This window comes from Streptomyces sp. NPDC086766 (genome assembly GCF_044746005.1).
GTDB lineage: Bacteria > Actinomycetota > Actinomycetes > Streptomycetales > Streptomycetaceae > Streptomyces.
Map to the genome: position 1 here is coordinate 1 of NZ_JBIVBI010000008.1, position 114,045 is coordinate 114,045.

Below are 114,045 nucleotides of genomic sequence, written 5' to 3' on the forward strand. Positions count from 1 at the left end.
GCCCTCAGCCTGCCCCAGCCCCGAAAAGACCCCATCACACAGACACAGAGTCCCCGTCAGCAAGCTGACGGGCACTCATGAACGATCGAGGCTAACAGACGGCTTGTCACTTCGCCGTAACTTCGGGAGGACAGCGCCGCCTCGGCTGTGTGCCGGGGCGAGGATTCATCCGTGCGGGTGAGTTCCCCTGCGGGACAGCCTTCGACGTCGGCCTGGCTGAGCGAGCTCAGATGGTGGCGCCCGCTGGAATCAGTCGTCCTGGGCGGCCATGGTGCCGATTCCTCGCTGCGATACCGCGGCCATACCTTTCGCCCTGACCGCGGTATCGCTGTGGCGACGGACGTCCTGTCGCAGAGGTCAGCCGTTGTTGCGGCGGCGTTCGAAGTATTCCTGCGCCCGGCCGATGAAGCCGCTTTCGTCATCCACTACGCACGGCCACCGTGCGGAGATCGCGGCCACGGCGGCCTCTGCGGCCCGGAGCATGCGGCAATCGATGATGTACCCCTGCCACGCTCCGATGGTTCCTTCAATAAGGGATAGCTCATCGGGCTCGTACTCCCTCTCCAGCTCACCTTCCGAATCCGGTGATACCCAGGCCAAAGATCCTTCGTAGGAGACCGTGATCCGCCCGCCTTGAAGATCTACTGCAATGCCTTCGGCAAGCAGTTGGTCGTGCACATCTTCGACGGTGATACCGCTCGGAACACAGGCGATTAGTGAATTCACGGGGCAACCACCTGGAGGAGATCATCTAGAGAGGTGGCGGCTGAAGAGGTCGTAGGTGTAGGACCACTTCGTCCGGTCGGGGCCGGTGATCGTCTCCTGCTGGCCGCCGGCTGCTGCGGCAGGCAATCCGGGCAGTACCGACAGGACGAGCGAGGCCACGGCGCCGCCCAGAAGACAGGCGCGTGCTCTTCGTGCCCTCCGCGCTGGCGACACGCCGGCCCACTGAGGCTTCACGAAATCCCCCCGTATATGGATCTTGTAAAGGTCTCGGGAAGTAAACGGCTGTGGCCGTACACGGTCAATCGCTTGTGAGAGTGCTCACATGAAAGGCAGTTGAAATCGGCCAGGCGGTCCACGACCCCAAATCAGGGCATTGGCGAGAACACCACGCAGTCGGAAACACCCCGGCACCCCGGCCGCGGCCGGTCCGGCGCTGAGACAGAGAGGGCGCGCCTTGTCGTGACGCGGCGTCAGGTGCGCGCCCGGGCGGGCTCGCGGTCCGGGTGCAGGGCGAGTCGCCACACCCGCAGCCAGTCGGCCGGGGGTCTGCTGGGCGGGGTTCCGGGCCGGTGGCGGGGCACCCGGACCCGCAGTGCGCCGGGGACGATCCGGCAGACGACCGGGGTGCGCAGCGGGACGGACTCGCCGTCGACGCCGACCGGCACCGTGGCGGTGTCCGCCTCGACGACGACCTCCGGCGCGGTCAGCCGCAGCACGCCCTGGGATCCCGGGCCGCTCAGCATCCGGGCCGCCCCGGCGGTGCTCCCGACGCTGACGCACAGCACGCCGAGCCGTCCGGAGTCGAGGCTCTCCCGCAGCCCGGGGTGCGCGGTGTCGACGGCGCGGCGGTAGGGGTTGTTGCTGACCAGCAGGGCCTGGAGGTCGTCGACGCGGGTCCGCCCGGCCCGCATGCTCAGCCGGGGCCCGCCTTCGCCGGTGAGCAGTCCGGGCAGGGTCTGGAGGGCGGTGCGCAGCTTGTCGTCCCGGTAGGCGGGATCGCTGACCACGGCCGCGTACGCGCCGAAGGAGGCGTTGTTGACGAAGACGCGGTCCGCGGCGAACCCGAGGTCGACGCGGAGTTCGACGCCGTCGGTGAGCGCCTCCAGGGCGGCCGCGGGGTCGTCCCGGTCCAGGCCGAGGTCGAGGGCGAAGTGGTTGCGGGTGCCGGCCGGGACCACCAGGAACGGCAGGTCGTGGGCGGCCGCGACCTCGGCCACCAGGGCCTGGGTGCCGTCGCCGCCGGCCACGGCGAGCAGGTCGGCTCCGTCGCGCACCGCGCGCCGGGCCAGTTCCGCGACGTCCGCGAGCCGTTCCGGGTCCAGCAGGACCACTTCGGCACCGGTCTCCCGGGCCTTCTCGGCCAGGTGGAAGCGCTCCACCTTGCCGCCGCCGGAACGCGGGTTCATGACGATCCAGGGCCGGTGCGGTGCCTCGGCCGCGGCGGGGTCCCGTTCCCGTTCGCCCGGGGTGCCCCCGGGGGTGAGGGCGATGCGCGCGGCGGCCAGGGCAAGCGCCCACAGGACCAGGGCGAGGACGGCCGGCCCGAGCATGCCGTGCGCGGCGTACAGGGCGAGCACCGCCAACGGAACGGCGACGACCAGGGCCGCTCCCAGGGCGCGGACCGCGCCGGTGTGCGCGAGGGTCCACCACAGACCGGCCGCGGTGAGGGCCAGCCCGGCCATGCCGAGCAGCACCCACAGCAGGCTCGCGAGCCCGGCGGCGACCAGGGGCACCAGCACGCTGCCCAGCAGTGCGAGCAGCGCCAGCCGCGCCCACACCGCGGGTCTCGTGCGGCGGGCCGCCGTCCCCCCGGTGGCGGGGGCGTGCCCGTCACGCCGGTGCGGCACCTCGCGCTCCTTCTCGGCGTCCCGCCGGGTGGGGCGGCGCGACGGGGACGAGGGTGCGGCGGGGCCCGTACGGCCCGCCGCACCCTCGTCGGCGCGGTCCTGTCCCGGTGGGCGCACGGCCTACCGGTAGCCGGCGGATTCCTCGGGGCGCACCACGCAGAGCGCCCAGATGACGAACCCGGAGATCGCGATGGCCACGATGGACCACACCGGGTAGTACGGCAGGGAGAGGAAGTTGGCGATGATGATGAGGCCGGCGATCACCACACCGCCGACGCGTGCCCACATCGCTCCCTGGAACAGGCCCAGGCTCACGACCACGGCGACCGCCCCGAGGATGAGGTGGACCCAGCCCCAGCCGGAAAGGTTGAACTGGAAGACGTAGTTGGGCGTGGTGACGAACACGTTGTTCTGGGCTATGCCCATGATGCCGCGGAAGATGTCGAGCACCCCGCCGATCATGAGCATGACGGCGCCGAACATCATCAGGCCGCCGGCCCACTGCTGCTTCGCCGACTCAGGGCGTGCGTGGTGTGCTGTGGTCATGCTGGTGCCTCGTTTCGTTCTCGGTCCGGCGTCGTCTTCAGCGGCCGGGGGTGGAGGGGACGGAGGTGGAACTGCCGGCGGGTGCGCCGCCGCTCAGGAGTTGTTCCTTGGCCCGGGCGAACTCCGCGTCGGTGATGTCGCCGCGGGCGCGCATCTCGGAGAGCCGGGCGAGGTCGTCCACGCCGCTGGTCCGGCCGCCGGCCGCGGTCTCGCGGACGTAGGTGTCGAACGCCTGCTGCTGCGCGCGGGCCTGCGCGACCTCACGGCTGCCCATGTCCCTGCCGCGCGCGATGACGTAGACGAGGACGCCGAGGAACGGCAGCACGATCACGAAGACCAGCCAGCCCGCCTTGCCCCATCCGCTCATGGAGTCGTCGCGGAAGATGTCGACGATGACGCGGAAGAGCAGGACGAACCACATGATCCACAGGAAGAACCAGAGCATGGTCCAGAAGGCGCCCAGCAGCGGATAGTCGTACGCCAGGTACGTCTGCGCGTTCATGTCTCTCCTCCGTTTCCGGGCCCCGGCCCGGCTGCGGCTCGGTGCCGTATTCAGCGTGCGCACGGCAAGAACGCCGCGTCCTCACCCGGGACGGGTGAGAGTGGGGCCGGTGATCCGCGCGCGCACCCGGCGACGGCCGAGGGCCGCCCGTGGGCGCGCGGTGCTCAGGGGACCGCACGGCCCGGTTCGCCTCTAGTGCCCGTCCGGGCGGTGTCGTCGCCGGTCGCGCCGGCGAGGACCGCCAGGACGAACAGGACGACGAGCACGACGAGCAGGACCAGGGCCACCACGGCCGCCGTCGGGTAGTTCCAGAGCACGAGGGTGAGGGCGCCCGCCGCGATGACGATCCCGGTGGTCCACCCGCGATGGGTGTCCAGCCAGCGGCCCGTGGCCCCGGTCCGCATCCCGCCGCGCACGAGGGCCCGGCCGGTGGTCGCGGTGCCCCGTCCCGTGAGCGACCGCACGGTGCGGGCCGCGCGTGCGGGACCGTACAGGAACGCGGCCAGCGCGATGATCACGGCGACGACCAGCAGGGTGCGCGCGCTGTCGCGCAGGAAGCGGAGGAAGGTGTCGAAGATCGCCGCGGCGGCGTCGGGCGGCAGGGTGGCCGGGGGCACGCTGTTCAGGTACACCTGCCGTACGACGGCCAGGGCAACGAGGAGCACCACCATCATCACCCCGACGCCCGTGGCCGTGACCATGAGCATGAAGCGGTGCGCCGGAGCGGTCCAGACGGCGAGGGCGGCGAGGACGACGGTCAGCACCGGAAGCCAGGTGCCGACGATGTTCAGCAGCCGCAGCGCGCTCTGGGCATTGTTGAGCTGGTCGGTCTTGAACAGGGTGACCGTGCGGTCGGGGGCCGGGATGACGGACGCCTTCTGGAAGCCCGCGTCGACCAGACGCTGCTTGACCTGGTCCACGACGACCCCGATGTCCAGCTGCACGGTGTCGCCCTGGGCGCGCAGGGCGCCGCTCTCGTTGCCCGTCAGCATGTTGACCACCGAGGAGTGGGCCCGCTGATTGGCGTTCACCCACACCTGCTCGAAGAAGTCGCTGGTGATCACCTTGCTGATGGTGCGGCGCACGACGTCGGTGACGGCGCTGCGCAGCGGGCCGGTCAGCGCGGAGGAGGCGTCCACGACCTTCGGTGGCGCCCCTGCGTCCTTGAGCGCCTTGGAGAGGGACGCGGTGATCGCCTGCACGTCGATCTCGCTCACGACCCGGGCGGTCAGCTTGTCGGTGACGGCGTTCTGCACGGCCGGTTCCGAGGCCAGCGGCGCCACGGTCTGCACATAGCGGTCGGTGTCGAACACCTGCGAGTGCACCCACGCGGCGACCACTGCGAGGGGGGCGAGCACGAGCGTCACGACCAGCAGCAGCGAGGCGCCCGCGCGGCGCGTGCGCCGGTGCCGTACGTGCGCCGCGCGCCGCAACCGCTCGTACTCCTCGCGCTCGGCGGCGCTCAGGGGCTGCGAGGAGGGGGGTTCGCCGGGGGGCCCTGCGGGGGGCGGGGGGCCGGCGGAGGGCGGGGGGCCGGTCGAGGCCCCGCCGGGCGCCGGGGTGCCGGCGGGGGGCTTGTCGTCGCCGGAAGCTGAGGGTCCGGATGCTGGGGTCGAGGCCATGCGTCCTCCTCGGTCGTCCGGGCCGGCCGGTGGAAGCGCCCGGTGCTGCCGTGTGTCCGTGCGTCGTGCGTCGGGCGCGCGTGCGTCCGTGCGGGGACGGCGGGCCGCGGGCGCGACGTGCGCGAGTGGTGCCGGGTCCCGGAGGCCGCCGGCGCGCGCGAAGGGGCCGGGGCTCAGACGGGGGCGGCCGGGCCCGTCCGGAGTCCGCCGCGGGCCCGGCGCAGCGCCGCCCGCCAGGCGAAGGCGACGCCCAGCTCCACCACCCCGAGCAGGACCAGCCACAGACCGAGCAGCCGCGTCAGCGCGACCGCCGACTCCACCGGCAGCGCGAGGACCACGATCCCCGCGACGACGCCCAGGGCCGCGGCGCCGAAGACGAAGCCGCGGTGCGGCAGTCCCTTGGCGACGACGGCCGTGTAACCGGTCAGCATCCCGGTCACCAGCCAGACGACCCCCACGATCAGCGACAGGGCGGCGATGGTCTGCAACGGGTTGCGCAGGCACAGCACCCCGGCCAGGACGAACAGCACCGCCATGAGCAGCCCGGGCAGCCGTTCCCCCGGCTCCCGGGCGAACGCCGCGACGAACCGGAACACGCCGGCCGCGAGCAGATACAGCCCGATCACGACGGCCAGCACGTGCAGGGACTCGTCCGGCCAGACCAGGATCAGGATGCCCGGTACGAGCGTGGCCAGCGCCGAGCCCAGCATCCAGCTCCAGGAACCGCCGAGCTCCGCGAGCAGGGCCTCGGGGTCACCGGCGGTGTCCGGGACCGTCCCGCCGGGCGTGTGTTCCGGTCCGGTTCGCGGCGCCGGACCACGCGATGCGGTCATGGCTCCTCCTCGCATGGTCCGGGTCGCTGCCGGACCGCCGACGGGACGGTGTGCGGGGACCTCACCCCGTCACGGTCCCGCGCCCGCGTGACGGCCGGGTCACCCGTGACGGGTGATTCGGCCGCACCGCCGCAGGAGTGAGGCGGGGCCCGGAACCGCGCGGCGGACCCGCCCACGGGGAACGATCCGTGCGACATGAGCGAACCTCCTGGTGGCGGGCCGCAGGACGCCCCGCCCGGTCAGCCTCCCGAACGACCTCCGGGACAGCGGGACGCCCGGCCGCGCCCGAGCCACCGGGCCGCCCTCACGACGCTGGCCCGGAGCGCGGGCATCACCACGGCGTTCGTCGTCGCGTACTACCTGCTGCCCATGGACCAGGAGAGCACCTTGAGGACGACCACCATGCTGGTGGGCGGACTGCTGGGGGTGGCGCTGGTGTTCGGCTGGGAGGTCCGGGTGATCGCGCGCTCGCCCCATCCCCGGCTGCGGGCCGTGGAGGCCTTCGCCACCACGCTGTCGATGTTCCTGCTGCTCTTCGCCAGCGCCTACTACCTGGTCGAACGCGGCCTTCCGGGTACTTTCAGCGAGTCGCTGACCAGGACGGACGCCCTGTACTTCGCGCTGACCACGTTCGCCACCGTCGGTTACGGGGACATCGTCGCCGTGACCCAGGTGGGACGTGTGATGGCGATGCTCCAGATGTTGGGAGGGCTGCTGCTCGTCGGCCTCGCCGCGCGGGTGCTGGCGGCAGCCGTCCAGGCGGGCCTGGAGCAGACCCGCGGGAAGCCGCCTCCCGAGTGACGGACTCGGTGCGCGGCTCGGTGCGCGGCTCCGGCTCGGTGAAGGGCTCCGCGACCGGCGCGGTGAAGGGTTCGGTGAAAGGCTCCGTGACGGCACGGTGAAGGGCTCGGTGAAGGGACCGTCACTCCGGCAGCCGGCGCATCTCCAGGACCCGTAGCCCCAGCGACTGGCATCGGTCGAGCAGTCCGTAGAGGTGGGCCTCGTCCACCACCGGACCGAACAGGACCGTCTGGCCGGAGATCACCACGTGGTCCAGCTCCGGGAAGGCTTCCGCCAGCGTCTCCGAGATGTGCCCGTCGACGCGGATCTCATAGCGCATGAGCTGCCCTTCCGCGGACGCGGTTGGCCGTGGGGCTGACTGCGCCCTCCCCAGCGATACTCCGTCGGGCCGTCCCGCCGGGCCTCACCCGGCACAGGTGAGGCCCGGCGGGCGCGGCCGGGGCGGCCGCGGTCGGGGCGGGGCCGGTCCGGACGAGCCCGGTCGGGGCGGGTCCGGTCCGGACGAGCCCGGTCGGGGCGGCCTCGGTGCCTGACCGTCAGTGCGTGAGTGTCAGTTTGAACGCGATGATCAGCAGGCCGATCACCAGGTTCACCGAGGCCGTCACGGCGACCAGGGCCCAGGACGCCCCGGCCCGCCGGGCCGCCGCCGCCGACCAGCCCATCTGTCCGGCGACGGCTACGGCGAGCGCCAGCCAGATCGCGCCCCGCACGTCCAGTCCCAGCAGGGGGCTGACGGCCACGGCGACGGCCGGCGGCACCGCGGCCTTGACGATCGGCCACTCGTCCCGGCAGACGTGCAGCACCGTCCGCCGGTCCAGCGACTCCTGCGCCAGCCGCGCGCCGAACAGCTGGGCGTGCACATGGGCGACCCAGAACACCACCCCGGTGAGCAGCAGCAGGACGACCAGCTCGACGCGCGGGTACGCCCCGAGGGCGCCGGCGCCGACCACGACGGAGGCGGCGAGCAGTGAGCCGTAGACGCCGCCGGTGTAGTCGGCGTGGGCCCTGCGCTCGGCGACGCGGGCGCGGGCCTCGGCGGTGCGGGGTCTGGGCATCTCGGCCGCTCAGCCGGGCGCCCCGGCCGCGGTGCCGGGACTGGTCGGGGTACGGCGGTCCGGCCGCCCGGCCGGCAGGCCCCCCGTGACCAGGAAGCTCGCCAGGGTGATGCCGCCGGTGACCAGGATCGCCGCCTTCAGCCCGGCGAGCTGCGCCGACGCGTAGGCGTTCGTGACCCGTTCCACCTGGGACGGCGGCAGGCCGGCCTGCTTCGCCGCCGCGCGCACCTGATCGGTGGCGACGAAGCTCACCCCCGACTCCAGCGCGATGCTCGTCTGCTTGCGGGCCCGCTCCGACAGGCGCGGATCGTCGGCGACGTACGTGGTGAAGGCCTGGGCCAGGGCCCCGATCAGCACGGAGCCGATGAGCGCGGTGCCCAGCGAGGAGCCGAGGTTCTGGGCCGTGAACTGCAGCCCGCCCACCTCGCTGCGCTCCTCCTCGCCGGCCCCGGACTGGACGACGTTGCCCAACTGGGAGGCGAGCAGTCCCATGCCCACGCCCAGCAGCGCCATCGCCCCGGCGAACTGCGCGTCGTCGATGACCGGCTTGATCGTGGCCAGCAGCCACACGACGGCCACCAGCAGACAGGTCAGCGCGAGCCGGACCACCCGCCGCGGCCCGGCGGCCCGGCCGACCCGGGAGGCGACCGCCGACGCCAGCAGCATGGCGGCGGACACCGGCAGCAGCCGCAGGCCCGTCTGAAAGGCGTCGAACCCCTGCACCACCTGCAGATACAGCGGGATGGCGAAGAACAGGCCCAGCAGCACGAGGTTCTGGTTCAGCAGCGTCGTCAGGCCGGAGCGGAGGGCGGGCCTGCGCAGCAGCGCCAGATGGACGAGCGGGTCACGGCCGTGCGCCTCGCGCCCGCGCTCCCAGGCGTGGAACCGGACCAGGATCAGGACCCCGGCGGTGATCACGAAGAGGGTGGGCGCGAAGCCGAAGACGGTGAACGGGGCGTTCCGCGGCTCGACCCACCCCCAGGTGCTGCTCTGCAGCACGCCGAGGACGCAGAGCGCGAGTCCGGCCGCCGAGAGCGTGGCGCCCACGCCGTCCAGCCGGGGGCGCGGGCCGATGCGGCCGGCCTCGGTGACCCAGCTCCGGAGCGCCAGCATGATCAGTACGACCACGACCTCCCCGGCGAACACCAGCCGCCAGGTCAGGTACGTGGTCAGCCAGCCGCCGAGCAGCGGGCCGACCGCGATGCCCGCGCCGGCGAGGCCGCCGATCACGCCGTACGCGACGGCCCGGTCCGGCCCCCGGTAGGACTCGGCGACGAGCGCCGCCATGGCGGGCAGCACCATGGCGGCGCCGAGTCCCTCGACGATCGACCAGCCGAGGGTGAGCATCCAGAGGGTGGGCGCCAGGGCGGTGAGGGCCGAGCCGGCGCCGTAGACGGCAAGTCCGAGCAGGAACAGCCGGCGCCGTCCGTAGATGTCGCCGAGCTTGCCGCCGAGGATCATGAAGGCCGCCATCACCAGCGCGTAGAGCGTGATCACCGCCTGGATGGCGGTGACCTCGGTGCCGAAGTCCTCGACCAGCCGGCTGATCGACACGTTCATGACGGAGGTGTCGAGCACCATCAGGAACTGGGCCGTGCCGAGGACGATCAGAGCCCGCCAGTGCGCCACGGTGTCCACCTCGCCGATTCGGCCCGGGTTCCGGCCGCCACGGCCGGCCGCGGCGACCGGAACGGGGCCCGCCGCTGCTCCCATGGCACCCGAGACGCCGGTCCGCCGCCTCACCCGGGGCGGGCGAGGCGCGGGGACTCTCGCGGAGGCGCGGACGGATGGACGGACGCACGGAATCACGGGCTCACGGGCTCACGGGCTCACGGGCTCACGGGCTCACGGGCTCACGGGGTCGCGGGCTCACGGGGTCGCGCGCTTACGGGCTTACGGGTTCAGGGGCTCGCGGAGTCACGGGTTCGAGGGCGGCGCCCGCAGGGCATGCCGGGCGGCTCCCGCGGCCCGCACGGCTGACGCGAGCCGCCGTGCGCGGGGCGATCACATCAGGTGAAGCTCGCGGGCCCGGCGCACCGCGTCGCTGCGCCGGTTGACGCCGAGCTTGCGGTACGCGGTCTTCAGGTGCGTCTTCACCGTGTTCACCGAGACGAAGAGGTCGGCGGCGATCTCCTCGGTCGACATCATCTGCGCGAGGCGCTGGAGGACGTCCCGTTCGCGGGCGCTCAGCGGCTCGACGACCGGCGCCGGCGCCGGCCCGCCGGCGGGCGGCGGCCCGGGGCGCTGGGTGAGCCAGTCCGCGGCGAGTTCCTGCGCCGGGTCCGCGGCCAGCAGGGGGCGGATCCACGAGCCGGCTTCGAGGAACGGACGCCGCAGCCGCTCCCGGCGGGCGTGCCGGAGCGCCTGGGTGACGAGGCGCCGGGCGGTGGCCTCGTCCCCCGCCAGGTCGGCGGCCCGGGCCCGCACCAGCAGGGCCCGCACCGTGATCGCCGGGCCGTCCGGCTCGGCGGCGTGGACATCGTCCAGTACGCGCAGTGCCTCGTCGGGGTGCCCGGCCGCCAGGTGGGCCCGGGCGGCCTCCACGGCGCAGGCCGTGCCGTGGCGGGCCGCGTCGTCGAGCACCTTCAGGGCCGCGTCGGGGCGCCCCTCCGCCAGGTGCGCGGCCGAGGCGACCAGGGCCGCGTGCTCCTCCGCCCACGGGGAGGCGACGGCGGCGGTGACGTCGGACCCGGCGACTTCGAGGGCGGCCTGGGGGTCCCCGCGCGCCAGCAGCAGCCGCCCGGTGACGATGATCCGCGCCGCCGCGGCCACCGGATCGGGGACTCCGTGCCCGGCGGCGGTCGCCTGGTCCAGGAGGGCCTGGGCCTCGTCCAGTTCGTCGCGGTCGACGGCCACGGCCGCCAGGACCAGTTGCCCGATGCCGGAGCCGGACGGCTGCGGCACGCTGAACCGCTCGGCGTCGCTGATCGCGGCCCCCGCCTTGCGCTCCGCCCGGCTCGGCCGGCCTTCGAGGTAGTCGATCAACGCGAGGTGGCACAGGGACTCCTCGCGCGGCAGCGCGGTCGAGGCGCCGCCGTGGCCGGCCACCACGGCCGACAGGGCGGCGCGTGCCTCCTCGAAGCGTCCCGCCCACAGCCGGGCCGCGCCCAGGTGGGTCTGGAGCAGGGCGGGCAGCTCGGGGTGCCGTTCCAGTGCTTCGGACGGGAGGTCCCTCTGGGCCAGCCGTGCCTTGAGCGCCGCCCGTTCCGCTCGGCCGGGGGTGCCGGTCAGCCGGGCCGCGAGAGTCTCCAGCAGGGCGCAGTTGAGCCGGGCGGCCGCCGTGTCGGGCAGGTCGCGGGCCGGCTCCCGCTCGACCTGCCGGAGGTGGGCCAGGCCGCGCTCGACGTCCCCCTCGGACAGGGCTCGGGCCGCGCGGACGAGGTTCGCCTCGGGGCCGTCGGCGTCCGGCGCCATCCGTGAGAACAGCTCGCCGAGGTCGTCGGAGCGCAGGCCGAGGAAGAGCTGGCCGATCGCCAGGTCGTCGACGAGGACCCGGGCGGTGAAGTCCCAGTCGCCCGCGGCGGCGCCGTGCGCGAGCGTCTCCGGCAGCGGTCCCGACCTCCGCAGCCAGGCGGCCGCCCTACGGTGCAGTTCGCTCTCCAGTCCCGGGAAGCGGACCCGCAGATGGGCCCGGAGGATCTCAGCGAACAGCGGGTGGAGGCGGTACCACGAGTGCCCCAGGTGGTGGACGAACGCGTTCGCCCGGTGCAGCTCGGCGAGCCGGGGCTCGGCGTGCCGCTGCCCGGTCACCGCGTTCGCCAGTTCGGGGCAGAACCGGTCCAGGACACTGACGCGCAGCAGCAGCTCCTGCGTCTCGGCGGACTGCCGTTTGAGCACCTCGGCGAGCAGGAAGTCGGCGACGGCGCTCTGTCCGGCCTCGAACTCCTTCAGGTACGTCTCCGGGTCGCTGCTCTCCTGTGCGGCCAGCGCACACAGCCGCAGGCCGGCGGCCCATCCCTGGGTCCGCCCCACCAGCGCGCGCACCCCGTCGCCGCTCAGCCGCAGTCCGTGCAGGTCGAGCAGCGTGGCCGCCTCTTCGGGGGTGAAGGCCAGCTCCGCGTCGCGGATCTCGGTGATGGTGCCCAGCGCCCGGTAGCGGTGCAGGGGCAGGAGCGGTTCGGTGCGGGTGACGAGGACCAGGCGCAGGCCCTGCCCGGCATGGCGGAGGACGAACTCGAGCTGGTCCGCGATCTCCGGCGTGGTCACGAGGTCGTACTCGTCGAGGATCACGACGGCGGGGCGGTCCCGGCCGCTGAGCCCGGCGGCGAGCCTGGCCAGCAGGGTGTGGTCCACCCGGCTCGGGTCGGCGGGGCTGCCGACCTCGTCGACGGCCCGCACCTGCACCCCGCCGGCGCGCAGGGCCTGCAGCAGATAGGCCCAGAAGACGCCGGGGGCCTGGTCGGCCGGGTCGCAGGTCAGCCAGGCGACCGGCTGTTCCAGGTGCTCCGCCCAGTCGGCGGCCAGCAGGGTCTTGCCGGCGCCCGCGCCTCCGTTGATCATCGTCAACGGGGTCTCCAGGGCCCGGTCGAGGTGCTCGACCAGGCGCTCACGGCGGATGAACGTGGCCGGCCGGATGGGCACGGCGAACCGGGTGCGCAGAAACGGATCGCCCACCGGGTCCCTGCGCGGGACGTCCGGCTCCGGATTCTCGTTGTTCCCACCGAGTGCAGCCACGACGCTCACCACCACGATTCGTCAGGCCATGGGCAGCGCTCTTTCGCTCATGATCTCAGTGTTTGCGCGAACGGGCGCGCGGGGCAGGGTCCGACGTCCTGTCGAGGGGGCCCACCGGATACCCCCGGAGGGTTCGCTACGTCCGCTGGACCGGGCCTCCCAGACCGGTGAGGGCGCCGACCGGATCGAGGTCCGGGGTGCCCCGGGGCCACCAGTCCTCGCGCCCCGGTTCGGACTCGTAGGCGTACCAGAGCCCGTCCCGGCCCAGCCGCAGCTGCACCTGGCCGTGGGGGTGGGTGAGGTGGTTCCGCCAGGGGCGGAAGACGGGCAGGTCGGCCGCGAGGAGGAGCGGGCGGGCGCGGTCGAACCGTCCCGCCGGCGGGTCCCACGGCTCCTCCAGAACCGCCAGCCCCTCCGGGCCGCCCTGCCGCCAGGCGGCGACCGCGCGGGCCAGGTCGGCCGGGGTGCGGCCGGTGGCGGAGGCCAGCGACGCGTACAGGGAGCGGGTGGCGGCGGTCAGTCCGGAGCCGGGACGGGCGGCGGCGAGGCGCACCGCGTCCTCCCACAGGGTCAGCTCGCCGACCGGGTCGCGGCCGGTGGTCAGCAGGGCGTGCGCGCGGGCGGCCGCGTCGGTGGCCAGCTGGTCCAGCGCGAACGGGTCCGGGCCGCCCGGCACGCCCGGGTACACCGGGGGCTGCTCCGGGTGTGGGGGCGGGGGCAGCGGGGCCGGGAGAGGCGGCCGGCCGCGCGGCGCCAGCGCGTCACCGGCACGGACGCCCGGCAGCGGCGCCGGTGCCCGGTCCTGGGCGGCGCGGGCCGCGCGGGTGGCGCTCAGTCGGGAGAGGGCGTCGAGCAGCTCGCGCTCGCCCCGGCCGCGGAGCAGCAGCAGGACGAACGGGTCGGCGTCCAGCAGGCGGGCGGTCTGGTAGCAGAGCGCTGCGGCGTGCTTGCACGGGTGGCCCCGGTCGGGGCAGCTGCAGTGCGGGTCCAGATCGCCGGGGCCGGGCAGCAGGGGGACCCCGCAGTCGGCCAGGGAAGGGGGCATCTCCTTGTCGAGCAGGGCGGCGATGTGCCCCGGCCGCTCGGCCGCCGCGTCCAGGAAACGGTCCCAGGCCGCGCCGTCGAGCGTCCTCAGCCGCACCTGCACCCGGTACGGGCGCGGACGGCTCCCCTGGACATAGGCGAGCACGAGCCCGGGGGTCACGGTGATCGCGTCGACATGCCCCTGCTCCGCGTAACCGCGCCCCCGCGCCAGCCGCGCGACGTCCAGGGCGCCCTCCTCCAGCGCGGCGATCCAGGCGTTCCCCCACCAGGTCCCCGCGAACCCGGAACCGTCCGACGCCCGCGGCGAGAACGCCGGAAAGGTCCGCCTCAGCTCCCCGTCGCGTCGCGGCACGGCCATGGTGCGGGGGACCCGCGGGGGCGCGGGGGGCGTGGGCGGCGCGTCGGTCGCAGGGGATGCGGGAGTCGCGGAGGGCGCCGAAGTCGCCGAAGTCAGGGGGGACGCCGGTATCGCGGAGGCCCCGGGAGTCGCGGGGGAAGCGGGACTCGCCAAGGGAACCGGAATCGCGGCGGGTTCGCGGGACGAGGGAGTCGCGGAGGGCGCCGGAGTCGCGGAGGGCGCGGATGCGGCGTCCGCGGCGCGGGTGGGGAGGGCGGGCGCACCGGGGGCGTCGCCCGGCGGACGGCGGACGGCGGGCTCGGACGCGGACTCGTCCCGGTGGGGGTGGTCCGGCGGCCGGTGCGCGTCGGGCACCCGCCCGTGCAGGTCGGTCGTCGGCTGGTGCGGGGCGTGGCCGCCGGAGCGGGCGGTGTCGCCGCCCGAGGGCAGGGCGGGATCGGCGGCGGAGATCCGCGGGCGGCCCGCGGTGCGGTACGGCTCCTCGGCGGAATCGGTCGCGTCCGTGCCGTCGGACTCGCGGGCGTGAGTCCTCGGGGTCGCCGCGGGGGCCGTCCTCGACCCGCTTGCCGTCCCACCGCCCGTCTCCCCCTCCCCCGGAACCGGATCCGCCGTCGTCGAAGGCATGCGGAACGCCTGCGCCACCAAGTCACGCACCTCTTGGGCACGCGTGCCGGCGCTCCGGCCCGACGCGTCGCCCCGCGGCAGGTGGACGGCGGGCTCGGTCCGGCGACGGGGGCGGCCCCCGGCCGGGCCGGCTTCCGTCGCGCGCGCACCGGTCGACACGGATTCCGTCGCGGACCGCTCCGCCTGTGCCGCGTCACGAGCCCGCGCGGCGCGCAGCGCCTCACGGGCCACATCGGCGGGACGTGCGCCGCCCGGGCGCGCCTCTCCCCCACGAACCGGACTCCCGGCCGCATCCGCCGGTTCACCGGGGTCCTCATCCGGTCGCCCCGGCGACCCACTCGGCCCGCCGCCCGCGGGCAGCGACAGCGCCCCGCCCCTCTCGTCCCCCGATTCACCGGTCCCTCGGGGCGGGTCGTCCGCCGCTCCGGGGCGATCGTGCGCCGGCGGCCGCGCCGCCGGACCGCCCGTTTCCGCCGACACCGATTCCCGCGACTCGGCGGCCGGGTCAGTGGGCTCCGCGGGCTCACCGAACCGGATGGACTCCGCGCCCTCACCCCTCCCGCCGGACTCCGCACCGTCGCACCCGGTGAACTCCGCACCGTCGCGCCCGGTGGACTCCGTACGGCCGCGCCCGGTGGACTCCGCACCATCACGCCGGGAAGGGCCCATCCCGGTGCCGTCGGCGGTATCCGCACCGGCAGCACGGCCGACGGCATCCTCCCCCGCACCGCCTACAGCCGAATCCGCACCGTCACCGCGGTCGGCGCGCCGGGCCGAGACGGCACGCCGCAGGGCCGCGCGGGCGGCATCGGCCGGGCGGGCGGTGTCCGCCGGGTGGGGCGGGTGGTCGGCCGGGTGGGGCGGGTGGTCGGCCGGGCGTGGGGGGCGGCCGACGGATTCGCTCAAGGGCGGCCGGGACGGTTCGCGGTCGGTCTCGTCGCCGGTCGCCGACCGCTGTCGGCGAGCGGCCCGCAGGGCGCGGCGGGCCACGTCGGCGGGCCGGTGTTCCGGGTGGCCGGGTTCCGCGTGACCGGCCTCCGGGTCCGCGGGCTGATGGTCCGGCACGGGACGGCCGGACTCCGCATGCCCGGGCTCCCCGTGCCCGGGCTCCCCGTGCCCGGACTCCGCATGCCCGGGTGCCAGGTGCGCCGTGGTGGGCCGCGGGACCGGGGCCGTGGTGCCGGCCCGCGGCTCCTGGGGGCCCGGGCCCGGGACGTCGGTGCCGGTGCGCTCGGGAGTCATCACGCCTCCCTGCGCAGCGACACCAGGTCGGACAGCTCGCGGTCGGTGAGTTCCGTGAGGGCCGACTCCCCGGAGCCGAGGATCGCGTCGGCCAGGGCGCGCTTGGCGGCGAGCATCTCCGCGATGCGGTCCTCGACGGTGCCCTCGGTGATCAGGCGGTGCACCTGCACCGGCTGGGTCTGGCCGATGCGGTAGGCGCGGTCGGTGGCCTGCTCCTCGACGGCCGGGTTCCACCACCGGTCGAAGTGGACGACGTGGCCCGCGCGGGTGAGGTTCAGGCCGGTGCCGGCCGCCTTCAGCGACAGCACCAAGACGGGGGTCGCCCCGCTCTGGAAGCGGTCCACCATACGCTCGCGCTCCGGCACCGGGGTGCCGCCGTGCAGCAGGTCCACGGGGACCGCGCGGGCGGTGAGGTGCGAGGTGATCAGCCGGGCCATGCCGACGTACTGGGTGAAGACGAGGGCCGAACCGTCCTCGGCGAGCAGGGTGTCCAGCAGTTCGTCCAGCAGGGCGAGTTTGCCGGAGCGCGCGGCGAGCCGGTCCGCGCCGCCGCGCGGGTGCTCCTCCTTGAGGTAGAGCGCGGGGTGGTCGCAGATCTGCTTGAGCGAGGTCAGCAGCTTGAGCACCATGCCCCGGCGGGCGATGCCCCGCGCGGTCTCGATGGCCAGCAGCGACTCGCGCACCACCGCCTCGTACAGCGCGGCCTGTTCGCGGGTGAGCGGGACCGGGTGGTCCGTCTCCGTCTTGGGCGGCAGTTCGGGGACGATGCCGGGATCGGACTTGCGGCGGCGCAGCAGGAAGGGGCGCACCAGACGGGCCAGGCGCTCCACCGCCTCCTCGTCCTCGCCGTTCTCCACCGCGCGCGCGTGCCGGGCGCGGAAGGACTTCAGGGGGCCCAGGAGGCCGGGGGTGGTCCAGTCGAGGAGGGCCCACAGCTCGGAGAGGTTGTTCTCGACGGGGGTGCCGGTGAGGGCCACGCGCGCGGGCGACGGGATGGTGCGCAGCGCCTTCGCCGTCGCCGAGTAGGGGTTCTTGACGTGCTGTGCCTCGTCGGCGACGACCATGCCCCACGGCTGCTCGGCGAGCCGGGCCGCCGTGGACCGCATGGTGCCGTACGTGGTGAGCACGAAGCCGCCGTCGAGGTCGTCCAGGGTGCGGTCCGGGCCGTGGAAGCGGCGCACCGGCACGCCGGGCGCGAACCGGGTGATCTCCCGCTGCCAGTTGCCCAGCAGGGAGGCCGGGCAGACCACCAGGGTCGGTTCGCTGCGGGCCCGCTTCAGGTGCAGGGCGATGAGGGTGACCGTCTTGCCGAGGCCCATGTCGTCGGCGAGGCAGCCGCCGAGGCCGAGGGAGGTCATCAGGTCGAGCCAGGCCAGGCCCCGCAGTTGGTAGTCGCGGAGGGTGGCGTGCAGCCCCGGCGGCGGCTGCGCGGGAGCCACCCCGGCCGTCAGCCGGGTGCGCAGCGCCGCCAGCGCGCCCACCGGGACCGCCTCGACGGTCTCCCCGTCGACCTCGGCGGTGCCGGTGAGGGCGACGGAGAGCGCGTCGACGGGGTCGAGCAGGCCCAGCTCGCGTTTGCGGGCCTTGCGGACGAGGGCCGGGTCGACGAGCACCCAGCGGTCCCGCAGGCGCACGACGGGGCGGTGCGCCTCGGCGAGCGCGTCCATCTCGGCGTCGGTGAGCGCGTCGCCGCCGAGGGCAAGCTGCCAGCTGAAGCGCAGCAGTTCCTCACCCTCGAAGAAGCCGGTGCCGTCGGTCGCCGAGCCCGGCGCGGGCCGCACCACCGCGGCCGCGGTCAGGTCCTGCGCGAGGTCCCGGGGCCAGTGCACCGCCACGCCGGCCGCCGCGAGCCGGGTCGCGGCCACCCCGAGCAGGTCGCTCAGCTCCTCCTCCGACAGCGCGAGCACGTCGGGCACGTCCTGCTCGGCGAGCCGGTCCAGCGGGGGCCAGACACGGGCCGCGCGCCGGACCGCGAGCGCGGCGTCCACCTGCGCGCGGGGGCCGAACGCCGTGTCGGCCTCGCCCGCCCACAGCGCGGCCGCGTCGGTCACGAGGGTCGGGTCGGCGAGGCTGTGCACCTGGACGACCGCCGCGCCCGCGTTGCGCGCCGGCCCGGCCGCGGCGCCGCCGCCGGTGCCCGTGCCGGCGTCGAAGAGGTCGTGGGCGGCGAGGTCCAGGCGGAGCGAGATCCGCACTCCGGCGTCCATGCCGGCGGCGACCTCCGCGGCCCAGTCGTGGGCGTCCGGCAGGTGCTGCGGCCGGCGGTCCGCGAAGGGCCTGCCCGAGGCGAACGGTGCGGCGGGGGTGCGGGGCAGGGTGTCGGCGACCGCGTCGAGGAAGGCGCGGACCAGCGCTTCCGGTTCCGGCAGATGGAGGGGGCCGGGGCCGGGCAGGGGGACCGCGTGGCCCTCGTACGGCAGGGCGGCGGCGATGGCGCGCAGGTGGGCGATGTCGTCCGGGTCCAGGGGGCCCGCGCGCCAGGCGTCCTGCCCGGCGGGGGTCAGGCCGGGGAGCAGACGGCCGCGGGCGGTGAGCCGCAGCGCGTGCAGGGCGGCGGCGCCCCAGCAGGCGGTGGCGGGGTGGGCGGCCGGGTCGTGCCGCGCGCGCACCAGGTGCGGCAGCGCCTCATCCAGCGTCAGCGCGAGCGCGGGGGCGGGCTTGCGGCGGGCGCCCGCTCCGTGCCGTCGTACGACCGTCAGTTCCGCGTGCCCGGGCGGGGCGGCGCTCCACACCTCGCCCTCGGGGTCCCAGAAGGCGACGCGGCCGTCGCGTGGGAGGGGTGCGGGCAGGAAGACGGCGGCGAGCCGCACGGACACGGCGTCCGCCGCCGGGTCCGCCACTGCCACGTCGCTCATACGTCCTGTCACCTCCCGCCCCCTGGTCGAATCGATCGTCTTCGACTCTACGGGCGGGCTCTGACAATCGGCTCCGGCGAGGGGTCAGGGGACGGTGCGGGAGACGACGTAGACCATGGGGAGGACCGGGTTGGACATGTTCACGACCACGTCCTGGGTGGGGGCCGGGTTCTTCTGGGCGTGGTGGAGGCCCCACCACGGGCCCGGGTCCGCGAAGGTCCAGCCGGTGATCCTCCGGTCGCGGGCGCCGACGCTGATCTCGCCCCTCTTCAGATCGCTCCGGTTGACGCCCATGGCGGTGAGGAACGTCTCCAGACCGGGCTGGGTGGTCCGGAACTGGACGTAGAGGCGGCTGGTCTTCCAGTTGTTCGTCTCGTAGTAGGCGACCCGGTCCGCCGGGTGCGGGATCGGGACCTGGTAGAGGCGGCGCTGGACCTTCGACGGGTAGCCGGCGGTGAGCCCGGTCGCCGAGTACTTGGCCTCCTTGTCCTTGCCGCTGTTGCGGCTCTGGTTGGCGGAGATCACCAGGTAGCCGGCCGGGACGCCGATGAGCAGCACGATGATCAGCAGGGTGAGGGCCCTGCGGCGGTTGCGGTGGCGGCGGTCCTCGGGCCGGCGGGGCGGGGGCTCGTCCGGAGGCGCCGCCTGGCGTGGCAGCGACATGGTCACAGCGCCCCCCGGGTCGCGCGCCGGGCCTCCGCGTACCGCTCGTAGCGCTCGTACCGCTCGACCCGGCGGCGCTTGGCGCGCCGGAAGCGGCGGGCGACCAGCCGGGCCAGGTCCGCTGCGCCCACCATGCCGGCCTCGGGACCGAGCTGGGCGCGGACGATACGGGCCTCGGGGCGGTAGCCGCGGCCGGTGAGATGGCGCTTGAAGGCGTCCCGCGCGGGGCCGATGAGCAGGTCGTCGGCGGCCGAGACGCCGCCGCCGATGACGAAGCAGGAAGGGTCGAGGGCGGCGGCCAGGTTGGCGATGCCGACGCCGAGCCACTGGCCGATGTCCTGGAGCAGCTCGACGCACATGGCGTCGCCCTCGCGGGCCAGCTCGGTGATCAGCGGGCCGGTGATGTCGGAGATGTTGCCGTTGACGCGCTCGATGATCCCGTAGGCGACCGGGGAGTCGGCGGCGGCCAGTTCGCGGGCCTCGCGGACCAGCGCGTTGCCGGAGCTGTACTGCTCCCAGCAGCCGCGGTTGCCGCACGGGCAGCGGTGTCCGCCGGGCACCACCTGCATGTGCCCGAACTCGCCCGCGACCCCGTACTTGCCGCGCTTGACCTGCCCGTCCTCCAGGATCGCGCCGCCGATGCCGGTGCCCAGCGTGATCATGACGAGGTGGTCCTCGCCCCGGCCGGCGCCGAAGCGCCACTCGGCCCAGGCGGCGGCGTTGGCGTCGTTGTCGACCAGCACCGGGACCGACAGGCGCTCGGAGAGGCGGTCGCGCAGCGGCTCGTTGCGCCAGGACAGATGGGGCGCGAACAGCACGCGGTTGCGGTCGGCGTCGACCCAGCCGGCCGCGCCGATCCCGACGGCGTGCACGTCGTGCCGGTCGGACAGGTCCAGCACCAGCTCGGCGATGGTGTCCTCGACGACCTTGGGGCTCTTGGACTTGTCCGGGGTCTCCGCGCGGAGCTTCTCCAGGATGTTGCCGTCGGCGTCCACGACGCCCGCCATCACCTTGGTTCCCCCGATGTCGATCCCGACCGTCGGCACGCGGGGCGCCGTCAGCAGGGAGCGGCGCTCGCGCGTGCCGACCGTCCGCAGGACGGGGGCGCGCCGGGATCCGATGGGGGCGGCGAGGTCGCGGTAGGTGCTCATCGGGGCCGATTCTGCCGCACGCTCACGCCGAATGCCGCACAGGGAGGGTGGGGGCGGTGCCCTCGTCCGACCGGCGCGGGGGCGTCGGAGCAGGTCACGCGCTCGCGTCCGCGGCGGCAGGCCCAGCCCCGGCCCCGGCCTCCCCCGCAGCCCCGGAGACCCGTATCCGCCGTCGTGGCCGTGGCCGCGCCCAGGCTAGGAGGTGCGGCGCAGCTCATGGCGCAGATCCTCCAGGTCGCTCCCGCCCGCCATCTGCCGGGCCAGCTCGTCCACGGTGATCTCCTCCCGTGTGTGATGCCCCACCATGGCCCCGCGTCGCAGGAGGACGAACCGGTCGCCCACCAGGTACGCGTGATGCGGGTTGTGGGTGATCAACACGACGCCCAGGCCCTCGTCCCGTGCGGCAGCCACATACTTCAGCACCACGCCCGACTGCTTGACGCCGAGCGCCGCGGTCGGCTCGTCGAGCACGAGGACCTTGGCGCCGAAGCACACCGCGCGTGCGATCGCCACGCACTGCCGCTCACCGCCCGACAGGGTGCCGATGGGCTGGTCGACGTCGCGCAGGTCGATGCCCATGCGCAGCAGTTCGGCGCGGGTGGTCCGGCGCATGAGGTCGACGTCCATGCGCTTGAGGGGACCGCTGCCCTTGCGCGGCTCGGAGCCGAGGAAGAAGTTGCGCCACACCGGCATGAGGGGGACGACGGCGAGGTCCTGGTAGACCGTGGCGATACCGCGGTCCAGGGCCTCGCGCGGGGAGGACAGCCGGGTCTCCTCGCCCTCGATGCGCAGCAGGCCGTCGTCGTGCCGGTGCAGGCCCGCGATGATCTTGATCAGGGTGGACTTGCCCGCGCCGTTGTCGCCGAGGACGCACGTGATCTGCCCGGGGTGGACCTCCAGGGAGACCCCTTCGAGGGCGCGCACGGTGCCGTAGCGCTTGCTGACACCGGACAGCTCCACGAGCGGTACGGCGGGTACGGCGGTGTCGGTCTGCGTCACTTGGCGGCCTCCGCGCGCTTGCGGACCCAGGCGTTGAGCAGGGTCGCGAGGAGCAGCATCGCCCCGAGGAAGAACTTGAACCAGTCGGGGTTCCACTCGGCGAAGACGATGCCCTTGCTGGTCATACCGAACAGGAGTGCGCCGACCGCCGAGCCGACGGCGCTGCCGTAGCCGCCGGTGATCAGGCAGCCGCCGATCACGGCGGCGATGATGTAGATCAGCTCGTTGCCGACGCCCTCGCCGGACTGCACCGCGTCGTAGGAGAAGAGCAGGTGCTGCCCGGAGATCCAGGCGCCGAGCGCCACGCCCGTGTAGAGGCCGATCCGGGTCCGGGTGACCGGCACACCGACCGCGCGGGCCGCGTCCTTGTTGCCGCCGACCGCGAAGATCCAGTTGCCCGTGCGGGTACGCAGCAGGATCCAGGAGGCCAGGGCGACCAGGCCGAGCCACCACACGATGGTGATCTTGAAGTCGACGCCGCCGACGGTCAGCGTGGAGGCGAAGACGGCGTGCGCGGAGGGGAAGCCCTCCATGTCGGCGATCGTCTTGGTCGAGACCGTGCCGTCGATCAGCTTGGTGAAGCCGAGGTTCATGCCGGTCAGCATCAGGAAGGTGCCGAGAGTGACGATGAAGCTCGGCAGGCCGGTCCGCGTCAGCACGAAGCCGTTGAAGGCGCCGATCGCCAGGGTGACCAGCAGGGACACGCCCGCGCCCACCCAGACGTTCGCCGTCATCTGGTAGCTGAACATCGACGAGACCAGCGCGGACGACGTCACCAGCACGCCTGCCGACAGGTCGAACTCACCGCCGATCATCAGCAGCGCGACCGGGGCCGCCATGATCCCGATCGTCGAGGACGCGTAGAGCACGGTGCTCAGGCTGGAGGCGCGCAGAAAGCCGTCCGCGGCGAAGGCGAAGAACAGCAGGACGGCGAGCGCGCCGACGACCGAGCCGAGCTCGGGACGGGAGAGCAGCTTCCGCAGCGGGGAGGCGTGCAGAATCCTTTCGTCAGCAGGGGTGCCGTCCGTCGCGGCGCTCATCGGGTGCCCCGCTTCGTGTACTCCTCCAGCGCGGCCGCCTGGTCCTTGGTGACGATCTGCGGGCCGGTCAGCACCGGCCGGCCACCGCCGAGGACGTCGCCGTTGTACTTGTAGAGCCACAGCAGGTCCACGGCCTGGTAGCCCTGGAGGTACGGCTGCTGGTCGACGGCGAAGCCGAGTGTGCCGTCCTTCAGCTCGGCGGCGACCTTGGCGTTGAGGTCGAAGGTGTCGATCTCGGCCTTGCTGCCCGCGTCCGTGCGGGCCTTCACGGCGGTGTCCGCGTAGGGGGCGCCGAGCGTGACGACCGCGTCGACGGACGTGTCCGCCTGGAGCTTGGCCTCGATCGCGGACTGCACGTCGGGCATGTTGGTGCCGTTGACGTAGAGGTTCTCCACCGTGCCGCCGAAGGTCTTCGCGACACCGGCGCAGCGCTGCTCGTGACCGACGTTGCCCTGCTCGTGCAGGACGCACAGCGCCTTCTTGCGCCCGCGCCTGGTCAGTTCGTCGCCCACCGCCTCGCCGGCCACGGTCTCGTCCTGGCCGACGTGGGTGAGCGCGCCGAAGGCCTTGGACCGGGCCGAACCGGAGTTGACCGTGATCACGGGGATGCCGGCCTTCTCGGCGCGGGCCACGGCGGCCTTGAGCGCGTCGGGCTTGGCGAGCGAGACGATGATCCCGTCGACCTTCTTGTCGACCGCCGCGTCCACGAGCTGGGCCTGCTGCTGGGCCTCGTCGTCGTGCGAGTACAGGAAGTCGACGTTGTCCTTGACGGCGGCCTGCTTGGCGCCGCTCTGCACGATGTCCCAGAAGGTGTCGCCGTCACCGGAGTGGGTGATCATCGCGAAGGTCCAGCGGGGCGTGTTCACCGCCGCCCCGCCCTGGGCCGCCGCGGACTTGCGGGCGTCCTCCGCGCGCTTGCCGCCGGTGCTGCTGCACCCCGCGAGGGACAGCGTGACAGCCCCCGCGAGCGCGATGCCTAGCCAGGTTGGAAACCGTGCCACGAGGCCGTGCCCTTCTTGCCGTGTTCGAACGTACGCAAGGGGCCGATGACAGACTCATCAGCCCCGAACGTCGCATTATCGAACACATGCCTAACGGCGGGGGCGGGCGGGGAGCGCTGCGCCGTCACATTGTCCGAACATTACGACGGCCGTGCGGCGGTCGCGGCGACCTCCGTTCGGCGGCCCCACGGCACCCGCGGGGCGGGTCCGGAACGGGTCGGGGCGGGTCCGGGACAGCCCGGGGCGGGGCGCCCTCAGGGACGTACGAGCAGCTGGAACTCGAAGGAGTAGCGGGACGGCCGGTAGGTGTGCGTGCCGAATTCGACGGCGCGTCCGGTGTCGTCGAAGGTGGTGCGCTGCATGGTGAGCAGCGGGGCGCCCTCCGCCTCCCCGAGCCGCTCGGCCTCGGCGGCGGTGGCGGCGCGGGCGCCGATGGACTGCCGGGCGCTGTGCAGGGTGATCCCGGCGGAACGCATCAGGCGGTACAGGCCGGTGGCCTCCAGCTGCGCGGTGTCCAGGTCGAGCAGGCCCGGCGGAAGGTAGTTGATCAGGTACGCCATCGGCTCGCCGTGCGCGAGCCGCAGCCGCTCCACCCGGTGCAGATCACCGTCCTCGGGCACGCCGAGCGCGGCGGCGATCTCGGGGGACGCGGGTACGACGGTGTTGACCAGGACCTTGGTCGCGGGGCGCTGGCCGGCCGCCTCCAGGTCGTCGTAGAGGCTGCTGAGCTCCAGCGGGCGCTTGACCTGGCTGTGCACGACCTGGGTACCGACACCGCGGCGGCGCACCAGGAGGCCCTTGTCCACGAGGGACTGGATGGCCTGGCGGACCGTGGGCCGGGACAGGCCGAGGCGCCCGGCCAGCTCGATCTCGTTGCCCAGAAGGCTGCCGGGCGTGAGCGTTCCGTGCTCGATCGCGGCTTCCAGCTGCTGGGACAGCTGGAAGTACAACGGCACCGGAGAGCTCCGGTCGACACGGAGCTCGAGGGCCACGGTCGGGTCCACTTGAGGTTTGGGCACGGCCACGAGCGTAACCCCGTGGCCTGTTGACGGGAAGTCGTGTAGTCAGATTGTCAGGACATGCACATTGACAGTGTCCCGGGTCGGCCCTCACTTTGTTCCCATGCGCATCGGGGTCATCGGGACGGGCCGCATCGGCACCGTTCACGCGAACACACTCAGTCGCCATCGCGAGGTCGGGTCGCTGATCCTCACGGACACCGATCCGGCACGGGCGCAGGAACTCGCCCACCGGCTGGGCGAGACGGCGGCGCCGGGCATGGACGAGATCTTCAAGTGGGGCGTGGACGCCGTGGTGATCACCACGGCGACGTCCGCCCACGCCGAACTGATCGGTCGGGCAGCACGCTCGGGCCTTCCGGTGTTCTGCGAGAAGCCGATCGCGCTGGACCTGCCGGGAACGCTGCAGGCGCTCGCAGAGGTGGACGCGGCCGGGACGGTCCTGCAGATGGGTTTCCAGCGCCGCTTCGACGCCGGTTACACCGGCGCCCGGGAGGCGGTGCGCTCGGGGCGGCTCGGGCGCCTGCACACCGTGCGCGCCATGACCTCGGACCAGAAACCGCCCCCGGCCGCGTACCTGCCGCTGTCCGGCGGGCTGTTCCGGGACACCCTGATCCACGACTTCGACGTGCTGCGCTGGGTGACGGGGCGCGAGGTCGTCGACGTCTACGCGGCCGGGTCCGACGCCGGGCCGGCGATGTTCCGGGAGGCGGGCGACGTCGACACGGGCGCGGCGATGCTCACCCTGGACGACGGCACGCTCGCCACGGCGACGGCGACCCGGCTGAACGGCGCGGGGTACGACGTCCGCATGGAGCTGGCCGGTGAACTGGACCAGATCGTGGTCGGCCTGGACGACCGCACGCCGATCGCGTCCACCGAACCGACCGGGCCGCCGGCCGCGGACAAGCCGTGGACCGGGTTCCTGGAACGCTTCGGGCCCGCGTACGCGGCCGAGTTGTGCGCCTTCGTCGAGGTGGTGCGCGGCGAACGGGCCAATCCGTGCGACGGCCGCGAGGCGCTGCAGGCGCTGCGCATCGCCGAGGCCTGCGAGCTGTCCCGGCGCGAACGGCGCCCGGTCGCCCTCGCGGAGATCCCTGGGGGCCCGGGAGGCGCGGCGGGAGCGGGCGCCGGGTACCGGTGACGGGACGGCGGTTCGGTGGCACGGCGGTTCGGTGGCACGGCGGTTCGGCGGCCCGGCGGTTCGGCGGCCCGGCGGTTCGGCGGCCCGGGAGCCGGCTTGCGGTGACCGGCGGCGGGCGGGCGGCGCGCCCCGCCCGCCCCGACTCCCCTGCGCCCCCGACGAGTTGGGCGTTTCGGCGCGCCCGGACGGGGGCTTCCGGCGGGCACGGCTCGCCCCGCGGCCGATGTGCGTGGGGGGGTCCGCGGGGCGAGGGTCGTGCGGTGAAAGAGGTGAAAGAGGTATCGGAGTCGTTCGGACCGTTCGCCGTCGCCGGGCGCCCGGGGCGGCGGAGCGCGGAAGCCGCTCAGCAGCCGAAGTCGACCAGGTCGAACGTCGCGTAGTGGTCGGCGGTGTAGTAGTCCTCCTGGGTCCGCTCACCGGTGACGATGCGCCGGGCGCCGCGCGTGGGGGAGCCGGGTGTGACGACCGTGTACTCGTGGTAGTAGCCGGACGCCTGCTGCGGCAGGACGCTTTCCCGGTTCTGGAAGACGGTCCCGTCCTGCGTGGACGGGTAGGGCCCGCCCTTGTCGATCAGGTCGAGCGTGTCGTGCGCCTGTGAGGGCAGGTCGCCGTAGCAGACGCTGCCGGCCGAGGCCGCGGCGGCGTCCGCCGGGCCGGCCGTGACGGTGCCGCCCACCAGCAGGGCGGAGAGGAGGGCGCCCGCGGCGCCGATGCGGGTGATTCGTGGGGGGAATCGCATGACGTCATGATGACGCGCGTAGAGCATGGCATGTCAACGACAGTCCTGTGGATGTTCCCGTCAAGTCCCATGTGTTTTCTGGGAGTTAACCTCCCGGCTCGTCCGGTTGTCCCGCCGGGAGGGGCGCCGGTCAGGCGTCCTCCGGGAGCTCGTAGGAGCCGTAGCGGGGGCGGCCCGCGACGTCGTACGACTGGATGGACACCCCCGCGGCGGTCACGCGGCCGCCGGTGCGGGTGAAGGCGGTGGGGACCGCGCCCTCCGCGAACAGCCGGCGCCCCGCGCCGAGCACGACGGGGAACGTCAGCAGGTGCACGGTGTCCACGAGGTCCTGGGCGAACAGGGAGCAGGCGAGGGCGCCGCTGCCGTGGACCTGGAGCTCCCCGTCGGTGCGCTCCTTGAGGGCGCCGACCTCCTTGGCGAGGTCGCCGCCGATCACCGTGGTGCCCTGCCAGGCGGGGTCGGTCAGGGTCGAGGAGGCGACGTACTTCGGCAGGCCGTTGAGCCGGGAGGCGATGGGGTCGGCGGGGTCGGTCATTTTCGGCCAGTAGCCGGCGAAGATGTCGTAGGTGCGGCGGCCGAGCAGGAAGGCGCCCGCACGGTCGAAGACCTCGGTGACGAACCGGCCGAAGTCCTCGTCGCCGTACGGAACGCTCCAGCCGCCCTGTCATCAGCTCAGACCCCGCCGCCGTCCGCAACTCATCGGCCGATGGCCGGATACCCCCGGGCCGGGCCGGCGCGCCTCACCGGTCGCGCGGGCCGGGTCAGCCGCCCAGTTCCTGGTGGCGGGCCGCCAGGTGGGCGGCGCCCTCGTCCGTCAGGGAGCCGAACAGGCGCAGGCGGGAGATGCCGCCGTCCGGGAAGATGTCCACCCGCGCGTGGGTGCCGACGGCGGGCGCGGGCAGGACGAAGCGGTGGGCTGTGTCCGGCTGGAGGCGGGTGGGCGGCAGGGCCTCCGTCCACGCGCCGTCCTCCCCGTCCCGCACCGAGACCGACGCCCAGCCGGCGCTGTTTCCCTTGAGACAGGCCGTGTCGATCTCGATCGCGCGGATCAGGGACCGGGCGACGAGCCGGTAGCGGATCCAGTCGTGGCCCCGGTCGCGGCGGCGCCGGGTCTCCCAGCCGTCGTCCATCTTGCGGGAGCGGCCCGGCTGGATGGTGTTGGTGGCCGGCGAGTAGAAGCGGTCGGAGGCGTCCTCGACCCGCCCGCCGTTCTCCAGGGCGACCACGTCGAAGGTGCCGAGCACTTCCAGCCACTTCGGGTCCGGCACGACCTCGCCGTACACGCGCAGCCGCGCGATGCCGCCGTCCGGGTGCTGGTTGACCCGCAGGTGGGTGACGCGCTGTTCGACGTCCACCGCGAAGCCGTTGGCCGCGTGGCCGCCGACCGGGGTGCGCGGCACCAGCGTCGTCCACTTCACGTCGTCGGCGAGGAGCTCCTCCGGCGAGGGGGAGCCGGGCACGCAGGTGGCCTCGACGGAGACGGCCTGCGGGTGGTTGCCGCGGAAGTGGGCGGTGTCGACGACGATGCCGCGGACCACGCCGGGCGCGCCGAGGCGGATCAGCGCCCAGTCGTGGTCGTCGGCGGTGGGCCAGGGGTGCTCGGCCGAGGCGCCGCGGCGGCGCCGGGTCTCCCAGCCGTCCATGACCTTGCCCTTGTGCCCGAAGCGCTCGGGGTCGAACTCGGCGCGCCCGGGCAGCAGCAGGTTCTCGCGCTCGGCGAAGAACTCGTCGTTGGCGGCGACGACTCCGGCGCCGAGCCGCCGGTCGGCGAGGTCGGCGTGGTGCGTGAAGGGGAAGTCGGCGGTGCGGTAGTCCGCGTAGGGGTCGCCCCCTCCGTAGGGGTTCGCGTCGCCGGTGAAGCGGGGCCAACGGGCTTGCTGCTGCGCCGTCACGGTGATCAGGTCTTCCTCTCGGGGTCTGCCGGGTGCGGATGGGGGCGCGGGAGGTCAGGGCGTTCTGGTCAGCAGGCGTCCCTTCGGCTCGGTGAACTCGCCGTCCGCCAGGATGCGTTCGCCGCGCAGCCAGGTGGACCTCACCACGCCGTACAGGGTGCGGCCCGCGTAGGCGGTGACGCGGTTGCGGTGCTGCAGGGCGGCCGGGTCGACGGTGAACGTCTCGTCGGGTGCGAGGACGGCGAAGTCGGCGTCCCGGCCCGCCTCGATGGCGCCCTTGCGGTCGAGGCCGACGAGGGCGGCGGTGCGCGCGGACATCCAGCGGACCACGTCCTCCAGGCCGTGACCGCGCCTGCGCGCCTCGGTCCACACCGCCGGCAGGCTCAGCTGCAGACCGGAGATGCCGCCCCAGGCGGTGGCGAAGTCGTCCGTCTTGAGGTCGGCCGTGGACGGCGAGTGGTCGGTGACCACGCAGTCGATCGTGCCGTCCGCGAGCGCCTGCCACAGCAGGTCCTGGTTGGCGGCCTCGCGGATGGGCGGGCAGCACTTGAACTCGCTGGCGCCGTCCGGGACTTCCTCGGCGGTCAGGGTGAGGTAGTGCGGACACGTCTCGACGGTCAGGCGTACGCCCTCCGCCCTGGCGGCGGCGATCAGCGGCAGCGCGTCGCCGGACGACAGGTGGAGCACGTGCACGCGCGCGTCGAGCCGCTTCGCCTGGGCGATCAGGCCGGCGACGGCGGTGTCCTCGGCGTCGCGCGGCCGGGAGGCGAGGAAGTCGGCGTACCGGGGGCCGCCGTGCTGCGGGGCGGCGGCGAGGTGGTGCGGGTCCTCGGCGTGCACGATCAGCAGGCCGCCGAACCCGGCGATCTCGGCCAGCGACGCGGCCAGCCGTTCCTGCGTCAGGTGCGGGAACTCGTCCACGCCCGAGGGCGACAGGAACGCCTTGAAGCCGAAGACGCCGGCGTCGTGGAGGGGGCGCAGGTCCTTGACGTTGTCGGGCAGCGCGCCGCCCCAGAAACCGACGTCGATGTGGGCCTTGTCCCGGGCCGCCTCCCGCTTGATCCGCAGATGGTCCACCGTCGTGGTGGGCGGGAGGGAGTTGAGCGGCATGTCGATCAGGGTGGTGATGCCGCCGGCCGCCGCCGCGCGGGTGGCGGTCCAGAAGCCCTCCCACTCGGTACGGCCCGGGTCGTTGACGTGCACGTGGGTGTCGACGAGGCCGGGCAGCAGGACGTCGTCCCCGAGGTCCTCCACACGGGCCCCGGCGGGTGTCGCCGCGTCGTGGGGCAGTACGGCCGTGATCCGGCCGCCGGCGACCGCGACCGCCGCGGCGCGCGTCCCCTCGGGCGTGATGACGCGCGTCGAGCGCAGCACCAGTTCAGCGTCGGACACCCGGACCCCTCTCTCCCGCTCTCCCACCAAATTTCAACGTTCTGTTGAAGGAGTCTTCTCTGCCGCCCGCACCTCGTCAAGGGGCACCCCGCCGCACGGCACCCCGAGGCCGCCCCGGAGGTCACCCCGAAAAGGCCGCTCTTGCAGCCACCCTGACGGCCGCTCTAGACGTTTCCACAAGGCGGAATTACCATTCCAGTGAGCAGGATGTAGGTCCGCACAAGCGGGGAGTCGACCGGCCCCCGGGATAGGCTTTGGCCCTTCCTGCCCGCCCTGAAAGGAACGTGCCGTGCCGACGTCCAGCGCCAGCACCACCGACTCCGCCAAGTCCTCCGCCGGCGGTGGGGTCCAGTCCCTCGAGCGCGCCTTCGACCTGCTCGAGCGGATGGCGGACGCGGGCGGCGAAGTCGGCCTGAGCGAGCTCTCCGCGAGCAGCGGACTGCCCCTGCCCACGATCCACCGCCTGATGCGCACCCTCGTGGCCTGCGGATACGTCCGTCAGCAGCCCAACCGGCGGTACGCGCTCGGCCCCCGCCTGATCCGCCTCGGCGAGTCCGCCTCGCGGCTGCTCGGCACCTGGGCCCGCCCGTACCTGGCCCGGCTGGTCGAGGAGACCGGCGAGACGGCGAACATGGCGCTGCTCGACGGCGACGAGGTCGTCTACGTGGCGCAGGTGCCCTCCAAGCACTCCATGCGCATGTTCACCGAGGTCGGCCGGCGGGTCCTGCCGCACTCCACCGGTGTGGGCAAGGCGCTGCTCGCGCACACCCCGGACGCCGAGGTCCGGGCGCTGCTCGCCCGCACCGGCATGCCCGCCGCCACCGAGAAGACGATCACCACGCCCGAGGGCTTCCTGGCGGCGCTGGCGGACGTGCGCCGGCTCGGCTACGCCCTCGACGACAACGAGCAGGAGATAGGGGTCCGCTGCCTCGCGGTCCGGGTGCCCGACTCCCCCACCGCCGCCGCGATCTCCATCTCCGGCCCGGCGGGCCGGGTCACGGAGGCGGCCACGGAGAAGATCGTGCCGGTCATCCAGCAGGTGGCGGTGGAGCTGTCACAGGCCCTGGCCAGCTCGGGCCCGACGGGCTGAGGCCGGCGGCACCACCCGGCCTCAGGCGACCAGGGCGGTCAGCCGCCCGTCCCGCATCTCGCGTACCGCGTCCGCCTGTTGGAGGTGGGCGCGGTCGTGTGTCACCAGGACGGTCGCCGTGCCGCGCTCGCGGGTGAGCCGGGCCAGCAGGTCCAGCACGGCCGCCCCGCGCTCGTGGTCGAGGGCGCTGGTCGGCTCGTCGACGAGGAGCACGGAGGGCTCGTTCATCAGCGCACGGGCGATGTTCACCCGCTGCCGCTGACCGCCGGAGAGCTGGTGCGGGCGCCGGTGCGCCCGGTCGGCGAGCCCGACCGCGGCCAGCAGCTCCCGCGCCCGTCCGGCCGCCGCCCGCCGCCCGTCCATCCGGGCCATGACCTCCAGCTGCTCCAGCGCCGTCAGCGACGGCAGCAGGTTGGGCTGCTGGAAGACGATGCCGATGCTCCGCCGCCGCAGCACGGCCCGCTCGGCGGCGCTCAGTTCGTCCGTCGAGGCCCCGTCCACCCGGACCCGCCCGCTGTCCGGTGTGATCAGTGTGGCGGCGACCGCGAGCAGGCTGGACTTGCCCGAGCCGGACGGCCCGACCACGGCCGTGACCGTGCCCGCGGGCACCTCCAGTGCCACCCGGTCCAGCGCGGTCAGTCTGCCGTCCCCGTCCGGGTAGGTCAGGGTGACGTCGTCCAGGACCAGACTCATCGCACGCCTCCCAGCGCGGTCAGCGGATCGACGGCGGTGATCCGCCGTACGGACAGCGTGGCGCCGAGCACCCCGAGCAGGACGGTCACCGCGGCGGGCACCAGCACGGTCGGCACGTCCAGCGCGAACGGCACGTCGCCGCCGCGGACCAGGGCGCCGACGGCGACCGCGAGCGCGGTGCCGGACAGCGTCCCGGCGACGAGCAGCAGCACGGCCTGCCCCAGCGCGTCCCGCAGCAGGTACGGGGTGGAGGCGCCGAGCGCCTTCAGCACGGCGATGTCGGGCGCCCGCTGGATCGTCCACACGGTGAAGAAGGCCCCGACGACCAGCGCGGAGATGACGAAGAGGAAGCCGCGCATCAACTGGAGCGAGCCGTTCTCCGCCCGGTAGGAGCCGATGGCGTCGAGCGCGTCGTCCCTGCCGAGCGTCCGCGTGCCGGCGGCCCGGTCCCCGGCGGGGACGTCCGCGCCGTTCGTGCGCAGGGCGATCACCGTCGCCGGGCCCCCGTCGAAGGCGGTCCACACCACGGGCGTATGGCTGTACGAGGCGCCGCCGGCGACGGCCGCGACGGTCCACTCGGCGGATCCGAGCCGGACCGGGTCGTCGGCGGCGACGCCCAGGGCGGCGGCCGCCTTCACCGACAGCACGGCCCGCCCGGGCGCCACCCCGGCGGGCGCGATGCCCGAGCCGGGCCGGACGGCGAACTCCGACACCGCGGCCGTACGGCCCCGGGCCTCCGCCTCGAGGGTGCGGATCGCGACGGGCTCCGCGTACGGGACCCGCCGGGCCCACCGGTCCAGGGCGGTGGGCGGCAGCGCGGAGCCGGTGAACGACACCGGCCGGCCGCCGGGCGGGGCGGCGAAGGCGAGGTGGTCGGCGGGCAGGCCGCGGACCGCCGAGGTGTTCTCCCCGGCGAGTCCGGCGGTGAGTCCGGACAGCAGCCCCACGAGCAGGGTGATCAGTACGACCACGGCTCCCATCAGGGCGAACCGCCCCTTGGCGAACCGGAGGTCTCTCCATGCGACGAACATGCCCCCACCCTGCGCCGGTGCGCCCCCGCCGGGCATCGCACGGCGGGACAGCTGTGCGGGGCCGAAGGGCGCAGCCGTGATTCAACCTTTCGGTTGACCGGTACCGGCTCCGCCCCGCTTACGCTGGACGGTGCCATGGACCTCCGCCCGCACTCCCCCGTCGTCGTCGCCCTGCGCCTGTGCCTGTACGCCCTGTTCGCGGGGCTGCTGGCGTTCGCCGCGGCCCGGGCGGACGGCCCCGCCACGGTGGTGGCGGCGCTCGGCACGGGGGCGGTGCTCGCCTGGGGCGCGCTGAGCCCGGCCGTGCGCCGCTCCCGGCGCGCGGCCACCGGGTGGGTGGCGGCACTGACCGCGTCCTGGCTGGTGCTGCTCGCGCTGTCGCCCGACGCCCTGTGGGCCGCCTTCCCGCTGTACTTCCTCCAGCTGCACCTGCTGCCGGTGCGCTGGAGCCTGCCCGTCGTGGGCGCGACCGCGGCGGCGGCCGTCGCCGGATTCGTCGGGCACGGGGCGCCGCTGTCGCCGGGGGCGTTCATCGGCCCGCTGCTCGGCGCCGGGGTCGCCGTCGCCACCGTCCTCGGCTACGAGGCCCTGTACCGGGAGAGCGAACGGCGCCGGGAGCTGATCGAGGAGCTGGTCGCCACCCGTGCCGAACTCGCCGAGGCCGAGCGGGCCGCGGGGACGCTCGCCGAGCGGGAGCGGCTGGCCCGGGAGATCCACGACACCCTGGCGCAGGGCCTGTCCAGCATCCAGCTGCTGCTGCGTGCCGCTCAGCGCGAACTGCCCGCCGGTTCACCGGCCGCCGCGCACATCGAGCAGGCCCGCGCGACGGCCCAGGACAACCTGGCCGAGGCGCGCCGCTTCGTGCGCGCCCTCACCCCGCCCGACCTGGAACGCGGGTCGCTCGCCGGGGCGCTGGAGCGGCTCTGCGCGAATGCGGCGGGAACGACCGCGGTCCGCTTCTCGCTGAGCGGCACCCCGGCCGAGCTGCCCACCCCGTACGAGGTGGCGCTGCTGCGGATCGCCCAGTCCGCGCTCGGCAACACCCTGCGGCACGCCCGCGCCGGCCGCGCCGAGATCACGCTCAGCTTCATGGACACGGCGGTGGCGCTGGACGTCGTCGACGACGGGATCGGGTTCACTCCCGGTAACCCCGGTAACCCCGGTAACCCCGGTGCGCCCGGCGCCGGGACGGAAGCCGGGCCGCGGAGCACGGCGGACGGCGCGACGGCGAGCGCGGCGGACAGCGCGCCGCGGGACGCGGCGGACGGCGGTTTCGGGCTGCCCGCGATGCGCTCGCGCGCCCGCTCGCTGGGCGGCTCCCTCACCGTGGAGTCGGCCCCCGGTCAGGGCACGGCGGTGGCGGTCACCCTCCCCTACCCCCCGGCGGCGGAGACCGGTCGGCACCGGGCCGCCACGAAGGCGGCCCCCTCGGAGCCCCTCCCCCTCCCTCTCTCCAGGAGCCGCGCGTGACGATCCGGCTGCTGCTGGCGGACGATCATCCGGTGGTCCGTGCGGGGCTGCGGGCCGTGCTGTCCGCCGAGCCCGACTTCGAGATCGCCGGGGAGGCGCCGACCGCGGAGCGCGCCGTCGAACTGGCCGCCGCGGGCGGGGTGGACGTGGTGCTGATGGACCTGCAGTTCGGTACCGGCGCACACGGCGCCGAGGCGACCGCGGCGATCACCGCCCGTCCCGGCGCGCCACGCGTGCTGGTACTGACGACGTACGACACCGACGCCGACATCCTCGCCGCGGTGGAGGCCGACGCGGCGGGCTACCTGCTGAAGGACGCCCCGCCGCAGGAACTGGCCGCGGCGGTCCGCACCGCCGCCTCCGGCCGCTCGGCCCTCGCACCCGCCGTCGCCCACCGTCTGATGGACCGGATGCGCACGCCCGCCGCCGCGCTCAGCCGCCGCGAACTGGAGGTGCTGGAACTGGTCCGGGACGGCCTGTCCAACCTGCAGATCAGCAAGCGCCTGTTCCTGAGCCAGGCCACGGTGAAGTCCCATCTGGTGCACGTCTACGCCAAGTTGGGCGTGGATTCGCGCACGGCGGCGGTGGCGGCGGCCACCGAACGCGGGGTCATCCGGCGCCTGCGCCCCTGACCGTAGCCGACGGCCCGTCAGCGGCGCCGGGGCGGCTCCCCGAACAGGTCCACCGCGGCCCGGACCTCCGACAGCCCGCGGGCCAGGGCGCTGACCGAGCCGATCGAGCCGGCGATCAACAGCAGGGAGCGGCGCAGCCGGGGCATCTCGGGTATGCCGTGGGCCGTCATCGCGGCCAGCGCGGCGAGTTCGTCCTCCGCTATGGCGCGATCGGGGAACTCCACCGGGTGAGCTGCGAGTTGGCGGCGCAATCGGGACACGGCGGTGCGCAGCTCCGCCACCCTCTGGTCCTCGCCGCTGCCGGTCACCGGCCTCTGCTCCAAGCTCCGCAACACAGCCCTCCCCGTCGCACCCCGTCGTGCGCAGTTCGCAGTGCTCCCGGCGCACACCCCTGTGGAGTGAGCGCGGCGCCGGGGGACGCGGGTCAGTAAACGCCACCCGAAACGGATGCGCCACCGTGAGGACCGAAATTCAGTCCTCGCTCAAACGCGCGATCGACGGGCGGTCAGGTATGCAGGAACCATGACACGCGCAGACATCGACGGGCTGTCAGGTATGCAGGAACCATGACACGCACAGACGACGAGGTGGCCGGGCTGGTGCTGGCCGCCGGAGGCGGGCGCAGGCTCGGGGGGCGGCCCAAGGCGCTGCTCGAACACCGGGGGCGGCCACTGGTGGAACACGCGGTCGGGGTGCTGCGGGCGGCCGGCTGCACCCGCGTCCACGTGGTCCTCGGGGCACGGGCCGGAGCCGTACGGGAGCGGGCGGAGCTGTCGGGCTGTGTGGTGGTGGAGAACCCGGACTGGGAGCGGGGCATGGGCTTCTCGCTGCGGGCCGGGCTGGAGTCCCTGGCCGGCACGGACGCCCGGTCGGCGCTGGTGCTGCTCGTCGACCAGCCCGGCATCGGGGCCGAGGCGGTGGCCCGGGTGCGCGCCGCGCACCGGGACGAGCGGTCGCTGGCGTCGGCGGCGTACGACGGTGTGCGCGGCCACCCCGTCCTGCTCGGCGCGGCCCACTGGGCGGGCGTCGCGGCGGCCGCGACCGGCGACCGGGGGGCGCGCGCCTATCTGAAAGCGCACGAGGAGGAGATCACCCTGGTCGAGTGCGGGGACGTGGCCCGGCCCCACGACATCGACACCGAGGCGGACTTGCGGCATCTGGAGTGATGCGGGGAAGAGGGTACCTGGAGTGAGCGGGGTGGCACCGAGCGCCACCTTGCCTCGACCCGGAGATTCTCGACATCAACAAACCATTGAACTTCCACCATGAGGAAACTAGTATCCACTGATCAGAAGCCCCCGCCCGCTCCATGGGCAACCTTTGCCCCTTTCGTACCGCTTGGCATCCCGTGCCACGGCAGGGTGGCCAGGCATGTGGTCCGCTGAAGCAGCTCCCCGAAGGAAGTGACAGCTCATGTCCGCACCAGCGCCGTCCCCGCTGGCCATCGTCGACGCCGAGCCCCTGCCCCGGCAGGAGGAGGTCCTCTCCGACGCGGCGCTCGCCTTCGTGGCCGAACTGCACCGGCGGTTCACCCCGCGCCGCGACGACCTCCTCGCCCGCCGCGCGGAGCGCCGCGCCGAGATCGCCCGGACCTCCACCCTCGACTTCCTCCCCGAGACGGCCGCGATCCGCGCGGACGACTCCTGGAAGGTGGCCCCGGCCCCGGCCGCGCTGGAGGACCGCCGGGTCGAGATCACCGGCCCCACCGACCGCAAGATGACCATCAACGCGCTCAATTCGGGTGCGCGGGTCTGGCTCGCCGACTTCGAGGACGCCTCCGCCCCGACCTGGGAGAACGTCGTCCTCGGCCAGCTCAACCTGATCGACGCCTACACCCGGAACATCGACTTCACCGACGCGGCGTCCGGCAAGTCCTACACCCTGCGGCCGGACGAGGAGCTCGCCACGGTCGTCATGCGCCCGCGCGGCTGGCACCTGAACGAGCGTCACCTCGTCGACGAGCGCGGCACCGCGGTGCCCGGCGCCCTCGTCGACTTCGGCCTGTACTTCTTCCACAACGCCCGGCGCCTGCTCGACCTCGGCAAGGGCCCGTACTTCTACCTGCCGAAGACGGAGTCGCACCTGGAGGCCCGCCTCTGGAACGACGTCTTCGTCTTCGCGCAGAACCACCTCGGCGTGCCGCAGGGCACCGTCCGCGCCACCGTCCTGATCGAGACGATCACGGCGGCGTACGAGATGGAGGAGATCCTGTACGAACTGCGCGACCACGCCTCCGGGTTGAACGCCGGCCGCTGGGACTACCTGTTCTCCATCGTGAAGAACTTCCGTGACGGCGGGGCCAAGTTCGTCCTGCCGGACCGCAACGCGGTCACGATGACCGCCCCGTTCATGCGGGCGTACACCGAACTCCTCGTCCGCACCTGCCACAAGCGCGGCGCGCACGCGATCGGCGGCATGGCGGCGTTCATCCCCTCCCGCCGGGACGCGGAGGTCAACAAGGTCGCCTTCGAGAAGGTCCGCGCCGACAAGGACCGCGAGGCGAACGACGGTTTCGACGGCTCGTGGGTCGCCCACCCGGACCTGGTGCCGATCGCCATGGAGTCCTTCGACAAGGTCCTCGGCGACAGGCCGAATCAGAAGGACCGGCTGCGCGAGGACGTCCACGTCGAGGCCGCCGACCTCATCGCGATCGACTCCCTCGACGCCCGGCCCACCTACGCGGGTCTGGTCAACGCCGTCCAGGTCGGCATCCGCTACATCGAGGCCTGGCTGCGCGGCCTCGGCGCGGTCGCCATCTTCAACCTCATGGAGGACGCGGCCACCGCCGAGATCTCCCGGTCGCAGATCTGGCAGTGGATCAACGCGGGGGTGGAGTTCGAGAACGGCGAGAAGGCCACGCCCGAGCTCGCGCGCCGGGTCGCCGCCGAGGAGCTGGAGAACATCCGCGCCGAGATCGGCGCCGACGCCTTCGCCTCGGGCCACTGGCAGCAGGCCCACGACCTGCTGCTGAAGGTCTCCCTCGACGAGGACTACGCCGACTTCCTGACGCTCCCGGCGTACGAGCAGCTCCGGGGCTGAACCGGGAGGCGACGGCCCAGGCACGGTCGGCCGTCAAGTCGTCGGCCGGCCACCGGGGCGGCCGGTCAGCCCAGGTGCGCCGACCAGTCCTGTTCCGCGGCCGGCTTGCCGTGCAGGTCGGGGACCCGCTTGAGCCAGTCCGGCCGTCCCCGCTCGGTCCGCTCCGCGCGCCGGGCCTCCTCGGCGGCGAGCTCCTCCCGGCTGGGGAAGTCGGTCGGCAGCCAGGCCGCCGAGGCCCGGGCCCGCGCGTGCAGATGCCCGACGTACGCCGCGCGGACCTCGTCCGGCGTCGCGAAGCCCGGCTCACCGTCGAGCCAGGCGTCCGGGACCTCCGCGACGATCTCCCGCAGCAGGTCCTCGGTCACCCTGGGGGCCAGCTCGGCGTCGGCCGCCCGCACGTCCGGGGCGTAGTGGCCGAGGGCGTGGTGGCGGAAGTCGTACGCCTTCTCCGGCGACGACGTGTCCCAGCGGTGGTGGAAGACGAGGGCGGCGCCGTGGTCGATGAGCCACAGGCGCGGCGGCGCGATGCCGAGCGTGGGCCAGACCATCAGGTTCGAGCTGTGCACGGTGCGGTCGACGTTCACGGTCAGCGCGTCCAGCCAGACGATCCGCCCCGCCTCCAGCGGGTCCACGGGGAAGCTCCTCGCGACCTCGGGGGTGAAGTCCCGCGCCCCCGGCAGGTGGTCCATGCCGAGGTTGAGACCCCCGCTGGCGGCGTGCAGGTCGCGCACCTCCTGGTGGGGTTCGTGCTCGGCGATCGCCGGGTCGAAGTGCACCAGGACCAGCTCGGGGAAGCGCAGCCCGAGAGCGCGCGCGAGCTCGCCCACGACGACCTCGGCGACCAGCGCCTTGCGGCCCTGCGCGGAGCCGGTGAACTTCACGACGTAGGTGCCGAGGTCGTCGGCCTCCACGACACCGGGCACGGAGCCGCCGGAGTGCAGGGGTGCGACGTAGCGGGTCGCGGTGACCTCTCTCAGCATCTTCCCAGGCCCCAAAGATCGCTCGCCCTGCATCTCATGACGCCGGCAGACCGTCCATGGTAGTGCGCCCGGGGCGGGGCGGGGCGCTAGAGGATCCCGCGCTCGCTCGCGCGCGCCAGGGCCTCCACGCGGTTGCGGGCGCCCAGCTTCTCCAGCGTCCGCTGGAGGTAGGTCTTGACCGTGTTCCGGCTCAGGCCGAGCACGTCGGCGATCTCCGGGTTGGTCTCGCCCATCGCCACCCTGCGCAGGATCTCGTACTCGCGGCGGGTCAGGCCGCTCTCCTTGAGCCTTCGGTTCAGCAGCACGCTGAGCAGGTGGTCCGGGCTGGTGCGGACCACTCTCTCCCCGGCGTCGACCCGGCGGACGATGTCCACCAGGTCCGACCGCTCCGCGTCCTTGACGACCACGGCGTGCGCCCCGGCGTCGAGCGCCTCCTCCAGGGCGGCGTGCTCGGGATAGGCGGTGAAGATCACCACTTTCACCCCGGGAACGCGGGTCCGCAGCTCCCGGACGACCTCGGGGGCGAGCATGTCGGGCAGGCGGAGGTCCAGCAGGACCACGTCCGGCACCAGCCGCTCGGCCTCGCCGATCGCCTCCCGCCCCGAACTGGCGTATCCGGACACGTTGATCCAGGAGGCGTTGCCGAGCGCCAGGGCGACGCCGTCGCGGACGATGGGATGGTCGTCCACGACCAGCACGCGCACCGTCGGCTCGTTCACGCCGGCACCCACATCTGGACGGTCACGCCGCCGTCCTCGTTGCCGCCGACGGTGACCCGGCCGCCCACCCGTTCCAGGCGCTCCGACATGGTGGACAGGCCGATGCCGCGGGAGGAGCCGTCCTCCGGGGGCAGGCCCACACCGTCGTCGGCGACGGTCACCCCGACACCCCCGGACAGGGCGAACACGCTCACCACGACGGACCGGGCGCGCGCGTGCTTCTCGACGTTCAGCAGCGCCTCCCGCGCCGCCTCGGTCAGCGCCCTGATCCGGCCCCGCGCCAGGGCCGGGACCTCGGTCACCATGATCAGCCGGGCGATCACGCCGGTGCGCTGCTGGAAGGCCCTGCAGTCACCGCGCAGCGCGACGCCGAGAGCGACCTCCTCCGGAGGGGCGTGCAGCGCGTGCAGCGACACGCGCAACGCGGCGGCCGCCTGGATCGCCTGCTCCTCCAGGTCTCCCAGACGTGCCGACACGGCGTCCCCGGCCGGCAACTCCTCGGCCAGCGTGCGGATGCCCATGCCCAGGGTGAACAGCATGGCCCCCACGGTGTCGTGCAGGTCCAGCGCGAGCCGGCGCCGTTCCTCGTGCACGGCGACCTCCGCCGCGTGACGGGCACGTTCGGCCACCACCGCGGCCGCCGCCGCCCGGCTCGCCGCCAGTTCCAGGGCCCCGGTCGTCCGGTCGCCGAACACGGAGGTCTCCCGGTTCGCGCCGTAGAGGATGCCCAGCAGCCGGTCGTCGTGGACGACGGGCACGGCGATCATCGCGCCGAGCCCCTCGGTCTCCGCCTGCGCGTTGAAGTGGTGGGTGATGGTGTCGGAGCGGCGGTAGTCACTGACCCACAGCGGCCGGCGCCGGAGCATCACCTGCCCGCCCAGCCCGCACCCGGCGGAGACGACCAGGCCGTCCACGGCGGGCGTACGGGCGTGGACCACGTGTCCGAGCACCAGCCGGTCGGCGCCGTCCGGTTCGCCCACCCACGCGACGTCCACCCCGCTCAGCTCGGGAACGTCGTCCACGATGCGGCGCATGGCGACGGACTGGTCGAGCAGGGCGAGGACCTGGCTGTATCCCTCGGTGAGCTCGAACAGGGCGCTCGGCGGCGGCCGGTCCCGGCTCCCGTCTGACACGTTCGTCATGGTAGGTCGTCTCCCGCGGGCGGACCAGGAGTGGACGTGCGCACTCCGGGCCCACATCCTCCTCCTCCGCCGGTGCCCTGACCATCTCCGAATGGAGACCTCCGAACTCATATCTCCCCCTGGAGCTACCCGCGCCCCGGTGCGGCGCCCAGGATCGCGGCACGAGCCGCAGCGGCCAGTGCGGTGGCCGAGCCGCGCACCGGCATCGAGATCCGAGGGACACCACGCACATGCCCAGCCGCCACCCCGTTCCCAGCACCATGCAGGCCGTGCCCCTGCTCGTGAGCAGACTGCTGGAGAACGGCATGAAGCTGCACGGTGGCAGCGAGGTCGTCACCGCCACCGACACCGGCACCCGCAGCGCCGACTACGCCCGCGTCGGCCGCAACGCCGCCGCGCTCGCCCACGCGCTGGCCGGCCTCGGCGTCCGGCCCGGCGACCGGGTGGCCACCTTCATGTGGAACAACCAGGAGCACCTGGAGGCGTACCTCGCCGTGCCCGCCATGGGCGCCGTGATCCACCCCCTGAACATCCGTCTCTTCCCCGAGCAGCTCACCTACATCGCCGATCACGCCGAGGACACGGTCGTCATCGTCGACGGCCCCCTGCTCGCGGCCTTCGCCGCGCTGTTGCCCGGCATGCGCACGGTGCGCCACGTCATCGTCAACGGGGAGGCGGAGTCCGCACTCGTGCCCGACGCCCCGGTGACCGTCCACGACTACGGGCGGCTGCTGGAAGGCCGGCCCGGATCGTACGACTGGCCGGACCTGGACGAGAACCAGGCGGCGGCCATGTGCTACACCTCCGGGACCACGGGCAACCCCAAGGGCGTCGTCTACAGCCACCGCTCGCTGTACCTGCACTCGCTGGGCATCAGCCTGCCGGACCTGATGGACATCTCCGCCCGGGACCGCCTGCTCGCGATCGTCCCGCAGTTCCACGCGCAGGCCTGGGGCCTGCCGTACGCGGCCTTCCTCACCGGCGCCTCGCTCGCCATGCCGGACAGGTTCCTGGCTCCCGCGCCGCTCGCCCGGTTCATCGCCGCCTCCCGCCCCACCAAGGGCGCGGGCGTGCCGACGGTGTGGCAGGGCCTGGCCGACCACGTCCGGCAGCATCCCGGCGCCGACATCTCCAGCCTCGAGGAGGCCGTCGTGGGCGGCTCCTCCTGCCCGCCGTCGCTGATGCGGACCTACGAGGACGAGCTGGGCATCCGGCTGCTGCACGCCTGGGGGATGACCGAGGTCTCGCCGCTGGGCGCCCTGGCCCGCGCCCCCGAGGGCGCCGAGGGAGAGGACGCCTGGCGGTACCGCCTCAGCCAGGGCCGCTTCCCGGCGCCGGTGGAGGCCCGGCTCGTCGGCCGGGACGGGGCCGTTCTGCCGTGGGACGGGCTGAGCGTCGGCGAGTTGGAGGTGCGCGGTCCCTGGATCACCGGCTCCTACCACCTCGACGAGGCCCCGGAGAAGTTCCACGACGGCTGGCTGCGCACCGGGGACGTCGGAACGATCAGTGCCGACGGCTTCCTCACCCTCACCGACCGGGTCAAGGACGTGATCAAGTCGGGCGGGGAGTGGATCTCGTCCGTCGAGCTGGAGAACCACCTCATGGCGCACCCGGCGGTGGCCGAGGCCTGCGTCGTCGCGGTCCCGGACGACACATGGGGGGAGCGCCCCCTGGCCACGGTGGTGCTCCGGGACGGGAGCGGCACCACCCACGGCGAACTGCGGCGCTTCCTCGCCGGCAAGGTGGCCGCCTGGCAGCTGCCGGAGCGCTGGGCGCTTCTCGACGCGGTGCCCAGGACATCCGTCGGCTAGTTCGACAAGAAGACGCTGCGCAAGCAGTACGCGGACGGGGAGCTGGCCGTCGACGTCGTCACGTGAGCAGCCCCCCGGTCCAAAACCATCCGCCCTTCTCCCCGAGGAACTGTCATGAGCCGCATGACCCCGCCCCCCGAAGGGGATCCTCAGTCGGTGTCGGCCCTGTATCTGAGCCGGCTCGACCACGAGTCCCTGTATTCCGACGCGGAGCTGCTCCGAGCCATCGCCGAGACCGTCGAACGAGTCGGCGGACGGCGGGAGCTCGCCGGCCGGTACGCCGACACGCTGCGCGAGGAGGCCGCGGCGGGTGGCCTCCGGCGCGGCGCGAGGGACAGGTGGGCCCGCCGCATGGCGCGGGAGCTCGCCCGCGACCCGGCCGGTGCCGAGCACCGGCTCGCGCACCGGGCGGCCGGCGGCCCGGGCACCGAGCCGCCGAGAGGGACGTCATGAGCCCGGCGGTCCCCCCGCCACCGTCGCGGGAGCCCCATCAGGGGCAGGGCCCCGGTCCGTGGCGGAACTCCGATCCGGGTCAGGGCTCCGGCCCCTGGCGGGGACAGGGGCCATGGACGGATCCCGGCCCCTGGCAGCGTCCCGCCGCCTACGGGCGGCCGACGCCCCCGCCCCGTCCGCACCCCGCCGCGTACGGCGCACCGCACTCCGCCACGTACCACTCCGCGACGTTCGCGGCCCCGTACGCCCCCGAGCCGCCCCAGGACGATCCGGCCCTGCCGCGTCTGCGCGCGGCACGCCGGCGGCCGGTCTTCACCGTGGCCGGCGCGGTCGTCGCGCTCTACCTCCTCAACGCCCTGCTGGCGAGCGAGGCGCGCGGGGTGATGGCGGTACGGATCGCCGGGCCGCTGAACACGGGCCTGGCCATGAGCCTCGTGCAGTGCCTCACCACCGTCTGGGCGGTCCGCTGGTACAACCGCCATGCCAGGACCCACTTCGACCCCGGCCCGCATCCGGGGGACCGGTTCGGCTCGCGGGAGGACGCGCGATGACCACCGCCGCCTCCCTGGCCGCCGCCGGCCCGTTCCCGGTGTTCGTGGTCTTCGCCGCCTTCGTGGCCAGCGCGCTGTTCCTGGCCCTGTGGGTCACGACGGACCGGGTCACTCCGGGCGACTTCTACGTGAGCGACGGCCGGCTCACGCCGGCACGCAACGGTGTCGCGCTCTTCGGCGACTACATGTCGGCCGCGACCCTGCTCGGCTCCCCCGGAGTGGTCGCGCTGGCGGGGTACGACGGCATCTCCTACCTGCTGGGCCCGATCGTCGCCTGGGTGGTGATGCTCCTGCTGATCGCCGAGCCGTTCCACAGCACCGGCCGCTACACGATCGGCGACAGCCTGGGGAGGCGTCTGCGTCCCCGGTCCGTGCACCTGGCCTCGGGCATCTCCGTCCTCGTCATCTCGCTGGTGTACCTGACCGCCCAACTGGTCGGCGCCGGGGCGCTCGCCGCGCCGATCCTCGGTCTGGACGGCGCCGGCGCGCGGCAGATCATGGTCGGGGCGCTCGGGATCCTCATGGTGCTCTACGTACTGATCGGCGGCATGCGGGCGACGACCGCCGTACAGCTGGTCAAGGCCGTGCTGCTGCTCGGCGGCGGCGGATGGCTGGCCGTCCTCGTCATGTCGCGCTACGGCTGGGACCCTTCGGTCCTGCTGACCCGGGCGGCGGACCACAGCGGGCTGCGGGACGCCTTCCTGCGGCCGGGCGTGCGCTACGGCGACGACAGCGTGGGCAGGCTCGACTCGCTCAGCCTGCAACTGGCCGTGCTGCTGGGAGCCGCGGGGCTGCCGCACCTGCTCATGCGGCTCGGGGCGGTGCCCACCGCGCGTGCGGCACGCGGATCGGTCACGTGGGCGACCTGGCTGACGGTGGTGTTCTGCCTGACGGGCGGTGTGCTCGGGTTCGGCGCGGTGGCCGTGCTCGGACGCGGCACCATCACCGCCGACAGCGCCACCGGCAACTCCGCCGTCCTGCTTCTGACGGAGCGTCTCGGCGGGGCGTTCCTGCTCACCGTGATCTCGTGCGTCGCCTTCACCACGATCCTGGCGGTGGTCGCCGGAATCGTGCTGGCCGCGTCGACCGCGCTGGCACACGACCTCTACCAGGTCGCGCTGCGGGCGGGCAGGGCGTCGGAGAGGAGCGAACTCCTGGTCGCCAGGGGCGGGGTGCTGCTGATCGGGGTCACCGCCACGGGACTGTCCCTGTACGCCCAGGGCCAGAACATCTCGTTCCTGGTGGGCCTGGCCTTCGCCGTCGCGGCGTCCGCGATCCTGCCGGCGCTGCTGTACCACCTGTACTGGAGGCGCTTCACCACCAGGGGGGCGCTCTGGAGCATGTACGGCGGGCTGCTCTCCTCGGTGCTGCTGGTGCTGCTCTCCCCCGCCCTGTCCGGGGGGCCGGCATCGCTGCTGCCGGACAGGGACTTCGCCGTCTTCCCGCTCAGCAACCCGGCGCTGGTGTCCATCCCGCTCGGCTTCCTGTTCGGCTGGCTGGGATCGGTCCTCGACCGGAGGGAACGGGGCGGCGCGGAGTACGCCGAACTGGAGGCGCGGGTCCTGCTGGGAACCGGGGCGGGCGCGTCCCGCGGGACCGGCCCCTGACGGGGAGGCCGCCGGGGCGCTGAGCCGCCGTGACCGCTGCGCCGTCCCCCGGCCCGCCCAGGGCGGGGGGACGGCGCCCGCGTCAGACGCCGGGCGTGCCGGCGGACGACGGCCCCGTCAGCAGGCGGTGCGCCTCCAGCGCGAGGTGGATCTCGCTCGCTCCCACCGGGTCGGCGGGTGAGCGCCCGGTGAGTTCCTGTACGCGCCGCAGACGGTGGGTCACCGTGTTGCGGTGGCAGTACATCCGGGCGGCCGTCTCGGCGGCGGACCCGCCCGAGGCGAACCACCGGCCCAGCGTCTCCAGGAGCACGTCCCTTTCGTGCGGCGGGAGTTCGAGAACGGGGCTGAGTACGGTGCGCACCGCGTGCCGGGCCGAGTCGGGGGCGCTCACCACCATCAGGCGGACCGGTGAGTCGCCGTACGAGACCACCTCGCCGGTGCCCGGCTCGACGCAGGCGCAGGCGAGCCGCGCCTGGCGGAAGGCGCCCGGCACCTGCTCCAGGCCGTGGAAGAGGGTGCTCACCCCCACCCGCCGGGCGCCTCGCCGGCGCATGAGGTCCATTGCCTGGGCGAGGCCCCGGGGAGACCGCAGCGAGAGCAGCCCCACCTGCGCGTCCTCTTCCTGTCGCCAGACCGACCGGATGCCGAGGCCCCGCAGCGCGCCCTCCAGGTCGTACAGCGAACCCTCGTCCGCCGGACGGCCCCCGGATCCGCCCTCGGCACTCACCACGGCGAAGACTCCGCGCTGCGGCAGCCGCAGCGCGTCGGCGCACTCCCACAGGTGCGTGCTTTCGTCCAGCCTGCCGTCGAGCAGTGCGGCGAGCAGCAGGCTTCTGACCTGCCGGTCGTGGTGGGCCCTTTCGGTCATGGCTTCGCGGTAGGCCGTCGCCACCGCGTCGGTGAAGGCGTCACTGACCGACCAGACGGCCGTGGCGACGTACGGCATCTCCCGGGTGACGGTGTCTCCCGCCTCGCTCAGGACGCACTCCCACAGGAACCGTCCGGCGAGCCGGTAGGCGTGCGTCACCGCCGACAGCGGCACCCCGTGCTCGGCCTTGAAACGGCCGGTGTCGTGCGGCACGCGCAGGTCGAGGGCGTCCCGGCCGAGCTGGGTGACCATGGAGTGCAGGTTGTCCGCGCAGGAGGTGCGCAGCTGGTCGTGCTTCACATGGCCGTGGTCGCGGTAGGCGTCCTCCTCCTGCGTGATCCGGCAGGTGAGGAGGTCGGCGAACCGGTCGATCCCCGGCAGCAGCACGTCGACCAGCTCGCGCAGGCCGTCGTCGGTTCCCGCGCCGTCGTCCGTTCGCGCGCACGCCCCGTCGTCCGTTCGCGCGCCGTCGTCTCTTCGCGCGCCGCCGTCCTCGCGTACGCCGTTGTTCCGGGAGATGGCAGTCATGGGAGCTCCGCAGCGAAGTGGGCGGGACCGCCGGCCGGGCGGTCCCCCCACGTCGGGCCGGTGGCCCGGTACCGGCCGGGCCACTGGCAGAGTAGCCACGCGACGTGGCGGTGGCGAGGGGCCGCCGGCGTCAGACGCCGGTGGCCGCCGTGCCGCGGATGAGGTCGGCCGCCCGCTCCGCGATCATGATCGTCGGCGCGTTGGTGTTGCCCCGGACGACGGTCGGCATGACGGAGGCGTCGACCACCCGCAGCCCCGCCACACCGTGCACGCGCAGCTCGTGGTCGACCACCGGGCCGATCGGGCAGGTGCTCGTGGGGTGGTAGAGGGTCTGCAGCTCGCGCCGCGCGTACGCCAGCAGGTCGGCGTCGCTGTCGGACGCCGGCGTCAGGAAGTCCGCTCTGTGATGTGCCCGCAGGGCGGGCCGGCCGACGATGTCCAGCACCAGCCGCAGCGCGCGGACCGCCGTCGCCCGGTCCTCCTCGGTGGTCAGGTAGTTGTGCAGGATGCGCGGTTTCGCGCTGGGCAGCGCCGAACGCAGCAGGACCTTCCCCCGGCTGGTGGGAGCGAGCAGCACCGCGCCGATGTGGAAGGCGTGGTCGGTGGCGGCTCCCAGCCCCTCCTGGTGGAACATCGCCGGTACGGCGTGGATCTGCACGTCCGGGGCGTCGAGCCCGTCGGTGGTCCGGAAGAACCCGCCGCCCTCGCCGGCGTTCGAGGTGAGGGGCCCGCGGCCCTCGGTCTCCAGCAGCCGCAGGTTCTCCGGTGTCTCCGCGGTGAGCAGGGACTCGGTGTCGGTGAGGTGGACGACGGCCAGGTGCGGATGGTCCTGGAGGTTCTCGCCCACGGGCAGGTCCACCCTGGGGGCGATGCCGAGGGTGGCGAGCTCGTCGGCGACGCCGATCCCGGAGAGCATGAGCAGCTGAGGTGAGTTGTACGCGCCCGCCGAGAGGACGACCTCACGCTCGCACCGGAGTTCCCGCGTCGTCCCGTCCCGGTCCACCTCGACGCCGACGGTCCGTTCCGCGTCGAAGAGGATCCTGGTGCACTGGGCGCCGGTGAGCACGGACAGGTTGGGGCGTTCTCGCGCCGGTCTCAGGTAGGCGGCGGCCGTACTGCACCGCAGGCCCCCGCGCTGGGTCAGCTCGTAGTAGCCGACTCCGTCCTGCACGGGCCCGTTGAAGTCGGGGTTGAACGCGTGGCCCGCCTGCCGCGCCGCCGCCACGAAGGCGTCGACGAGGGGGCTGCGGGAGCGTCCGGGGCTGACCGGGAGCGGGCCGCCGGCGCCGTGCCACTCGGAGGCCCCGCCGTGGTGGTCCTCCGAGCGCAGGAAGTACGGCAGGACGTCGTCCCAGCCCCAGCCCTTGGCTCCGCCGGCGGCCCAGGAGTCGTAGTCCCGGCGGTTGCCGCGGATGTAGATCATGGCGTTCATCGAGGAGGACCCGCCGAGCATCCGGCCGCGCGGCAGATAGCGCCGCCGGTCTCCCAGGCCCGGTTCGGGCTCGGTGAGGTAGTCCCAGTCGTACTTGCTGCGGAACAGCTTGGCGAACGCGGCCGGAACGTGGATCTCCTGCGCGTCGTCGGCCGGTCCGGCCTCCACGAGCAGGACGTGTACGTCCGGGTCCTCGCTGAGCCGGGCGGCGAGCACACAGCCAGCGGAACCCGCGCCCACGATGATGTAGTCGTACATGAGGTGTCCTCTCCGGCGCCGGGGGCCGGCGGCCGACGGGCGGTCAGTGCTGGATGGCCTTGGTCTCCAGGAACTCCTCGAAGCCCAGGCGCCCGGCCTCCCGGCCCACGCCCGACTGCTTGTAACCGCCGAACGGGGCGAGGGGGTTGAAGGCGCCGCCGTTCACGTCGACCATTCCGGCCCGGATCCGCCGGGCGACGGCCCGCGCCCGCTCGGGGTCACCGGACCACACGGCGCCGGCGAGACCGTAGGGCGTGTCGTTGGCGATGGCGACGGCCTCCTCCTCGGTGTCGTAGGGAAGGATCGACAGCACGGGTCCGAAGATCTCCTCGCGGGCGATGGTCATGTCGTTGGTGACGTCGGTGAAGACGGTGGGGGCGACGAAGTAGCCGGGCCCGTCGTGCGGTGCGTCGGGGCCGCCGGTGAGCAGGGTGGCGCCCTCGGCGATCCCGGTCGCGATGTAGTCGCGGACCCGCTTGAGCTGGACGTCGGAGACCATGGGACCGATCCGCGTCTCCTCGTCCTGGGGGTCTCCTACGTGGTAGCCGCGCGCCGCCTCGGCAGCGATCCGCCCGGCCTCCTCGAGCTTGTCACGGGGAACGAGCATGCGGGTGAGGGCGATACAGGTCTGGCCGGAATTGAGGTAGCACTTGGCCACTCCGTCGGTGACCGCGGCCTGAAGGTCGGCGTCGTCCAGGATGATGTTGGGTGACTTGCCGCCGAGTTCGAGCGCCACCTTCTTGACCGTGCGCGCCGCGAGCTCCGCCACCCGGCGGCCGGCCCGGGTCGATCCGGTGAAGGAGACCATCGACACGTCGGGGTGGTCCGCCAGCGCCTCACCCACCACCGGGCCGTAGCCGGTCACCACGTTGAGCACTCCGGCGGGCAGCCCCGCCGACTCGGCGATCTCCGCCAGGAGCATGGCGGACAGGGGGGCGACCTCGGAGGGCTTGAGCACGACGGTGCAGCCCGCCGCCAGCGCGAGCGCCACCTTCAACGAGACCTGGTGCAAAGGGAAGTTCCACGGCGTGATGCAGCCGACCACCCCGACGGGCTCGCGGACGACGTGGGTGTTGCCGATCTCCTCGGGCCCGAAGTCGAAGCCGGTCGCCAGCTCGGCGGCGTGGCCGAAGGTGAAGACGGGCAGTCCCGACTGCAGGACACGGCTCTCCTGGACGGGGGTGCCGACCTCGCTCGCCACCAGGCGCGCGATGTCCTCCGCGCGCTCCTCGAGCGCCTGGTGGATCCGCGTCAGATAGTCCGCGCGGACCTGGGGGGAGGCCTGGGACCACGTCTCGAACGCCCGGGCGGCGGCGCGCACCGCCCGGTCGACGTCCTCCGGCGTACCGGCCACGACCGAGCCGATCACCTGTTCGTCCGCGGGGTTGACGACCTCGATCGCCTCGGGGTTCGGCGCCTGCGTCCACTGCCCGTCGATGAAGTGCCCGCTGTATGCCTTCATGCCTGCGCTCCCTTGCCACCTGTCGGCCGGATGTTTCCGGGGCAGTGTGCGTGAGCCGTCACGGCGGGGTCGATGGAGCGGTGAAGCCGGATCGGGCCGCCCGATTGTGCGTCCGCACATCCGCCCGGCTCCGGGCGGGCAGCGGGCCGGGGCCCTCGGCGGGCCGCGGACGGATCCCGCCCCGCGTCCCGTCCTCCGGCGCCGGCCGTCGGCGTCCGCGCGGCTCCCGCGGTCTCGCCGTGCTCCCCGGCCGGGACCTACCCGCCGGCCAGCGGGTTCGGCAGCGGCAGATAGCGGGCGTCGGCGCCGTCCGCGCCGGTCCAGCGCAGCAGCAGGTTCGTCTTGCCGGGCAGGGTGGGGGACGTCAGCAGACCGGGGATCTCGGGCAGATCGTGCCGGGCCAGCTCGCGGCGGGCGGCGGGCCACGGGTCGAGCCCGCGGTGGCGTTCGACGAGGGCGGCGGCGATCTCGGCGAGGTGGTTGACGACCAGGCAGTACACCAGCCGCTCCCACCCGGCCTCCCGGGACACCTCCGGCAGCAGCTTCACACCCTCCGCGTCCCGGAAGAGCGCCTGCACGGGTGTTCCGCCGCCGTCGACCGCGATCAGCGAGTTCTGCAGGTGCGCCTCCAGGACGACGCCGTGGCGGGCGAACACCGTCAGGACGGGCGGCACGACCTGGCGCAGATACGCCTCCCACCACCGCGCCGGATCCGCCGGGCCGTCGAGCGGGCTGCCGTCGAAGCCCTCGGCGAGGGCGGCGGCCAGCAGCGGGGTCGCGCCGGGCCGGACGTGCCCGCGCACCCCGTCGCGGACCAGCACCGCCAACTCCTCGTGGGCGAAGGCGGCCGTGCGGTGGCCGCGGTCGCTCAGCCAGGCCGCCGGGCCGTCCAGCGCGGCGAAGGCGCGCGTCACGGCCGTGTCGGTGCGGCGCAGCCTCACCAGGTCGTGCCGCCACAGCCTCCGAACGTCGTTGGTGATGCGCACATCGAGGCTGAACTTCAGGAAGAGGTCCAGGTCGGGGGCGTACACCGTGCGCACGGCGGCCGTCGGCCAGGTGCCGAACCCGGTACTGCCCAGCCGGACGAGGCGGCCGTCGGCGAAGGCGGCGTCGAGTTCGCGGCCGACGAGGTCGAGCTGCCAGGGGTGCGCGGGCAGCAGCCGGTAACCGGGCGGGGCCTGGCCGAGGGCGTCGAGGGCCGAGGTGTCGCCCTCCTCGACGACGGCGTCCTCGCGCACGCCGAGCAGCACCAGCGGGAAGCTCGCGTGCGCCTCGGGCGCGTACGGCAGCCAGGAGACGACCGGGCCGCCGCCCCGGGCCTTGGGCGCGGGGTGGTACGGATGGCCGGTGACGAGGGCCTGCTCGGAGCGCTGGTACGGGTCGCGGGGCGGCGGCGTCCGGTCGCGGGCGGCGAGCAGCGCCGCCACCGCGTCCCGGCTGTCGATCATCTCGGCGGGCAGTTCGTCGTTGGACAGGCCGGTGTGCCGGCGCAGCTCCTCGGCCACCAGCTTCACCAGTTCGGTGTGGCCGACGCGGTGCCAGGCGCCCTCGGTGTACACCTCGGGCTCGGCGGGCCGCCGTCCGCCGCGCACCCGCAGCAGCCGGCCCCCGCCCGGCAGCCGGTACACCCGCCGTCCCGCCCGGTCCGGGCGCGGCTGCGCCACCTCCCGGATCAGGCAGTTCAGCAGAGGCGCGGCCGCGTAGGCGTCGGCGCGCGCTCCGACGTCGGCGCTGGGGGGCATGAGCTCCACGCGTTCCATTCGTTCCATACGTCCAAAGGGTGCGAGGGTGATCAGTATGTCTGTCCGGAGCCCGCTACCGTGACGCCCGATCCGGACCCGAGGAGCCCGACCGTGCACCGCTTTCCCACCGCCGAGGACGAGGTCGCCGAGGAGCTGGCCGCCGCCCGCCCCGGTCTCCTGCCACGGTACGCGGCGGAGCTGCCCGGCGCCCGGGCCGCCGTGCTGTCCCGGCTGTGGCGCGCACTGGCCCACGAGCCGCTGCCGTGGATCACCCGGCGCGAGCCCGCGCGGGACGGGCTGGTCCTGTGGTTGTCCGACGGCCGCAGGCTGCACGGCCCGGCGGCGGACCCCTACGCCACCGGCGCCTACGTCACCGCCGTACGCCTGGGCGGGGAGGCGTACGAGGATCCGGCCCGCCTCATGACGGGCCTGCGGGTGCCGCACGGTACGGCGCTGGCGGCCGAACTCGGGCACAGCGTCGCGTCGTTGGCGCTGTCCCGGGCCGGCCGGCCCGTCGGCGCCGGGACCGGCCGGGAGGTCGAGGGCAGGACCGGCCGGGAGCTCGGGGACGGGACCGGACACGAGGTCGGGGGCGGGCACAGGCGCGCGGCAGGGGGCGGGGCTCACCCGAAGGAGTGGCCGGTCGAGGACTGGGAGTGGGAGCAGCGGGTGGTCGACGGGCATCCCTTCCACCCCAACTGCCGCTCCCGGCCGGGTTTCTCGGTCGCCGAGCAGCTCGCGTACGCGCCGGAGCACGGGCCGGTGGTGGAACTGGGGCTGGTGCCCGTGCCGGCCGCGGAGTGCCTGGTGACCGGCGCCTGGCCGGAGGACCTGCGGGACGGCGGGCGGCTGCTGGTCCCGGTGCATCCCTGGCAGGCGGCGCACGTGCTCGAGGGCGGCCGCGGCGACGGCGGGTTCGCCGCGCACCCGCTGATGTCGCTGCGCACCCTGGCGGTTCCCGGCGGCCCGCACGTCAAGACCGCGCTGACCGCCCGGCTGACGTCGTCGGTGCGGGACATGTCCGTCGCCTCGGTCGCCGCCTCGGCCGCCCTGTCGGCCTTCGGCGAGGAACTGGCGGCGCGCGGCGGCGGCCTGCTGCACGTCACCCGCACGCTCGCCGCGGCCACCGCCCACTCCCCCGACCTGGCGGCGCAGTGGCGCGAGTCGCCCCGGCGGTACGCGGCTGCCGGGGAGCACGTGCTGCCGGTGGCGGCGCTGGCGACCACCGGCCTGCCCCAGTCCCCCCTCTGGCTGGCCGACTTCACGCACCTGGTGCTGACCGTCGGCCTGCGGCTGCTGGAGCTGGGCGTGGCCCTGGAGGCACACGGCCAGAACCTCCTGGTGGTGCTGTCCTCCTCGGGCGCGCCGCTGCGGCTGGTCTACCGCGACCTCGCCGACATCCGCGTCTCTCCCGCCCGGCTGGCCCGGCACGGCATCGGGGTGTCCGGGCTGCCCGGCCGGATCCTCACCGACGATCCGACCGCCCTGCGGCGCAAGCTGTTCGGGTCGCTGGTGGCGGGGGCGCTGGCGGGCACGGCGGGCTCCGGACCGGCCCTGCGGGCGGCCCTGGAGGCAGGCGTACGGGGTCTGCCGCGCACCCCGGATCTGGTGGCGCTGTGCGAACGGCCGCTGCCCGCCAAGGCGTTGACGCTGATGCGGCTGTCCCCCGGGATGCCCGGCGACCTGTGGGCGACGCTGCCCAACCCGCTCGTTTTGGAGCCCGGGAGGTCCGGTCAATAAGATCCGCCGATGATCACAAGACAACGGCTGGCGGCAGGGGTCTGTGCTCTGCTCGCCGCCCTGACGGCCGGGCTGGCCTTTCCCACGGCGGCGGCGGCCGGCGAACCGGACGGCAAGGCCGCCCCGAAGGTCGAACTCGTCCTGGACGTCAGCGGTTCCATGCGCGCGCGGGACATCGACGGCGGGTCGCGGATGGCCGCGGCGAAGCAGGCGTTCGACGAGGTGCTCGACGCCACGCCCGAGGAGGTCCAGCTCGGCATACGCACCCTCGGCGCCAACTACCGCGGCAACGACCGGAAGACGGGCTGCAAGGACACCGCGCAGCTCTACCCGGTCGGTCCGCTCGACCGCACCGAGGCGAAGACGGCGGTCGCGACGCTGGCGCCGACCGGCTGGACGCCGATCGGGCCCGCGCTGCTGAAGGCGGCCACGGACCTCGACGGCGGGGACGGCACCCGCCGCATCGTCCTGATCAGCGACGGCGAGGACACCTGCCAGCCGCTGGACCCGTGCGAGGTGGCCCGCGAGATCGCCGCCAAGGGCATCGGCCTGACCATCGACACCCTCGGCCTGGTGCCGGACGCGAAGACCCGCGACCAGCTCAGCTGCATCGCGGACGCGACCGGCGGCACCTACACCTCCGTGCGGCACAAGGAGGAACTCTCCGACCGGGTCGGTCAGTTGGTGGACCGGGCGGCCGATCCGGTGGTGACGCCGGTCGCCACCGAGGGGGCCGACGCGTGCGCGAACGCCCCCTCGCTGAAGTCCGGCCTCTACACCGACCGCGAGGAGTTCGGGCAGCAGCGCTGGTACCGGGTGGACGTGAACCCGGGCCAGGAGCTGCGTACTTCGGTGAGCGTGGCGGCCGACCGGGCGGTGAACCCGGACTACGGGGTGCTGCTGCGGGCGGTGACCGTGCACGGCCGGGAGATCGTGCGCGGCGAGAGCGCGGGCAACGGCCGTACCGATGTGATCTCCACGGGGCTGCGCTATCCGAAGCGGGAGAGCGACGACGACAACGCCCCCGCCGAGACCGTGTGTCTGCAGGTGACCAACTCCTTCTCGCCCGGCGCCGGGGTGAAGACCGCACCGGGTCTGCCGCTGGAGCTGACCGTCGACGTGGTGGACGGCCCGGACCCGGCGGGCGACGTGGCCGCCTTCGGCCTCGGCCGCGGCTGGTGGCTGATCGGCGTACTGGTACTGGCCGGCTTCGTCGCGGGTCTGCTGTGGGGCTGGCTCTCGCGCTGGCGGGTCGCGGTCTGGAGGACGAACTGATGCGTATCACCCGTGTGTTGAGCACCGCCCTGCTGGCCCTCGGGCTGGCCGCGGGCCCCGCCGTGGCCGACTCCTCCCCCTCGGCGAGCCCCTCCGGCGACGGCAGCGCGCCGACCGAGGCGGGCACGTCGTTCCGTACGGCGACCGAGATCGAGCAGGGGCAGCAGGCCACCGCGACCGGTTCCACCGGTGACTACCTGTACTGGTCGTTTCCCGCGGACGCCGGGCAGCGCCCCACGGTGAAGGCCACGGTCGAGCTGCCGGACACGCACACCGCGCAGACCTGGCAGATCGACGTGTACGACGGTCTGCGCCGCCGCCAGTCCTGCCAGTACGGCGCCCAGACCCGCGCCGCCGCCCCGGGCGCGGCCTCCGTGGAGCTGGCCTGCGTGCTGCGCACGGTGCGCGCCTGGTCGGAACCGTGGGCGAACGACCCGCTGCCGGGCACGTACTACGTGCGGCTGACGGTGGTGGGGCTGCGGTCCTCCGACCTGGGCCTGCCGGTCCGCGCCGAGGTGCGGGCCGACTCCGCGGACATCGGCGGGGCGGCCGCGGTGGACGGCTCCCTGGCGAAGCCGCTCGTCCCCGGGATCGCGGTCAAGTCCGCCGCCGAGGAGGACGGTTCGGCGAAGTCGGCGGTGCTGTCCGCCGTGAAGCCGGACGACGGCTGGTCCTCCGGCTGGTGGTCCGACCGGTGGGTGTGGACGGCGATCGGCGGGGCGCTGGCCGCGCTCGCCGGAGTCGGCGGCTACGCGCTGACCCGCGGGTCGGGACGGCCCTCCCGGGTGCCCCCGGGCGCCTGACCCCCTGGCCCACGGAAGGCCCGCCGCCCCCCGGCGGGCCTTCTCCGCCACCCCGCCGCGGCCTGCCCTCCGGTCGCGCCGCCCCTCGGCCGCGCCTGCCGACCCACGCGCACCCCGCTTCGCGCCCCAGGCTCACGCACCGCGTACCGCGCCCCCGTCCCAGGCCTCACGCCTCCCGCCTCACGGAGCACGTTCACGCCTCGCGCAGCGCCTTGGCCGCCGCGCCGTCCCCGGTCACCGCCACGCGTCCGGCCCGGACCGCCTCCGGCAGGTTCGTCTCCCCGCGGCCGATGGCCGCGCAGGTGGCGGAGTCGAGCACCAGCCGGGCGTCCGGTTCCGTCGGCGCGGGCCCGTCCCCGTAGACCGGGCCGTCCTCGGCACCGGCGTGGAGGTGGAAGGTCCCCTCCTCCAGCCGGACCTCGACGAGCCCCTCCCCCGGCAGCCCGCGCAGCAGGGGCAGCGCGAACCAGTGGGCGCGTACCGCGTCGGTGGGCCGCCGCTCGCCCAGCGCGGCCTCCCCCCACGTCCCGAGCGCCTGGAGGACCGGCAGCAACGCACGGCCACGGGCGGTGAGTTCGTAGACGTAGGCGGCGCCCGGGGGCGGCAGCCGGCGGCGGGTCGCCAGGCCGTCGCGCTCCATGTCCTTCAGCCGGGAGGCGAGCATGTCGGTGCTCACGCCCGGCAGGTCGGCGTGCAGGTCCGTGTAGCGGCGCGGGCCGGCCAGGAGTTCGCGGACGATCAGCAGGGTCCAGCGGTCACCGACGACGTCGAGCGCGCGGGCGGCGGAACAGTACTGGTCGTAGCTGCGGCGAGGTGACATGCGGCGCAGTCTAGCCATGTTGTTGGACTTTCCAAGCTCGCGCTTGGTAAAACCAAGCAACACCAGTCTCCGGAGGGGAAGCGGCGCATGGAGTTCCGGCAGTCGAGCAAGCTCAGCGAGGTCTGTTACGAGATCCGCGGCCCGGTCATCGAGCACGCCAACGCGCTGGAGGAGGCCGGGCACAGCGTGCTGCGCCTCAACACCGGCAACCCCGCGCTCTTCGGCTTCGAGGCGCCGGAGGAGATCCTCCAGGACATGATCCGGATGCTGCCGCAGGCGCACGGCTACACCGACTCGCGCGGTGTGCTCTCCGCCCGCCGGGCGGTCGCCCAGCGCTACCAGACCCTCGGCCTGGAGGTGGACGTCGACGACGTCTTCCTGGGCAACGGCGTCTCCGAGCTGGTGTCGATGGCGGTACAGGCGCTGGTCGAGGACGGCGACGAGATCCTCGTCCCGGCACCGGACTTCCCGCTCTGGACGGCCGTGACCACCCTGGCCGGCGGCAAGGCGGTCCACTACCTGTGCGACGAGCGGGCCGACTGGTACCCCGACCTCGACGACATGGCCTCGAAGGTCACCGACCGCACCAGGGCCGTCGTGATCATCAACCCGAACAACCCGACCGGCGCGGTCTACCCCAAGGAGATCCTGGAGGGCATCCTCGACCTCGCCCGCCGCCACGGCCTCATGGTGTTCGCCGACGAGATCTACGACCAGATCCTCTACGACGACGCGGTGCACCACTCGACCGCCGCCCTCGCCCCCGACCTGGTGGTCCTCACCTTCTGCGGCCTGTCGAAGACGTACCGGGTGGCGGGCTTCCGCTCGGGCTGGCTGGTCGTCACCGGCCCGAGGCAGCACGCGAAGGACTACCTGGAGGGCCTGACCATGCTGGCCTCCATGCGCCTGTGCGCCAACGCGCCCGCCCAGTACGCCATCCAGGCCGCGCTCGGGGGCCGCCAGTCCGTCCACGACCTCACCGCGCCGGGCGGGAGGCTGCGCGAACAGCGCGACGTGGCCTGGGAGAAGCTCAACGAGATCCCCGGCGTCTCGTGCGTGAAGCCCAAGGGCGCGCTGTACGCCTTCCCCCGACTGGACCCCAAGGTGCACCGGATCCACGACGACGAGAAGTTCGTCCTGGACCTGCTGCTGCGCGAGAAGATCCAGGTCGTCCAGGGCACGGGCTTCAACTGGCCGGCACCGGACCACTTCCGCATCCTCACCCTGCCGCACACCGACGACCTGGAGGCGGCGATCGGCCGCATCGGCCGCTTCCTCGGCGGGTACCGGCAGTGACGGACGGCCGTCCCGCACGCGCCGGTCCGGCAGCAGCGGCCCGCGGGACCGGATGCGCCGGTCCGGCGGGACGGCGACAATGGGTCACCGTGCCGACGGGCACGGGAGGAAGGGCGCGACGTGGGTGATCTCTTTCTCGTCCGGCACGGGGAGACCGAGTGGTCCCGTTCCGGGCGGCACACCGGCCGGACGGACGTCCCGCTGACCGAGCACGGCCGGGAGGAGGCGCGCCGGCTGGTGCCGCTGGTCCGCTCCCACCGGATCGGTGCCGCGTTCGTCAGCCCGTCGCAGCGGGCCCGGGAGACGGCCCAGCTGATCGGGGTCCAGGACGCCCGCGTCGACGCGGACCTGCGGGAGTGGGACTACGGCGGCTACGAGGGCGTGACGACCCCCGACATCCAGCGCACCCGGCCCGGCTGGTTCCTGTTCACCGACGGCGTCGCCCCGGGGCCGCCGGAGCACCCCGGGGAGACGCCCGAGCAGGTCGGGGAGCGGGCCGACCGGATGCTCGCCAAGGTGGACGCCGCGCTCGCCAACACCGAGGGCATCGTCCTGCTGGTGGCGCACGGGCACTTCCTGCGGGTGCTCACCGCCCGGCGGCTCGGCCTGGAACCCGCGGCGGGCGCGCTGTTCCAGCTGGCCACGGGCACGGTGTGCCGGCTGGGCACGGAGCACGGGCGGCCGGTGATCGCGGGCTGGAACATCCGGCCCGGCGTCCCCGCGTGAGCGGGCGGACGCCCGGCGCCCGCTCGACTGTCGTACCCCCGTCGTAGTCTTCCGAGTGGCCGGCCGCGTGCCCGACCGGGGGCGCCGTCAGGCCGTCGACAACGCCGTGCGCCGGCCGGACGGGGGAGGAGAGGACGCCGTGACACGACCGCCGACCGCCGCCCAGCGCCGGGTCATCGACGCCGCCGACCCGGCGACCGGACGGCTCAGCGGCACGCAGGCGCAGCTCGCGGCCCTGGTGCGACGGGGCCTCGCCTTCCGGCACCCGCGCCCGCCGCACGACCACTTCCTGACCCCGGCGGGACATCGGGTGCGCGAGGCGGAGCCGCAGGCCCCGGCGCCCGTGGAGGCACCCGCGCCCACCGGCGTGTTCTCCGCACGCGTCGGAGGTGAGGAGGAGCCGGACGGCGCCGGGCCCGCCCGGGACCGGGAGGTGCGCAGCGCGTGGGAGGGACTGCTCGAACTGCGCCGGATGACCGATCCGCACGGCGCCACGGACCGGCCCTGCGGCTGGGAGCGCGCGCATCTGGTGCAGGCTGCCGCGCTGGCCCTGGAGGCGGGCGGGCACCGCCCGGCGGGCCCGGACGGCGACGGGTACCGGGTGCGGGCGACCCCGCAGCCGGAGGCGGTCGCGGTGTACGAGCCGGACCCCGCGGCGCTGCGGGCCTGCGCGGCCACGCTGGAGCGGGCGGGGTGGCAGTCCGGCGAGTACACCGAGCCGCGGACGAGACGGCGTTATCTGCTGGCCTCGCCGCGCAGGGTGTGACGGCCATGGCCACGGCGGACATGCCAAGATCGGGGCCAGAGCCCACCGAACCGCACAGGGGAGAAGGTCCAGCAGTGAGCGAGCCGTTTTCCGTCCGGGTGACCGTCCGCGGGTACGAGACCGACACGCAGGGGCATCTCAACCAGGCGGTGTACCTCAACTACGCGGAACACGCCCGCTGGTCGCTGCTGCGGGCGGCCGGCATCAGCCAGGCCGGTCTCGTCGCCCGGGGCATCGGCCCGGTGGCCCTGGAGACGACCATCCGCTACCGGCGGGAACTCCTCGCCGGCGACGAGGTGGACGTGACGTGCGCCTTCGAGTGGGGCGGCGGAAAGACCTTCCGGATCGAGCAGACGATCCGCAAGTCCGACGGCACGGTGGCCGCCGAGATCACGGCGGTCGGCGGCCTGCTGGATCTGAAGGCCAGGAAGCTGGTGCCCGACCCGCGAGAGCACTTCAAGGAACTCACCACGGACCCGGGCCTGTTCGGGCTGTAGCCGCGGGTCATGGGCGGACGTGTGACGGCGTCGGCTCCGCAGGGCCCCGAAGGCTCGGCGGGCCGCCGCACCGATCTCGTGGTGCTGATGGAGGACAGCGCCGGGCCCGAGACGGCCCCCCACCGACGACGGACCAAAGGGAGAACCGCGTATGACCAGCGCCACCCCTCTGCCGCGACGCGGCCTGTTCAAGGCCGGCCTGGCCGCCTCGACCGCCGTGGTCGTTCCCGCCTCGGCGGCGTCGGCCGCCTCGGCCGCGCCCGCGGCCGGCTCCGCGGAACTGCGGCACGCCGAAACCGAGTTGCGTGACCTGGAACGGCGGTACGCCGCCCGGTTGGGCGTGTACGCCCGGAACACGCGCACCGGGCGGGTCGTGTCCCACCGGTCGCGGGAGCGGTTCGCGATGTGCTCGACGTTCAAGGCGTTCGCCGCCGCCGCGGTCCTGCGCGACCATGACCGCTGCGCGCCGCTGGACCGGGTGATCGCGTATCCCCCGGCGGACGTCCTGCCGAACTCGCCGGTCACCGAGCGGCACGCCGGGTCCGGCCTGGCGGTGGGTGAACTGTGCGCGGCCGCGATCCGGTACAGCGACAACGCGGCGGGCAACCTCCTGCTGCGTCAGATCGGCGGGCCGGCCGGGCTGACCCGCTTCTTCCGTTCCCTCGGCGACCCGGTGAGCCGGCTCGACCGGTGGGAGACCGACCTGAACACCGCCGTCCCCGGTGACCCGCGCGACACCACGACGCCGGAAGCGCTCGGCAGGAGCTTCGAGCGGCTGACCCTGGGCCGGGCCCTGGCCGACACCGACCGGGAGCAGCTCGTGGACTGGCTGAAGGGCACCGCCACCAGCGGCGAACGGTTTCGCGCCGGGCTCCCGGAGGGCTGGACGGTCGGCGACAAGACGGGCACCGGCGCCTACGCCAGCGCCCACGACATCGGCGTCGCCTGGACGACCAGGAGGACACCGCTCGTGCTGGCCGTGCTGTCGTCGAAGGCGGCCCGGGACGCGACGGTGGACAACGCACTGATCGCCGACGCGGCCCGCGTCCTCGCGCGCGCTCTCGCCCCCGGCGAGTGACCCCCGGGGCGGGACGCGCGGAAACCGGATGCGTTCCGCCCCCGCGGCCTGCGATGCTTCCGGTCCATGGCCGTACGACGTACCAGACCCAGCCTCTGCATCTCCGTCGACATCGAGGCGGACGGGCCGATCCCCGGTCCGTACTCGATGCTGAGCCTCGGCGCCGCGGTCGCGGGGACGCAGGACGCGGAAGGCTTCACGGCCGCCGATCCGACCCGGCACACCTTCTACCGCGAACTGCGTCCGATCAGCACGGAGTTCGTGCCGGAGGCGCTGGCGGTGAGCGGCCTGGACCGGGAGCGGCTCGGCCGGGAGGGGGCCGAGCCGGTGGCCGCGCTCACCGAGTTCACCGACTGGGTGCGCGAGGTGAGCGCGGGAGCGCAGCCGGTGATGTGCGGCTATCCGGCGGCGTTCGACTGGATGTTCCTGTACTGGTACCTGATCCGCTTCACGGGGGCGAGCCCCTTCGGGCACTCGGGGTGCCTGGACATGAAGACGCTGTACGCCGTGAAGGCGGGCCTGCCGTTGCGGGCCGTCGCCAAGGGCACGATGCCGCGCCATCTGCTCTCCCGCCGCAGGCACACGCACCACGCCCTCGACGACGCCGTGGAGCAGGCGGAGCTGCTCGCCAACCTCATGGCGTGGCCGGGTCCGGGGCCCGCCCCGGACGCCGGCTGACGTCGTCGCCGCTCAGTGCACCGCCGCGATCTCCTCCCCCGCCTCCATCGGATGGGTCACGTCCTGGGCCTCCCGGCCCTTGCCCAGGTGGTTGAAGACCAGGTTGAGCAGGACCGCGGTCACGCAGCCGGTCGAGATGCCCGAGTCCAGGACGATCCGCGCGGTCTCGGGGAAGGCGTGGTAGAACCCCGGCGCGGTGATGGGGACGATGCCGACGGCCAGGGAGACGGCGACGATCAGGACGTTGTTGTCCCGGTCGAGTCCGGCCCGTACGAGGGTCTGGATGCCGCTGGCCGCCACCGAGCCGAACAGGACGACGCCCGCGCCGCCGAGCACCGGGCGCGGTACGACGGCGATGAGCGAGGCGGCCGCCGGGCACAGCCCCATCAGCACCAGGAAGCCGCCGCCGAACGCGACGACGAAGCGGCTGCGGACGCGGGTCATGGCGACGAGGCCGATGTTCTGTGCGAAGGCGCTGCACATGAAGCCGTTGAACAGCGGGCTGAGCGCGGAGCCGAGGGTGTCGGCGCGCAGGCCCGCGGCGATCGTCCTCTCGTCCGCCGGGCGTTCCACGATCTCGCCCAGCGCCAGCATGTCGGCCGTGGACTCGGTCATGGAGACGACCATCACGACGCACATCGACAGGATGGCGGCGATGTGGAACTGCGGGGCGCCGAAGTGGAAGGGCGTCGGGAAGCCGACGAGCCGCGCGTCCGCCACCGGCCCGAAGTCCGTGACGCCGAACGGGACGGCGACCAGGGTGCCGGCGACCAGGCCGAGCAGGACGGCGATCTGCTTGACGAAACCACGGGTGAAGCGGCGCAGCAGCAGGACGAGGACGAGGGTGATGCCCGCCAGGCTGAGGTAGGTGGTCGAACCGTAGTCGTCCGCGGCTGGGTCGGGCCCCTGGGCCCAGCCGAAGGCGACCGGCAGCAGGGAGACACCGATGAGGGTGATCACCGTGCCGGTGACGACGGGCGGGAAGAAGCGGACCGCCTTGCAGAAGACGGGGGCGGCGAGGAAGCCGAGGAGGCCCGCCACGATCACCGCGCCGAAGATGACGGGGAGGGCGTCGGACTTGTCCCCGGTGGAGGCGACGATCGCGGTCATGGGGGCGACACCGGCGAAGGTGACGCCGTTGACGAAGGGCAGCCGGGCGCCGATCTTCCAGATGCCCAGGGTCTGCAGGAAGGTCGCGAGGCCGGCGGTGAACAGGCAGGCGCCGGTGAGGAAGGTCAGTTCGGTGCCGGACAGGCCTATGGCCGCGCCGACGATCAGGGGCGGGGCGACGACTCCCGCGTACATGGCGGCCACGTGCTGCAGACCGCTGGTCGCCATCTTCAGGGCGGCGAGTTTCTCGTCGACGGGGTGGATCCCGTCGACCACGGGGGTCTCGTCAACAGGGTGGGCGGACACGGCGGCTCTCCTCCGGTCGGTTACGCGTCGGCTCCGACGCGGGTTTCAGGGAGGTGGTGCGACGGTCATGGGGGTACCTCCCTGCTCGAGCGAAGCCGAGAGCTTGGGGGAGGGACCGGGGGCGGGGCCCTGGCAGGGCCCCTGGAGGGGACGGTGACCGTCCGGGGCGCGCGCGTCCACGCGCGCCCCGGAGGCGGCCCGCCGCGAACCCCGCTCGGGTCCGCGGCTGCCGGCCGGGAGCCGTCCCTCCCGGCCGGAGTCCCTGGAACTGCTCAGCCCCGCGCGGCGATCCGCGCCAGGCGGCGGGCCTCGTCCCGCGTGGAGCGGGCGATGGCGTCCTCGTCTGCGTGCAGCAGCCGCCCGTGCTCGACGATCTGGCGCCCGTCGGCGAAGGAGGCCGTCACCGGGGCGGCCGCGCCGAAGACGAGGGCGGTCACCGGGTCGGCGATGGAGGAGTGGGCCAGGGTGCCGAGGTTCCACAGCACGAGGTCGGCCAGCTTGCCCGGCTCCAGGGAGCCGATCTGGTCGGCGCGGCCGAGGACCTGGGCGCCTCCGTAGGTGCCGAGGCGCAGTGCCCGACGGGCGCTCAGGGCGGCCTCGCGGTGCGGGCCGAGACGGTTGATCAGCAGGGCGTTGCGCAGTTCGGTGTGGAGTTCGCCGGACTCGTTGGAGGCGGTGCCGTCGACGCCGAGGCCGACCGGGACACCGGCGGCGAGCATGTCGGGGACGCGGGCGATGCCGGCGGCGAGGCGGGCGTTGGAGGAGGGGCAGTGGGCGACGCCGGTCCCGGTCCGGGCGAAGGCGGCGATGTCGGAGTCGTTCATGTGGACGCAGTGCGCCATCCACACGTCCGGGCCGAGCCAGCCGGTGGACTCGAAGTAGTCGGTGGGGCCCATGCCGAACAGCTCGTGGCAGAACTTCTCCTCCTCCACCGTCTCCGAGCCGTGGGTGTGCAGCCGTACGCCCTTGCGGCGGGCCAGTTCGGCGCCCTGCCTCAGCAGGTCGGTGGTGACGGAGAAGGGCGAGCAGGGGGCGACGGCCACCTGGGTCATGGCGTCGAAGGAGGCGTCGTGGTGCTCGTCGACGGTGGCCTCGGTGGCGGCCAGCGCGTCCTCGAGGCTCTCGACGGCGAAGTCCGGCGGCAGCCCGCCGTCCGACTCGCCGCGGTCCATGGAGCCGCGGGCCAGGGTGAAGCGGACGCCCATCTCGCGGGCGGCGCGGATGATCGTGCCGGACAGGTCGCCGCAGCCGCGCGGGAAGACGTAGTGGTGGTCCATCGCGGTGGTGACGCCGCCGCGGGCCATCATCGCGAGCGAGCCCTGGGCGGCCGCGTGCACCATCGGCTCGTCGATGCGCGCCCAGGTCGGGTACAGCGCTACCAGCCAGTCGAACAGGTTGTGGTCGGTGGCCAGGCCCCGGGTGATCCACTGGTAGAAGTGGTGGTGGGTGTTGACCAGTCCGGGCGTGGCCAGGTGCCCGGTGGCGTCGATGCGGCGGTCGACGTTCTCCAGGCCGTCGGGGGCCCTGCCCGCGCCGAGCGACTCGATGCGGTTGCCCGCGATGACGAGGTGACCGCTCTCGTACTCGGTGTCGTCGGCGTCCACGGTCGCGATCGAGCAGTTCTCGATGACGATGCGCCGGTCTGCTGCCATGGTTCGTCCTTTGCGCTGATGTGGAGAGGGCACGGCAGGACCCCGGGGGATTTGAGTGCCGTGGCCGGGAGGCGGGCTCCCGGCCACGGGTGCCGAGAATGCGGGTTCAGCCGAAGGTCAGAGGTTGGTGAGGTCCGCGGGGATCCGCGCCTCGCAGCCGTCCCGCAGGACGGTGGCCTCGATCAGGCCGTAGGGCCGGTCGGCGGCGAGGTACACCTCGTTGTCGTTCTTCAGCCCGAAGGGCTCCAGGTCGACGAGGAAGTGGTGCTGGTTGGGCATCGAGAAGCGGACCTCGTCGATCTCGCCGCGGTGGTCGATGATCCGCGAACCCATCTGGTACAGCGTCTGCTGCAGGGAGAGGGAGTACGTGTCGGCGAAGGCCTGGAGCATGTGTTTCCGCGTCTGCTCGTAGGACTTCTCCCAGTCGGGCATCTTCTGCGCGTCGTCGGTCCAGTTGAACCGCCAGCGGGCGGACACCCGGGTGGCCAGGATGCGGTCGTACGCCTCCGGGAGCGTCGTGTACTTGTCCTTGACGTAGCCCCAGAACTCGGAGTCGGTCGAGTTCATCACGACGAGGTCCTTGAGGCCGGAGACCACCTCCCACGAGGAGCCGTCGTAGGTGATCTGCGTCAGGCGCGTCTCCTGGCCCTTGCGGACGAAGGAGTGGGCGCCCTTCCCGGCGTGCTCGATCCGGTCCCAGGCGTACTCCTCGACCCGGATGCGGGCCCGGTGGATCGCCCGCTGGCTGGTGACGAAGTGGCGGGCGAGGTGGACGCCGAACTGCTCGGCGGACTCGATGCCGTGCTCCTTGGCGAACGCGAACACGGTGTTCTTGGTGGTGTCGGTCGGCAGGACGTTGGCGTTGGAGCCGGAGTAGTGGACCTCCTCCATGTCGCCGGAGAGGGCGACGGAGACGTTCAGGTCCTTGATGTGGTGGGTGGTGCCGTCGCGCGTGATCCTGACGACCCGGTTCTCGGCCTTGCCGTACTGGTTCTGTCCCAGAACTGCCATGTGTCTGCTAGCTCCCTCGGTAAACGGAGTAGCCGAACGGGTTGAGCAGCAGCGGTACGTGGTAGTGCTCGCCCGGCACGACGGCGAAGGTGATCGCCACCTCGGGGAAGAACACCGCGCCGGCACCGCTGTCCCGATTCGCGGGGGCGTCCTGCTGCGCCTCGGCTCGCTTCTTCTCGAAGTACGGCTCGACGGCGAAGTCCAGCCGTACGTGGGTGGTTCCCTCCGGCAGGGCCGGCAGGTCCCTGCACCGCCCGTCCGCGTCGGTCGCGGAGCCGCCGAGCGCCTGCCAGTCCGCGTCCCGGCCGCCGCGGGCGAGGAGGTGGACGGCGACGCCCGCGGCGGGGCGGCCGACACTGGTGTCCAGGATGTGCGTGGACACGGAGGCGGTGGTCTCGGTGCTCATGCGGTTCCCTCTTCGAGGAGTCGGGCCAGCCGGATGCGGTTGATCTTTCCCAGTTCGGTGCGGACGATCTCCCGCTCCCGCTCCGGCGCGTTGCCGAGCCGCTCCTTGACCGCGTCCCGCATCTGCTCGCCGGTCCGGCCGGTGGCGCAGATGAGGAAGACGTGGCCGAATCTCTCCTGGTAGGCCAGGTTGAGTTCCAGCATCTCCGCCCTGAGCTCGTCGGAGGCGCAGGCCATGCCCCGCTGCTCGCGGGCCGAGGCCGGGTCGCCCGGCTTGGGACGGCCGATCGGCGGGTGGCCGGCCATCGCCTCCCGGAGGTCCTCGACGGTCAGCTCCGCCGTGGCGGCGTCACTGGTGGCGTAGAGGTCTTCGGTGGTGGAGTACGGGCGGGCGGCGAGCAGCCGGCCGCCCCATGCCGTGGAGGCGCACACCTCGTGGAGCGCGGCGCGGGCCGCGGGCTCCTCCAGGGCGTTGAGACGGGCGAGGCCCGGGGGCGTGGCAGTCGAAGTCACGGGTGCCTCCGTGGCCGTTTCGGCCGTCGTGCTGAACGGGCTGCGTTCAGCTAACGCCCTCCGAAAGTCGGCGTCAACACTTTGTTGAAAACTCGGGGTTCAGGGATCCCGATCCGGGTCAGGCCCCCTTCTCGCGGTTGAGGTAGTTGTAGACGGTGAAGCGGCTCACGCCGAGCGCGCTCGCCACGGTCTCCACACCGTGCCGCACCGAGAAGGCGCCGCGCGCCTCCAGGACCCGTACGACCTCCTGCTTGGTCTTGCGGTCCAGCTCGGCCAGCGGCTTGCCCCGCTTGCGCTCCATGGCGGCCAGGATGTGGTCCAGGGAGTCGGCCAGCTGCGGCAGGCGTACAGCGACCGCGTCGGCGCCCTGCCAGGAGAGCACCACGTCGTCGGGGCCGGCCTCGTCCGGCGGGAGCATCTCGCCGCCGATCGCGTCGACCAGCGGTTTCACGGCCGCGATGAAGGTCTCGTCCCCCGCACCGGTCACCGGCCCTCCCCGAGGACGTTGACCTGCAGCGAGATCCGGGTGGCACCGGCCTGAAGGCTCCTGCGCAGCAGGGTGTCCACGGCGGTGAGCACGGCGTCGGCGCCGCCCTCGGCCGTGTTGCCGAACGGGCCTACGTCGACCGCGTCCAGCTCGGCGGCCTCTATCACCTCGCGGGCCGCCAGCGCGTGCGCCGGTGCCTCGTCGAGGTCGAAGGGCTCGGTCGTGAACTCCACTCTCAGTCGCACTGTGCCCCCATGGCATCCGCTCCGACCCGCGCGTTCCGCCAGGTCCGCGGTCGGGGCCGGACCACCTCGGCCGCTTGGTGAGACCTTAACGGACGCGTGTGCGGACCCGGCCGCGGAAATCCACCGCCCCGCGCGACGGACGCGCCGCCCGGCCGCGTAGAGCAGATGACGCGCATCCGCACAGGGAGGGGACGGCACCGTGGCACGGACAGGCAAGGGCGCACTTCGGGGGGCGAGGGGCACGGCGCTCGCGGCGGCGGCCATGGCGGCGCTGACCGCGTCCCAGGCGCCGGGCGCGTTTCCGGCCGGGGCCTCGGAGCCGGCGCCGCGGGCGGCGCCGGCCGATCACGGCCCCAGCGTCTCCGGTGACACGCCGTACCGCACCGTGCTGCCGCCGCTGCGGACCGGGACGACCGGGACGACCGGGAAGCCGAAGGAGGACGTCGGGCCGGAGGCCACGGGCGGCGCCCTGCCGGCGAGCGTCTTCGCGGCCTACCGGCGCGCCGAGGCGGAGCTGGCGCGCAGCGCGCCGGGGTGCCGGCTGCGCTGGCAACTGCTCGCGGCGATCGGGCAGGTGGAGTCGGGGCAGGCGCGGGGCGGCCGGGTGGCTCCGGACGGTACGGCCGTGCCGCCGATCCTCGGCCCGAGGCTGGCCGGCGGCGCCTTCGCGGTCGTCCGCGACACCGACGGCGGCGCCTACGACGGGGACGCGGAGTTCGACCGCGCGGTCGGCCCGATGCAGTTCATCCCGTCGACCTGGGCCCGCTGGGGCGTGGACGGCAACGGCGACGGACGGGCGGACCCGGACAACGTCTTCGACGCGGCCCTCGCCGCCGGGCGCTACCTGTGCGCGGGCGGGCGGGACCTGTCCGACCCGGCCGAACTGGACCGGGCGATCCTCGGCTACAACCACTCGGAGGTCTATCTGCGCACGGTCAGGGCCTGGTACGCGTACTTCCTGGACGGCCACCGGGTCGTGCCCGACCTGCCGGCCGGGTCCCCGGGACGGCCGGAGCCGTCAAGGCCGGGGCGGCCGAAGCCCTCCCCGCGGCCGCGGGCCCATCGGCCCGGGCCGGCGGGCGCCCCGGCGTCCTCCGCGCCGTCCGCGGCGCCGTCCACGCCCTCCCCCACCCCGTCCGGCACGGCGGCGGCAGGGCGGGAGACGGACGCGCCGGCGCTTCCGGTCCCCACCCCGAGCCTCACACTGCCCACGAGCACCGCACTGCCCACTGACGGCCTGCTGACCAGCGACGGCGGGAATCCGATCGGCGCCGCCCCCTCCCCAACCGCCGCTACCCGGCGGTAATGTCGCCACCCGCCGGACGGAACGGGTCCGGCGGGTGAGCGCGAAGGGGCCCTCATGGCGACGGACACGCCCGCGGAGACGTCCGGGGACACGGCGGCCGGCATACAGGCGGCCCACGACCGCTGGCAGCGCATGTGGAGTCACCGTGAGCACCTGCTCAAGGTGGCCCGGCGCCGGTCGATGAGCCCGGAGGACGCCGAGGACGCCGTGCACGAGGCCATGCTGCGCGCCGCCGAGCGCCCGGACCTCGACGACGACCGCCTCGCCGCCTGGCTGACCACCGTGACGATGCGGCTGTGCGTCGACCGGTACCGGCAGGTCAACCGGGAGGCCGAGGTACGCAGCAGCCCCACCCTCGCGGCGCCGGTCCCGGTGCCCGTCGAGGAGGCGGTGTGCGACCGCGCCGAGGCGAAGTGGGTGGCGGTGCGCAGCGGTGAGCTGCCCGCCCGTCAGGCGGAGGCCCTGCGGCTGAGGTCGCAGGACCTGGACGTCGGCCAGGTCGCCGTGCGGATGGGCCTGAGCTACCGGACCGTCGAGTCGCTGCTGGCGCGGGCGCGGCGCACGCTGCGCGCCTCGCTGGCCGGGACGCTCGGGGTCGCGCTGTTCCTCATCGGGCACGGCCGGCCGCGCGCGGGCGGCAAGGCGCAGGCCGCGGCGGTCACCTCGACGGCGGCGACCCTGGTGGTCGCGGGGCTGGTGCTGCCGTTCACGCTCCACTCCGACGGAGGCGGGGGCGGCACGGACACACCGTCGTGGCGGGCGCCCGTGTCCAGCGGCGCACCGGCGTTCCGGACCGACGACTCCGGTCAGGTGCCCGCCCCGGCGGTGCGGCGGCCCTTGCCCACGGCGTCCGCGGCCCCGCACGGCGGCGCGACGGCTCCGGCGACCGGCGGAACGTTCCTGCCGCTGTCCGTGCCGTCGCTGCCCGAGGTCCCGCCGTCCCCGCTCGCGGGGTTGCCGACCCCGGAGGTGCCCCAGGTGCCCGCGGTTCCGAAGGTTCCGGACCTGCCGGGCTCCTCCGCCCTTCCGTCGCTCCCGCCGCCTCCGTCACTCGGGTCCGCCGGGGCCCTCACGTCGCCCCAGGCGAAGCCGGACACATCCGCCGTGCCGTCCCCCTCGCTCTCCGCCCCCGCACCGGGCGCGCCCACCGGAGCGCTGCCGTAGGGCCTCTCCTTCGGATCCTGCCGGGGCACGAAGAAGGGCCCTGGCCCGCCGAACGCCCCGTCAAACCAGCCCAGGAAAAAAATTTCGCGGGCCTCGCGACGGACGCCCCGCCCCTCCCCGTAGAGCAGGTGTACGAGCTGCTCCCGCGGGCGAAGGGTGTACCGGATGGGTGTCGAGATCTGTGTGGAAGGGCTGACCAAGTCCTTCGGTCACCAGGTCATCTGGCAGGACGTCTCGCTGACACTGCCCGCCGGGGAGGTCTCGGTCATGCTCGGCCCCTCGGGCACGGGCAAGTCGGTGTTCCTCAAGACGCTCGTCGGGCTGCTCAAGCCGGACCGCGGATCGGTCCGGATCGCGGGCCGCGACATCACCAGGCTGCGTGAGCGCGACCTGTACGAGGTGCGGAAGCTGTTCGGCGTGCTGTTCCAGGACGGCGCGCTGTTCGGCTCGATGAACCTGTACGACAACATCGCCTTCCCCCTGCGCGAGCACACCCGCAAGTCCGAGAGCGAGATCCGGCGGATCGTGCTGGAGAAGATGGACATGGTCGGGCTGCTCGGCTCCGAGGGGAAGCTGCCGGGCGAGATCTCCGGCGGGATGCGCAAACGCGCCGGGCTCGCCCGGGCGCTGGTGCTCGACCCGGAGATCATCCTCTTCGACGAGCCGGACTCCGGCCTCGACCCGGTGCGCGTGGCGTACCTGAACCAGCTGATCGTCGACCTCAACGCGCAGATCGACGCGACCTTCCTGATCGTCACGCACGACATCGCCTCGGCCCGCCAGGTGCCCGACAACATCGGGCTGCTGTTCCGGCGCGAGCTGGTGATGTTCGGTCCCCGCGAGCAGTTGCTGACCAGTGACGAGCCGGTCGTGCGCCAGTTCCTGAACGGACGGATGCAGGGCCCGATCGGCATGGCGGAGGAGAAGGACGCGGCCCAGGTCGAGCAGGAACTCGCCGAGCTGGACGCCCCCGCGAAGACTCCCGGCAGCGAGGCGATGACTCCCCGTCTGCTGCCGGGCCCGGGCATCGCCCGGCCGCCGCGATGGGAGGCGATCGCGAGACGGGAGGACGAGCTGCAGCGGAAGGAGGTGAGGAGCGCGTGAGCCTGTCCCCGACCGGAGCGCTGCGGCAATCGGGCAACCTGTTCGCGATGGCGCTCGACGTCGTCCGGGCCCTGCCCCGACGACCCTTCCAGGCACGGGAGTTCATCCAGCAGGCGTGGTTCGTGGCGAGCGTCACCATCCTGCCGACGGCCCTGGTGTCCATCCCCTTCGGCGCGGTCATCGCCCTGCAGATCGGCAGCCTGACCCGGCAGCTGGGCGCCCAGTCCTTCTCCGGGGCCGCCTCGGTGCTGGCCGTCCTGCGCGAGGCCTCGCCCATCGTCACCGCGCTGCTGATCGCGGGCGCGGGCGGCACGGCGATCTGCGCGGACCTCGGGGCGCGCAGGATCCGCGACGAGATCGACGCGATGCAGGTGCTCGGCATCGACCCGATCCACCGGCTCGTCGTCCCCCGCGTGCTGGCCTCGATGGTGGTGGCCGTGCTGCTGAACGGCCTGGTGTCGGTCGTGGGCGTGGCGGGCGGCTACTTCTTCAACGTCGTCCTGCAGAACGGCACGCCCGGCGCCTATCTGGCGTCGTTCACCACCCTCGCCCAGCTGTCGGACCTGTGGGCGGCGGAGTTCAAGGCGCTGGTGTTCGGGGCGATCGCCGCGATCGTCGCCTCCTACAAGGGGCTGACCGCGCAGGGCGGTCCCAAGGGGGTCGGCGACGCCGTCAACCAGTCGGTGGTGATCACCTTCATGCTGCTGTTCGTGACCAACTTCGTGATGACCGCGGTGTACTTCCAGGTCGTCCCGCAGAGGGGCTGAGCGATGTCACTTCTCGAACGCCCCCTGCGCTCCCTGGAGGAGCTGGGCACCCAACTCTCCTTCTACGGCCGCTCGCTGGCCTGGACGGGCCGTACGCTGCGCCGCTACAAGAAGGAGGTCCTGCGGCTGCTCGCCGAGGTGAGCTTCGGCCGGGGCGCGCTCGCCGTCGTGGGCGGCACGGTCGGCGTGATCGCCTTCCTGTCGTTCTTCACCGGCACCGAGGTCGGCCTGCAGGGCTACGCGGCGCTGAACCAGCTCGGCACCTCCAACTTCGTCGCGTTCCTCTCGGCGTACTTCAACACCCGGGAGATCGCCCCGCTGGTGGCCGGGCTCGCCCTGTCGGCGACGGTAGGCGCGGGCTTCACGGCCCAGCTCGGCGCGATGCGCATCAGCGAGGAGACCGACGCGCTGGAGGTGATGGGCGTCCCCTCCCTGCCGTTCCTGGTGACGACCCGGATGATCGCCGGGTTCGTCGCCGTGATCCCGCTGTACGTGGTCGGGCTGCTGTCCTCGTACCTGGCCGCCCGCACCATCACCACCGGCTACTACGGGCAGTCGACCGGCACCTACGACCACTACTTCCACCAGTACCTGCCGCCGGTCGACGTGCTGTGGTCCTTCGGCAAGGTGATCGTCTTCGCGGTCCTGATCATCCTGGTGCACTGCTACTACGGCTACCACGCGAGCGGCGGGCCGGCCGGGGTCGGGGTCGCGGTGGGGCGTGCGGTGCGCACCTCGATCGTCGCCGTCAACGTCCTGGACTTCTTCCTGAGCCTGGCGATCTGGGGCGCCAGCACGACCGTACGGATCGCGGGGTGACACGGGTGAGAGTGCTGAGACTCAGGCTGTACGGGATCGTCTTCCTCGCCGTGCTGGCGCTGCTGCTGTCGCTCGCCGTGGCCGTCTACCGGCAGGCGTTCACCCCGGTCGTGCGCATCACGCTGGAGGCCGACACTCTCGGCAACCAGCTCGATCCGCGGGCCGACGTCAAGCTGCGCGGGCTGCTGGTCGGCGAGGTGCGGGCGGTGCACGCGGACGGCGCGAAGGCCACGCTCGACCTCGCGCTCCAGCCGGAGTACGTCCGGTACATCCCGGCGGACGTGCACGCCCGGCTGCTGCCCAAGACGCTGTTCGGCGAGAAGTACGTCGACCTCGTGGCCCCCGCCGGCTCCACGGCCCGGTCCGTGCGCGCCGGGGACGTCATCACGCAGGACCGCACCAGGGCCGGCATCGAGGTGCAGCAGCTGATGAACGACCTGCTGCCCCTGCTGCGGACCGTCCGGCCGGGTGAACTCAACGCCACCCTCTCGGCGTTCGCGACCGCGCTGGAGGGACGCGGGGACCGGATCGGCGGCAACCTGACCCGCGTCGACGCCTACCTGCGCCGCCTGAACCCGCATCTGCCGTCCCTGAAGGAGGACATCTCGCGCCTCGCGGACGTGGCTCGGGTGTACGGCGACGCCGCGCCCGACCTGATGGACATCCTGCGCAACACCGTCACCACCAGCCGGACCATCGTGGAGAAGAAGGATCGGCTGGCCGCCGCGCTGCGCGGCACCGCGACGGTCGCGGGCACCGCGCGGGACTTCTTCGACACCAACGGCGACCGGCTGATCACCCTCGGCCGGGTCTCCCGTCCCACGCTGGAGCTCTTCGCCCGCTACTCCCCCGAGTACCCCTGTCTGCTGAACGGCCTGGTCCGGCAGGAGCAGGTGTCGGAGGACGCGTTCCGCGGGGGCGAGATGCGGATCACCCTCGAAGTCGTCCGCCCGCAGGGCGCGTACCGGCCCGGCGAGGAGCCGCGGTACGGCGAGCGGTCGGGGCCCAACTGCCGGGGCATGCCCCATCCGCAGGTGCCCGGGCCCAAGCCCAGACTCGACGACGGTACGTCGTCCGGTGGTTCGGACGGCTCACCGCCCGGAGGTTCCCCCGTGTCCTCGACCGCGGCCGAACAGCGCGCCGTCGCCTCGCTGGTGTCCCCCGTCCTGGGGGTCCCCGCGGACCGCGTGCCGCCCGTCACGACCCTGCTGTTCGGGCCGCTCGCCCGGGGAACGGCGGTGAGCGTCGCATGAGGACGAGGCGCCGTACGGAGACGAGCCGGGCCCGGCGAACCGCCGCGCCGCTGGTCAAGTTCAGCCTCTTCGCGCTGGTCACGATCGTCGCGACGGCTCTGCTCGCCGCCACGATCGTCAATGTCTCCTTCACCCCCGAGGACACGTACCACGCCGTGTTCAGCGACGTCACCGGCCTGGAGAAGGGCGACGACATCCGGGTCGCCGGAGTGCGGGTCGGCCAGGTCGAGGACATCGGGATCAAGGACCGGACGCTGGCGGAGGTCACCTTCACCGTCGCCGCGAACCGCCCGCTGCTCACCAGCACCCGCGCGGTCGTCCGCTACCGCAACCTGGTCGGGCAGCGGTACGTGGCGCTGACCGAGGGCGCGGGCGACGGCACCCGGCTGCGGCCGGACGGCACCATCCCGCTGTCCCGGACCCAGCCCGCGCTGGACCTCAACGCACTGCTGAACGGCTTCAAGCCGCTGTTCGCCGCGCTCAGCCCCAACGACGTCAACCAGCTCGCCACCGAGATCATCCGGACCCTGCAGGGCGAGGGCGGCACGGTGAACAGCCTGCTCGCGCACACCGCGTCGCTCACCACGACGCTCGCGGACCGCGACCGGCTCATCGGCTCCGTGATCGGCAACCTCAACACGGTGCTGGCGACGCTCGACAAGCGCGGTGCCCGCTTCTCCGGACTGCTCACACAGCTGCGCCGGGTGATCTCCGGGCTGTCCGCCGACCGCAAGCCCATCGGAGACTCCCTGGCGAACATCGGCGACCTCACGGACGCCACCGCGGGTCTGCTGACGGACGCGCGACCGGCTCTGAAGGACGACATCGCCGGGCTGAACCGGCTCACCGGAACCATGAACAGGAACGAGAAGACCGTGGAGGGCGTGCTGAAGCGGCTGCCGAACAAGCTCAACACGATGACCGGGACGGCGTCCTACGGCTCGTGGTTCAACTTCTACCTCTGCGACTTCGACGGCCGCATCGTGCTGCCGAAGACGAAGCAGGTGCTCAGCCCCGAGTTCCACGTGGCGCAGGCGAGGTGCGGCGGATGAGCGCGCGCAGTCCGCGGGGCGGGCCCCGGCGCCCGCGCCCCGAACCGCTGTTCACGGTGAAGGTCCTGCCGCCGAAGCTGCCGAGGCCGAGACTGCCCAGGACGCGTGTCCCTTCGCGCGGCGGCGGACGGCCCCGCCCCGAGCCCCTGTTCACGGTGAAGGTCCTGCCGCCGAGGCTGCCGATGCTGCCCAAGCCGAAGCCGCAGCCGACGCTCACGCCGACGACGGCGCCGGCCGAGCCCGGCGCCCCTTCGGTCGGCAGCAGGCGTCCCCGCCCCGAACCGCTGTTCACGGTGAAGGTCCTGCCGCCGAAGCTGCCCGGCCTCCGGCTGCGCCGGCCGCGGCTGAAGCCGTTCCGCGAGCGCAACCCCGTGGTCGTCGGCGCCGTCGGCCTCACCGTCCTCGCGCTGCTGACGGTCGCCGCGTTCAACGCCGACAGCCTGCCGCTCATCGGCGGCGGGCGGTCGTACAGCGCGGCCTTCTCGGAGGCGGGCGGGCTCAAGCCCGGGGACGAGGTGCGGATCGCCGGGGTCAAGGTCGGCAAGGTGGACGGCGTCGACCTGGACGGCGACCATGTCCGGGTCACCTTCAAGATCAAGGGCGACCCGGCGATGGGCGCCACGACCGGCGCGGCGATCCGGGTCAAGACGGTCCTCGGCGCCAAGTACCTCGCCCTGTATCCCAAGGGACCCGGCCGGCTGCGGCCGGGCAGCGAGATCCCGCTGGGCAGGACGGTCTCCGCGTACGACGTCGTCGAGGCGTTCAGCGACCTGACGACCACGACCGAGGAGGTCGACACCCGGCGGCTCGCCAAGGCGCTGGACACGATCTCCACCACCTTCCAGGACTCGCCCGCGGAGGTGCGGGCGTCCATCAAGGGACTGTCGAGGATCTCCCGTACCGTCGCCTCCCGCGACGCGGCGCTGCACGACCTCCTCGACCACGCGCACGGAGTGACCGGCGTACTGGCCGCGCACACCGAGGACTTCTCCGCGCTGGTGCAGGACGGCGACAAGCTGTTCAAGGAGATCAGCAGGCGGCGCGCGGCGATCCACCGGCTGCTCAAGAGCTCCGCCCTGCTGGGCATCGAACTCTCCGGACTGGTCGAGGACAACCGCAAGGAGATCGGGCCCGCCCTGAAGAACCTCAACACCTTCGTCACCATGCTCGAACGCAACCAGGCGAGCCTCGACCGCAGCGTCGAGCTGCTCGCCCCCTACATCCGGCTCTTCACCAACACCCTCGGCAACGGCCGCTGGTTCGACTCCTACATCCAGAACATGGTCGCCGCCCCGGTCGTGCCGCGGTCGGGAGGCTCGCGATGACCCCACGCCTGCCCACCCGCCGCACCCTGGCCCTGCTCACCGCGCTCGCGGTGGTCGCCGCGCTCGCCGTGGTGCTGTGGCCGCACTCCACACCCGTACGCGTCACCGCGTACTTCCCGCGCACGGTCGGCATCTACCCCGGCTCGGACGTCCGCGTCCTCGGCGTCCCCGTCGGCCGGGTCGAGAAGATCGTGCCGGAGGGCGGCCGGGTGCGCGTGGAGCTGTCGTTCGACGAGGGGCGCAAGGTCCCCGCCGACGCGCGGGCCGCCATCATCAACTCCTCCGTGGTCAGCGACCGTTACGTGCAGCTGCTGCCCGTGTACCGCAAGGGCCCGGTGCTGCGGGACGGCGCCGTCATCCCCGAGTCGCGCACGGCCGTCCCCGTCGAGCTGGACCGGATCTTCGACAGCCTGCACACCACCGCCGACGCGCTCGGCCCGAAGGGCGCCAACCAGGACGGCTCCCTCTCGCGCCTGCTCGGGGTCGGCGCGGACAACCTGGACGGCCAGGGCAGGAACCTCAACCAGACGGTCGAGGACCTCTCCCAGGCGGTCACCACGCTGTCCGACGGGCGCGGCGACCTGTTCGGCACCGTGCGCAACCTTCAGGTGTTCACGGCCGCGCTGGCGGCCGACGACAAGAGCGTACGGTCCTTCGACACCAGCCTGGCCGAGGTGGCGAAGCAGCTCTCCGGTGAGCGCAAGGACCTCGCGGCGGCGCTGCTGCACCTGGGCACCGCGCTCGGGGAGGTGTCCGACTTCGTGCGGAACAACAAGAAGTCGCTGACCTCGGACGTCAAGGGCCTGAGCAAGCTCACCAAGGTCCTCGTCACCCAACGCGCAGCCCTGGAGGAACTGTTGACGGTCGCCCCCGCCGGACTGTCGAACCTGCAGAACGCCTACAACCCGGCGGCCGGCACACTCGACACCCGCAACAACGCGCAGGGCCCGCAGGACCCGGCGTCCCTGCTGTGCTCCCTGCTGCGGACGACCGGGGACACGGGCGGCCGGAACCCGAACTGCGCGGAGCTGCGCAAGCTCTTCGACTCCCTGCCCGAGGTGCCGCCGGCCCCGGCGGCGACGGGCACGGTGGACCGGACGCTCGGCGGGATCCTGGGGGCCCGCGCATGAGCGCGCCGCACCGGGCCAGGGCGGCCGCGTGGACGGCGGCCGGCTCGCTGCTGCTGACGGGCTGCTCGTTCAACGGCTGGTACGACGTCCCGCTCCCCGGCGGGGCCGCCGCGGACGGCCACGCCTACCACGTCACGGTCGAGTTCCGGGACGTCCTCGATCTGGTGCCGCAGTCGGCGGTCAAGGTGAACGACGTCACCGTGGGCGCGGTGGAGAAGGTCGAACTGGACGGCTGGCACGCGAGGGTGCGGCTGCGCGTCGCCGACTCGGTCAGACTGCCCGCGAACGCGGTCGCCGGCCTGCGGCAGACCAGCATGCTGGGCGAGAAGTACGTGGCCCTGGCCGCGCCGGCCGGCACCCCGCCCGTCGGACGGCTCCGCGACGGCGCCGTGATCCCGCTGTCGCGCAGCGGCCGCAACCCGGAGATCGAGGAGGTGCTGTCCGCCCTGTCCGCACTCCTCAACGGCGGCGGCGTGGCCCAGCTGAAGACGATCACGGTGGAGCTGAACAAGGCCCTGGCCGGCCGGGAGAACCGGGTCAGGTCCCTGCTGAAGCAGCTCGACACGTTCATCGGCGGACTCGACGAGCAGCGCGGGGAGATCGTCCGCGCGCTCAAGGGCATCGACCGGCTGGCCAAGCGCCTGAAGAAGGAGCGGAAGACCATCGCCCGGGCCGTCGACACGCTGCCGCCCGCGCTGAAGGTCCTCGCCGACCAGCGCCGGGACCTGACGAAGATGCTCACCGCGCTGTCGGACCTCGGCAAGACGGGCACGAGGGTCGTCAGGGCCTCGCGGGACGACACCGTGGCCGACCTGGAGCAGCTGCGGCCGATCCTGCGGCAGCTCGACAGGGCGGGCGACGACCTGCCCAACTCGCTGGAGCTGCTGACCACATACCCGTTCCCGCGCAACGTCGTCGACGCCGTCAAGGGCGACTACGTCAACCTCCGGATCAACGCCGACCTCGACCTGGCGGGCATCTACGGCAACCTCACCGGCAAGCCCGGCAAGGGCGGCTCCGGAAAGAGTCCGGGCCCGGTGCCCTCGCTCCCGGGCCTCCCCAGCACGCCGGGCCTGCCGAGCGTTCCCGGCCTGCCGACGCCCGCGCCCCTGCCGAGCACCCCGGGCCTGCCGAAGGTGCCGACGCCGTCGACGAGTTCCCCGCCACCGGCGGGCGGCGGGGGCGGGTCCCTGTGCCCACCGGTGTGCACCGCGGACTACGACACCGCGGGCCACGGCACCGCGGGGGACGCGCGCCGCCTCCCACCGGGGATCGACCTCGCTCTCGCCGCACTCATGCTGAAGGGGATGCAGCCGTGATCACACGTACGGTCAAGGCCCAGTTGCTCGCCTTCGCCGCGGTCACCGCCGTCGGGGTGTCGTACGTCGGTGCCGAGTACACGGGCCTGGCGGACCGCGTCCTCGGCCGCGGCTACACGGTGAGGGCCGACTTCGCCGAGTCCGGGGGCGTCTTCCCCGGCGCCGAGGTCACCTACCGCGGCGTGCCGGTCGGGCGCGTGTCCGCTCTGCGGCCGACCCGCTCCGGGGTGTCGGTGGCCCTGCGGATCGAGGACGGCAAGCCGCGGATCCCGGCCGACGCCCTGGCCGTGGTCGCCGACCGCTCGGCGGTGGGCGAGCAGTACGTCGACCTGCAGCCCCGGCACCTGGGCGGCCCGTACCTGAAGGACGGCAGCCCCATCCCGCGCGGGCACACCCGGACCCCGCTCCCCGTCACCGACCTGGTGCTCAGCCTGGACCGGCTGGTGAACTCCGTGGGCAAGGACGATCTGCGCACCACCGTCGACGAACTGGGCAAGGCCTTCTCCGGCACCGGGCCCCGGCTCGGCCGCCTGGTCGACTCCGGCAACGCGCTCGTCGAGTCGGCGTCGGACTCCCTCCCGCAGACGGTCTCGCTGATCGAGGACTCGCGCAAGGTGCTCAAGACACAGGCCGACCAGGGCTCGGCGATCAAGTCCTTCTCCCGCGACCTGGCGACACTGACCGCGCAGGTGAAGTCGAGCGACGGCGACCTGCGCCGGCTGATCGGCAACACGGCGCCCGCCGCCGAACAGATCGACTCCCTGCTCAGGTCCACCCGGCCGCAGCTGCCGGTACTGCTGGCCAACCTCATCAGCGGCGGCCAGGTGACCCTGGCGCGGCTGCCCGGGGTCGAACAGGCCCTGGTCACCTTCCCGGTGGTGGTCGCGGGAAGCTACACGGTCCTGCCGGGCGACGGCACCACCCACTTCGGGCTCGTCGTCAACGCCGGCGACCCGCCGGCGTGCACCCGGGGCTACGGGACGCGGCGACGCGACCCCGCCGACACGAGCACACGGGCGGCGAACACCGGCGCCCGCTGCACGGAACCGCGCGGCAGCGCGACGTCGGTGCGCGGCGCGCAGAACGCGCCCGGCGCGCAGGCCGGTTCGGGTACGGCGAACCGGTCCGCGTACGTCACCCCGTACGACCCGGAGACCGGCACCGCCACCGGCCCGGACGGGACGCCCGTCGAGATCGGCTCGACGGGCGGCGAACGGACCACGTTCGGAAAGGAGTCGTGGCAATGGCTGCTCGTCGGGCCGATGGCCTGAAAGCCGACGGCAAGGACGCCCGCACGGAGACCGAGGGCACGGACATCGAGAGCACGAAGGCCGAGGACACGAAGGCCGAGGGGGCGGACGCCGAGCGGGCGGACGCCGGGGGCACGGAGATCGAGGACACGAAGGCCGGGGCCAGGAACACCGCGGGCGTGCGGCGCAACCGCCGCGGGCTGCTGCTCGGCGGCCTGGTCGGCGTGACCGTCCTGACGGCCGTGCTGTCGGGCTGGCTGGGCGTGCGGCTGTCCGAGCGGCGCGCGGACGAGCAGCGCCGCCAGGACGTCCTGGCCGCGGCCCGCCAGTCGGCGCTGAACTTCACCTCGCTCGACTACCGCCACTACGGCCGGGACAGCGGGAACGTGCTGAAGGACGCCACCGGCGACTTCAAGAAGCAGTTCGCCGCGCAGACCGCCGAGTTGACCAAGCTGGTCGCCCGGAACAAGTCGGTGTCCGAGGGGCAGGTCCTCGAAGCGGGCATCGTGCGGTCCGACGACCACGCGGCCCGCGTCCTGGTCGTCGCGGACAGCAAGGTGACCAACACCGCCGTGCCCGAGGGACAGGCACGCACCTACCGGCTCCAGCTCGACCTCGTGCGTCAGGGCGGCCGCTGGCTGACCTCCGGCGTCGAGTTCGTGGGCTGACCTCGCCGCGTCCCCTACCACCAGGCAGCACCAGTGAGGAGAACGACCGTGGCGAACCCGACGACCCGGACCCGCGGAGCCGGCGCCCCCGCACGGCGCACCATGACCGCGGCCGCCCGCGCGGCGGCCAAGCGTGCCGCGCGGGGGGAGCGCCCGGAGCCCGGGGCGCGCTCGGAGCGCCCTGTGCACGACGGGAGCGAGGAGCGCGACACGCCCGTCGTCGCCGAGGACGACTCGACGGAGGCGGACACAGAGGCAGAAGCAGACGCACAGTCAGGGGCAGCGGCGGAAACAGAGCCGCACGCCGAGGCCGGGACGGAGGCGGAGCCGGAGGGCGCACCCGCCCGGCGGCCCGGGCGGCGGCTGCTCACCGGGGCACTGGCCGCACTGCTCGTGGTGGGCCTGGTCGCCGTGGCCGTGCTCGGATGGCAGTACCGGGAGGGGCGGCGGGCGGACGCGGCCCGGGCCCAGGCGGCCGCGGCCGCGCGGAAGGCGGCGCCGGTCGTGCTGTCGTACGACTACCGGCACCTGGACCGGGACTTCGCCCGTGCCCGCGACCTCCTCACCGGCGGCTTCCGCGATCAGTACCTCAAGACCACGCGGACGGTGGTGGGCCCGACGGCGAAGAAGTACCACGGCGTGGTGAAGGCGACGGTGGCGGCGCCCTCGGACGGCGGCGACCCGGCGGCCTCCGTCGTGTCGGCCACGCCGGACCGGGTCGTCGTCCTGCTCTTCGTCAACCAGGTCACCCGGAGCACCCAGGTGGACGGTTCCCGGCTGGACCTCAACCGGGTGCGGATGACGCTGGCCCGCACCCCGTCGGGCTGGAAGGTGAGCGCCGTGGACGCGCTCTGAACCGGGAGCCGGACTCCCTCCCTCCTCTGGTGCCCCCGCGCGGCTCGCGCGGGGGCACTTCTGCGTGCGCGCTCTTGACAGCCTTCCCGGCCCGACGGCAGGATTTCCATTAGGCAGAATGTTAATTCCGCAATACGGAAGAGGAGCGGTGCCCCGATGGGATTCGCAGACCAGCGCTTCAACGTCAACCTGTCGATCCTCTTCACGGAACTCCCGCTCCTGGAGCGCCCGGCGGCCGCCGCCGCGGCCGGCTTCAACGCCGTCGAACTGTGGTGGCCGTGGATCGACACCCCCACCCCCGGGCGGTCCGAACTCGACGCGCTGAGGAAGGCGATCGAGACCGCGGGCGTGCGGCTGACCGGCCTGAACTTCTACGCCGGACGGCTGCCGGGCCCGGACCGCGGCGCCCTGTCGGTCCCCGGCGAGGAGTCGGAGAGGTTCCGCGCCAACATCGAGGTGGCCGCCGGCCTCGCCGAGTCGCTGGGGTGCGGGGCGCTCAACGCGCTCTACGGCAACCGCGTCGACGGCGTGGACCCGGCCGAACAGGACGCGCTCGCGCTGGAGAACCTGGCCCTCGCGGCCCGGGCCGCGGACCGGATCGGCGCGATCCTGCTGATCGAGGCCCTGAACCGGCCCGAGTCGCCGCTGTACCCGCTGGTGTCGGCGCCGGCCGCGGTGGAGGTGGCCGACCGGGTCAACGCGGCGACCGGCCTCGGGAACGCGACGTTCCTGATGGACCTGTACCACCTGTCGATGAACGGCGAGGACCTGCCGGCGGTGATCGAGAGGTTCGCCGCGAGGACCGGGCACGTGCAGATCGCCGACAACCCCGGCCGCGGCGCCCCGGGCACGGGTTCGCTTCCGCTGGAGGACCTGCTCGACCGGCTGCGGAAGGCCGGATACGACGGCTGGGTGGGCCTGGAGTACAAGCCGGGCGACCGGCCGAGCGCCGAGTCCTTCGCCTGGCTGCCGGCCGAGGCCCGCGCCGCCCGCTGAGCGCCGATCCCACGACACAGCAGACCAGTCAGAGAGGCACCCCTATGACCACCCTTCCCAAGATCGCCTGGATCGGCCTCGGCATCATGGGCTCCCCCATGTCCGAGAACCTGGTCAAGGCGGGTTACGACGTCACCGGTTTCACGCTGGAGCGGGAGAAGCTGGACCGTCTGGCCGCCGCCGGCGGCACCGCGGCCGGCTCGGTCGCCGAGGCCGTCCGGGACGCCGACGTGATCATCACCATGGTGCCCGCGTCCCCGCAGGTCGAGGCCATCGCCTACGGCCCGGACGGCATCCTCGGCAACGCGCGTCCGGGCGCCCTGCTGATCGACATGTCCTCGATCACCCCGCAGACCTCGGTCGACCTGGCCGCCGCCGCCGGGGAGAAGGGCATCCGCGTCCTGGACGCCCCGGTGTCGGGCGGTGAGGCCGGCGCGGTCGAGGCCGTACTGTCGATCATGGTCGGCGGTGAGCGGGCCGACTTCGACGCGGCGAAGCCGATCTTCGAGGCGCTGGGCAGGACCGTCGTGCTGTGCGGTCCGCACGGCTCGGGCCAGACGGTGAAGGCCGCGAACCAGCTGATCGTGGCGGTGAACATCCAGGCGTGCGCCGAGGCCGTGGTGTTCCTGGAGAAGTCGGGCGTGGACCTGAGTGCGGCCCTGGACGTCCTCAACGGCGGGCTGGCCGGCTCGACCGTGCTGACCCGCAAGAAGGACAACTTCCTCGACCGGGACTTCAAGCCCGGCTTCCGTATCGACCTGCACCACAAGGACATGGGCATCGTCACGGACGCCGCCCGAGCCGTGGGCGCAGCCCTGCCGGTCGGCGCCGTGGTGGCCCAACTGGTCGCCTCCCTGCGGGCCCAGGGCGACGGCGGCCTGGACCACTCCGCCCTGCTGCGGGCCGTGGAGCGCCTCTCCGGCGCCCGGATCTGACCCGCGGCCCCCAGAACTCCGGGTGGCGCCGCCGCCGACACCTGTCCTGTCGCGCCCAGGCGGCGGCGCCACCCGGAACCATCCGCGACCGACCGGGACGACAGAGCGAGGACTGAAGTCCCCGAGACCGCGCGCGGAGTCCGACGGAGGTCGTGACTCCCCGCGCAGCCCACGCGGTCCGCCGGCGACCCGGACGAGGGGTGGCCGGGCGGTGGCCGCGCGGGCGGGGCGAGGACCGCGGCGGTGTGCGAGCCAGTGCGGTGGTGAAGGCCCCGGACCGTCCTCTCGACCAGAGGGAGGACGGCCCCCGGAGCCGTCGCGTCCGCCGCGGTCCCAGCCCTTTCCGTCCCCTCCGCCGTGCACCACGCGCACCACGTACGCCAGGTGCGTCACGCACGCCTGGTACTCCCCGCACGCCTCGTACGCCAGGTGCGAGGCCCCCGACCCCGTCCGGCGGCGCGACTGTCCTGTCGCGCCCGGCCTCGCGCCGTCGGACGGCCAGAACCGGCCACCCTCACCAGCCGCGAGCGCCGGACGCGCAGGACAGTCCGCGTCCGGCGCTTCCCGGCGTCCTCCGGGGTGCGGATCCGGGCCGCCGGCAGCAGCCTGAAGGCATGGACAGCCCCGCGCAGCATCCGCACATCGTGGTCCACGCCCCGGCCCTGGACGGCTCCCGGCGGGTCACCGAGGGCGAGGTGACCCTCGGGCTCGCGTCCCATCTGGACGACGTCGTCGAGATCCTCCGGCTGGCGGACCTGGACCGCGTGGAGGTGGAGGAGAGCGATCTCATCGAGTGGCAGGGCGGCGGCCCGGACGACTGGCCGGGCCTGACGGAGCACGACGGCCTCTGAACCCCGTACCCAGGACGGGGGCCCCGCCCCGGCCCCGTACGGCGGTGCGCGGGTGCCCCGGCGCCGCGTACGGCGGTGTACGTATCCCGGCTACGGCATGCTCAAATCAACCTCTGAACCCGGCGGACGACGCTTCGAACACTCCCCGCGCAGGGAACATTCACCTCACACGGGGCCCGCCGGCACGGGGGCGGCGGGCCCCGCGCCACGTGGGGGGGTCTCATGGACGGCGTACCGGCGCACCAACTCGGGCCACACGAGATCGCGTTGCTGCGCGGCGGCTCCCGCGCCGCCGTCCAGGTCTGCGTCCTCGCCCTCCATCTGTACGGCGCCGTCGGCGCCGGACGCGGCGGCACGATGCGGGTCACGGCACGGCCCCCGGGCGCGGCAAGGGAGCTACCCGTCCTTCCGCCGCTGACGAAGGCGGTGCACGCGGCGCTGTACCGGCCCGCGGGAATGGGGCAGTTGCTGCAACGGCATGGCGTGGTCCAGGCCCTCGCCGCCCTGCGGGGCGACCTCCGGGCCTCAGGGCTGCTGCGCGCCGTCCCGCCCGGCCGCACGGCCCGCGGCCGGCGCGCGCTCCGCGCCCTGCGCGAAGACCATCCGCTGCCCGCGGCCCGCGCCGGTCTGTCCCCGGACGCCGTGCTGCTCGCGGTCGCCCTGTACGGCGACCGGGCCCTGACCTCGCTCGTACCGCGCTTCACACGGGAGGCCGGGCTCGTCGGGCGCGGCGGCACCACCGAGCACGCGTTGCCGGAGTCCTGGAGCGGCGGGGGCGGGGACGGGGTCGGCTCCGGCTGCGGCACGGCGTGAGCCGGGGCCGGAACCGGGCCGGAATCGGAGCCGGAGCCGGGACGGCGGGCGGCGTCGACGCGGAAGGACGGCCCCCCGTACAGGGTGAGCCGTCCTGTGCCGCGCCCGGCTGACGCACCACCAGTTCTACGGCTTCAGCGTCCTGATGGAGGTCGGCGCGTGGCCCGGCTCGGTCGCGACCTCCTCGAACTCGACCACGTCGCCGATGTCGTTGGTCGTCGACATCGAGATGTTGGTGACCCGCTCCAGGACGGCCTCCACGACGACCGGCACCCGGTACTCGGCGGCGATCTTCTTGGCCTGCTCGAAGGCCGCGCCGAGCTCGCCGGGGTCGGTGACCCGGATCGCCTTGCAGCCGAGGCCCTCGGCGACCTTGACGTGGTCGACGCCGTAGACGCCCAGCTCGGGCGAGTTGATGTTCTCGAACTCCAGCCTGACCTGGAAGTCCATGTCGAACGCCCGCTGCGCCTGACGGATCAGGCCGAGGTAGGAGTTGTTCACCAGGACGTGGATGTACGGGATCCGGTGCTGGGCGCCGACGGCCAGCTCCTCGATCATGAACTGGAAGTCGTAGTCGCCGGAGAGAGCGACGACCTGCGCCTCCGGGTCGGCCTTCGCCACCCCGAGCGCGGCCGGGACGGTCCAGCCGAGCGGCCCCGCCTGGCCGCAGTTGATCCAGTGCCGGGGACGGTAGACGTGCAGCATCTGGGCGCCGGCGATCTGCGAGAGGCCGATGGTGGACACGTACCGCGTCTCCGGTCCGAAGGCCTTGTTCATCTCCTCGTAGACGCGCTGCGGCTTGATCGGGATGTCGTCGAAGTGGGTACGGCGCTGGAGCCTCGCCCTCTTCTCCTGCGTGGACGCCGCCCAGGCGGACCGGTCGGGCAGCCCGCCCCGCGCCTTCACCTCCTTCGCCACGTCGACGAAGAGCTCCAGCGCGGCCCTCGCGTCGGAGGCGATGCCGTAGTCGGGGGCGAAGATCCTGCCGATCTGGGTGGGCTCGATGTCGACGTGCACGAAGGTGCGGCCGGCCGTGTAGACGTCGATGCGGCCGGTGTGGCGGTTGGCCCAGCGGTTGCCGATGCCGAGGACGAAGTCGGACTCCAGGAAGGTCGCGTTGCCGTAGCGGTGGGAGGTCTGCAGGCCGACCATGCCCGCGTTCAGCTCGTGGTCGTCGGGGATGGCGCCCCAGCCCATCAGGGTGGGGACGACCGGAGTGCCCGTCAGCTCGGCGAACTCCACCAGGAGTTCGCAGGCGTCGGCGTTGACGACACCGCCCCCGGCGACGATCAGCGGCCGCTCGGCGGCGTTCAGCATCCCCAGCGCCTTCTCGATCTGCGCGCGGGTCGCGGCGGGCTTGTAGACCGGGAGCGGCTCGTAGGTCTCCGGGTCGAACTCGATCTCGGTCTGCTGGACGTCGACGGGCAGGTCGATCAGGACGGGACCCGGGCGGCCGGAGCGCATCAGATGGAACGCCTGCTGGAAGACGCCGGGGACCTGCGCCGCCTCCAGGACGGTCACCGCCATCTTGGTCACCGGCGTGGCGATGGAGGCGATGTCGACGGCCTGGAAGTCCTCCTTGTGGATCACGGCGGTCGGCGCCTGGCCGGTGACGCACAGGATCGGGACGGAGTCGCCGGTGGCCGAGTACAGGCCGGTGATCATGTCGGTGCCGGCCGGGCCCGAGGTGCCGATGCAGACGCCGATGTTGCCGGGACGCGTACGGGTGTAGCCCTCGGCCATGTGCGAGGCGCCCTCGACGTGCCGGGCGAGGGTGTGGTGGATGCCGCCGGAGGCCTTGAGCGCCGCGTAGAAGGGATTGATCGCCGCGCCCGGCACCCCGAAGGCGTCGGTGACGCCCTCGCGCTTGAGGATCTCAACTGCCGCGCGGGCAGCGGTCATTCGAGCCATCGAGTACTCCTGCTCCGGCTGTCGGATTCGCCCTCCGTCGCGCCCCGCGGAAGCTTCTTCCGTATAGTGGAAATTACTTTCTACGATCTGAAAGTAATGTAGGCGGGGCGGGCGAAGGGCGTCAAGAGACGGCGGCCGTCCGCCTGGCGGCAGATGTCCGCGAAGAACAGCGCCGACAGGGGGTGGGCGGACGTGCGCGAAGCGGCGGACAGGCCGGGGGCGGCTGGAGCACGATGGGACCGCTCCCCCGATCCGACGTCCTGGAGTGGGCCCATGCCCGAGAGCGTGCCGGTGCGCTGCCCGGCCTGCCGGCGAGAGCACGTCTGCACCGCCCCGTCCTATCCCTGCGCGTGCGGGGCGCCGGTCGCCCCGTCGCTGGACCGGCGCGCCGCGCCCGCCCCGGTCGCCCATCGTGTCTGGGACGAGGACTGGATCACCGTCCGCTGCGGGTCGTGCGGCCGCCGCGACCAGTGGCCCCGCCCGGAACTGGGCTGTGCGTGCGGGACGTTCCTGTGGATCCCGCTGAGGGAGGCGGCACCGGCGGCGGAGTCCGCACGGGCCGAGAGCGTCCCGGCCGCCCCCGCTCCCCCGCCGCGTCCCGCCTTACGGCCCGTCACGATCCGTACCGCACGTGACGTGGTCACCGCCGCCGCGCTCTATCTGCGATGGCTCGGCTACGAGGACATCCGCCGGTGCGACCAGCGGCCCCCGGCCGGCGTCGGCCTCGCCGCCCGGGGCCTGCTCGCCCAGGTCGACCCGGCGGTGTGGCCGGCCTCGCCGCGGGACGTGGAGTGCCTGTGGCTGACGGCGATGGCGGAGTCCGCGGGCTGCGCCTACTTCTCCCTGGCCGGTTACACCGACGAAGCCCGCGGCAGCGCCGGCGCGCTGGGCGTCCCGCTCTTCGTCCTCGACCTCACGGGCACGCCGCAGCCGGTGAACGAACCGGCCCACGCGCTGCACTCCACGGGCGCCTGAGCGGCCACGGCACCGGCATGGGCGGGGCCCCGGCGGCCTTGTGCGCCACCGACTGCGCACGCGACCGGGGCCCGCCGTCGAGCATGTGTCTCATGCTCCGCCGGATGCGGTTCACACCCCGTACTTCTCCCGCAGCTCGACCTTGCGCACCTTTCCCGACACCGTCATCGGGAAGGCGTCCAGGACGCTCAGCCGGGTCGGGACCTTGTAGTGCGCCAACTGCCCCTCGCAGAAGGCCCGGACGTCCTCCAGCGTCAGCGGGTCGGCCGGGTCGAGCGGGATGACGCAGGCGAGCACCTCCTCGCCGTACCGCTCGTGCGGCACGCCGACGACCTGCACGTCGCGGATCTTCGGGTGGCCGTAGAGGAACTCCTCGATCTCGCGCGGGTAGATGTTCTCCCCGCCCCGGATGATCATGTCCTTGATCCGGCCGACGATCTCGACGTACCCGTTCTCGCGCATCACCGCGAGATCCCCGGTGTGCATCCAGCGGGCCGGGTCGACGGCCTCGGCGGTCTTCTCCGGCTCGTTCCAGTAGCCGAGCATCACGCTGTAGCCGCGGGTGCACAACTCGCCCGCGGTGCCGCGCGGCTGGGTCACGCCGGTCACCGGGTCGACGATCTTCACCTCGATGTGCGGCAGCACCCGGCCGACCGTGCCGGTGCGGTGGTCGAGGTCGTCGTCCCTCCGCGTCTGGAGGGAGACCGGGGAGGTCTCGGTCATGCCGTAGCAGATGGAGACCTCCGCCATGTGCATCTCGGCGACCACCCGCTTCATCACCTCCACCGGGCAGGGCGAGCCCGCCATGATCCCGGTGCGCAGCGAGGACAGGTCGTAGTCGGCGAAGTCCGGGAGGTTCAGCTCCGCGATGAACATGGTCGGGACGCCGTACAGCGAGGTGCAGCGCTCCTGTCGCACGGCCTCCAGCGTGGCCTTCGGCTCGAACGACGGCGCCGGGATGACGATGCAGGCGCCGTGCGAGGTCGCCGCGAGGTTGCCCATCACCATGCCGAAGCAGTGGTAGAAGGGAACGGGCAGGCAGACCCGGTCCTGCTCGGTGTAGCCGACCGTACGGCCCACCCAGTAGCCGTTGTTGAGGATGTTGTGGTGGGAGAGCGTGGCGCCCTTGGGGAAGCCGGTGGTGCCCGACGTGTACTGGATGTTGACCGGGTCGTCGCAGCTCAGCTCGGCCGCGGCGGCGGCCAGGCGGTCCGGCTCCACCGAGGCGGCACCGGCCGTCAGCGCATCCCACGACGGATCGCCTATGTAGACGGTCTCCCGCAACTCCGGGCACTTGCCGCGCACTTGGTCGACCAGAGCCCGGTAGTCGCTGCTCTTGTGGGCCACGGAGGCGATCAGGACCGAGATCCCCGCCTGCTTCAGGACGTACTCCAGCTCGTGGGCGCGATAGGCGGGGTTGATGTTCACCATGATCGCGCCGATGCGGGCGGTGGCGTACTGGACCAGCACCCACTCGGGGCAGTTGACCGCCCAGATCCCCACCCGGTCGCCCTTGGCCACTCCCTTGGCGAGCAGCCCGAGGGCCACCTCGTCGACCGCCGCACCGAACTCGGCGTAGGTCCAGCGGCGTCCGGAGGGCACGTCGACGAGCGCCTCGCGGTCGGGATACGCGGCGACCGCCCGGTCCAGGTTGGCGGCGACGGTGTCGCCGAGCAGCGGCGTGGTGCCGGTCCCGTGGCTGTACGACGGCTCGCTCACCGGAAGTCCTCCTCGCGGTACTCCTGCTCCGAGCCGGCGGCCGTGGCCTCGCGCAGCTCGATCCGGCGGATCTTGCCGGAGACGGTCTTGGGCAGCGCGCCGAACTCCAGGCGGCGGACGCGCTTGTAGGGGGCGAGGACCTGGCGGGAGTGCTCGAAGAGCACCTTGGCGGTGTCCGGGCCGGGCTCCCAGCCCTCCGCCAGCACGACGTACGCCTTCGGCACGGCCAGGCGCAGCGGGTCCGGGGCGGGCACGACGGCCGCCTCGGCCACCGCCTCGTGCTCCAGCAGGGCGCTCTCCAGCTCGAAGGGGGAGATCTTGTAGTCCGAGGCCTTGAAGACGTCGTCGGCGCGGCCGACGTAGGTGATGTACCCGTCCTCGTCCCGGGAGCCGATGTCCCCGGTGCGGTAGTAGCCGCCCGCCATCGCCTCGGCCGTGCGGTCCGCGTCGCCGTGGTAACCGGTCATCAGCCCGGCCGGCCGCTCGGACAGGTCGAGCGCGATCTCGCCCTCGTCGGCGCCCGGCGCGTCCGAGACCGGGTCGAGCAGCTCGACGCGGTAGCCCGGGCTGGGCCGTCCCATGGACCCGGTCTTCAGGGGCTGGCCGGGGCTGTTGGAGACCTGCACGGCCGTCTCGGTCTGCCCGAAGCCGTCCCGGATGGTCACCCCCCAGGCGCGCCGCACCTGCTCGATGACCTCCGGGTTCAGCGGCTCACCGGCGGCCACGACCTCGCGGGGCGGGGTGCGCAGTTGGCTCAGGTCGGCCTGGATGAGCATGCGCCACACGGTCGGCGGGGCGCAGAAGGTGGTGACCCCGGCGCGCTCGATCTCGGCCATCAGCCGGGCCGCGTCGAAGCGGGTGTAGTTGTGGATGAAGACCGTCGCCTCCGCGTTCCACGGCGCGAACAGGTTCGACCAGGCGTGCTTGGCCCACCCCGGCGAGGAGATGTTGAGGTGCACGTCCCCGGGCCTCAGGCCGATCCAGTACATGGTCGCCAGGTGGCCGATCGGGTACGAGGTGTGGGTGTGCTCGACCAGCTTGGGGCGGGCGGTGGTGCCCGAGGTGAAGTACAGCATCAGCGGATCGTCGGCGAGGGTCGGGCCGTCCGGCACGAAGTCGGCGGGCGCCGCACGGGCGTCCTCGTAGGGCTCCCAGCCCTCCTCGGGCAGGCCGCCGACGCAGATGCGGGTGTAGGCGCCGGGGACGTCGGCGAACTTGCCGGTGTCCTCGGCGCGCACGATCACGTGCTTGACGTGGCCGCGCTCGACCCGGTCGCGCAGGTCGGCGGGCCCGAGCAGCGGGGTGGCCGGGATGACCACCGCGCGCAGCTTCATCGCGGCCAGCGCCGTCTCCCAGAGCTCGGCCTGGTTGCCGAGCATGACGAGGACGCGGTCCTCGGCGGCGACGCCCCGCGCGTGGAGCCAGTTGGCGACCCGGTTGGAGCGCTCGGCCATCTCGGCGAAGGAGATCCGGGTCTCGGTGCCGTCCTCCTCGACGATGTGCAGGGCGGTGCGGTCGTTCCCCTCGGCGACGACGTCGAACCAGTCCAGCGCCCAGTTGAAGTGCTCGGGGCGGGGCCACTCGAAGCCCGCGTAGGCCGTGGCGTAGTCCTCGCGGTGTTCCAGCAGGAAGTCCCGCGCCCTGCGGAAGACCTCGGTCGCCGTCGTCATCCGTCCTCCTCGCTCCCGTGGTGCCGGACCATTGCCGGGCGGCTCTCTGCCATCGTGTAATCCGTGATGGAGGTCTCACTACCCCCGAACGGGGGTGTGGGCTCGCACAGGGGCCGCGACGAAGGGGCGAGCAGGTGACATCGGACGCGTCCGCAGCGGTGGACATTCGGGGCGCGCTGCTGCGGCTGCGCCGGACGACGGGGCTGCCGGTCGCCTTCGGCGGGGTGGTGGAGTCCGGCCGGCCGCGGGTGCGGATCAGCGAGCTCAGCGGCACGACGACGCTCGCGCTCAGCGCCCTCGCGGTGACCTCGGGCAACGGACTCGGCGGCAAGGCGGTGGCCCTCGCCCGCCCGTGCGCGGTGACGGACTACTCCTCCTCCCGGCAGATCAGCCACGAGTACGACCTCCCGGTCGCCGCCGAGGGGCTGCGCTCGGTGCTGGCGGTGCCGGTCGTGGTGCGGCGCCGGGTGCGTGGGGTGCTGTACGGCGCGCTGCGCACGGCCCAGCCGCTCGGCGACCGCACGCTGAGCGCGGCCGTGGAGGCGGCGCGGGACGTGGAGCAGGCACTGGTGGTGCGGGAGGAGGCCCGGGGGCTGCTGGCGGCGGTGCGGCCGGCCCCGGACCCCCACGCCGCCGGTGCCGTCCGGGAACAGGTCCGCGAGGCCCACGCGGCACTGCGCGCGCTGGCCCCGCGGATCACGGACCCGGCGCTGCGGGCCGAACTGCTGGACGCGTGCGCCCTGCTGACGGGGGTCGCCCCGGCGTGCGGGGTGGGTCTGGCGCCCCGTGAGCTGGACGTCCTGGCCTGTGTGGCCGCCGGGGCGACGAACGCGACGGCCGCCGCCCGCCTCGGGCTGAGCCCGGAGACCGTCAAGGGCTACCTCCGCTCGGCGATGCGCAAGCTGGGCGCCCACACCCGCGGAGAGGCGGTGGCGGCGGCCCGCCGGGCCGGGGTGCTGCCGTAGGACCGGGCGCCCGCGGTACCCCGGTGCCGCCCCGCCGGACGTCGTGCTCGGAGTACGGTGGGGCGGGGCGTGGGAGTGGCGGCGGCGGGGTTGTCGGTGCGCGGTTCGTATTCATTCGGCGGTGCGGGGAATTCACCGCGGCCGCGCCGCTGTTATTTCCCTCACCATCGGGCGGGTCCGAATTTCCGGGACGCGTTGCCTAGAATTTGCCCCGGACACGACACACGAGGGGAGCGGTGACCGTGCGACGGGACTTCAAGGACCCTGCGAGCTGCCGCTCCGACCAGGTCATCGGCCGGGCGGAGCCGTCGGCCGCGGCGCGCGAACAGCTCGCCCGCGGCGGCAGCGTGCTGCTCCACGGCCCCGCCGGAATAGGAAAGTCGACCGTGCTGCGGGCAATGGCGGCGGAATATGCCCCGGCGGCCCGGACCGTGTTGCGCTGCTCCGCGACCGAGTCCGAATCGCACCTGCCCTTCCTGGCGCTGGCCGACCTGCTCGGCCTGGTCCTGGACGAGGTGTCCGGCAGGCTGCCCGCCGCCCAGCGCACCGCCCTGGAGGCGGCGCTCACCGGCCGCGGCGAGTCCACCCTCCAGCGCGACGGCCTCGCGCTGCGCCTGGCCGTCCTGTCGGCGCTGCGCGCGCTCGCCGCCGAGGGCCCGGTCCTGATCGTCGCCGACGACCTGCAGTGGCTGGACCCGGCAAGCGCCGAACTGCTCGGCTTCGCCGCCCGCCGCCTGGGCGAGACGCCCGTGCAGATGCTGTGCGCGGTGCGCACCGAGGGCCAGGAGTACGACCGCCATCTGCGGGCCTGCCCGCCCGACACCCTGGCCGTGCGGCTGGGCCCGCTCTCCCGCACCCAGGTGTCCTCGCTGCTCGACGTCCGCGGCTACACCGGCCTGCCCCGCTCCACGGTCCGCGACATCCACCGCACCAGCGGCGGCAACCCCCTGTTCGCGCTGGAGCTGGGCCGGGCCATGGCCGAGAGCCCGACCGCGCCCCGTCCGGGCGAGCCGCTGCCGGTGCCGACCTCGCTGCGCGCGCTGGTACTGAGCCGCCTGGAGATGCTCTCCGGCGAGGCGCGCCGGACCCTGCTCGTGGCGAGCGCTGGCGCCCGCCCCACGCCCGCCCTGCTGCGCGCGGCCGGCCGGGAGAACGCCGAGGCGGAGTGCGCCCAGGCGGCCGAGCTGGGGCTGCTGACGACGGACCCGGAGGGCCCGGCCGTACGGTTCGCGCACCCGCTGATCTCGGCGGCGCTGTACGCGGAGGCGCCCGCGCAGGAGCGGCGCGCCGCGCACGCCGCGCTGTCCACCGCCGCCTCCGACCCGATCGAGCGGGCCCGGCACCTGGCGCTGGCCACCACCGGCACCGACCCGGAGGTGGCCGCCCGGCTCGCCGGGACGGCCGCCCTGGCCCGGGACCGCGGGGCGCCGTCGGTGGCCGCCTCGCTCGGGCTGCTGGCGGCCCGCCACACCCCGCCGGACAGCGTGCCGGGCCCGGACGACCGGCGTCTGCAGGCCGCCGAGGACGCCATCACCGCCGGGGAGGTGGACCTCGCCCGGGACATCGCGCGCGAGGTGCTCACCCGGGCGACGGTGCCCGCGGACCGGGTGCGGGCCTGGATGGTGGTGATCGAGGCCGCCGGGCAGGCCCTCGGGGACGTGGACGCGGTGTTCCCGCAGGCGCTGGCCGACGCGGGCGACGACCCGCGGCTGCTGGCCCTGGTCCACTACCAGCTGGCCTGGCGCGGGCTGGTCGTGGAGGGCGACTTCGAGGTGGCCCGGCGGGAGGCCGCGCACGCGGCGCAGCTGGCCGCGCGCGGCCGGGACCGCAGGACCGAGCTCATGGCGCTCGCCTTCCAGTCGTCGACCGAGACGTTGATGGGGCACCCCGACGCCCCCGCGACCATCAAGCAGGCGCTGAGGGAGCCTCAGGACCCGTACGTGGCGTGCCACCACAACGGCGTCGGCTCGGCCCGGTTCCGCTGGCTGCTGATGAGCGACCAGCTCGCGGAGGCCCGGACGACCATCACCACGCTGCTGCGCGAGGTGCGGCGGCGCGGCATGGTCGAGAGCGAGGTGCACTTCGTGCGCATGCTGGCCGAGACCGAGCTGCGCTGCGGGCACTGCGGGCGCGCGCTCGACCTGGCCCGGGAGAGCCTGCGGATGGCCCGGGACACCGGGATCGGCGAGAGCGCCTCCGCCATGCTGGCCGCCATGGCCGAGGCCTCCGGCGGGGACGCGGAGCGCGCCCAGACCCTGGCCCGGGAGGCGGTGGGCCACGCCGAGGAGGACGGCGACCCGATGTACCTGTCGCGCGCGCTGGCCGCGCTGGGCTACGCCCAGCTCGTCGCCGGGGACGCGCCCGCCGCGGTCGCCTCGCTGCGCCGCGTGCGGGAGCTGGAGTCGGCGCTCGGCATCACCGACCCGGCGCGCGGCCGCTGGCACGGCGACCTCGCGGAGGCGCTGGTGCAGGCCGGGGAGCCTGCCGAGGCGCAGGACGTGATCGACGTGGCGCGCGAGCACGCGCTGCGGCTGGACCGGGAGAGCGTGCTGGCCGTGCTCGACCGGTCCGAGGCGCTGGTCCGGGCGGCCCGCGGCGACCAGGAGGGGGCCGTGGTCCAGCTGACCTCCGCGCAGGACCGGCTGGCGAAGCTGGGGCACGGGCTGGAGGAGGCCCGGGCGGCGTTCGCGCTGGCCCAGCTGCGCACCCTCCCCCGGGCTCCCGGCTCCGCCCGTGCAGGGGGGAACCCCGTGCCGGGACCGACGGCGTACGACGAGGCGGCGCGCCTGTTCCGGCGCTGCCGCGCGCTGCCCTGGCTGGGCCGGGTGGACGCGGCCGCCGTCGCCCGTCCGGCCCAGCCGGAGGTCACGCCCGCGGCGCTGGACGGGCTGGCCGCCATGGAGCGCCAAGTGGCCGCGCTGGTCATGGAGGGCGCGACCAACCGGGAGATCGCCGCGCGGCTGTACGTCAGCGTCAAGACGGTCGAGGCGACCCTGACCCGCGTCTACCGCAAGCTGGGGATCCGTTCCCGGGTGGACATCGTCCGTTTGGCGGCGGCCCGGCGAGCGAAGTGAGGGCAGCCCGGGTTAACTGCCTGACGTGGGCCCGGTGCGGGACGCCGCTGTCGGCGCACCGAGCAGGACCGAGGGTTTTCCCTGCCCAACTCCCCTAGGGGCTTCCCTCATTGGGGCGGGTTGTACCGAGCCCTAGCGTAAGAGCCGTGCCGCTCGCCCGGGCATACGGGGGTCTGTCCCGAGACCCCCGTGCTCAACCGCCCGGCGCCCCCCACCGGCCAGCCCACGAGGAGACGCATGTTCGGCCTCACCCGCGCCAGACAGACGGCCGCGCTCGGCGCGGCCACCGCTGCCGTCGCCGCGACCGCGCTGCTCACCGCCCCCTCCGCCGCCGCCCGTCCCCAGCCCGTCGTCGGCGGCACCACGACCACGACCGGCGCGTACCCGTTCGTCATGCAGATCACGGACGCTTCCGGCAACCAGTTCTGCGGCGGCACCCTGGTCGCCCCCACGAAGGTGGTCACCGCCGCCCACTGCATGGCCGGCGAGACCCCCACCGGTGTGCGCGTCGTGGGGGGCCGCACCTACCTGAACGGCACCGACGGCACCGTGAGCAAGGTCGGCCGGATCTGGATCGACCCGGACTACACGAACGCCACCAACGGCGACGACGTGGCGGTGCTGACCCTGTCGACCTCGATGCCGTACACCGCGGCCCCGTACGTGTCCTCCGCCGACGGCGACGTGTACGCGGCCGGCACCACGGCCCGCATCCTCGGCTGGGGCACCACGTCCGAGAGCGGCGGCTCCTCCAACCAGCTGCGGACCGCGACCGTGCCCGTCGCGTCCGACTCCAGCTGCGCCGGTTCCTACGGCTCCGACTTCGTCGCGAGCGACATGGTGTGCGCCGGATACTCCTCCGGCGGCGTAGACACCTGCCAGGGCGACAGCGGCGGTCCCCTGCTCATCGGGGGCGTCCTGGCAGGGATCACTTCCTGGGGCAACGGCTGTGCGGAGGCGGGTTACCCGGGTGTGTACACCCGGCTGACCACCTTCTCCAGCCTGGTCACCGCGCAGGTCACCTCGTGACCCGCTGACGGTTCGACCCCCAGGTCAGTGCCAGGGGGCGTTGCGGGCCTCCACGAGCGGCCCGCAACGCCCCCTATCCATGCGCCCGGAGCGCGGCCTCGGTGGTTCGCGCCCGGAGCGGGGCGCGCCTCCGCGGTTCTGCGGTCTGCGGCTCAGCGGCTCAGCGGCTCACGGCTCAGCGGCTCACCACGGTGCCGAACCGGATGTCGTACGAGCTCCCCGGATGGAGCACCCCGAGCATCCGCTCCCCCTCGGCGGTGATCTCCTGCCGCTCGGCCCTGGTGGGCTCGCGGAAGGGCTCGACGACGAGTGCGCCGCCCTCCAGCTTCCACACGCCGGCCAGGAATCCGTCGACGAGGAGGACACGGTGGGCCTGGTTGCCCCGCGCCGCGCGCCCCCGGTACTCCTCCGGCACCACGCGCGTGCGGTCGGCGTGGGAGAGGAGCAGGTTGTCGAACTCGGGCAGGAACCGGGGCGGGGCCGGGGTGTCCGGGGCCGGGCGGGGCGCGTCCGGCAGGTCGAAGAGCTCCAGGCCGCTGTCGTCCCGGAAGGTGACGAGCCGGGGCCGCAGGCGCTCGAACACCTCGCGCAGACGGGTCAGGCCCGCCCAGGTCTGCATGTCCTTGACGGAGGCCGGCCCGAAGGCGGCGAGGTAGCGCAGGACGGTGGCGTCGGGGGCGGGCGCGGGTTCGGCGGGGCGGCCGAGCCAGTGCTCGGCGGTGGTGAGGACGACCTGTCCGCTCCTGCCCCACAGTCCGCGCGGGGGCACCTGGACCAGCGGGAGCCGGCAGCGGGCGGCCACGCCGAGGGCCTGCGGGTCGGCGTCCGGCCACTCGGCCAGGAGGGCCTCGCGCAGCCCGCTCACGGTGCATGGCTCGGCCTCGACGAGTTCGCGGGCGAACGCGGCCAGCCGGTCGAGATCGACACCGGCGAGCCCCTTGCGGAACAGCGTGATCTCACGGTCGCGGGCGGGCTGGACGAGCGGGCGCAGGGAGAGGCAGTCATCGGCGGTGTGGGTGTGGATGGTGGAGCGGATCGTGACGATCCGGACGACCTCGCGGCTCGCCATGAGGCCGGACAGCTCCTCGGGGCCGAAGCCTTCGAGGCGGGCCGCGAGCGCGTAGTAGGGCGGTTTGACGTTCTGCGCCTGGAGGCCGACGAGGTGCTCGACGGCGGCCCCGGCGGACATCGGCGAACGGCTCAGCAGGAGCTGCCTGCTGAGGGTCGCGCGGTTCAGGGCGCGGGCGCCGAGCACGGGGGCGGTCGCGGCGGCCGTCGACTTTGTCATGCACGCACGCTAACGCAGTTTGCGGACAGCATCTGTCCGCTGTGCCGGGCGCCCCGGGGGTCGTACGGTCCGCGACAACCGAGCGCCCCGGGGCAGTACGGTCCCGGAGGCCGGCCCGGTCCGCCCCGGGTGCTGCGACGGTTCGCCCGCCGTCTCCGGCCCGGTGGTCTCGTATGCTGACCGTGATCTCGCAGACGCAGGTTCGGTCGAGAGGCGGTCCCCGATGCCCGAGCGACGCAGCCGTCCCGCCTCGTCCGTCTGGCGCCGCGCGCCGGCCGCGCCGGCACCGCGGCCCGGGGAGAGGCCCCCGGCACCGCCTGCCCGGACGACCGACGCGGACCCGGCCGAGGTGGCGAGCGTGGTGCAGGCGGCCCTGTACCGCGACGGGGTCCGGGTCTCCGCCCCCTCCTCCCTCGCCGAGACCTTCCGGGAGCTGCGCGAGCAGCCCGAGGGGATGGCGTGGATCGGGCTCGCCCGTCCCACGGAGAGCGAACTGCTCTCCCTGGCGTCGGAGTTCGACCTGCATCCGCTCGCGGTCGAGGACGCGATGGAGGCCCACCAGCGGCCCAAGCTGGAGCGCTACGGCGACACCCTGTTCGTCGTCCTGCGGGCCGCGCGCTACCTCGACGCGCCCGAGCAGGTCGACTTCGGCGAACTGCACGTGTTCGTGGGCCCGGACTTCGTGATCACCGTGCGCCACGGCGCCGCGCCCGACCTCTCCGCGGTCCGCCGCCGCATGGAGGAGACGCCGGACCTGCTGAAGCTGGGCCCGGAGGCGGTGCTGTACGCGATCCTCGACGCGGTGGTGGACGGCTACGCGCCGGTCGTGGCCGGCGTCCAGAACGACATCGACGAGATCGAGACCGAGGTGTTCGGCGGCGACCCCGCGGTCTCCCGCCGCATCTACGAACTCTCCCGCGAGATGGTCGAGTTCCAGCGCGCCACCCGCCCCCTGGTGGGGATGCTGCACGGCCTGATGGCGGGATTCTCCAAGTACGGCACGGACGAGGAGCTCCAGCGGTACCTGCGCGACGTCGCCGACCACGTCACCCACACCAGCGAGCGGGTCGACGCCTTCCGCCAGGCCCTCACCGAGATCCTCACCGTGAACACCACGCTGGTCACCCAGGAGCAGAACGCGGAGATGCGGGCCCTGGCGGAGGCGGGCTTCGAGCAGAACGAGGAGATCAAGAAGATCTCCTCGTGGGCGGCGATCCTGTTCGCCCCCACCCTGGTGGGGACGATCTACGGCATGAACTTCGCGCACATGCCGGAGCTGCGCTGGGTGTTCGGGTACCCCTTCGCCATCCTCCTGATGGCCGTCGTGTGCGTCACCCTGTACGTCGTCTTCAAGCGGCGGGACTGGCTCTGAGGGCCCGGCCGCTCAGCCGGGGGCGGGCGGCGGACCCGCCTCCCAGCCGGTCCAGCGGTGGACGGTGACCGCGATCACCGGGCCGCCCGGCGGCTCGTCCTGGTACTGCGGGTACTTGCGCTGGAGCCGGGTGAGCGCGTCCTCGTAGGCCCGCCGCGCCTCGGGGGACGCCGCGTCGGGCGTCACGATCCGCGCGCCGCCGTCGGCCCGGGCCCACCACAGCCGCCCCCAGTCCTCGTCGTAGGCGTCCGCCAGCAGGCACACGGCCGGGGTGACGGCGACGTTGTGCAGCCGTTTCAGCCCGGACGTGCTCTTGGGCTTGTGGTCGACCGCGGTGACGATCCCGTCCTCACCGTGGGCGGCGAACACCACCGGCACCAGGTGGGGGCGGCCGGCCGCGTCCACCGTGGCCAGCCGTGCCACCCGGGCGGCGGCGAACCGGCGCCGTGTCTCGTCGGGGTCCATCTGCGGCACGGGTGTCTCCTCTCCCCGGTCGCGTCGTGGCGGACTCTCCTCCGCTTCGCGCCGGGTACCCCGGCCGGACCCGGGCGACAACATGCGGACCGCCCTCCCGGGCAGGAACCCCAGAAATAGTTCACATTTTCGATATTGCTCGGCGTGCGCCGCGGCACCCCGCCCGGCCCCGCCGCGCCTTCCGCAAGCTCGGCCAACCGTGTGACCTGGGGGCGAACACATCGGGAAACAGGCCGCGTTGCCTACGATCGACCTGTGGTCACCTTCTTCCTCGAACGCACCGCCCCGCTGTCCGTCGACGAGGCGTGGCGCCGGCTCACCCAGTGGTCCCGCCACGCCGACGTGGTCCCGCTGACCCGCATCACCGTGGTCACGCCCGAGCCGACCGGCGAGGGCACCCGCTTCGTGGCCCGTTCGGGGGTCGGCCCGCTCGCCTTCGACGATCCCATGGTGGTCACCGTCTGGCACCCGCCCGCCGACGGCGGGGCCGGCCTGTGCCGCCTGGAGAAACGGGGCCGTGTCGTCAAGGGCTGGGCGGAGATCGAGGTACGGCCGGGCCCCGGCGGCCGCACCCGGGTGCGGTGGCGCGAGGAGGTGCGGATCGCGTACCTCCCCGGCCTCTTCGACCCCGTGGTGGAACGGACGGCACGCACCGTGTTCGGCCGGGCGGTGAACGGGCTGCTGCGGCGCCCGTGACGACCGCCGCCGCGCGGGGACCCGCGGATCGCCGGTCCCCGCGCCGGGGTGCCGTCACCCCGGCGCGGAGGCGGCGTCGGGCGCTGTCGTCCGTGCCGTCGCGGCGTCGTCCGGGGCCGTCCCACGGGCCGTCCCACGGGCCGTCACGACGGCGTGGGCACCCTCGACCCGGCCATCGCGCCGTCGTCCGGGGGAAGCAGGCGGGACCAGACCGAGCGCCGGGCCGCGGCCAGGGCCAGCCGTTCGCGCGGCGGACGCGGGCCGACCGGCCGCCAGACGAGGGCGGTGTCCCCGGCCGAGCCGGAGCGTGTCCGCAGGGCCACCACGTCGTCCCGGCCGAGCAGCGCGTGGCGGAAGAGGGTGTGGCTGCCGCTGTCCTCGACGAGCGTGTCGGGCGTCCAGCCGTGTTCCGCGAGCCGGGCCAGGACGGCGGACGCGTAGCCGGGGGCCCGCCGGGCGGGGAACCACAGCAGCCGCCGGCCGGTGAGATCGCCCCACCCGAGTTCCGCGCGCCCGGCGAGCGGATGCCGGCGGTGCACCACGACGCCCAGGGGTTCGTCGGCGACCGTGCGCAGCTCCAGGCCCCGCGCGTCGTCGGGCGGGGTGCGCAGGACGCCGTAGGCCAGCGTCCCGGCGCGCAGCAGCTCGCCCATGCGCGCGGAGTCGGTCCGCTCGTACGTCAGGCGCAGGGGCCCGTGGCGCGTCAGGATCCGCTCGGTGCGCTCCAGGACCTCCGGTGCCACGCCCGCGCACACGCCGACGGTGGCGGCCCGGCAGGTGGAGCGGGCCGCGGCCACGGCGGAGTTCAGCGTGTTCAGCGTCTGGTGGACACCGTCGAGGAGCAGCCGTCCGGCCTCGGTGAGTTCCATGCCCCGCGGCCGGCGCCGGAACAGGGCCGTGCCGACGCGCCGTTCCAGCAGCGCGATCTGCTGGCTGAGGCTGGGCTGGGCGATGCGCAGCCGTCGGGCGGCCTCGGTGACGGTGCCCGCCTCGGCGACGGCGGCGAAGTACCGCAGCGGACGCAGCTCCAGGTCCGGCAGTGGGCCCAAGGCCCCCTCCTGCGGCCGGCATCCGCCGTCCCCTTCGCCGTCCCCGGCCCGGACCGTCCTCACCACCCGCTCCCACCCGTGCCCATAGGCCCCAGCCTATGGCCCTCTCGGCAACAGGTCCTGGTCCCGGGCACGCCCGTGCCGTTGGGTGGAGGCATGTACGTCATCGTGTTCAGGTACCTCGTCCCGCTGGAGCGGATCGACGCGCTCAGGGAGGCCCACTACACCCACCCCGAGGGGGTGTTCGCCCGGGGACTGGCCCGTCTCGCCGGGCCCCTGGAGCCCCGGACCGGCGGGGTCGTCCTCGCCGACGGGCCGCGCTCCGCGATCGAGGCCGCCGTCGCCTCGGACCCCTTCGTCACGAGCGGCTCCGCCACGGCGGAGATCCTGGCCTTCCGCCCGGTGTGGACGCGGGCCGAGAATCCCGCACCGGGCACGGGTGGGAGCGCCTGGCCCGGAGGAGACACGAACGGGCCTGTCACACCACGCGGTTGACGGGTGCCCGGCTCCGTCGGCTCAGGCCACCGACCCCATCCGCCGCGCCGGCGCCGGCGCCTCGTCGTGGTGGATGGGTGTGTGCGCTCCGGTCAGGGAGACCCCGCTGCCGCCGCGCCGGTCCGCGACGATCTCGGCGGCGATGGACAGGGCCGTCTCCTCCGGGGTGCGGGCGCCGAGGTCGAGGCCGATGGGCGAGTGGAGGCGGGCCAGCTCCAGCTCCGTGACGCCCTCTTCGCGCAGCCGCTCGGTGCGGTCCAGGTGGGTGCGGCGGGAGCCCATCGCGCCGACGTACGCCACCGGAAGGCGCAGCGCCCGCTTCAGCAGGGGCACGTCGAACTTGGCGTCGTGCGTCAGCACGCACAGCACGGTGCGGCCGTCCGTCTCGGTGCGCTCCAGGTACCGGTGGGGCCACTCGACGACGATCTCGTCGGCGTCAGGGAAACGGGTCCGCGTGGCGAAGACCGGACGGGCGTCGCACACCGTGACGTGGAAGCCCAGGAACTTGCCGGCGCGCACCAGCGCCGACGCGAAGTCGATCGCGCCGAAGACGATCATCCGGGGCGGCGGCACCGACGACTCCACCAGCAGGGTGAGCGGGGTCCCGCAGCGGGAGCCCCGCTCACCGATCTCCAGGGTGCCGGTGCGTCCGGCGTCCAGCAGGGCCGCCGCCTCGCCCGCCACCGTGCGGTCGAGCTCCGGGTGCGCGCCGAAACCGCCCTCGTGGGTGCCGTCCGGGCGGACCAGCAGGGCCCGGCCCCTCAGTCCGCCCGGGCCGGAGACGATCCGGGCGAGCGCCGCCGCCTCGCCGCGCCCGGCGGCGGCCAGCGCGGCGGCGAGGACGGTACGGACCGGGTCGGCGGCCCGTACCGGGGTGACGAGGACGTCGATGATCCCGCCGCAGGTCAGGCCCACGGCGAAGGCGTCCTCGTCGCTGTATCCGAAGCGTTCCAGGACGGTTTCGCCGTCCTGGAGCGCCTGGCGGCACAGGTCGTACACCGCGCCTTCCACACAGCCGCCGGAGACCGAGCCGATCGCCGTGCCGTCGGCGTCCACCGCGAGGGCGGCGCCCGGGCGGCGGGGCGCGCTGCCGCCCACGGCCACCACGGTGGCCACGGCGAAGTCGCGGCCCTGTCCGAGCCACCGGTTCAGGTCCTCGGCGATGTCCAGCATCTGTCGGTCTCCTTCAACGGCTTCGACCTGCGGTATGGCTGACGGGACGTCAGTGCACGCCCAGCCAGCCCTCGATCGGGTGGAGGGCGAAGTACACCAGGAAGATCACCGCCAGTCCCCACATGAAGGCGCCGATCTCCCGCGCCCTGCCCTGGGCGGCCTTGATGGCGGCGTAGGAGACGACGCCGGCCGCCACACCGGTGGTGATGGTGTACGTGAACGGCATCAGGACCACGGTGAGGAACACCGGGATCGCGGTGGCGCGGTCGGCCCAGTCCACGTGCCGGGCGTTCGTCAGCATCAGGGCGCCGATGACCACCAGAGCGGCGGACGCGACCTCCTGGGGGACGATCGCGGTGAGCGGGGTGAAGAACAGGCAGGCCGCGAAGAACAGGCCGGTGACCACCGAGGCGAGGCCGGTGCGGGCGCCCTCGCCCACGCCGGTCGCCGACTCGATGAAGACGGTCTGGCCGGAGCCGCCCGCCACGCCGCCGATCGCGCCGCCCGCGCCGTCGATGAACAGCGCCTTGGACAGGCCCGGCATCCGGCCCTTGTCGTCGGCGAGTCCGGCCTCGGTGCCGACACCGATGATGGTGGCCATCGCGTCGAAGAAGCCGGCCAGCACGAGGGTGAAGACGATCATGCCGACCGTCATCGCGCCGACCTTGCCCCAGCCGCCGAACTCCACGTGCCCGAAGAGCGAGAAGTCCGGCATCGAGACCGCGCTGCCGTGCAGTTCGGGGGCCCCGGCGGCCCACGCGCCGGCCTTGACGACCCCGGCGGCGTTGAGGACGGCCGCGACGGCGGTGCCGGAGACGATGCCGATGAGGATGGCGCCGGGGATGTTCCGGGCCTGGAGCACGAAGATCAGCAGCAGGGTGCCGGCGAAGAGCAGCACGGGCCAGCCGGCGAGCTCGCCCGCCGGGCCGAGGGTGACCGGGGTGGCCTTGCCCTGGTGCACGAAGCCGGACTTGTAGAAGCCGATGAGGGCGATGAACAGGCCGATGCCCATGGTGATCCCGTGCTTGAGCGCCACCGGGATCGCGTTCATGATCATCTCACGCAGGCCGGTGACGACCAGCAGCATGATGACCACGCCGTAGACCACGCACATGCCCATGGCCTGCGGCCAGGTCATCTGCGGGGCGACCTGCGAGGACAGGACGCCGGAGACGGACAGGCCGGCGGCGAGGGCGAGCGGCACCTTGCCGAAGAACCCCATCAGCAGGGTGGTGAAGGCCGCAGCGAAGGCGGTCGCGGTGATCACGGCCTTCTGGCCGAGGGTGTCCCCCGCCGCGTCCTTGCCGGACAGGATCAGGGGGTTGAGCAGCAGGATGTACGCCATCGCCATGAAGGTGGTGACGCCGCCGCGCACCTCGCGCGCGATCGAGGACTCCCGCAGGGATATGTGGAAGTAGCGGTCGAGCCAGGACCGGCCGGCCGGGACGCGGGTTCCCGCGCCCGCCTCCTCGGCGGTGGTCCTGGGCTCCACGGATTGCTGGGTCATGGGCCATCTCCCAAGGTTCACAGGGGCACCCGGCGCCCGCGAGGGCGTACGGGATTTGGGAATGGACGACCCGGGGGACGGCCCGAGACGAACATGGAGGGGTGGGGTCCGGGGGACACGGGTCCCCCGGGGTGACGCACCTGCTCAACTCCCGCGGGATCACGTGCCGGTGAGGTGCTCCGGCCGTACCGGCGTGCGGTTGAGCTCCAGCCCGGTCGCGTTCCGGATCGCCGCGAGGACGGCCGGGGTGGACGACAGGGTGGGGGCCTCGCCGATGCCGCGCAGCCCGTACGGCGCGTGGTCGTCGGCGAGTTCGAGCACGTCGACGGGGATGGTCGGCGTGTCGAGAATGGTGGGGATGAGGTAGTCCGTGAAGGAGGGGTTCCGCACCTTGGCGGTCTTCGGGTCGACGACGATCTCCTCCATGACCGCGATGCCGAGGCCCTGGGTGGTGCCGCCCTGGATCTGGCCGACCACGGACAGCGGGTTGAGCGCCTTGCCGACGTCCTGGGCGCAGGCCAGCTCGATCACCTTCACCAGGCCGAGTTCGGTGTCGACCTCGACGACGGCGCGGTGCGCGGCGAAGGAGTACTGCACATGGCCGTTGCCCTGGCCGGTGCGCAGGTCGAAGGGCTCGGTCGGCCGGTGCCGCCACTCCTCCTCGACCTCGACGGCCTCGTCCTCCAGGACCTCGGCCAGGTCGGCGAGCACCTCGCCGGCGTCGGTGACGACCTTGCCGCCCTCCAGCAGCAGTTCGGCGTTGGCCCAGGCCGGGTGGTGGGAGCCGAACTTGCGGCGGCCGATCTCCAGGACCCTCTCGCGGACGAGCTCGCACGCGTTCCTCACCGCGCCGCCGGTGACGTACGTCTGCCGGGAGGCCGAGGTGGAGCCGGCCGAGCCGACCCGGGTGTCCGCCGGGTGGATGGTCACCTGGGCGACGCCCAGCTCGGTGCGGGCGATCTGCGCGTGGACGGTGACGCCGCCCTGGCCGACCTCCGCCATGGCGGTGTGCACGGTGGCGACCGGCTCACCGGCGAGGACCTCCATGCGGACCCTGGCGGTGGAGTAGTCGTCGAAGCCCTCGGAGAAGCCGACGTTCTTGATGCCGACCGCGTAGCCGACACCGCGTACGACGCCCTCGCCGTGCGTGGTGTTGGACAGGCCGCCGGGCAGCTGCCGTACGTCCGCGCCCTCGGAGCTCTCCCACTGGCGCTCGGGCGGCAGCGGCATCGCCTTGACGCGGCGCAGGAGTTCGGCGACCGGGGCCGGGGAGTCGACCGGCTGCCCGGTCGGCATGAGCGTGCCCTGCGACATCGCGTTGAGCTGCCGGAACTCCACCCGGTCCATGCCGACGGCGTCGGCGAGCTTGTCCATCTGCGCCTCGTAGGCGAAGCACGCCTGCACCGCGCCGAAGCCGCGCATGGCGCCGCAGGGCGGGTTGTTGGTGTAGAGGGCGATGGCCTCGATGTCCACGTCGTCGACGACGTAGGGGCCGACGCCGAGCGAGGAGGCGTTGCCGACGACCGCCGGGGAGGCGGAGGCGTACGCGCCGCCGTCGAGGACGATGCGGCACTTCACGTGGGTCAACTTGCCCTCGCGCGTGGCCCCGTGCTCGTAGGTCAGCTTCGCGGGATGGCGGTGGACGTGGCCGAAGAAGGACTCGAAGCGGTTGTAGACGATCTTGACGGGCTTGCCGGTGCGCAGCGCGAGCAGGCAGGCGTGGATCTGCATGGACAGGTCCTCGCGGCCGCCGAACGCGCCGCCGACGCCGGCCAGCGTCATCCGTACCTTGTCCTCGGGCAGGCCGAGCACGGGCGCCATCTGCCGCAGGTCGCTGTGCAGCCACTGCGTGGCGATGTAGAGGTGGACGCCGCCGTCCTCCTCCGGCACGGCGAGACCGGACTCGGGGCCGAGGAAGGCCTGGTCCTGCATGCCGAAGTGGTACTCGCCCCTGACGACGAAGTCCGCCCTGCCCGCGGCCTCCTGCGCGTCTCCGCGCACGATCGGCTGGCGGTGCACGATGTTGGGGTGCGGTACGTGACCGACGTGGTGATCCGTGCGGTTCTCGTGGACGAGGATCGCGTCCGGGGCGGTCGCGGAGGCCTCGTCGGTGATGACCGGCAGTTCCCTGTACTCGACCTTGATCTTGGCGGCGGCGCGGCGCGCGGTCTCCGGGTGGTCGGCGGCGACGATCGCGACGGGCTCGCCGTGGTGGCGGACCTTGCCGTGGGCGAGGACCGGGGTGTCCTGGATCTCCAGGCCGTAGTGCCTCACCTCGGTCGGCAGGTCGTCGTAGGTCATGACGGCGTACACACCGGGCAGGGCGAGGGCCTCGCTCGTGTCGATCGAGACGATCTCGGCGTGCGCGACCGTGGAGCGCAGGATCTGGCCCCAGAGCATGTCCTCGTGCCACATGTCGGAGGAGTACGCGAACTCACCGGTGACCTTGAGGGTGCCGTCCGGGCGGAGCGTGGACTCGCCGATGCCGCCCTTGGTCTGGGAGCCCTGAGTGATCCTCGTCGGAGCGCCGAGGGGGGCACCGCCCTGCCCGAACGCGGTGGAGAGCTTGGGGGACGGCATGGTCACACCCCTTCGGACTGCCGGGCGGCCGCGAGGCGGACCGCGTCCATGATCTTCTCGTAGCCCGTGCAGCGGCACAGGTTGCCCGACAGTGCCTCGCGGATGTCCGCGTCGCTCGGGTCGGGGTTGCGCTCCAGCATCTCGTCGGCGGCGACCAGCAGCCCCGGGGTGCAGAAGCCGCACTGGACGGCGCCGGCGTCGATGAACGCCTGCTGGACGGGCGAGAGTTCGCCGCCCTCGCCGGTCTGGGAGTCGGTGCCCTCGGCCCGCCGTCCCGCGGCCTCGTCCGCTGACGTGCCCCGGGCGTCCGTGCCGCGGGCGCGCTGCCTGGCGAAGTCGGCCAGGCCCTCCACGGTGACGACCTCGCGGCCCTCGGCCTGGCCGGCGGCGACCAGGCAGGAGCAGACGGGCACGCCGTCCAGGCGGACCGTGCAGGAGCCGCACTCGCCCTGCTCGCAGGCGTTCTTGGAGCCCGGAAGGCCGAGGCGCTCGCGCAGGACGTAGAGCAGGGACTCGCCCTCCCAGACGTCGTCGGCCTCCTGCGGGCGGCCGTTGACGGTGAAGTTGACGCGCATTACGCAGCTCCCTCCGAGGTGCGGCGGGCGCCGCGGTACGACTCCCAGGTCCAGGTCAGCGTCCGGCGGGCCATGACGCCGACCGCGTGGCGGCGGTAGCTCGCGGTGCCCCGGACGTCGTCGATCGGGTTGCAGGCGGCGGAGCACAGCTCGGCGAACCGCTTGGCGACCGACGGGGTGATGATCTTTCCGTTGTCCCAGAAGCCGCCCTCGTCGAGCGCGGCGTTCAGGAAGTCCTCGGCGGCCCGGGCGCGGACGGGCGTAGGAGCCGCCGAGCCGATGCCGGTGCGGACCGTACGGGTCTCGGGGTGCAGGGCCAGACCGAAGGCGCAGACCGCGATGACCATGGCGTTGCGGGTGCCGACCTTGGAGTACTGCTGCGGGCCGTCCGCCTTCTTGATGTGGACGGCGCGGATCAGCTCGTCGGGGGCGAGCGCGTTGCGCTTCACACCGGTGTAGAACGCGTCGATCGGGATGCGGCGGGTGCCGCGCACCGACTCGGCCTCGACCTCGGCGCCCGCGGCGAGCAGGGCCGGGTGGGCGTCGCCGGCCGGGGAGGCGGTGCCGAGGTTGCCGCCGACGCCGCCGCGGTTGCGGATCTGCGGGGAGGCGACCGTGTGCGAGGCGAGCGCCAGGCCCGGCAGCTCGGCTCGCAGGTGCTCCATGATCTTGGTGTACGGCACCGAGGCGCCGAGCCGCACGCTGTCCTCGCCGACCTCCCACTCGTAGAGATCGCCGACGCGGTTCAGGTCGAGGAGGTACTCGGGCCGGCGGTGGTCGAAGTTGATCTCGACCATCACGTCGGTGCCACCCGCAATCGGCACAGCGGTGGGGTGCTCCGCCTTCGCGGCGAGCGCCTCCTCCCAGCTGGCGGGGCGAAGGAAGTCCATGACCGGCTCTCTTCTTCGTCTCGTGGGGCGTACAGATCGAGCCAATCCGTGTGCGGCGGCCGAGGCTCTTTCCTGTGCTGTTTACGCGGAGTGCCGTCAGTACACAGCTCTGTGCGCCGGAGGGGTCAGTCACCGAAACCATGAAGGAGTTGGCTGGCCAGTGCGGGCATCTTGTAGATTCGTATGAACGGAGGCCGTCCGTAACCTCTCGGCTTTCCCCTGGAAACAGAGGACACGGCCCTCACCTCGGCGGAACCTGCTCACCGGCCGCACGGCCGGGCTCGCCACAAGACCCCTCATAGTTTTCTAGACACGGAACGGCGGCGACGAGAATGCGGCTGCGCGCACTGCTGGACACCGATGCGCTGGGCCTGAGACTGCTCGGCGGCCAGGAGGAGCTGGAGCGCACCGTGCGGGGCGTGATGACCACCGACCTGCGCGACCCCAGCCGCTATCTCTCCGGCGGCGAGCTGGTGCTGACCGGTCTGGCCTGGCGGCGCGACGCCGACGACTCCGAGCCGTTCGTACGGATCCTCGTGCAGGCCGGCGTGGCCGCGCTGGCCGCCGGCGAGGCCGAGCTGGGAGAGGTGCCGGAGGACCTGGTGACGGCCTGCGCCCGGCACCGGCTGCCGCTGTTCGCGGTGCACGAGTCGGTGGCGTTCGCGACGATCACCGAGCACGTCGTACGGCAGGTGTCCGGCGAGCGCGCCGGGGACCTCGCGGCCGTGGTGGACCGGCACCGCCGGATGATGACGTCAGGCCCGGCCGGCGGAGGCCCGGACGTGGTCCTGGACCTGCTCGGCTCCGACCTGGACCTGCGGGCCTGGGTGCTCTCCCCCGCCGGGCGGCTGATCGCCGGGGCCGAGGGGGCGGGACCGGCGCTGCCCGCCGAGGTGTGCGGCACGCTCGCCGCCGAGCACCTGTCGGCCGCCCGCACCGGGCGGCGCGGCCCGCACCGGGTGACCGTGGGGACCACCACGTACTCGCTCTTCCCGATCCGCGGCACCGGCCGTGGGGCGCAGGGCGCGCAGGCCGCGCGGGACGTGCGCGAGACGGTGCTGTCGGACTGGCTGCTGGCCGTGGAGGCGGACGCGGGCGACTGGCCCGCGGAGCGGCTGGACCTGCTCCAGGGCGTCACCCAGCTGATCGCGGTCGAGCGGGACCGGCGGGACGCCGCGCGCACGGTGCGGCGGCGGCTGGCGCAGGAGGTGCTGGAACTGGTGCAGGCCGGCGCGGCGCCCGCCGAGATCGCCGCGCGGCTGCGGGTCGCGGCGCCGGTGCTGCTGCCCGGGCTCGGCACCGCCCCGCACTGGCAGGTGGTCGTGGCCCGGGTGGAGTGGGAGGGCGCCGAGATCGACGGCGGTCCGGTCGCCCAGTCCCTGCTGGAGGAGATCCTGGTCGCCCCCACAGCGGGCCCGTCGGGCGAGGCGTACTCCGGCGGCGCCGAGTCCGCCGACCGGATCGCCGTGGCCCACACGGGCGACGAGGCGGTCGCCCTCGTTCCGCTGCCGGCCGTCCCGGCCGGGAACGACGGCTCCGAGCCGGGCATCCTCGCCGACGCGCTCCTCGAGTCCGTACGCGATCCGCTGTCGGCCGGTCTCGACGGCGACGGGCGGGTCACCCTCGGCGTCAGCGCGGCCGTGCACTCGGCGGAGGGGCTGCGCGGGGCGCTGGAGGAGGCACGGCACGCGCGGCGGGTGGCCGCGGCCCGGCCCGGCCGGGTGTGCGCGGCGGGGCACCAGGAGCTCGCCTCGCACGTCCTGCTGCTCCCGTTCGTGCCGGACGACGTACGCCGCGCCTTCACCGCCCGCCTGCTCGACCCGCTGCGCGACTACGACCGCCGGCACCGCGCCGAGCTGATCCCGACCCTGGAGGCCTTCCTCGACTGCGACGGGTCCTGGACGCGCTGCGCGAGCCGGCTCCACCTGCACGTCAACACGCTGCGGTACCGGGTCGGGCGGATCGAGCAGTTGACGGGGCGTGACCTGGGGCGCCTGGAGGACAAGCTGGACTTCTTCCTGGCGCTGCGCATGAGCTGAGGTGGGCCGGGCCCCCGGCGGCGGCCGGCGGCCGGGCGCGTCGCGCGCCCGCCGTCGGACGACTTTGTGAAATCCTTCACCCACCCTCTTGGCCGGGCCACGGAATTCGTGCTGAGATGCGGCCACCACTCAAGGCTCGATGGCGTGCTCGGGGAGGGCAACGTGGCGCATACCGCCATGTCTGGTAACGGAACGACCGCTGGTGACGATCCACTCCAGACCGCGGTATGGCGGCTGCGCTCACGCGCGTGCTGGGCCGACGCCGCATCACTGCTCCAACCGGTCACCGCGGCCGCCGCGCTGCAGCGGGCCGGGCTGCTGGTGGAACGGTGCCTGTACACCGAGCAGGGCTGGGAGGAGGCGGAGGACGCGCTGCGCACCGCGGAGGCCCTGGCGCACAGCGACGAGGAGCGGGGCGCGGCCGCTTGTGAACGGGGGCAACTCGCCTACGCGGCCACGCTGCACACGGTGCGGGACCGGGCGGACGAGGCGCGCGCGGCGCTGGGCCGGGCCGCGGCCCTGATTCCTCCGGGGGCGCCCGGACGGGCGCTGCTGGACTTCCGGCGCGGTCTGCTCGCCGAGAACCTCACCCGGTCTCCGCAGGCCGCGCGTGCCGCCTACCGCCGCGCGCACGCGGGCGCCACCGCCCACGCGGACCCGCTGCTGCTGTCCTTCACCTGGCGGCACCTGGCCGGACTCGCCCTGCGCGACGGCGAGTTGGCCGAGGCCCGGCACGGCTTCGCCGAATCCCTCCGGATCCGCGAGGAGTTGGGCTATCTGGTCGGCACGGCCCCGGCCCTGGCGTCCCTGGCGGACGCCGAGGCGGAACCGGAGGCGTCCCGCCTGCGCGAGGAGGCCCGACGCCTCTACCGCCTCCTCGGCGGCGTCCCCACCTGGCTCTCCCGCCATCTGGCCACGCCCCCTCCGGCCGCGGGGGCGGCGGCCACGGCCTGAGAGCCGCCGGGTGCGGTTCCGGGCGCTCCTGCCAGCCGAAATGTCTGGAATGTCACCCTGTCCGGCGGAGTGGTGTTGCTCAGAGGAACCTGAGAGGTTGCCGTGACAGGGTGACGAATCCGAACACGCGGGCGGTTGCACCATGCCCGCCTGCACCCCCCACGGCCGCCCCTGGAGGAGCGCCTGATGAGTCTGATCAACGGCCTGCCCGCGCACGTTCTGCTGGTCCACATCGTCGTCGTCCTGGTGCCGCTGAGCGCGCTGGTCCTGGTCGTCTGCGCGATCTGGCCGCAGGCCGCCCGGCGGCTCGGGCTGGCGCTGCCGATCCTCGCCCTGGTCGCCCTGGCGAGCGTGCCCCTGACGACCGACGCCGGTGAGTGGCTGGAGCGGCACGTGGACAGCGACCCGCTGGTCCGCAACCACGCCGAGCTGGGCGACGGGCTGCTTCCGTGGGTGGTCGGCCTGTTCGTGCTGGCGGCCGGTGTCTGGTGGATCGCCCGCCGCACTCCGGCGGAGGGCTCGGGCGCGCGTTCGGGTTCGGTGCTGCGGATCGTCGCGGCCGTGCTGTCCGTGGTGGTCGCCGCGGGCGCGACCGTCGACGTCTACCGCATCGGCGACTCCGGGGCGAAGGCCGCGTGGCACGACGCCTACTCGAAGACGCCGACCAAGGGCGACGGAGACAAGGGCGACGGCGACGAGGGCTGACCGCTCCGCGTGGCGCCGCGCCGTCCGGTCAGGGGGCGCGGCGCCCGCGCGCGACTCGGGCCCGGCCGGGGGCGGCAGCCTCCGGCCGGGCCCGCTTCGGTCCTGTCGACGCGCACGGCGTGAAGACGGTCGGGCCGGGCACGCTTCGGGTCGGCGGCCCCTACGGCGCACGAGCTCCAGGCCGGGCCGGGCCGATCAGCCCGTGCAGGCGAAGTGCTCGTGCACCAGCGAGCGCACGGCGTCCGGGTCCCGCGCGACCAGCGCGTCCAGCAGGGCCGTGTGCTCCGCCGCGTCGGCGATCAGGTCGGCGACGGCGGGACCGGCGGGGCCGCCGACGAGGGGCCACTGGGCGCGCCGGTGGAGGTCCTCGGCGATACGGACGAGCTGTTCGTTGCCGGTGAGGGAGAGCACCGCGCGATGGAAGGCGCGGTCGGACTCGGCGTAGGTCGCCCGGCAGCCCGAGGACGCGGCCCGGACGGTCGCCTCCGCGAGCGGCCGGAGTTCCGCCCAGCGCTGCGGCGGCACGGTGCGCGCCAGCCGCAGCAGCACCGGCACCTCGATCAGGGCCCGCACCTCGGCCAGCTCGGCCAGCTCACGGGCGCCGCGCTCGGCCACCCGGAAGCCGCGGTTGGGCACCACCTCGACGGCGCCCTCCTGGGCGAGCTGCTGCATCGCCTCCCGCACCGGCGTCGCCGAGACGCCGAAGCGCTCGCCGAGCGCGGGCGCCGAGTACACCTCGCCGGGCCTCAGGTCTCCGGCCACGAGGGCGGTGCGGAGGGCGTCGAGGATCTGGCCGCGCACGGAGGAGCGCCGCACGACGGGGCGGGGGGCCGGCAGGGGCCGCTCGCCGTGCGTGTGCTCGCCCCGGGCGCCCGCTGCCGGGACGTTTCCTCCGTCCCGCTCGCGCCGCCCGTCGGCGGCCCGCGGCTGCGGCGGCACCAGCGCCGCGACCGGCCGGACCTCCGGCGCTCCGGTCCCGGCGGAGTCCTGCGCGCCCTGCTTCACGGTCACTCCTCCGGGCTTGTGGCTGCTTGCGGTCATTACGACGGGTTGTTACTCGTCCGTCAAGCACCTTAGGCCCAAGAGAGCGATCGTTCACATTTCACATGATTCAACTTAGGCAAGCCTTGCTTCGTCCGAACGCGCATCGGCGGCTCACACATCCGTTCCGCTCGGCCGTGGCGGGCGCCGCGCACCACCGCGAGACGGCCACGCGGGGCACGCTCGCGCCGTGAGCTCGCGCACACGCCGGCACCGACACGGCCACGGCGACTTCACAACTTCCTCACCCGTCGCGGGAACTTTCCGCGGAACCATCCGTGCGGGTAGTCTTATTCGAACTCAACTCCCGCCGCTCAAGCGGCAGTTCGAGCAAAACGCTGCCCTGGGCATCCCCTTGCGCTTCCTTGGCGGCCTCTTGCCCCGAAACCCCCTGAGGCGCGGCGGGATTGGGCCACTATGGCGGGCGTTACGCCCTATCCCAATGCAAGGGACCCAGATGAGATTGACCGACATATCGCTGAACTGGCTGCTTCCGGGCGCCGTACTGCTCCTGGGCATGCTGGCGGCGGTTGCGGTGCTCGCGCGCGGCAAGCGCTCCTCCGGGGAGAAAGCGAGCGCGGACGACTCGTGGGAGCGCAGCGAGGAGCGCCGCAGGCGGAAGGAGGCCGTCTACGGCACGGCCTCCTACGTGCTTCTGTTCTGCTGTGCGGCGGTCGCCGCCGCACTCTCGTTCCACGGCCTGGTCGGCTTCGGCCAGCAGAATCTCGGCCTCACCGACGGCTGGGAGTACCTGGTGCCGTTCGGGCTGGACGGCGCGGCGATGTTCTGTTCCGTGCTCGCGGTGCGCGAGGCCAGCCACGGTGACGCGGCGCTGGGCTCCCGGATACTCGTGTGGACGTTCGCGGGCGCCGCGGCCTGGTTCAACTGGGTGCACGCGCCGCGGGGCCTGGGACACGCGGGCGCCCCGCAGTTCTTCTCCGGCATGTCCCTGTCCGCGGCGGTGCTGTTCGACCGCGCGCTGAAGCAGACCCGCCGGGCCGCGCTGCGCGAGCAGGGGCTGGTGCCGCGTCCGCTGCCGCAGATCCGTGTGGTCCGCTGGATGCGGGCGCCCCGCGAGACCTACAAGGCCTGGTCGCTGATGCTGCTGGAGGGCGTGCGCAGCCTCGACGAGGCGGTCGAGGAGGTCCGCGAGGACCAGCGCCAGAAGGAGGAGAACCGGCGGCTGCGGCGCGAGCAGCAGCGTGTCGAGCGGGCGCAGCTCAAGGCCATCAGCCGCGGGCACCGCGGCTTCGTCGGGCGCGGCGGCCGGCAGGTCGAGACGCAGGCCCTCGAGCGGGGCTCCTCTCAGGTCACCGCGGAGCCTGCCATATCCGCGACGGAACAGCTGCCCGTGCGCGCGCGTCCCTCCCTGCAGCCCGTCCGCAAGGCCTCTGACCCGATCACCGTCGACCTCACCGCGGAGGACGACACGATGGCCCTGCCGCGTCTGGACTCGCTGGAGCGCAAACTCAAGGATCTGGAGCAGCAGTTCGGCTGAGGCCGGGCCACGGCCACGGCTGCCGCACGGCCCGCCGGGTCCGGCGCACGGCCACGGAGCGAAGGGGCGCGTCC

Annotated in this window: 99 protein-coding genes and 2 pseudogenes; 48 read left to right on the forward strand and 53 right to left on the reverse strand. The window is 73.7% G+C overall.

What is annotated here, in order from left to right; all coding sequences use genetic code 11:
- Positions 1-357 precede the first annotated feature (357 nt).
- The 7 genes from ACIPM1_RS16850 to ACIPM1_RS16880 all read right to left on the reverse strand — a co-directional run bounded on the left by ACIPM1_RS16850 (position 358) and on the right by ACIPM1_RS16880 (position 6,076).
- On the reverse strand, positions 358-726 hold the full coding sequence (locus ACIPM1_RS16850; protein ID WP_402434863.1) for a hypothetical protein: 369 nt from the start codon (positions 724-726) through the stop codon (positions 358-360).
- A 21-nt stretch (positions 727-747) separates the two neighbouring features.
- Entirely contained in the window at positions 748-885 is a 138-nt protein-coding gene (locus ACIPM1_RS16855) for a hypothetical protein (RefSeq protein ID WP_402434866.1), read from the reverse strand.
- Between the two features lie 311 nt (positions 886-1,196).
- Positions 1,197-2,690 (reverse strand): diacylglycerol kinase family protein, encoded by a 1,494-nt coding sequence (locus ACIPM1_RS16860; RefSeq protein WP_402434869.1) that lies wholly within the window; start codon positions 2,688-2,690, stop codon positions 1,197-1,199.
- A gap of 3 nt (positions 2,691-2,693) precedes the next feature.
- Complete coding sequence (locus ACIPM1_RS16865) at positions 2,694-3,119, reverse strand: hypothetical protein (RefSeq protein WP_402434872.1); 426 nt, start codon at positions 3,117-3,119, stop codon at positions 2,694-2,696.
- A gap of 37 nt (positions 3,120-3,156) precedes the next feature.
- On the reverse strand, positions 3,157-3,621 hold the full coding sequence (locus tag ACIPM1_RS16870; protein ID WP_356183925.1) for an SHOCT domain-containing protein: 465 nt from the start codon (positions 3,619-3,621) through the stop codon (positions 3,157-3,159).
- Between the two features lie 164 nt (positions 3,622-3,785).
- Entirely contained in the window at positions 3,786-5,243 is a 1,458-nt protein-coding gene (locus ACIPM1_RS16875) for a hypothetical protein (RefSeq protein WP_402434875.1), read from the reverse strand.
- Between the two features lie 173 nt (positions 5,244-5,416).
- Positions 5,417-6,076, reverse strand: a complete 660-nt coding sequence (locus tag ACIPM1_RS16880) for a DUF308 domain-containing protein (protein ID WP_356183931.1) — start codon at positions 6,074-6,076, stop codon at positions 5,417-5,419.
- Between the two features lie 195 nt (positions 6,077-6,271).
- Between ACIPM1_RS16880 and ACIPM1_RS16885 the strand changes: the two genes are divergently transcribed.
- Positions 6,272-6,877 carry a potassium channel family protein gene (locus ACIPM1_RS16885; RefSeq protein WP_402434879.1) on the forward strand — a complete coding sequence of 202 codons (606 nt, stop codon included), beginning with the start codon at positions 6,272-6,274 and terminating at the stop codon, positions 6,875-6,877.
- Between the two features lie 121 nt (positions 6,878-6,998).
- On the opposite strand, the gene ACIPM1_RS16890 is transcribed toward ACIPM1_RS16885, so the two are convergent.
- The 12 genes from ACIPM1_RS16890 to ACIPM1_RS16945 all read right to left on the reverse strand — a co-directional run bounded on the left by ACIPM1_RS16890 (position 6,999) and on the right by ACIPM1_RS16945 (position 24,575).
- Positions 6,999-7,196 carry a hypothetical protein gene (locus ACIPM1_RS16890; protein WP_356183934.1) on the reverse strand — a complete coding sequence of 66 codons (198 nt, stop codon included), beginning with the start codon at positions 7,194-7,196 and terminating at the stop codon, positions 6,999-7,001.
- A gap of 217 nt (positions 7,197-7,413) precedes the next feature.
- Positions 7,414-7,932 (reverse strand): hypothetical protein, encoded by a 519-nt coding sequence (locus tag ACIPM1_RS16895; RefSeq protein ID WP_402434882.1) that lies wholly within the window; start codon positions 7,930-7,932, stop codon positions 7,414-7,416.
- Between the two features lie 9 nt (positions 7,933-7,941).
- A complete protein-coding gene (locus ACIPM1_RS16900; RefSeq protein WP_402434885.1) occupies positions 7,942-9,561 on the reverse strand; it encodes an MFS transporter in 1,620 nt (539 codons plus the stop codon).
- Positions 9,562-9,936: 375 nt separating this feature from the next.
- A complete protein-coding gene (locus ACIPM1_RS16905; protein WP_402434888.1) occupies positions 9,937-12,606 on the reverse strand; it encodes a LuxR C-terminal-related transcriptional regulator in 2,670 nt (889 codons plus the stop codon).
- 136 nt (positions 12,607-12,742) lie between these two features.
- A complete protein-coding gene (locus ACIPM1_RS16910; protein ID WP_402434891.1) occupies positions 12,743-14,632 on the reverse strand; it encodes an SWIM zinc finger family protein in 1,890 nt (629 codons plus the stop codon).
- Between the two features lie 1,241 nt (positions 14,633-15,873).
- Positions 15,874-18,729 (reverse strand): SNF2-related protein, encoded by a 2,856-nt coding sequence (locus ACIPM1_RS16915; RefSeq protein WP_402434894.1) that lies wholly within the window; start codon positions 18,727-18,729, stop codon positions 15,874-15,876.
- 84 nt (positions 18,730-18,813) lie between these two features.
- The gene (locus ACIPM1_RS16920; RefSeq protein WP_402434897.1) at positions 18,814-19,398 is read right to left on the reverse strand and encodes a sugar kinase; all 585 of its coding nucleotides are present in this window, start codon (positions 19,396-19,398) and stop codon (positions 18,814-18,816) included.
- On the reverse strand, positions 19,395-20,543 hold the full coding sequence (locus ACIPM1_RS16925; protein WP_356183955.1) for an ROK family glucokinase: 1,149 nt from the start codon (positions 20,541-20,543) through the stop codon (positions 19,395-19,397). Before ACIPM1_RS16925 ends, ACIPM1_RS16920 begins: the two co-directional genes overlap by 4 nt.
- Positions 20,544-20,738: 195 nt before the next feature.
- On the reverse strand, positions 20,739-21,542 hold the full coding sequence (locus ACIPM1_RS16930) for an ATP-binding cassette domain-containing protein (protein WP_402434901.1): 804 nt from the start codon (positions 21,540-21,542) through the stop codon (positions 20,739-20,741).
- Entirely contained in the window at positions 21,539-22,582 is a 1,044-nt protein-coding gene (locus ACIPM1_RS16935) for an ABC transporter permease (RefSeq protein ID WP_402434904.1), read from the reverse strand. The genes ACIPM1_RS16930 and ACIPM1_RS16935 overlap by 4 nt, the downstream gene beginning before the upstream one ends.
- Positions 22,579-23,583: a sugar ABC transporter substrate-binding protein gene (locus ACIPM1_RS16940; protein ID WP_402434907.1), complete on the reverse strand. Its 1,005-nt coding sequence runs from the start codon at positions 23,581-23,583 to the stop codon at positions 22,579-22,581. The genes ACIPM1_RS16935 and ACIPM1_RS16940 overlap by 4 nt, the downstream gene beginning before the upstream one ends.
- Before the next feature lie 254 nt (positions 23,584-23,837).
- Entirely contained in the window at positions 23,838-24,575 is a 738-nt protein-coding gene (locus ACIPM1_RS16945) for a GntR family transcriptional regulator (RefSeq protein ID WP_402435472.1), read from the reverse strand.
- Between the two features lie 130 nt (positions 24,576-24,705).
- Between ACIPM1_RS16945 and ACIPM1_RS16950 the strand changes: the two genes are divergently transcribed.
- Positions 24,706-25,746, forward strand: a complete 1,041-nt coding sequence (locus tag ACIPM1_RS16950; protein ID WP_402434910.1) for a Gfo/Idh/MocA family oxidoreductase — start codon at positions 24,706-24,708, stop codon at positions 25,744-25,746.
- A gap of 343 nt (positions 25,747-26,089) precedes the next feature.
- On the opposite strand, the gene ACIPM1_RS16955 is transcribed toward ACIPM1_RS16950, so the two are convergent.
- The 4 genes and pseudogenes from ACIPM1_RS16955 to allB all read right to left on the reverse strand — a co-directional run bounded on the left by ACIPM1_RS16955 (position 26,090) and on the right by allB (position 29,769).
- Positions 26,090-26,485 (reverse strand): ribonuclease domain-containing protein, encoded by a 396-nt coding sequence (locus tag ACIPM1_RS16955; RefSeq protein ID WP_402434913.1) that lies wholly within the window; start codon positions 26,483-26,485, stop codon positions 26,090-26,092.
- A gap of 130 nt (positions 26,486-26,615) precedes the next feature.
- Positions 26,616-27,146: pseudogene (locus ACIPM1_RS16960) on the reverse strand (dihydrofolate reductase family protein); the annotation flags it as partial.
- 100 nt (positions 27,147-27,246) lie between these two features.
- On the reverse strand, positions 27,247-28,377 hold the full coding sequence (gene alc / locus ACIPM1_RS16965) for an allantoicase (RefSeq protein WP_402434916.1): 1,131 nt from the start codon (positions 28,375-28,377) through the stop codon (positions 27,247-27,249).
- 54 nt (positions 28,378-28,431) lie between these two features.
- Complete coding sequence (gene allB / locus ACIPM1_RS16970) at positions 28,432-29,769, reverse strand: allantoinase AllB (RefSeq protein WP_402434919.1); 1,338 nt, start codon at positions 29,767-29,769, stop codon at positions 28,432-28,434.
- A gap of 289 nt (positions 29,770-30,058) precedes the next feature.
- Between allB and ACIPM1_RS16975 the strand changes: the two genes are divergently transcribed.
- Positions 30,059-30,859 carry an IclR family transcriptional regulator gene (locus tag ACIPM1_RS16975; RefSeq protein WP_402434922.1) on the forward strand — a complete coding sequence of 267 codons (801 nt, stop codon included), beginning with the start codon at positions 30,059-30,061 and terminating at the stop codon, positions 30,857-30,859.
- Positions 30,860-30,880: 21 nt separating this feature from the next.
- On the opposite strand, the gene ACIPM1_RS16980 is transcribed toward ACIPM1_RS16975, so the two are convergent.
- Both ACIPM1_RS16980 and ACIPM1_RS16985 read right to left on the reverse strand, forming a co-directional pair.
- Positions 30,881-31,552 (reverse strand): ABC transporter ATP-binding protein, encoded by a 672-nt coding sequence (locus tag ACIPM1_RS16980; protein ID WP_402434924.1) that lies wholly within the window; start codon positions 31,550-31,552, stop codon positions 30,881-30,883.
- Complete coding sequence (locus tag ACIPM1_RS16985) at positions 31,549-32,583, reverse strand: ABC transporter permease (protein WP_402434927.1); 1,035 nt, start codon at positions 32,581-32,583, stop codon at positions 31,549-31,551. The genes ACIPM1_RS16980 and ACIPM1_RS16985 overlap by 4 nt, the downstream gene beginning before the upstream one ends.
- Positions 32,584-32,718: 135 nt before the next feature.
- Here ACIPM1_RS16985 and ACIPM1_RS16990 point away from each other — a divergent pair, with 135 nt between their 5' ends.
- Complete coding sequence (locus ACIPM1_RS16990) at positions 32,719-34,053, forward strand: sensor histidine kinase (RefSeq protein ID WP_402434930.1); 1,335 nt, start codon at positions 32,719-32,721, stop codon at positions 34,051-34,053.
- Complete coding sequence (locus ACIPM1_RS16995; protein ID WP_402434933.1) at positions 34,050-34,685, forward strand: response regulator; 636 nt, start codon at positions 34,050-34,052, stop codon at positions 34,683-34,685. Before ACIPM1_RS16990 ends, ACIPM1_RS16995 begins: the two co-directional genes overlap by 4 nt.
- Positions 34,686-34,702: 17 nt before the next feature.
- Here ACIPM1_RS16995 and ACIPM1_RS17000 read toward each other — a convergent pair whose 3' ends face one another.
- Positions 34,703-35,020: a DUF5955 family protein gene (locus tag ACIPM1_RS17000; RefSeq protein WP_402434936.1), complete on the reverse strand. Its 318-nt coding sequence runs from the start codon at positions 35,018-35,020 to the stop codon at positions 34,703-34,705.
- A gap of 231 nt (positions 35,021-35,251) precedes the next feature.
- Between ACIPM1_RS17000 and ACIPM1_RS17005 the strand changes: the two genes are divergently transcribed.
- Together ACIPM1_RS17005 and aceB are read left to right on the forward strand one after the other, a co-directional pair.
- Positions 35,252-35,851: an NTP transferase domain-containing protein gene (locus ACIPM1_RS17005; protein ID WP_402434939.1), complete on the forward strand. Its 600-nt coding sequence runs from the start codon at positions 35,252-35,254 to the stop codon at positions 35,849-35,851.
- A gap of 247 nt (positions 35,852-36,098) precedes the next feature.
- Complete coding sequence (gene aceB, locus ACIPM1_RS17010) at positions 36,099-37,724, forward strand: malate synthase A (protein WP_402434942.1); 1,626 nt, start codon at positions 36,099-36,101, stop codon at positions 37,722-37,724.
- 65 nt (positions 37,725-37,789) lie between these two features.
- Here the strand turns inward: aceB and ACIPM1_RS17015 are convergent, their stop codons facing one another.
- The 3 genes from ACIPM1_RS17015 to ACIPM1_RS17025 all read right to left on the reverse strand — a co-directional run bounded on the left by ACIPM1_RS17015 (position 37,790) and on the right by ACIPM1_RS17025 (position 40,556).
- Positions 37,790-38,704, reverse strand: a complete 915-nt coding sequence (locus ACIPM1_RS17015; RefSeq protein WP_402434945.1) for a HipA family kinase — start codon at positions 38,702-38,704, stop codon at positions 37,790-37,792.
- A gap of 86 nt (positions 38,705-38,790) precedes the next feature.
- Positions 38,791-39,423, reverse strand: coding sequence for a response regulator transcription factor (locus ACIPM1_RS17020; RefSeq protein ID WP_356184036.1), 633 nt, complete (start codon positions 39,421-39,423; stop codon positions 38,791-38,793).
- Positions 39,420-40,556, reverse strand: coding sequence for a GAF domain-containing protein (locus ACIPM1_RS17025; protein ID WP_402434948.1), 1,137 nt, complete (start codon positions 40,554-40,556; stop codon positions 39,420-39,422). Before ACIPM1_RS17025 ends, ACIPM1_RS17020 begins: the two co-directional genes overlap by 4 nt.
- Before the next feature lie 239 nt (positions 40,557-40,795).
- On the opposite strand from ACIPM1_RS17025, the pseudogene ACIPM1_RS17030 reads away from it, so the two are divergent.
- From ACIPM1_RS17030 to ACIPM1_RS17045, 4 genes and pseudogenes are all read left to right on the forward strand, one after another.
- Positions 40,796-42,373: pseudogene (locus tag ACIPM1_RS17030) on the forward strand (long-chain-fatty-acid--CoA ligase); the annotation flags it as partial.
- Positions 42,374-42,490: 117 nt separating this feature from the next.
- The gene (locus ACIPM1_RS17035) at positions 42,491-42,829 is read left to right on the forward strand and encodes a hypothetical protein (RefSeq protein ID WP_402434951.1); all 339 of its coding nucleotides are present in this window, start codon (positions 42,491-42,493) and stop codon (positions 42,827-42,829) included.
- On the forward strand, positions 42,826-43,380 hold the full coding sequence (locus ACIPM1_RS17040; protein WP_402434954.1) for a DUF485 domain-containing protein: 555 nt from the start codon (positions 42,826-42,828) through the stop codon (positions 43,378-43,380). Before ACIPM1_RS17035 ends, ACIPM1_RS17040 begins: the two co-directional genes overlap by 4 nt.
- On the forward strand, positions 43,377-44,987 hold the full coding sequence (locus ACIPM1_RS17045; RefSeq protein ID WP_402434957.1) for a cation acetate symporter: 1,611 nt from the start codon (positions 43,377-43,379) through the stop codon (positions 44,985-44,987). The genes ACIPM1_RS17040 and ACIPM1_RS17045 overlap by 4 nt, the downstream gene beginning before the upstream one ends.
- 82 nt (positions 44,988-45,069) lie before the next feature.
- Here the strand turns inward: ACIPM1_RS17045 and ACIPM1_RS17050 are convergent, their stop codons facing one another.
- The 4 genes from ACIPM1_RS17050 to ACIPM1_RS17065 all read right to left on the reverse strand — a co-directional run bounded on the left by ACIPM1_RS17050 (position 45,070) and on the right by ACIPM1_RS17065 (position 51,295).
- The gene (locus ACIPM1_RS17050; protein ID WP_402434959.1) at positions 45,070-46,383 is read right to left on the reverse strand and encodes a PucR family transcriptional regulator; all 1,314 of its coding nucleotides are present in this window, start codon (positions 46,381-46,383) and stop codon (positions 45,070-45,072) included.
- Between the two features lie 130 nt (positions 46,384-46,513).
- The gene (locus ACIPM1_RS17055) at positions 46,514-48,073 is read right to left on the reverse strand and encodes a GMC family oxidoreductase (RefSeq protein WP_402434962.1); all 1,560 of its coding nucleotides are present in this window, start codon (positions 48,071-48,073) and stop codon (positions 46,514-46,516) included.
- 43 nt (positions 48,074-48,116) lie between these two features.
- Positions 48,117-49,535, reverse strand: coding sequence for an aldehyde dehydrogenase family protein (locus ACIPM1_RS17060; protein ID WP_402434965.1), 1,419 nt, complete (start codon positions 49,533-49,535; stop codon positions 48,117-48,119).
- Between the two features lie 257 nt (positions 49,536-49,792).
- On the reverse strand, positions 49,793-51,295 hold the full coding sequence (locus ACIPM1_RS17065) for an IucA/IucC family protein (protein WP_402435475.1): 1,503 nt from the start codon (positions 51,293-51,295) through the stop codon (positions 49,793-49,795).
- A gap of 93 nt (positions 51,296-51,388) precedes the next feature.
- Between ACIPM1_RS17065 and ACIPM1_RS17070 the strand changes: the two genes are divergently transcribed.
- The 3 genes from ACIPM1_RS17070 to ACIPM1_RS17080 are packed head-to-tail and all read left to right on the forward strand — an operon-like array spanning position 51,389 to position 55,095.
- The gene (locus ACIPM1_RS17070; protein WP_402434968.1) at positions 51,389-53,017 is read left to right on the forward strand and encodes an IucA/IucC family protein; all 1,629 of its coding nucleotides are present in this window, start codon (positions 51,389-51,391) and stop codon (positions 53,015-53,017) included.
- Between the two features lie 9 nt (positions 53,018-53,026).
- The gene (locus ACIPM1_RS17075) at positions 53,027-54,292 is read left to right on the forward strand and encodes a VWA domain-containing protein (RefSeq protein ID WP_402434971.1); all 1,266 of its coding nucleotides are present in this window, start codon (positions 53,027-53,029) and stop codon (positions 54,290-54,292) included.
- Complete coding sequence (locus ACIPM1_RS17080) at positions 54,292-55,095, forward strand: hypothetical protein (protein WP_402434974.1); 804 nt, start codon at positions 54,292-54,294, stop codon at positions 55,093-55,095. Before ACIPM1_RS17075 ends, ACIPM1_RS17080 begins: the two co-directional genes overlap by 1 nt.
- A 193-nt stretch (positions 55,096-55,288) precedes the next feature.
- Here ACIPM1_RS17080 and ACIPM1_RS17085 read toward each other — a convergent pair whose 3' ends face one another.
- Positions 55,289-55,915 (reverse strand): winged helix-turn-helix transcriptional regulator, encoded by a 627-nt coding sequence (locus tag ACIPM1_RS17085; RefSeq protein ID WP_402434977.1) that lies wholly within the window; start codon positions 55,913-55,915, stop codon positions 55,289-55,291.
- Positions 55,916-56,002: 87 nt separating this feature from the next.
- Here ACIPM1_RS17085 and ACIPM1_RS17090 point away from each other — a divergent pair, with 87 nt between their 5' ends.
- From ACIPM1_RS17090 to ACIPM1_RS17115, 6 genes are all read left to right on the forward strand, one after another.
- A complete protein-coding gene (locus tag ACIPM1_RS17090; RefSeq protein ID WP_402434980.1) occupies positions 56,003-57,211 on the forward strand; it encodes a pyridoxal phosphate-dependent aminotransferase in 1,209 nt (402 codons plus the stop codon).
- A gap of 120 nt (positions 57,212-57,331) precedes the next feature.
- Positions 57,332-57,937, forward strand: a complete 606-nt coding sequence (locus ACIPM1_RS17095) for a histidine phosphatase family protein (RefSeq protein ID WP_356184073.1) — start codon at positions 57,332-57,334, stop codon at positions 57,935-57,937.
- A gap of 139 nt (positions 57,938-58,076) precedes the next feature.
- Positions 58,077-58,703, forward strand: coding sequence for a hypothetical protein (locus tag ACIPM1_RS17100; protein ID WP_402434983.1), 627 nt, complete (start codon positions 58,077-58,079; stop codon positions 58,701-58,703).
- Positions 58,704-58,777: 74 nt separating this feature from the next.
- Positions 58,778-59,200, forward strand: a complete 423-nt coding sequence (locus ACIPM1_RS17105) for an acyl-CoA thioesterase (RefSeq protein ID WP_402434985.1) — start codon at positions 58,778-58,780, stop codon at positions 59,198-59,200.
- A 151-nt stretch (positions 59,201-59,351) separates the two neighbouring features.
- On the forward strand, positions 59,352-60,278 hold the full coding sequence (bla, locus tag ACIPM1_RS17110; RefSeq protein WP_402434988.1) for a class A beta-lactamase: 927 nt from the start codon (positions 59,352-59,354) through the stop codon (positions 60,276-60,278).
- Between the two features lie 66 nt (positions 60,279-60,344).
- A complete protein-coding gene (locus tag ACIPM1_RS17115) occupies positions 60,345-60,956 on the forward strand; it encodes a 3'-5' exoribonuclease domain-containing protein (RefSeq protein ID WP_402434990.1) in 612 nt (203 codons plus the stop codon).
- Between the two features lie 12 nt (positions 60,957-60,968).
- Here the strand turns inward: ACIPM1_RS17115 and ACIPM1_RS17120 are convergent, their stop codons facing one another.
- From ACIPM1_RS17120 to ACIPM1_RS17150, 7 genes are all read right to left on the reverse strand, one after another.
- Positions 60,969-62,294 (reverse strand): nucleobase:cation symporter-2 family protein, encoded by a 1,326-nt coding sequence (locus ACIPM1_RS17120; RefSeq protein ID WP_402435477.1) that lies wholly within the window; start codon positions 62,292-62,294, stop codon positions 60,969-60,971.
- A gap of 350 nt (positions 62,295-62,644) precedes the next feature.
- Positions 62,645-64,024: an 8-oxoguanine deaminase gene (locus tag ACIPM1_RS17125; protein WP_402434993.1), complete on the reverse strand. Its 1,380-nt coding sequence runs from the start codon at positions 64,022-64,024 to the stop codon at positions 62,645-62,647.
- Between the two features lie 117 nt (positions 64,025-64,141).
- Entirely contained in the window at positions 64,142-65,035 is an 894-nt protein-coding gene (pucL, locus tag ACIPM1_RS17130) for a factor-independent urate hydroxylase (protein ID WP_402434995.1), read from the reverse strand.
- Positions 65,036-65,042: 7 nt separating this feature from the next.
- Complete coding sequence (gene uraH, locus ACIPM1_RS17135; RefSeq protein WP_402434998.1) at positions 65,043-65,441, reverse strand: hydroxyisourate hydrolase; 399 nt, start codon at positions 65,439-65,441, stop codon at positions 65,043-65,045.
- Complete coding sequence (gene uraD / locus ACIPM1_RS17140) at positions 65,438-65,953, reverse strand: 2-oxo-4-hydroxy-4-carboxy-5-ureidoimidazoline decarboxylase (protein WP_402435001.1); 516 nt, start codon at positions 65,951-65,953, stop codon at positions 65,438-65,440. The genes uraH and uraD overlap by 4 nt, the downstream gene beginning before the upstream one ends.
- A gap of 118 nt (positions 65,954-66,071) precedes the next feature.
- Complete coding sequence (locus ACIPM1_RS17145) at positions 66,072-66,440, reverse strand: helix-turn-helix domain-containing protein (protein ID WP_356195552.1); 369 nt, start codon at positions 66,438-66,440, stop codon at positions 66,072-66,074.
- Positions 66,437-66,685: a hypothetical protein gene (locus tag ACIPM1_RS17150; protein WP_356195554.1), complete on the reverse strand. Its 249-nt coding sequence runs from the start codon at positions 66,683-66,685 to the stop codon at positions 66,437-66,439. The genes ACIPM1_RS17145 and ACIPM1_RS17150 overlap by 4 nt, the downstream gene beginning before the upstream one ends.
- 262 nt (positions 66,686-66,947) lie before the next feature.
- Between ACIPM1_RS17150 and ACIPM1_RS17155 the strand changes: the two genes are divergently transcribed.
- The 17 genes from ACIPM1_RS17155 to ACIPM1_RS17235 all read left to right on the forward strand — a co-directional run bounded on the left by ACIPM1_RS17155 (position 66,948) and on the right by ACIPM1_RS17235 (position 84,292).
- Entirely contained in the window at positions 66,948-67,991 is a 1,044-nt protein-coding gene (locus tag ACIPM1_RS17155; RefSeq protein WP_402435481.1) for a lytic transglycosylase domain-containing protein, read from the forward strand.
- Between the two features lie 54 nt (positions 67,992-68,045).
- Positions 68,046-69,155, forward strand: a complete 1,110-nt coding sequence (locus tag ACIPM1_RS17160) for a sigma-70 family RNA polymerase sigma factor (protein ID WP_402435005.1) — start codon at positions 68,046-68,048, stop codon at positions 69,153-69,155.
- Positions 69,156-69,320: 165 nt separating this feature from the next.
- Positions 69,321-70,259 carry an ABC transporter ATP-binding protein gene (locus tag ACIPM1_RS17165; protein ID WP_402435008.1) on the forward strand — a complete coding sequence of 313 codons (939 nt, stop codon included), beginning with the start codon at positions 69,321-69,323 and terminating at the stop codon, positions 70,257-70,259.
- Positions 70,256-71,026 carry an MlaE family ABC transporter permease gene (locus tag ACIPM1_RS17170; RefSeq protein ID WP_392192482.1) on the forward strand — a complete coding sequence of 257 codons (771 nt, stop codon included), beginning with the start codon at positions 70,256-70,258 and terminating at the stop codon, positions 71,024-71,026. The genes ACIPM1_RS17165 and ACIPM1_RS17170 overlap by 4 nt, the downstream gene beginning before the upstream one ends.
- 3 nt (positions 71,027-71,029) lie before the next feature.
- Complete coding sequence (locus ACIPM1_RS17175) at positions 71,030-71,845, forward strand: ABC transporter permease (RefSeq protein WP_356195560.1); 816 nt, start codon at positions 71,030-71,032, stop codon at positions 71,843-71,845.
- 5 nt (positions 71,846-71,850) lie between these two features.
- Positions 71,851-73,098, forward strand: coding sequence for an MCE family protein (locus ACIPM1_RS17180; RefSeq protein WP_402435013.1), 1,248 nt, complete (start codon positions 71,851-71,853; stop codon positions 73,096-73,098).
- Positions 73,095-74,150, forward strand: coding sequence for an MCE family protein (locus tag ACIPM1_RS17185; protein ID WP_402435016.1), 1,056 nt, complete (start codon positions 73,095-73,097; stop codon positions 74,148-74,150). The genes ACIPM1_RS17180 and ACIPM1_RS17185 overlap by 4 nt, the downstream gene beginning before the upstream one ends.
- 344 nt (positions 74,151-74,494) lie before the next feature.
- Positions 74,495-75,475, forward strand: a complete 981-nt coding sequence (locus ACIPM1_RS17190; RefSeq protein WP_402435484.1) for an MCE family protein — start codon at positions 74,495-74,497, stop codon at positions 75,473-75,475.
- Entirely contained in the window at positions 75,472-76,605 is a 1,134-nt protein-coding gene (locus ACIPM1_RS17195; RefSeq protein ID WP_402435019.1) for an MCE family protein, read from the forward strand. The genes ACIPM1_RS17190 and ACIPM1_RS17195 overlap by 4 nt, the downstream gene beginning before the upstream one ends.
- On the forward strand, positions 76,602-77,924 hold the full coding sequence (locus ACIPM1_RS17200; RefSeq protein WP_402435022.1) for an MCE family protein: 1,323 nt from the start codon (positions 76,602-76,604) through the stop codon (positions 77,922-77,924). The genes ACIPM1_RS17195 and ACIPM1_RS17200 overlap by 4 nt, the downstream gene beginning before the upstream one ends.
- Positions 77,921-79,195 carry an MlaD family protein gene (locus ACIPM1_RS17205; RefSeq protein ID WP_356194539.1) on the forward strand — a complete coding sequence of 425 codons (1,275 nt, stop codon included), beginning with the start codon at positions 77,921-77,923 and terminating at the stop codon, positions 79,193-79,195. Before ACIPM1_RS17200 ends, ACIPM1_RS17205 begins: the two co-directional genes overlap by 4 nt.
- Positions 79,168-79,842 (forward strand): hypothetical protein, encoded by a 675-nt coding sequence (locus ACIPM1_RS17210; RefSeq protein ID WP_402435025.1) that lies wholly within the window; start codon positions 79,168-79,170, stop codon positions 79,840-79,842. The genes ACIPM1_RS17205 and ACIPM1_RS17210 overlap by 28 nt, the downstream gene beginning before the upstream one ends.
- Before the next feature lie 48 nt (positions 79,843-79,890).
- Positions 79,891-80,697, forward strand: coding sequence for a hypothetical protein (locus ACIPM1_RS17215; RefSeq protein WP_402435028.1), 807 nt, complete (start codon positions 79,891-79,893; stop codon positions 80,695-80,697).
- A 156-nt stretch (positions 80,698-80,853) separates the two neighbouring features.
- Positions 80,854-81,693, forward strand: coding sequence for a TIM barrel protein (locus ACIPM1_RS17220; RefSeq protein ID WP_402435031.1), 840 nt, complete (start codon positions 80,854-80,856; stop codon positions 81,691-81,693).
- A 44-nt stretch (positions 81,694-81,737) separates the two neighbouring features.
- On the forward strand, positions 81,738-82,628 hold the full coding sequence (locus tag ACIPM1_RS17225; protein WP_402435034.1) for a 2-hydroxy-3-oxopropionate reductase: 891 nt from the start codon (positions 81,738-81,740) through the stop codon (positions 82,626-82,628).
- A gap of 614 nt (positions 82,629-83,242) precedes the next feature.
- Complete coding sequence (locus tag ACIPM1_RS17230) at positions 83,243-83,479, forward strand: hypothetical protein (RefSeq protein ID WP_356194550.1); 237 nt, start codon at positions 83,243-83,245, stop codon at positions 83,477-83,479.
- Between the two features lie 222 nt (positions 83,480-83,701).
- The gene (locus tag ACIPM1_RS17235) at positions 83,702-84,292 is read left to right on the forward strand and encodes a TIGR04222 domain-containing membrane protein (protein ID WP_402435037.1); all 591 of its coding nucleotides are present in this window, start codon (positions 83,702-83,704) and stop codon (positions 84,290-84,292) included.
- Positions 84,293-84,418: 126 nt separating this feature from the next.
- Here ACIPM1_RS17235 and gcl read toward each other — a convergent pair whose 3' ends face one another.
- Positions 84,419-86,203, reverse strand: coding sequence for a glyoxylate carboligase (gcl, locus tag ACIPM1_RS17240; RefSeq protein WP_402435040.1), 1,785 nt, complete (start codon positions 86,201-86,203; stop codon positions 84,419-84,421).
- A gap of 273 nt (positions 86,204-86,476) precedes the next feature.
- On the opposite strand from gcl, the gene ACIPM1_RS17245 reads away from it, so the two are divergent.
- Entirely contained in the window at positions 86,477-87,178 is a 702-nt protein-coding gene (locus ACIPM1_RS17245) for a hypothetical protein (protein ID WP_402435043.1), read from the forward strand.
- Between the two features lie 111 nt (positions 87,179-87,289).
- Here the strand turns inward: ACIPM1_RS17245 and ACIPM1_RS17250 are convergent, their stop codons facing one another.
- Together ACIPM1_RS17250 and ACIPM1_RS17255 are read right to left on the reverse strand one after the other, a co-directional pair.
- Complete coding sequence (locus tag ACIPM1_RS17250) at positions 87,290-88,897, reverse strand: AMP-binding protein (RefSeq protein WP_402435046.1); 1,608 nt, start codon at positions 88,895-88,897, stop codon at positions 87,290-87,292.
- Entirely contained in the window at positions 88,894-90,567 is a 1,674-nt protein-coding gene (locus ACIPM1_RS17255; RefSeq protein ID WP_356194562.1) for an AMP-binding protein, read from the reverse strand. The genes ACIPM1_RS17250 and ACIPM1_RS17255 overlap by 4 nt, the downstream gene beginning before the upstream one ends.
- Before the next feature lie 134 nt (positions 90,568-90,701).
- Here ACIPM1_RS17255 and ACIPM1_RS17260 point away from each other — a divergent pair, with 134 nt between their 5' ends.
- The 3 genes from ACIPM1_RS17260 to ACIPM1_RS17270 all read left to right on the forward strand — a co-directional run bounded on the left by ACIPM1_RS17260 (position 90,702) and on the right by ACIPM1_RS17270 (position 95,635).
- Positions 90,702-91,532, forward strand: a complete 831-nt coding sequence (locus ACIPM1_RS17260) for a LuxR C-terminal-related transcriptional regulator (RefSeq protein WP_356194564.1) — start codon at positions 90,702-90,704, stop codon at positions 91,530-91,532.
- Between the two features lie 236 nt (positions 91,533-91,768).
- Positions 91,769-94,606: an ATP-binding protein gene (locus ACIPM1_RS17265; protein ID WP_402435049.1), complete on the forward strand. Its 2,838-nt coding sequence runs from the start codon at positions 91,769-91,771 to the stop codon at positions 94,604-94,606.
- 237 nt (positions 94,607-94,843) lie between these two features.
- Positions 94,844-95,635 (forward strand): S1 family peptidase, encoded by a 792-nt coding sequence (locus ACIPM1_RS17270; RefSeq protein WP_402435052.1) that lies wholly within the window; start codon positions 94,844-94,846, stop codon positions 95,633-95,635.
- Positions 95,636-95,810: 175 nt separating this feature from the next.
- Here the strand turns inward: ACIPM1_RS17270 and ACIPM1_RS17275 are convergent, their stop codons facing one another.
- Positions 95,811-96,923, reverse strand: coding sequence for a winged helix DNA-binding domain-containing protein (locus ACIPM1_RS17275; protein ID WP_402435055.1), 1,113 nt, complete (start codon positions 96,921-96,923; stop codon positions 95,811-95,813).
- Between the two features lie 223 nt (positions 96,924-97,146).
- Here ACIPM1_RS17275 and ACIPM1_RS17280 point away from each other — a divergent pair, with 223 nt between their 5' ends.
- Complete coding sequence (locus ACIPM1_RS17280) at positions 97,147-98,295, forward strand: magnesium and cobalt transport protein CorA (protein ID WP_402435058.1); 1,149 nt, start codon at positions 97,147-97,149, stop codon at positions 98,293-98,295.
- 12 nt (positions 98,296-98,307) lie between these two features.
- Here the strand turns inward: ACIPM1_RS17280 and ACIPM1_RS17285 are convergent, their stop codons facing one another.
- Positions 98,308-98,769: a TIGR03668 family PPOX class F420-dependent oxidoreductase gene (locus tag ACIPM1_RS17285; protein ID WP_402435061.1), complete on the reverse strand. Its 462-nt coding sequence runs from the start codon at positions 98,767-98,769 to the stop codon at positions 98,308-98,310.
- A 255-nt stretch (positions 98,770-99,024) separates the two neighbouring features.
- Between ACIPM1_RS17285 and ACIPM1_RS17290 the strand changes: the two genes are divergently transcribed.
- A complete protein-coding gene (locus ACIPM1_RS17290; protein ID WP_402435064.1) occupies positions 99,025-99,465 on the forward strand; it encodes an SRPBCC family protein in 441 nt (146 codons plus the stop codon).
- Between the two features lie 143 nt (positions 99,466-99,608).
- Here ACIPM1_RS17290 and ACIPM1_RS17295 read toward each other — a convergent pair whose 3' ends face one another.
- Positions 99,609-100,514, reverse strand: coding sequence for a LysR family transcriptional regulator (locus tag ACIPM1_RS17295; protein WP_402435067.1), 906 nt, complete (start codon positions 100,512-100,514; stop codon positions 99,609-99,611).
- A 156-nt stretch (positions 100,515-100,670) separates the two neighbouring features.
- Between ACIPM1_RS17295 and ACIPM1_RS17300 the strand changes: the two genes are divergently transcribed.
- On the forward strand, positions 100,671-101,009 hold the full coding sequence (locus tag ACIPM1_RS17300; RefSeq protein ID WP_402435070.1) for a YciI family protein: 339 nt from the start codon (positions 100,671-100,673) through the stop codon (positions 101,007-101,009).
- Positions 101,010-101,030: 21 nt separating this feature from the next.
- On the opposite strand, the gene ACIPM1_RS17305 is transcribed toward ACIPM1_RS17300, so the two are convergent.
- The 5 genes from ACIPM1_RS17305 to ACIPM1_RS17325 all read right to left on the reverse strand — a co-directional run bounded on the left by ACIPM1_RS17305 (position 101,031) and on the right by ACIPM1_RS17325 (position 107,734).
- Positions 101,031-102,182 (reverse strand): XdhC/CoxI family protein, encoded by a 1,152-nt coding sequence (locus ACIPM1_RS17305; protein ID WP_356194347.1) that lies wholly within the window; start codon positions 102,180-102,182, stop codon positions 101,031-101,033.
- A gap of 49 nt (positions 102,183-102,231) precedes the next feature.
- Positions 102,232-103,689 carry an NCS2 family permease gene (locus ACIPM1_RS17310; protein ID WP_402435073.1) on the reverse strand — a complete coding sequence of 486 codons (1,458 nt, stop codon included), beginning with the start codon at positions 103,687-103,689 and terminating at the stop codon, positions 102,232-102,234.
- A 159-nt stretch (positions 103,690-103,848) separates the two neighbouring features.
- Complete coding sequence (locus tag ACIPM1_RS17315; RefSeq protein ID WP_402435076.1) at positions 103,849-106,269, reverse strand: xanthine dehydrogenase family protein molybdopterin-binding subunit; 2,421 nt, start codon at positions 106,267-106,269, stop codon at positions 103,849-103,851.
- A gap of 2 nt (positions 106,270-106,271) precedes the next feature.
- Complete coding sequence (locus ACIPM1_RS17320) at positions 106,272-106,844, reverse strand: (2Fe-2S)-binding protein (protein ID WP_402435079.1); 573 nt, start codon at positions 106,842-106,844, stop codon at positions 106,272-106,274.
- Positions 106,844-107,734 (reverse strand): xanthine dehydrogenase family protein subunit M, encoded by an 891-nt coding sequence (locus ACIPM1_RS17325; protein ID WP_356194359.1) that lies wholly within the window; start codon positions 107,732-107,734, stop codon positions 106,844-106,846. The genes ACIPM1_RS17320 and ACIPM1_RS17325 overlap by 1 nt, the downstream gene beginning before the upstream one ends.
- Positions 107,735-108,066: 332 nt before the next feature.
- Here ACIPM1_RS17325 and ACIPM1_RS17330 point away from each other — a divergent pair, with 332 nt between their 5' ends.
- From ACIPM1_RS17330 to ACIPM1_RS17340, 3 genes are all read left to right on the forward strand, one after another.
- Positions 108,067-109,773, forward strand: coding sequence for a PucR family transcriptional regulator (locus ACIPM1_RS17330; protein WP_402435082.1), 1,707 nt, complete (start codon positions 108,067-108,069; stop codon positions 109,771-109,773).
- Between the two features lie 162 nt (positions 109,774-109,935).
- The gene (locus ACIPM1_RS17335; protein ID WP_356194363.1) at positions 109,936-110,727 is read left to right on the forward strand and encodes a hypothetical protein; all 792 of its coding nucleotides are present in this window, start codon (positions 109,936-109,938) and stop codon (positions 110,725-110,727) included.
- A 186-nt stretch (positions 110,728-110,913) separates the two neighbouring features.
- Entirely contained in the window at positions 110,914-111,432 is a 519-nt protein-coding gene (locus ACIPM1_RS17340) for a DUF2231 domain-containing protein (RefSeq protein WP_402435087.1), read from the forward strand.
- Between the two features lie 195 nt (positions 111,433-111,627).
- On the opposite strand, the gene ACIPM1_RS17345 is transcribed toward ACIPM1_RS17340, so the two are convergent.
- The gene (locus ACIPM1_RS17345) at positions 111,628-112,437 is read right to left on the reverse strand and encodes a GntR family transcriptional regulator (RefSeq protein ID WP_402435486.1); all 810 of its coding nucleotides are present in this window, start codon (positions 112,435-112,437) and stop codon (positions 111,628-111,630) included.
- A gap of 493 nt (positions 112,438-112,930) precedes the next feature.
- Here ACIPM1_RS17345 and ACIPM1_RS17350 point away from each other — a divergent pair, with 493 nt between their 5' ends.
- Complete coding sequence (locus ACIPM1_RS17350; RefSeq protein WP_402435090.1) at positions 112,931-113,971, forward strand: DUF2637 domain-containing protein; 1,041 nt, start codon at positions 112,931-112,933, stop codon at positions 113,969-113,971.
- The last annotated feature ends 74 nt before the right edge of the window (positions 113,972-114,045 follow it).

Excerpts from the sequence above, each read along its gene's own strand:
- ACIPM1_RS16875 (WP_402434875.1), bottom strand. The coding sequence starts at position 5,243 with ATGGCCTCGACCCCAGCATCCGGACCCTCAGCTTCCGGCGACGACAAG.
- ACIPM1_RS16985 (WP_402434927.1), bottom strand. The coding sequence starts at position 32,583 with ATGTTCGTCGCATGGAGAGACCTCCGGTTCGCCAAGGGGCGGTTCGCC.
- ACIPM1_RS16870 (WP_356183925.1), bottom strand. The coding sequence starts at position 3,621 with ATGAACGCGCAGACGTACCTGGCGTACGACTATCCGCTGCTGGGCGCC.
- ACIPM1_RS17065 (WP_402435475.1), bottom strand. The coding sequence starts at position 51,295 with ATGGAACGCGTGGAGCTCATGCCCCCCAGCGCCGACGTCGGAGCGCGC.
- ACIPM1_RS17350 (WP_402435090.1), top strand. The coding sequence starts at position 112,931 with ATGAGATTGACCGACATATCGCTGAACTGGCTGCTTCCGGGCGCCGTA.
- ACIPM1_RS16885 (WP_402434879.1), top strand. The coding sequence starts at position 6,272 with ATGAGCGAACCTCCTGGTGGCGGGCCGCAGGACGCCCCGCCCGGTCAG.
- ACIPM1_RS17160 (WP_402435005.1), top strand. The coding sequence starts at position 68,046 with ATGGCGACGGACACGCCCGCGGAGACGTCCGGGGACACGGCGGCCGGC.
- ACIPM1_RS17220 (WP_402435031.1), top strand. The coding sequence starts at position 80,854 with ATGGGATTCGCAGACCAGCGCTTCAACGTCAACCTGTCGATCCTCTTC.
- uraH (WP_402434998.1), bottom strand. The coding sequence starts at position 65,441 with ATGAGCACCGAGACCACCGCCTCCGTGTCCACGCACATCCTGGACACC.
- ACIPM1_RS17080 (WP_402434974.1), top strand. The coding sequence starts at position 54,292 with ATGCGTATCACCCGTGTGTTGAGCACCGCCCTGCTGGCCCTCGGGCTG.
- ACIPM1_RS16865 (WP_402434872.1), bottom strand. The coding sequence starts at position 3,119 with ATGACCACAGCACACCACGCACGCCCTGAGTCGGCGAAGCAGCAGTGG.
- gcl (WP_402435040.1), bottom strand. The coding sequence starts at position 86,203 with ATGGCTCGAATGACCGCTGCCCGCGCGGCAGTTGAGATCCTCAAGCGC.
- ACIPM1_RS17165 (WP_402435008.1), top strand. The coding sequence starts at position 69,321 with ATGGGTGTCGAGATCTGTGTGGAAGGGCTGACCAAGTCCTTCGGTCAC.
- ACIPM1_RS17275 (WP_402435055.1), bottom strand. The coding sequence starts at position 96,923 with ATGACAAAGTCGACGGCCGCCGCGACCGCCCCCGTGCTCGGCGCCCGC.
- ACIPM1_RS16950 (WP_402434910.1), top strand. The coding sequence starts at position 24,706 with ATGCGCATCGGGGTCATCGGGACGGGCCGCATCGGCACCGTTCACGCG.
- ACIPM1_RS17040 (WP_402434954.1), top strand. The coding sequence starts at position 42,826 with ATGAGCCCGGCGGTCCCCCCGCCACCGTCGCGGGAGCCCCATCAGGGG.
- ACIPM1_RS17210 (WP_402435025.1), top strand. The coding sequence starts at position 79,168 with ATGGCTGCTCGTCGGGCCGATGGCCTGAAAGCCGACGGCAAGGACGCC.
- ACIPM1_RS17175 (WP_356195560.1), top strand. The coding sequence starts at position 71,030 with ATGTCACTTCTCGAACGCCCCCTGCGCTCCCTGGAGGAGCTGGGCACC.
- ACIPM1_RS16955 (WP_402434913.1), bottom strand. The coding sequence starts at position 26,485 with ATGCGATTCCCCCCACGAATCACCCGCATCGGCGCCGCGGGCGCCCTC.
- ACIPM1_RS17195 (WP_402435019.1), top strand. The coding sequence starts at position 75,472 with ATGACCCCACGCCTGCCCACCCGCCGCACCCTGGCCCTGCTCACCGCG.
- ACIPM1_RS17115 (WP_402434990.1), top strand. The coding sequence starts at position 60,345 with ATGGCCGTACGACGTACCAGACCCAGCCTCTGCATCTCCGTCGACATC.
- bla (WP_402434988.1), top strand. The coding sequence starts at position 59,352 with ATGACCAGCGCCACCCCTCTGCCGCGACGCGGCCTGTTCAAGGCCGGC.
- ACIPM1_RS17050 (WP_402434959.1), bottom strand. The coding sequence starts at position 46,383 with ATGACTGCCATCTCCCGGAACAACGGCGTACGCGAGGACGGCGGCGCG.
- ACIPM1_RS17330 (WP_402435082.1), top strand. The coding sequence starts at position 108,067 with ATGCGGCTGCGCGCACTGCTGGACACCGATGCGCTGGGCCTGAGACTG.
- ACIPM1_RS16880 (WP_356183931.1), bottom strand. The coding sequence starts at position 6,076 with ATGACCGCATCGCGTGGTCCGGCGCCGCGAACCGGACCGGAACACACG.
- ACIPM1_RS17255 (WP_356194562.1), bottom strand. The coding sequence starts at position 90,567 with ATGACGACGGCGACCGAGGTCTTCCGCAGGGCGCGGGACTTCCTGCTG.
- ACIPM1_RS17200 (WP_402435022.1), top strand. The coding sequence starts at position 76,602 with ATGAGCGCGCCGCACCGGGCCAGGGCGGCCGCGTGGACGGCGGCCGGC.
- ACIPM1_RS17280 (WP_402435058.1), top strand. The coding sequence starts at position 97,147 with ATGCCCGAGCGACGCAGCCGTCCCGCCTCGTCCGTCTGGCGCCGCGCG.
- ACIPM1_RS17235 (WP_402435037.1), top strand. The coding sequence starts at position 83,702 with ATGGACGGCGTACCGGCGCACCAACTCGGGCCACACGAGATCGCGTTG.
- ACIPM1_RS17045 (WP_402434957.1), top strand. The coding sequence starts at position 43,377 with ATGACCACCGCCGCCTCCCTGGCCGCCGCCGGCCCGTTCCCGGTGTTC.
- ACIPM1_RS17270 (WP_402435052.1), top strand. The coding sequence starts at position 94,844 with ATGTTCGGCCTCACCCGCGCCAGACAGACGGCCGCGCTCGGCGCGGCC.
- ACIPM1_RS17120 (WP_402435477.1), bottom strand. The coding sequence starts at position 62,294 with ATGGCGACCAGCGGTCTGCAGCACGTGGCCGCCATGTACGCGGGAGTC.
- ACIPM1_RS17230 (WP_356194550.1), top strand. The coding sequence starts at position 83,243 with ATGGACAGCCCCGCGCAGCATCCGCACATCGTGGTCCACGCCCCGGCC.
- ACIPM1_RS17310 (WP_402435073.1), bottom strand. The coding sequence starts at position 103,689 with ATGACCCAGCAATCCGTGGAGCCCAGGACCACCGCCGAGGAGGCGGGC.
- ACIPM1_RS16990 (WP_402434930.1), top strand. The coding sequence starts at position 32,719 with ATGGACCTCCGCCCGCACTCCCCCGTCGTCGTCGCCCTGCGCCTGTGC.
- ACIPM1_RS16895 (WP_402434882.1), bottom strand. The coding sequence starts at position 7,932 with ATGCCCAGACCCCGCACCGCCGAGGCCCGCGCCCGCGTCGCCGAGCGC.
- ACIPM1_RS17305 (WP_356194347.1), bottom strand. The coding sequence starts at position 102,182 with ATGCTGGACATCGCCGAGGACCTGAACCGGTGGCTCGGACAGGGCCGC.
- ACIPM1_RS17085 (WP_402434977.1), bottom strand. The coding sequence starts at position 55,915 with ATGTCACCTCGCCGCAGCTACGACCAGTACTGTTCCGCCGCCCGCGCG.
- ACIPM1_RS16910 (WP_402434891.1), bottom strand. The coding sequence starts at position 14,632 with ATGCCTTCGACGACGGCGGATCCGGTTCCGGGGGAGGGGGAGACGGGC.
- aceB (WP_402434942.1), top strand. The coding sequence starts at position 36,099 with ATGTCCGCACCAGCGCCGTCCCCGCTGGCCATCGTCGACGCCGAGCCC.
- ACIPM1_RS17005 (WP_402434939.1), top strand. The coding sequence starts at position 35,252 with ATGACACGCACAGACGACGAGGTGGCCGGGCTGGTGCTGGCCGCCGGA.
- ACIPM1_RS16890 (WP_356183934.1), bottom strand. The coding sequence starts at position 7,196 with ATGCGCTATGAGATCCGCGTCGACGGGCACATCTCGGAGACGCTGGCG.
- ACIPM1_RS17185 (WP_402435016.1), top strand. The coding sequence starts at position 73,095 with ATGAGGACGAGGCGCCGTACGGAGACGAGCCGGGCCCGGCGAACCGCC.
- ACIPM1_RS17055 (WP_402434962.1), bottom strand. The coding sequence starts at position 48,073 with ATGTACGACTACATCATCGTGGGCGCGGGTTCCGCTGGCTGTGTGCTC.
- ACIPM1_RS17155 (WP_402435481.1), top strand. The coding sequence starts at position 66,948 with ATGGCGGCGCTGACCGCGTCCCAGGCGCCGGGCGCGTTTCCGGCCGGG.
- ACIPM1_RS16925 (WP_356183955.1), bottom strand. The coding sequence starts at position 20,543 with ATGAGCACCTACCGCGACCTCGCCGCCCCCATCGGATCCCGGCGCGCC.
- ACIPM1_RS17225 (WP_402435034.1), top strand. The coding sequence starts at position 81,738 with ATGACCACCCTTCCCAAGATCGCCTGGATCGGCCTCGGCATCATGGGC.
- ACIPM1_RS17060 (WP_402434965.1), bottom strand. The coding sequence starts at position 49,535 with ATGAAGGCATACAGCGGGCACTTCATCGACGGGCAGTGGACGCAGGCG.
- ACIPM1_RS17340 (WP_402435087.1), top strand. The coding sequence starts at position 110,914 with ATGAGTCTGATCAACGGCCTGCCCGCGCACGTTCTGCTGGTCCACATC.
- ACIPM1_RS17035 (WP_402434951.1), top strand. The coding sequence starts at position 42,491 with ATGAGCCGCATGACCCCGCCCCCCGAAGGGGATCCTCAGTCGGTGTCG.
- ACIPM1_RS17125 (WP_402434993.1), bottom strand. The coding sequence starts at position 64,024 with ATGGCAGCAGACCGGCGCATCGTCATCGAGAACTGCTCGATCGCGACC.
- ACIPM1_RS16915 (WP_402434894.1), bottom strand. The coding sequence starts at position 18,729 with ATGAGCGACGTGGCAGTGGCGGACCCGGCGGCGGACGCCGTGTCCGTG.
- ACIPM1_RS16935 (WP_402434904.1), bottom strand. The coding sequence starts at position 22,582 with ATGAGCGCCGCGACGGACGGCACCCCTGCTGACGAAAGGATTCTGCAC.
- ACIPM1_RS17015 (WP_402434945.1), bottom strand. The coding sequence starts at position 38,704 with ATGCTGAGAGAGGTCACCGCGACCCGCTACGTCGCACCCCTGCACTCC.
- ACIPM1_RS17300 (WP_402435070.1), top strand. The coding sequence starts at position 100,671 with ATGTACGTCATCGTGTTCAGGTACCTCGTCCCGCTGGAGCGGATCGAC.
- ACIPM1_RS17325 (WP_356194359.1), bottom strand. The coding sequence starts at position 107,734 with ATGGACTTCCTTCGCCCCGCCAGCTGGGAGGAGGCGCTCGCCGCGAAG.
- ACIPM1_RS17090 (WP_402434980.1), top strand. The coding sequence starts at position 56,003 with ATGGAGTTCCGGCAGTCGAGCAAGCTCAGCGAGGTCTGTTACGAGATC.
- ACIPM1_RS17320 (WP_402435079.1), bottom strand. The coding sequence starts at position 106,844 with ATGCGCGTCAACTTCACCGTCAACGGCCGCCCGCAGGAGGCCGACGAC.
- ACIPM1_RS17315 (WP_402435076.1), bottom strand. The coding sequence starts at position 106,269 with ATGCCGTCCCCCAAGCTCTCCACCGCGTTCGGGCAGGGCGGTGCCCCC.
- ACIPM1_RS17075 (WP_402434971.1), top strand. The coding sequence starts at position 53,027 with ATGATCACAAGACAACGGCTGGCGGCAGGGGTCTGTGCTCTGCTCGCC.
- ACIPM1_RS16980 (WP_402434924.1), bottom strand. The coding sequence starts at position 31,552 with ATGAGTCTGGTCCTGGACGACGTCACCCTGACCTACCCGGACGGGGAC.
- ACIPM1_RS17245 (WP_402435043.1), top strand. The coding sequence starts at position 86,477 with ATGCCCGAGAGCGTGCCGGTGCGCTGCCCGGCCTGCCGGCGAGAGCAC.
- pucL (WP_402434995.1), bottom strand. The coding sequence starts at position 65,035 with ATGGCAGTTCTGGGACAGAACCAGTACGGCAAGGCCGAGAACCGGGTC.